Annotated in this window: 96 protein-coding genes and 3 pseudogenes (1 of these 99 running past the window's edge); 61 read left to right on the forward strand and 38 right to left on the reverse strand. The window is 71.8% G+C overall.

The features are described 5' to 3' along the window. Positions 1 to 1,489 (forward strand): tetratricopeptide repeat protein (locus ACFZDA_RS04200; RefSeq protein ID WP_391074646.1); only part of this gene is annotated, 1,489 nt, incomplete at its 5' end. After that, positions 1,486 to 2,187 carry a CHAT domain-containing protein gene (locus ACFZDA_RS04205; protein WP_391074649.1) on the forward strand — a complete coding sequence of 234 codons (702 nt, stop codon included), beginning with the start codon at positions 1,486 to 1,488 and terminating at the stop codon, positions 2,185 to 2,187. The genes ACFZDA_RS04200 and ACFZDA_RS04205, both read left to right, overlap by 4 nt. Before the next feature lie 13 nt (positions 2,188 to 2,200). Here ACFZDA_RS04205 and ACFZDA_RS04210 read toward each other — a convergent pair whose 3' ends face one another. After that, positions 2,201 to 2,497, reverse strand: coding sequence for a hypothetical protein (locus ACFZDA_RS04210; RefSeq protein ID WP_306967605.1), 297 nt, complete (start codon positions 2,495 to 2,497; stop codon positions 2,201 to 2,203). 169 nt (positions 2,498 to 2,666) lie between these two features. Between ACFZDA_RS04210 and ACFZDA_RS04215 the strand changes: the two genes are divergently transcribed. Next, positions 2,667 to 3,512 carry a Scr1 family TA system antitoxin-like transcriptional regulator gene (locus ACFZDA_RS04215; RefSeq protein WP_391074651.1) on the forward strand — a complete coding sequence of 282 codons (846 nt, stop codon included), beginning with the start codon at positions 2,667 to 2,669 and terminating at the stop codon, positions 3,510 to 3,512. Then, complete coding sequence (locus ACFZDA_RS04220; protein WP_391074654.1) at positions 3,491 to 3,706, forward strand: DUF397 domain-containing protein; 216 nt, start codon at positions 3,491 to 3,493, stop codon at positions 3,704 to 3,706. Before ACFZDA_RS04215 ends, ACFZDA_RS04220 begins: the two co-directional genes overlap by 22 nt. Before the next feature lie 78 nt (positions 3,707 to 3,784). On the opposite strand, the gene ACFZDA_RS04225 is transcribed toward ACFZDA_RS04220, so the two are convergent. The 5 genes from ACFZDA_RS04225 to ACFZDA_RS04245 form a co-directional block, all read right to left on the reverse strand. Next, entirely contained in the window at positions 3,785 to 6,904 is a 3,120-nt protein-coding gene (locus ACFZDA_RS04225; protein WP_391074657.1) for an efflux RND transporter permease subunit, read from the reverse strand. A 160-nt stretch (positions 6,905 to 7,064) separates the two neighbouring features. Continuing rightward, a complete protein-coding gene (locus ACFZDA_RS04230; RefSeq protein WP_391074659.1) occupies positions 7,065 to 7,748 on the reverse strand; it encodes a response regulator in 684 nt (227 codons plus the stop codon). Further along, positions 7,745 to 8,962 carry a histidine kinase gene (locus ACFZDA_RS04235; protein WP_391074662.1) on the reverse strand — a complete coding sequence of 406 codons (1,218 nt, stop codon included), beginning with the start codon at positions 8,960 to 8,962 and terminating at the stop codon, positions 7,745 to 7,747. The genes ACFZDA_RS04230 and ACFZDA_RS04235 overlap by 4 nt, the downstream gene beginning before the upstream one ends. A 121-nt stretch (positions 8,963 to 9,083) precedes the next feature. After that, positions 9,084 to 9,362 carry a hypothetical protein gene (locus ACFZDA_RS04240; RefSeq protein WP_391074665.1) on the reverse strand — a complete coding sequence of 93 codons (279 nt, stop codon included), beginning with the start codon at positions 9,360 to 9,362 and terminating at the stop codon, positions 9,084 to 9,086. 23 nt (positions 9,363 to 9,385) lie between these two features. Continuing rightward, on the reverse strand, positions 9,386 to 10,171 hold the full coding sequence (locus ACFZDA_RS04245) for a PspA/IM30 family protein (RefSeq protein WP_086565214.1): 786 nt from the start codon (positions 10,169 to 10,171) through the stop codon (positions 9,386 to 9,388). A gap of 336 nt (positions 10,172 to 10,507) precedes the next feature. Here ACFZDA_RS04245 and ACFZDA_RS04250 point away from each other — a divergent pair, with 336 nt between their 5' ends. Together ACFZDA_RS04250 and ACFZDA_RS04255 are read left to right on the forward strand one after the other, a co-directional pair. After that, positions 10,508 to 11,107: a DUF3043 domain-containing protein gene (locus tag ACFZDA_RS04250; RefSeq protein WP_020275853.1), complete on the forward strand. Its 600-nt coding sequence runs from the start codon at positions 10,508 to 10,510 to the stop codon at positions 11,105 to 11,107. A gap of 83 nt (positions 11,108 to 11,190) precedes the next feature. Continuing rightward, complete coding sequence (locus ACFZDA_RS04255) at positions 11,191 to 11,892, forward strand: methyltransferase domain-containing protein (protein ID WP_391074670.1); 702 nt, start codon at positions 11,191 to 11,193, stop codon at positions 11,890 to 11,892. Positions 11,893 to 11,937: 45 nt separating this feature from the next. On the opposite strand, the gene ACFZDA_RS04260 is transcribed toward ACFZDA_RS04255, so the two are convergent. Beyond that, a complete protein-coding gene (locus ACFZDA_RS04260) occupies positions 11,938 to 12,150 on the reverse strand; it encodes a hypothetical protein (RefSeq protein WP_391074673.1) in 213 nt (70 codons plus the stop codon). A gap of 222 nt (positions 12,151 to 12,372) precedes the next feature. Between ACFZDA_RS04260 and ACFZDA_RS04265 the strand changes: the two genes are divergently transcribed. Continuing rightward, positions 12,373 to 13,572 (forward strand): bifunctional adenosylcobinamide kinase/adenosylcobinamide-phosphate guanylyltransferase, encoded by a 1,200-nt coding sequence (locus ACFZDA_RS04265; protein ID WP_391074675.1) that lies wholly within the window; start codon positions 12,373 to 12,375, stop codon positions 13,570 to 13,572. A gap of 32 nt (positions 13,573 to 13,604) precedes the next feature. Here ACFZDA_RS04265 and ACFZDA_RS04270 read toward each other — a convergent pair whose 3' ends face one another. Next, positions 13,605 to 14,651 carry a methyltransferase domain-containing protein gene (locus ACFZDA_RS04270; RefSeq protein WP_391074678.1) on the reverse strand — a complete coding sequence of 349 codons (1,047 nt, stop codon included), beginning with the start codon at positions 14,649 to 14,651 and terminating at the stop codon, positions 13,605 to 13,607. Between the two features lie 170 nt (positions 14,652 to 14,821). Between ACFZDA_RS04270 and cobT the strand changes: the two genes are divergently transcribed. Then, entirely contained in the window at positions 14,822 to 15,922 is a 1,101-nt protein-coding gene (gene cobT / locus ACFZDA_RS04275; RefSeq protein WP_391074681.1) for a nicotinate-nucleotide--dimethylbenzimidazole phosphoribosyltransferase, read from the forward strand. Positions 15,923 to 16,709: 787 nt separating this feature from the next. Here the strand turns inward: cobT and ACFZDA_RS04280 are convergent. Beyond that, a complete protein-coding gene (locus ACFZDA_RS04280) occupies positions 16,710 to 17,474 on the reverse strand; it encodes a hypothetical protein (RefSeq protein WP_391074684.1) in 765 nt (254 codons plus the stop codon). Positions 17,475 to 17,534: 60 nt separating this feature from the next. Between ACFZDA_RS04280 and ACFZDA_RS04285 the strand changes: the two genes are divergently transcribed. From ACFZDA_RS04285 to ACFZDA_RS04325, 9 genes are all read left to right on the forward strand, one after another. After that, positions 17,535 to 18,317 (forward strand): adenosylcobinamide-GDP ribazoletransferase, encoded by a 783-nt coding sequence (locus ACFZDA_RS04285; protein WP_391074687.1) that lies wholly within the window; start codon positions 17,535 to 17,537, stop codon positions 18,315 to 18,317. Between the two features lie 108 nt (positions 18,318 to 18,425). Further along, positions 18,426 to 19,031, forward strand: a complete 606-nt coding sequence (locus tag ACFZDA_RS04290; RefSeq protein ID WP_391074690.1) for an RDD family protein — start codon at positions 18,426 to 18,428, stop codon at positions 19,029 to 19,031. 386 nt (positions 19,032 to 19,417) lie between these two features. Continuing rightward, positions 19,418 to 20,944 carry a leucyl aminopeptidase gene (locus tag ACFZDA_RS04295; protein WP_391074693.1) on the forward strand — a complete coding sequence of 509 codons (1,527 nt, stop codon included), beginning with the start codon at positions 19,418 to 19,420 and terminating at the stop codon, positions 20,942 to 20,944. Positions 20,945 to 21,311: 367 nt separating this feature from the next. Beyond that, entirely contained in the window at positions 21,312 to 22,700 is a 1,389-nt protein-coding gene (gene lpdA / locus ACFZDA_RS04300) for a dihydrolipoyl dehydrogenase (RefSeq protein WP_086561636.1), read from the forward strand. 63 nt (positions 22,701 to 22,763) lie between these two features. After that, positions 22,764 to 24,548 carry a 2-oxoglutarate dehydrogenase, E2 component, dihydrolipoamide succinyltransferase gene (sucB, locus tag ACFZDA_RS04305; protein WP_391074696.1) on the forward strand — a complete coding sequence of 595 codons (1,785 nt, stop codon included), beginning with the start codon at positions 22,764 to 22,766 and terminating at the stop codon, positions 24,546 to 24,548. 234 nt (positions 24,549 to 24,782) lie between these two features. Next, the gene (locus ACFZDA_RS04310; protein WP_391074699.1) at positions 24,783 to 25,406 is read left to right on the forward strand and encodes an FCD domain-containing protein; all 624 of its coding nucleotides are present in this window, start codon (positions 24,783 to 24,785) and stop codon (positions 25,404 to 25,406) included. Between the two features lie 266 nt (positions 25,407 to 25,672). Then, positions 25,673 to 28,375: a pyruvate dehydrogenase (acetyl-transferring), homodimeric type gene (gene aceE / locus ACFZDA_RS04315; protein ID WP_391074702.1), complete on the forward strand. Its 2,703-nt coding sequence runs from the start codon at positions 25,673 to 25,675 to the stop codon at positions 28,373 to 28,375. Positions 28,376 to 28,431: 56 nt separating this feature from the next. Continuing rightward, entirely contained in the window at positions 28,432 to 29,418 is a 987-nt protein-coding gene (locus tag ACFZDA_RS04320) for a WYL domain-containing protein (protein ID WP_391074705.1), read from the forward strand. Positions 29,419 to 29,471: 53 nt separating this feature from the next. Beyond that, entirely contained in the window at positions 29,472 to 29,993 is a 522-nt protein-coding gene (locus ACFZDA_RS04325) for a DUF4240 domain-containing protein (protein ID WP_391074707.1), read from the forward strand. Here the strand turns inward: ACFZDA_RS04325 and ACFZDA_RS04330 are convergent. After that, a complete protein-coding gene (locus ACFZDA_RS04330) occupies positions 29,960 to 30,184 on the reverse strand; it encodes a hypothetical protein (protein WP_391074710.1) in 225 nt (74 codons plus the stop codon). The genes ACFZDA_RS04325 and ACFZDA_RS04330 overlap by 34 nt on opposite strands. Before the next feature lie 53 nt (positions 30,185 to 30,237). Then, positions 30,238 to 31,101 (reverse strand): N-acetylmuramoyl-L-alanine amidase, encoded by an 864-nt coding sequence (locus ACFZDA_RS04335; RefSeq protein WP_391074713.1) that lies wholly within the window; start codon positions 31,099 to 31,101, stop codon positions 30,238 to 30,240. Between the two features lie 191 nt (positions 31,102 to 31,292). On the opposite strand from ACFZDA_RS04335, the gene ACFZDA_RS04340 reads away from it, so the two are divergent. Further along, a complete protein-coding gene (locus ACFZDA_RS04340) occupies positions 31,293 to 32,477 on the forward strand; it encodes a MarP family serine protease (RefSeq protein ID WP_391074716.1) in 1,185 nt (394 codons plus the stop codon). A gap of 16 nt (positions 32,478 to 32,493) precedes the next feature. Here ACFZDA_RS04340 and ACFZDA_RS04345 read toward each other — a convergent pair whose 3' ends face one another. Further along, positions 32,494 to 32,991: a GNAT family N-acetyltransferase gene (locus ACFZDA_RS04345; protein ID WP_391074719.1), complete on the reverse strand. Its 498-nt coding sequence runs from the start codon at positions 32,989 to 32,991 to the stop codon at positions 32,494 to 32,496. A gap of 69 nt (positions 32,992 to 33,060) precedes the next feature. Here ACFZDA_RS04345 and ACFZDA_RS04350 point away from each other — a divergent pair, with 69 nt between their 5' ends. After that, positions 33,061 to 33,963, forward strand: coding sequence for a TIGR01777 family oxidoreductase (locus ACFZDA_RS04350; RefSeq protein WP_391074721.1), 903 nt, complete (start codon positions 33,061 to 33,063; stop codon positions 33,961 to 33,963). A 248-nt stretch (positions 33,964 to 34,211) separates the two neighbouring features. Beyond that, positions 34,212 to 35,609, forward strand: a complete 1,398-nt coding sequence (locus tag ACFZDA_RS04355) for an FAD-dependent oxidoreductase (protein WP_391074723.1) — start codon at positions 34,212 to 34,214, stop codon at positions 35,607 to 35,609. A 61-nt stretch (positions 35,610 to 35,670) separates the two neighbouring features. On the opposite strand, the gene ACFZDA_RS04360 is transcribed toward ACFZDA_RS04355, so the two are convergent. After that, positions 35,671 to 37,137: a regulator gene (locus tag ACFZDA_RS04360; RefSeq protein ID WP_391074726.1), complete on the reverse strand. Its 1,467-nt coding sequence runs from the start codon at positions 37,135 to 37,137 to the stop codon at positions 35,671 to 35,673. A 238-nt stretch (positions 37,138 to 37,375) separates the two neighbouring features. On the opposite strand from ACFZDA_RS04360, the gene lipB reads away from it, so the two are divergent. The 4 genes from lipB (at position 37,376) to ACFZDA_RS04380 (ending at position 40,493) form a co-directional block, all read left to right on the forward strand. After that, positions 37,376 to 38,176, forward strand: a complete 801-nt coding sequence (gene lipB, locus ACFZDA_RS04365) for a lipoyl(octanoyl) transferase LipB (protein ID WP_391074729.1) — start codon at positions 37,376 to 37,378, stop codon at positions 38,174 to 38,176. A gap of 94 nt (positions 38,177 to 38,270) precedes the next feature. Next, positions 38,271 to 39,236, forward strand: a complete 966-nt coding sequence (gene lipA, locus ACFZDA_RS04370) for a lipoyl synthase (RefSeq protein ID WP_391074732.1) — start codon at positions 38,271 to 38,273, stop codon at positions 39,234 to 39,236. Positions 39,237 to 39,497: 261 nt separating this feature from the next. Beyond that, positions 39,498 to 39,710 carry a hypothetical protein gene (locus tag ACFZDA_RS04375; RefSeq protein WP_086564125.1) on the forward strand — a complete coding sequence of 71 codons (213 nt, stop codon included), beginning with the start codon at positions 39,498 to 39,500 and terminating at the stop codon, positions 39,708 to 39,710. A 78-nt stretch (positions 39,711 to 39,788) separates the two neighbouring features. Then, positions 39,789 to 40,493, forward strand: a complete 705-nt coding sequence (locus tag ACFZDA_RS04380; protein ID WP_391074735.1) for a DUF4191 family protein — start codon at positions 39,789 to 39,791, stop codon at positions 40,491 to 40,493. A 76-nt stretch (positions 40,494 to 40,569) separates the two neighbouring features. On the opposite strand, the gene ACFZDA_RS04385 is transcribed toward ACFZDA_RS04380, so the two are convergent. Beyond that, the gene (locus tag ACFZDA_RS04385; protein ID WP_391074738.1) at positions 40,570 to 41,037 is read right to left on the reverse strand and encodes an RDD family protein; all 468 of its coding nucleotides are present in this window, start codon (positions 41,035 to 41,037) and stop codon (positions 40,570 to 40,572) included. A 210-nt stretch (positions 41,038 to 41,247) separates the two neighbouring features. Between ACFZDA_RS04385 and glnA (ACFZDA_RS04390) the strand changes: the two genes are divergently transcribed. From glnA (ACFZDA_RS04390) to ACFZDA_RS04420, 7 genes are all read left to right on the forward strand, one after another. Then, the gene (gene glnA / locus ACFZDA_RS04390) at positions 41,248 to 42,657 is read left to right on the forward strand and encodes a type I glutamate--ammonia ligase (RefSeq protein ID WP_086564122.1); all 1,410 of its coding nucleotides are present in this window, start codon (positions 41,248 to 41,250) and stop codon (positions 42,655 to 42,657) included. A gap of 131 nt (positions 42,658 to 42,788) precedes the next feature. Further along, the gene (locus ACFZDA_RS04395) at positions 42,789 to 43,061 is read left to right on the forward strand and encodes a hypothetical protein (protein ID WP_391074741.1); all 273 of its coding nucleotides are present in this window, start codon (positions 42,789 to 42,791) and stop codon (positions 43,059 to 43,061) included. A 17-nt stretch (positions 43,062 to 43,078) separates the two neighbouring features. Further along, positions 43,079 to 43,450, forward strand: a complete 372-nt coding sequence (locus tag ACFZDA_RS04400) for a signal peptidase I (protein WP_391074744.1) — start codon at positions 43,079 to 43,081, stop codon at positions 43,448 to 43,450. A 97-nt stretch (positions 43,451 to 43,547) separates the two neighbouring features. Beyond that, positions 43,548 to 44,465: a zinc metalloprotease HtpX gene (gene htpX / locus ACFZDA_RS04405; RefSeq protein ID WP_391074747.1), complete on the forward strand. Its 918-nt coding sequence runs from the start codon at positions 43,548 to 43,550 to the stop codon at positions 44,463 to 44,465. Positions 44,466 to 44,472: 7 nt separating this feature from the next. Next, entirely contained in the window at positions 44,473 to 45,057 is a 585-nt protein-coding gene (locus tag ACFZDA_RS04410) for a hypothetical protein (protein WP_391074750.1), read from the forward strand. Positions 45,058 to 45,111: 54 nt separating this feature from the next. Then, positions 45,112 to 46,752, forward strand: coding sequence for an alpha/beta fold hydrolase (locus ACFZDA_RS04415; RefSeq protein WP_391074753.1), 1,641 nt, complete (start codon positions 45,112 to 45,114; stop codon positions 46,750 to 46,752). A gap of 82 nt (positions 46,753 to 46,834) precedes the next feature. Further along, complete coding sequence (locus ACFZDA_RS04420; protein ID WP_391074756.1) at positions 46,835 to 48,031, forward strand: DNA glycosylase AlkZ-like family protein; 1,197 nt, start codon at positions 46,835 to 46,837, stop codon at positions 48,029 to 48,031. Positions 48,032 to 48,144: 113 nt separating this feature from the next. Here the strand turns inward: ACFZDA_RS04420 and ACFZDA_RS04425 are convergent, their stop codons facing one another. Then, positions 48,145 to 48,459: a hypothetical protein gene (locus tag ACFZDA_RS04425; RefSeq protein WP_391074760.1), complete on the reverse strand. Its 315-nt coding sequence runs from the start codon at positions 48,457 to 48,459 to the stop codon at positions 48,145 to 48,147. A gap of 199 nt (positions 48,460 to 48,658) precedes the next feature. Between ACFZDA_RS04425 and ACFZDA_RS04430 the strand changes: the two genes are divergently transcribed. The 9 genes from ACFZDA_RS04430 to ACFZDA_RS04470 all read left to right on the forward strand — a co-directional run bounded on the left by ACFZDA_RS04430 (position 48,659) and on the right by ACFZDA_RS04470 (position 57,967). Beyond that, positions 48,659 to 49,018 carry an ArsC/Spx/MgsR family protein gene (locus tag ACFZDA_RS04430; RefSeq protein ID WP_391074763.1) on the forward strand — a complete coding sequence of 120 codons (360 nt, stop codon included), beginning with the start codon at positions 48,659 to 48,661 and terminating at the stop codon, positions 49,016 to 49,018. Between the two features lie 116 nt (positions 49,019 to 49,134). Then, positions 49,135 to 49,776, forward strand: a complete 642-nt coding sequence (locus ACFZDA_RS04435; protein ID WP_391074766.1) for a hypothetical protein — start codon at positions 49,135 to 49,137, stop codon at positions 49,774 to 49,776. Positions 49,777 to 50,140: 364 nt separating this feature from the next. Next, complete coding sequence (gene glnII, locus ACFZDA_RS04440) at positions 50,141 to 51,172, forward strand: glutamine synthetase (RefSeq protein ID WP_391074769.1); 1,032 nt, start codon at positions 50,141 to 50,143, stop codon at positions 51,170 to 51,172. Positions 51,173 to 51,278: 106 nt separating this feature from the next. Beyond that, complete coding sequence (locus ACFZDA_RS04445) at positions 51,279 to 52,214, forward strand: DUF6891 domain-containing protein (RefSeq protein ID WP_391074771.1); 936 nt, start codon at positions 51,279 to 51,281, stop codon at positions 52,212 to 52,214. Between the two features lie 330 nt (positions 52,215 to 52,544). Then, a complete protein-coding gene (locus ACFZDA_RS04450) occupies positions 52,545 to 53,141 on the forward strand; it encodes a winged helix-turn-helix domain-containing protein (RefSeq protein ID WP_391074773.1) in 597 nt (198 codons plus the stop codon). Between the two features lie 75 nt (positions 53,142 to 53,216). Further along, positions 53,217 to 54,242, forward strand: coding sequence for an NAD-dependent epimerase/dehydratase family protein (locus ACFZDA_RS04455; RefSeq protein ID WP_391074776.1), 1,026 nt, complete (start codon positions 53,217 to 53,219; stop codon positions 54,240 to 54,242). Positions 54,243 to 54,294: 52 nt separating this feature from the next. Then, positions 54,295 to 55,560, forward strand: coding sequence for a sensor domain-containing protein (locus ACFZDA_RS04460; RefSeq protein WP_391074779.1), 1,266 nt, complete (start codon positions 54,295 to 54,297; stop codon positions 55,558 to 55,560). Beyond that, positions 55,545 to 56,198: a LuxR C-terminal-related transcriptional regulator gene (locus ACFZDA_RS04465; protein ID WP_391074782.1), complete on the forward strand. Its 654-nt coding sequence runs from the start codon at positions 55,545 to 55,547 to the stop codon at positions 56,196 to 56,198. The genes ACFZDA_RS04460 and ACFZDA_RS04465 overlap by 16 nt, the downstream gene beginning before the upstream one ends. Before the next feature lie 203 nt (positions 56,199 to 56,401). Then, positions 56,402 to 57,967 carry a DUF1996 domain-containing protein gene (locus ACFZDA_RS04470; protein ID WP_391074784.1) on the forward strand — a complete coding sequence of 522 codons (1,566 nt, stop codon included), beginning with the start codon at positions 56,402 to 56,404 and terminating at the stop codon, positions 57,965 to 57,967. A gap of 70 nt (positions 57,968 to 58,037) precedes the next feature. Here ACFZDA_RS04470 and ACFZDA_RS04475 read toward each other — a convergent pair whose 3' ends face one another. Then, positions 58,038 to 58,490 carry a hypothetical protein gene (locus ACFZDA_RS04475; protein WP_391074787.1) on the reverse strand — a complete coding sequence of 151 codons (453 nt, stop codon included), beginning with the start codon at positions 58,488 to 58,490 and terminating at the stop codon, positions 58,038 to 58,040. Positions 58,491 to 58,636: 146 nt separating this feature from the next. Here ACFZDA_RS04475 and ACFZDA_RS04480 point away from each other — a divergent pair, with 146 nt between their 5' ends. From ACFZDA_RS04480 to ACFZDA_RS04490, 3 genes are all read left to right on the forward strand, one after another. Then, positions 58,637 to 59,164: a tetratricopeptide repeat protein gene (locus ACFZDA_RS04480; RefSeq protein WP_391074790.1), complete on the forward strand. Its 528-nt coding sequence runs from the start codon at positions 58,637 to 58,639 to the stop codon at positions 59,162 to 59,164. A 47-nt stretch (positions 59,165 to 59,211) separates the two neighbouring features. Continuing rightward, complete coding sequence (locus tag ACFZDA_RS04485; RefSeq protein ID WP_391074792.1) at positions 59,212 to 61,134, forward strand: hypothetical protein; 1,923 nt, start codon at positions 59,212 to 59,214, stop codon at positions 61,132 to 61,134. Positions 61,135 to 61,234: 100 nt separating this feature from the next. Further along, positions 61,235 to 61,924, forward strand: coding sequence for a TetR family transcriptional regulator (locus ACFZDA_RS04490; RefSeq protein WP_391074795.1), 690 nt, complete (start codon positions 61,235 to 61,237; stop codon positions 61,922 to 61,924). Positions 61,925 to 61,954: 30 nt separating this feature from the next. Here the strand turns inward: ACFZDA_RS04490 and ACFZDA_RS04495 are convergent, their stop codons facing one another. The 8 genes from ACFZDA_RS04495 to ACFZDA_RS04530 form a co-directional block, all read right to left on the reverse strand. Next, positions 61,955 to 62,311 carry a 5-carboxymethyl-2-hydroxymuconate Delta-isomerase gene (locus tag ACFZDA_RS04495; RefSeq protein WP_391074798.1) on the reverse strand — a complete coding sequence of 119 codons (357 nt, stop codon included), beginning with the start codon at positions 62,309 to 62,311 and terminating at the stop codon, positions 61,955 to 61,957. Positions 62,312 to 62,341: 30 nt separating this feature from the next. Next, positions 62,342 to 63,961: a SpoIIE family protein phosphatase gene (locus tag ACFZDA_RS04500; RefSeq protein ID WP_391074801.1), complete on the reverse strand. Its 1,620-nt coding sequence runs from the start codon at positions 63,959 to 63,961 to the stop codon at positions 62,342 to 62,344. A gap of 74 nt (positions 63,962 to 64,035) precedes the next feature. Further along, positions 64,036 to 69,432 (reverse strand): pullulanase-type alpha-1,6-glucosidase, encoded by a 5,397-nt coding sequence (gene pulA / locus ACFZDA_RS04505; protein ID WP_391074804.1) that lies wholly within the window; start codon positions 69,430 to 69,432, stop codon positions 64,036 to 64,038. Then, positions 69,429 to 70,847, reverse strand: a complete 1,419-nt coding sequence (locus tag ACFZDA_RS04510; RefSeq protein WP_391074807.1) for an alpha-amylase family glycosyl hydrolase — start codon at positions 70,845 to 70,847, stop codon at positions 69,429 to 69,431. The genes pulA and ACFZDA_RS04510 overlap by 4 nt, the downstream gene beginning before the upstream one ends. A 158-nt stretch (positions 70,848 to 71,005) precedes the next feature. Then, complete coding sequence (locus tag ACFZDA_RS04515) at positions 71,006 to 72,673, reverse strand: alpha-amylase family glycosyl hydrolase (protein WP_391074810.1); 1,668 nt, start codon at positions 72,671 to 72,673, stop codon at positions 71,006 to 71,008. 136 nt (positions 72,674 to 72,809) lie between these two features. Beyond that, entirely contained in the window at positions 72,810 to 73,661 is an 852-nt protein-coding gene (locus ACFZDA_RS04520) for an ABC transporter permease subunit (RefSeq protein ID WP_391074813.1), read from the reverse strand. 14 nt (positions 73,662 to 73,675) lie between these two features. After that, complete coding sequence (locus ACFZDA_RS04525) at positions 73,676 to 74,680, reverse strand: ABC transporter permease subunit (RefSeq protein ID WP_391074816.1); 1,005 nt, start codon at positions 74,678 to 74,680, stop codon at positions 73,676 to 73,678. A 133-nt stretch (positions 74,681 to 74,813) separates the two neighbouring features. Beyond that, positions 74,814 to 76,082, reverse strand: coding sequence for an extracellular solute-binding protein (locus ACFZDA_RS04530; RefSeq protein WP_391074818.1), 1,269 nt, complete (start codon positions 76,080 to 76,082; stop codon positions 74,814 to 74,816). A 403-nt stretch (positions 76,083 to 76,485) separates the two neighbouring features. Here ACFZDA_RS04530 and ACFZDA_RS04535 point away from each other — a divergent pair, with 403 nt between their 5' ends. Further along, complete coding sequence (locus ACFZDA_RS04535; RefSeq protein ID WP_391074821.1) at positions 76,486 to 77,520, forward strand: substrate-binding domain-containing protein; 1,035 nt, start codon at positions 76,486 to 76,488, stop codon at positions 77,518 to 77,520. 93 nt (positions 77,521 to 77,613) lie between these two features. Beyond that, entirely contained in the window at positions 77,614 to 78,486 is an 873-nt protein-coding gene (locus ACFZDA_RS04540; RefSeq protein WP_391074823.1) for a phosphatase PAP2 family protein, read from the forward strand. Between the two features lie 815 nt (positions 78,487 to 79,301). Here ACFZDA_RS04540 and ACFZDA_RS04545 read toward each other — a convergent pair. Then, positions 79,302 to 80,873, reverse strand: coding sequence for an amidohydrolase family protein (locus tag ACFZDA_RS04545; protein WP_391074826.1), 1,572 nt, complete (start codon positions 80,871 to 80,873; stop codon positions 79,302 to 79,304). Between the two features lie 26 nt (positions 80,874 to 80,899). Continuing rightward, positions 80,900 to 82,384 carry an amino acid permease gene (locus ACFZDA_RS04550; protein WP_391074829.1) on the reverse strand — a complete coding sequence of 495 codons (1,485 nt, stop codon included), beginning with the start codon at positions 82,382 to 82,384 and terminating at the stop codon, positions 80,900 to 80,902. A 144-nt stretch (positions 82,385 to 82,528) separates the two neighbouring features. On the opposite strand from ACFZDA_RS04550, the gene ACFZDA_RS04555 reads away from it, so the two are divergent. Then, complete coding sequence (locus tag ACFZDA_RS04555; protein ID WP_391074832.1) at positions 82,529 to 83,170, forward strand: TetR/AcrR family transcriptional regulator C-terminal domain-containing protein; 642 nt, start codon at positions 82,529 to 82,531, stop codon at positions 83,168 to 83,170. Here ACFZDA_RS04555 and ACFZDA_RS04560 read toward each other — a convergent pair. Continuing rightward, positions 83,167 to 86,175 (reverse strand): bifunctional [glutamine synthetase] adenylyltransferase/[glutamine synthetase]-adenylyl-L-tyrosine phosphorylase, encoded by a 3,009-nt coding sequence (locus ACFZDA_RS04560; RefSeq protein WP_391076732.1) that lies wholly within the window; start codon positions 86,173 to 86,175, stop codon positions 83,167 to 83,169. The genes ACFZDA_RS04555 and ACFZDA_RS04560 overlap by 4 nt on opposite strands. A 146-nt stretch (positions 86,176 to 86,321) precedes the next feature. Between ACFZDA_RS04560 and ACFZDA_RS04565 the strand changes: the two genes are divergently transcribed. From ACFZDA_RS04565 to ACFZDA_RS04575, 3 genes are all read left to right on the forward strand, one after another. Then, positions 86,322 to 86,843 (forward strand): pyridoxamine 5'-phosphate oxidase family protein, encoded by a 522-nt coding sequence (locus ACFZDA_RS04565; RefSeq protein ID WP_391074835.1) that lies wholly within the window; start codon positions 86,322 to 86,324, stop codon positions 86,841 to 86,843. 15 nt (positions 86,844 to 86,858) lie between these two features. Beyond that, positions 86,859 to 87,305, forward strand: coding sequence for a VOC family protein (locus ACFZDA_RS04570; protein ID WP_391074837.1), 447 nt, complete (start codon positions 86,859 to 86,861; stop codon positions 87,303 to 87,305). A gap of 93 nt (positions 87,306 to 87,398) precedes the next feature. Then, positions 87,399 to 87,824: a hypothetical protein gene (locus ACFZDA_RS04575; protein WP_391074839.1), complete on the forward strand. Its 426-nt coding sequence runs from the start codon at positions 87,399 to 87,401 to the stop codon at positions 87,822 to 87,824. Between the two features lie 70 nt (positions 87,825 to 87,894). Here the strand turns inward: ACFZDA_RS04575 and glnA (ACFZDA_RS04580) are convergent, their stop codons facing one another. Beyond that, the gene (glnA, locus tag ACFZDA_RS04580) at positions 87,895 to 89,256 is read right to left on the reverse strand and encodes a type I glutamate--ammonia ligase (protein WP_030249586.1); all 1,362 of its coding nucleotides are present in this window, start codon (positions 89,254 to 89,256) and stop codon (positions 87,895 to 87,897) included. Positions 89,257 to 89,551: 295 nt separating this feature from the next. On the opposite strand from glnA (ACFZDA_RS04580), the gene ACFZDA_RS04585 reads away from it, so the two are divergent. Further along, positions 89,552 to 90,739, forward strand: coding sequence for a globin domain-containing protein (locus ACFZDA_RS04585; RefSeq protein WP_391074842.1), 1,188 nt, complete (start codon positions 89,552 to 89,554; stop codon positions 90,737 to 90,739). A gap of 10 nt (positions 90,740 to 90,749) precedes the next feature. Here ACFZDA_RS04585 and ACFZDA_RS04590 read toward each other — a convergent pair whose 3' ends face one another. After that, a complete protein-coding gene (locus tag ACFZDA_RS04590; protein ID WP_391074845.1) occupies positions 90,750 to 91,196 on the reverse strand; it encodes an Rrf2 family transcriptional regulator in 447 nt (148 codons plus the stop codon). A gap of 221 nt (positions 91,197 to 91,417) precedes the next feature. Between ACFZDA_RS04590 and ACFZDA_RS04595 the strand changes: the two are divergent. From ACFZDA_RS04595 to ACFZDA_RS04625, 7 genes and pseudogenes are all read left to right on the forward strand, one after another. Next, positions 91,418 to 92,647 (forward strand): annotated as a pseudogene (locus tag ACFZDA_RS04595) (RNA-guided endonuclease InsQ/TnpB family protein); the annotation flags it as partial. 76 nt (positions 92,648 to 92,723) lie between these two features. Continuing rightward, complete coding sequence (locus ACFZDA_RS04600) at positions 92,724 to 93,392, forward strand: DUF3105 domain-containing protein (protein ID WP_391074847.1); 669 nt, start codon at positions 92,724 to 92,726, stop codon at positions 93,390 to 93,392. Continuing rightward, complete coding sequence (locus ACFZDA_RS04605; RefSeq protein WP_391074850.1) at positions 93,389 to 94,009, forward strand: DUF305 domain-containing protein; 621 nt, start codon at positions 93,389 to 93,391, stop codon at positions 94,007 to 94,009. The genes ACFZDA_RS04600 and ACFZDA_RS04605 overlap by 4 nt, the downstream gene beginning before the upstream one ends. A 159-nt stretch (positions 94,010 to 94,168) precedes the next feature. After that, positions 94,169 to 96,112 (forward strand): protease pro-enzyme activation domain-containing protein, encoded by a 1,944-nt coding sequence (locus ACFZDA_RS04610; RefSeq protein WP_391074853.1) that lies wholly within the window; start codon positions 94,169 to 94,171, stop codon positions 96,110 to 96,112. Positions 96,113 to 96,190: 78 nt separating this feature from the next. After that, positions 96,191 to 97,969: an NAD+ synthase gene (locus tag ACFZDA_RS04615; RefSeq protein WP_391074856.1), complete on the forward strand. Its 1,779-nt coding sequence runs from the start codon at positions 96,191 to 96,193 to the stop codon at positions 97,967 to 97,969. A gap of 40 nt (positions 97,970 to 98,009) precedes the next feature. Next, positions 98,010 to 98,573 carry an HAD-IA family hydrolase gene (locus ACFZDA_RS04620; protein WP_391074859.1) on the forward strand — a complete coding sequence of 188 codons (564 nt, stop codon included), beginning with the start codon at positions 98,010 to 98,012 and terminating at the stop codon, positions 98,571 to 98,573. A 19-nt stretch (positions 98,574 to 98,592) separates the two neighbouring features. Continuing rightward, positions 98,593 to 99,085: pseudogene (locus ACFZDA_RS04625) on the forward strand (O-methyltransferase). Between the two features lie 131 nt (positions 99,086 to 99,216). Here the strand turns inward: ACFZDA_RS04625 and ACFZDA_RS04630 are convergent. The 4 genes and pseudogenes from ACFZDA_RS04630 to ACFZDA_RS04645 form a co-directional block, all read right to left on the reverse strand. Beyond that, complete coding sequence (locus ACFZDA_RS04630; protein ID WP_391074861.1) at positions 99,217 to 100,434, reverse strand: MFS transporter; 1,218 nt, start codon at positions 100,432 to 100,434, stop codon at positions 99,217 to 99,219. Positions 100,435 to 100,584: 150 nt separating this feature from the next. After that, positions 100,585 to 101,545 (reverse strand): annotated as a pseudogene (locus tag ACFZDA_RS04635) (endonuclease/exonuclease/phosphatase family protein); the annotation flags it as partial. 277 nt (positions 101,546 to 101,822) lie between these two features. Continuing rightward, entirely contained in the window at positions 101,823 to 102,458 is a 636-nt protein-coding gene (locus ACFZDA_RS04640; RefSeq protein ID WP_391074864.1) for a TetR/AcrR family transcriptional regulator C-terminal ligand-binding domain-containing protein, read from the reverse strand. 58 nt (positions 102,459 to 102,516) lie between these two features. Continuing rightward, positions 102,517 to 104,118: a DHA2 family efflux MFS transporter permease subunit gene (locus ACFZDA_RS04645; RefSeq protein WP_391074867.1), complete on the reverse strand. Its 1,602-nt coding sequence runs from the start codon at positions 104,116 to 104,118 to the stop codon at positions 102,517 to 102,519. A 201-nt stretch (positions 104,119 to 104,319) separates the two neighbouring features. Here ACFZDA_RS04645 and panB point away from each other — a divergent pair, with 201 nt between their 5' ends. The 3 genes from panB (at position 104,320) to ACFZDA_RS04660 (ending at position 107,158) form a co-directional block, all read left to right on the forward strand. Then, positions 104,320 to 105,195, forward strand: a complete 876-nt coding sequence (gene panB / locus ACFZDA_RS04650) for a 3-methyl-2-oxobutanoate hydroxymethyltransferase (RefSeq protein ID WP_391074870.1) — start codon at positions 104,320 to 104,322, stop codon at positions 105,193 to 105,195. 131 nt (positions 105,196 to 105,326) lie between these two features. After that, positions 105,327 to 106,346 carry an ATP-binding cassette domain-containing protein gene (locus ACFZDA_RS04655; protein ID WP_391074874.1) on the forward strand — a complete coding sequence of 340 codons (1,020 nt, stop codon included), beginning with the start codon at positions 105,327 to 105,329 and terminating at the stop codon, positions 106,344 to 106,346. Next, positions 106,343 to 107,158: an ABC transporter permease gene (locus ACFZDA_RS04660; RefSeq protein WP_391074877.1), complete on the forward strand. Its 816-nt coding sequence runs from the start codon at positions 106,343 to 106,345 to the stop codon at positions 107,156 to 107,158. The genes ACFZDA_RS04655 and ACFZDA_RS04660 overlap by 4 nt, the downstream gene beginning before the upstream one ends. Positions 107,159 to 107,179: 21 nt before the next feature. Here ACFZDA_RS04660 and ACFZDA_RS04665 read toward each other — a convergent pair whose 3' ends face one another. Together ACFZDA_RS04665 and ACFZDA_RS04670 are read right to left on the reverse strand one after the other, a co-directional pair. After that, positions 107,180 to 110,464, reverse strand: coding sequence for a BTAD domain-containing putative transcriptional regulator (locus ACFZDA_RS04665; RefSeq protein ID WP_391074880.1), 3,285 nt, complete (start codon positions 110,462 to 110,464; stop codon positions 107,180 to 107,182). Positions 110,465 to 111,214: 750 nt separating this feature from the next. Then, positions 111,215 to 111,958: a DUF6578 domain-containing protein gene (locus tag ACFZDA_RS04670; RefSeq protein ID WP_391074883.1), complete on the reverse strand. Its 744-nt coding sequence runs from the start codon at positions 111,956 to 111,958 to the stop codon at positions 111,215 to 111,217. Positions 111,959 to 112,060: 102 nt separating this feature from the next. Between ACFZDA_RS04670 and ACFZDA_RS04675 the strand changes: the two genes are divergently transcribed. After that, complete coding sequence (locus ACFZDA_RS04675) at positions 112,061 to 112,861, forward strand: site-2 protease family protein (RefSeq protein WP_391074886.1); 801 nt, start codon at positions 112,061 to 112,063, stop codon at positions 112,859 to 112,861. Positions 112,862 to 112,865: 4 nt separating this feature from the next. Here ACFZDA_RS04675 and ACFZDA_RS04680 read toward each other — a convergent pair whose 3' ends face one another. From ACFZDA_RS04680 to ACFZDA_RS04690, 3 genes are all read right to left on the reverse strand, one after another. Next, positions 112,866 to 113,045, reverse strand: a complete 180-nt coding sequence (locus tag ACFZDA_RS04680; protein WP_391074889.1) for a hypothetical protein — start codon at positions 113,043 to 113,045, stop codon at positions 112,866 to 112,868. A 74-nt stretch (positions 113,046 to 113,119) separates the two neighbouring features. Beyond that, complete coding sequence (gene npdG, locus ACFZDA_RS04685; protein WP_391074892.1) at positions 113,120 to 113,839, reverse strand: NADPH-dependent F420 reductase; 720 nt, start codon at positions 113,837 to 113,839, stop codon at positions 113,120 to 113,122. Positions 113,840 to 113,872: 33 nt separating this feature from the next. Continuing rightward, a protein-coding gene (locus tag ACFZDA_RS04690) for an exo-alpha-sialidase (protein ID WP_391074894.1) crosses the window boundary here: on the reverse strand, positions 113,873 to 113,897 show its end. The gene runs 1,085 nt beyond the window's last position; 25 of the gene's 1,110 nt are visible here — the last part of the coding sequence; the start codon falls outside the window, past its right edge; its stop codon occupies positions 113,873 to 113,875.

Below are 113,897 nucleotides of genomic sequence, written 5' to 3' on the forward strand. Positions count from 1 at the left end.
GACCGGAGACCGCCAAGGCGCCCTCGAACCCGCCCACCAAGCCGTACGCATCCGACGCCAACTCGCCCACGCCAACCCCGCCGCCTACCTCCCCCACCTCGCCACATCACTCAACAACCTCGCCAACCGCCTCGCCGGGACCGGAGACCGCCAAGGCGCCCTCGAACCCGCCCACCAAGCCGTACGCATCCGACGCCAACTCGCCCACGCCAACCCCGCCGCCTACCTCCCCCACCTCGCCACATCACTCAACAACCTCGCCAACCGCCTCGCCGGGACCGGAGACCGCCAAGGCGCCCTCGAACCCGCCCACCAAGCCGTACGCATCCGACGCCAACTCGCCCACGCCAACCCCGCCGCCTACCTCCCCCACCTCGCCACATCACTCAACAACCTCGCCAACCACCTGGCCGACACCGGAGACGAACCAGCCGCCATCCAGGCCTACACGGACACGGCCGCCGGGCTCGCCCAAGCCCATCCGGCCGCCGCACGCGCGATCGAGTACGAGCGTGCGGCCTTCCAGCTCGGACGTCCCGAGCCCACGCGTATGTCCGGTCTGTTGGGACTCATCCGCATCGTCAGCGACGAGTCGGCCGACCAACCCGGTGAGACCGTCCTGCGCGCCAGGCGAAACCTCCGGGCTCACGCCCACACATCCCGTGACAGTCGCGCGTTTCTGGAGCAGCTCTGGCAGCAGGAGACAGACACCCCCGCGCCGGAATGGCTCTCACTCTCGGAGGACAGTCTGAACCTGGTCGTCGAGTGGGTGAACACGCCCACCTGGAAGGACAGCCGGAGCTTCTGGTCACACCACGCCGACGCCCTTGGCGCCGACGAAACCGCGACAGCACTGGCGGAGTTCGCGCTCGTCTGGCCGGTCGCCGAGCAGCACCAGCGCATCAGGGAACTGGTCCTCTCCGAAGGCATGGACGCCGTCTTCCCGGCCCTGATCCTCCGGGACACGCTCTCCGGCTGGCTGGAGTGCGAGAGCTGGGACGACTCGAAGCGCTTCTTCCAGGAGCACAGCGAACTCCTCCTCGACGAGTCCGCCGAGAACACCCTCACCGAAACCGACGACGTCACCGCCGACATCGCGGTTCACGCGGCCCTCCTGCGCATCGCCCGCACCGAGGGCATCGACACCGCGTTCCAGTGCGTCCAGGACCGAGGCGCCCTCCAGCGGCATGTTCTCCACGCTCTGAACGACGGTGACGCCCAGGCACTCGCCTACGCCGCCGCCGTCGAAGGCTCGGTCTTCGACGACGAACTCTCCTCCGCCACCCACCACCAGGCCGCCCTCCTCCTCGCCGGCGACCCCGACTCCCTGGACCTGGACGCCCTCGCCGAGGCGGCGTCCGAAGCCGACCCGGAGACCCGCAACCGGCTCACCTCCGAGCTGGCGACCCTCGCCACCCGCTCCCCCGACCCGCAGCACACCGCCCACTGGTTTCGCCTGGTCCAAGCGCTCACCCAGGCCCGTCCATGACCGAGTACGTGATCTGCCTGATCCTGGCCGCTGCCCCCGCCCTGCCGAGCGCACCCGATGTGCTGGAGGAGTACCGCGACGTCCAGCAGTGCATCACCAACTCCCGCTACGGCCACACCGTCCGGCTGGACACCCTCCCGGCCGCCCGCTGGGACGACCTGGCCCAGTACCTGGCCGGCACCACACCCGATGTGCTCCACTTCGCGGGGCGGGGCACACCCAGCGGCGGCCCCCGGTTCGTCACCGACGACGGCGGCGAGGCCCCGGTGGCCTTCGACGGCCTGCGCCGCTGTGTCACCGCTGCCACCGCGAACGGCCTTCACCTGCTCGTCCTGAACGCCTGCTGGACCGCCCACCTGGCCAAGGAGTTCAGCGACACGGTCCCCGCCGCCATCGGCTGGCAGGCCGAGGCCGCCGACGTTCACGCACGCGGCTATGCGCGGGTCTTCCACCGCAATCTCGCGGCGGGTGAGTCCGTGGCCAAGGCGCATGCGACCGCTCGAATGATGCTGGACCTCGCCGGCTGCGCGAGCCTGCCGACGCTGCACACCGGCGCTGGGCGCATACCCGAGGCACACTTCCTCATCGGTCCGGAGGCACGCCTCGCACCCCAGCGGGCACCGCTCAACCTCCGCTCCCAGCAGTCGGGCACTCACCTGCGCAAACCCCGCTTCCGCCCGCCGCCCCCGCAATTCTGACCACCCCCCGGGCTCATTCTCCTGACAGCCGGGCGCCCCGGCTCGCCGCGATCCGCAGGGCGTCGCCGAGCGCCTCCGCGAGTCGTTCCCCCGTGAACCTCAACTCCCTGTCACTCACTGTCGGTTCGTCGAGGAGCGACCTGGCCGCAGTGAGGACGTACGCGGCCGAGCCGAGCAGCTCGGCCTCCAACTCGTCGGCCATGCGGGACAGCCGGCTGCCGTCGTCGTCCGTGCTGAGGTAACACGGGCGTCCGTCCGGAGTGGTCCAGGGCAGCAACCTCAGGGGCGCACCCGTTCCGTCGCGCATCATCTTCCGCCGCTCCTTTCGAACCCGTTCCGCTGACAGGCGTGAACACCGGTGATTACCGTGTGTGTCTCCATCGTCGCGTTGTGGCATGCGTCCCCGACAGGAGCGCCGCGTCCCGGGACCGAGAACGGGACATCCACATCAACCTCAGCGTCAGCAGAGAGGCCAGACCATGACATTCAAGCCACAGACCCTCACCCCGTACCTCTCCGCCCGCCACTACTTCGGCGCCGAGCAGCGCCGTCACCGCGAGATCGCCGGGCTGTCCCTCGTGCAGCTCGCGGGCATCGTGAACTCCAGCAAGAGCACCCTCGCGCGCATCGAGACCGCCGAGTTGATGCCTCCGCCGGACCTGCCCGACCGGCTGGACGCGGCGTTCGGCACGGACCGGCACTTCCACGGGCTGTACGAACTGGCCAAGCGGGAGGCACATCCGGACCAGTACCGCCGGTTCATGGACTTCGAGGCGCAGGCGGAGGTCATCGAGAACTACGGATCACACGCCGTGCCAGGGCTGCTGCAGACCAGAGAGTACGCCCACGCCCAGCTCAGCCTCCATGAGGAGCTGAGCCCGGAGCAGGTCGAGGAGCGGGTGAACGCCCGCCTCTCCCGACAGGACCGGCTGCGCTCGGCCGAACGCCCCCTGCGCTGGGCGATCATCGACGAGTCCGTTCTCCGGCGAAGCGTCGGTGATTCCGGGTGCATGTACAAACAACTGGCTCTGCTGCTCGAACAAGTGGATACTCCGGACAGCAAGGTGCAGGTAATGCCCTTCAGTTCCGGTCTGCACTATCTGGCGGGCGGCGCACTGACCCTGCTGACCCTTCCAAACGGCTCCACCACGGCCTATGAAGAGGGCATCGAGGTCGGTCATCTCTACGAGGACAGGGACTCGGTGAAGAAGTGGCGGCGGCGGTACGAGGTACTCCGTGCCAACGCCCTCCCTCCGGCCGCCTCGGCGGAGCTGATCCGACAGGCTATGGAGGACCACAAGCCATGCGACACACCCCCGAGCTGAGTTCCGCCCACTGGCGCCGGAGCAGTTACAGCAACGCCAACGGGGGCGAATGCGTCGAGATCACCGAGGACTTCCCCGGCGTCGTCCCCGTCCGCGACAGCAAGAACCCCCACGGCCCCGCACTCGTCGTCCCGGCCACCGCCTGGGACGCGTTCGTCACGTCTCTCAAGGGCGGGGACTCCCTCCCTCACTGAGGCCTGTGACCTATCCACGAACGAAGGGGCGCCCCGTGAGCGTGAGCCACGGGGCGCCCCTCGTCGTGCGTACGGCTGTCAGACCTGAGCCGGCTCCGGCTCCTCGGCCGACTCCGTGCGCTCGGCCGTGAGGCCCTTCTTCGCCGCCCGCTTCTTCGCCCGGCGCTCCTTGCGGAGTTCGAACATCGCGTACAGCGTCGGCACCAGCAGCAGCGTCAGCATGGTCGACGTCACCAGGCCGCCGATCACGACCACGGCCAGCGGCTGGGCGATGAAGCCGCCCTCGCCGGTGACGCCGAGGGCCATCGGGAGCAGGGCGAAGATCGTCGCCAGGGCCGTCATGAGGATCGGGCGCAGACGGTGCCGGCCGCCCTCGATCACGGCCTCGACGACGCCGTAGCCCTGCTTGCGGTACTGGTTGATCAGGTCGATCAGCACGATCGCGTTCGTCACCACGATGCCGATCAGCATCAGCATGCCGATCATCGCGGGGACGCCCATCGGCGTGCCGGTGGCCACCAGCAGGCCGATCGCGCCGGTGGCGGCGAACGGGATGGAGACGAGCAGGATCAGCGGCTGGACCAGGGACCGGAAGGTGCCGACCAGCAGCATGAAGACGATCGCGATGGCCGCCAGCATCGCCAGGCCCAGGTTGGCGAACGCCTCGTCCTGGTCCTCGGAGACACCGCCGATCGACGCCGTGGCGCCGTCCGGGAGCTTCAGCGCGTTGATCTTCGACTGGAGCTTGGTGCTCACCGCGCCCGTGTTGTCGCCGGTCGGCTTCGCGGTGATGGTGGCCGCGCGCTGGCCGTCGATACGGGTCATGGAGACCGGCCCGTCGACCAGCTTCACCGTCGCGATGTCGCCGAGCTTCACCGGGCCCAGGCGCAGGTCCTGAAGCTGCTTCAGCGTCGTCGCGGGCTTGGCCGAGCGGATGACGACGTCGCGCTCGGTGTCGTCCAGGACGGCCTTGGCGGCCGGGGTGCCGCGGACGGCCTGGGCGACGGCGGCGCCGAGGGTCTGGTCGTTGAAGCCGGCCGCGGCCGCCTTGTCGTTGGCCTTGACCGAGATGCGCGGCACGCTGGTCGCCAGGTCGCTGGAGACGTCCGTGACGTCGTCGAGCGAGGCGACCGTCTTGCGGACCTCCTCGGACGCCGTGCGCAGGACGTCGGCGTCGGCGGCCTTCACGACCACGCTGAGGTCCTGGGCGCCGAAGCCGTCACCGGCGGAGATGGTGGTCGTGCCGATGCCCTTCAGCCCGGCCAGCCCCTTCTCGATGCCGTCCTGGACGTCCTCGTACGACGCCGAGTCGTCCAGCATCACCTGGTAGGAGGCCTGGTTGGTGTCCGTACCGCCGCCGAAGGCCGCCATGAAGCCGGACGAGCCGACCGTGACCTGGTAGTCCTTCACGCCCTTGGTGCCGTCGAGGAGCCGCTCGACCTTCCTGGCCTGGGTGTTGGTCGCCGCCAGGCTGGTGCCGGGCTTCAGCTCCTGCTTGACGGTGAGGACCTCGACCTCGCCCTGGTCGAAGAAGTTCGTCTTCAGCAGCGGCGCCATGCCGAACGTGCCGGCCAGGACGACGATCGCGAGGGCCACACTGGTGAGCCGGCGGCGGGTCGCGAAGCGCAGGACCGGGACGTAAGTGCGCTGCAGACGGCTCCTGGCCTCCTTCTCCTCGGCGAGCCGGCGGGCCTCGTCCGCGTCTTCCGGGGTGCCCTTCGGGGGCCGCAGGAACCAGTACGACAGGACCGGTACGACCGTCAGGGAGACGAGCAGGGACGCCAGCAGCGCGGCCGTGACGGTCAGGCTGAACGAGCCGAACAGCTCGCCCACCATGCCGCCGACCAGGCCGATCGGCAGGAACACCGCGACCGTGGTGAGCGTCGAGGACGTCACCGCGCCCGCGACCTCGCGCACGGCGTTGAGGATGGCGGAGTGCCGCTCCTCGCCGTAGCCGAGGTGCCGCTTGATGTTCTCCAGGACCACGATCGAGTCGTCGACGACCCGGCCGATGGCGATGGTCAGTGCGCCCAGCGTGAGGACGTTCAGCGACAGGTCGCGGGTCCACAGCACGATCAGGGCGAGGACCACGGACAGCGGGATGGACACCGCCGTCACCAGGGTGGAGCGGATCGAGGCCAGGAAGACCAGGATCACCAGCACCGCGAAGAGCAGACCGAGCGCGCCCTCGGTGGTCAGGCCCTTGATGGACTTCGACACGGCCGGGCCCTGGTCGCTGACGACCGTGAGGGTCGCCCCGGAGCCGAGGTCCCCCCGGAGGTCGGGCAGCTTGTCCTGGACGGCGTCGGAGATCGCGACCGCGCTGCCGTCGCGGTCCATGGTGACGGTGACGGCGAGGCTGGGCTTGCCGTCGGTGCGGGTGATGGAGTCGGCCGGGGCCTCCTGCTGCTTCACCGTGGCGACGTCGCCGAGGCGCACCGGCTTGCCCTTGCCGGGTTCGCCCGTGACCATCAGGTCCTGGATCTGCTTCAGCGAGGTGAAGCCGCCGCCGACCTGGACGGTGCGGTTGGCGCCCCCCTCGTCGAAGGAGCCGGCCGGGACGGTCGCGCCGCCCGCCTGGAGCGCCTGGGACACGGACTGCGGGGTGAGGCCCGCCTTCGCGAGCTTGGCGTCGTCGGGCGTGACGGACACCTGGACGTCCCGGACGCCGTCGACGGTGACCTGGCCGACGCCGTCGATGCTCTTCAGGTCCGGCACGACGGTCTTGTCGAGCTGGTCGGCCAGGGCCTGCTGGTCCCGGTCGGAGGTGACGGCGAGGACGACGGTCGGGATGTCGTCCGTGGAACCGGCGACGACCTGCGGGTCCACATCGTCCGGGAGCTGGACGCGGGCCCGGTTGACGGCCTGCTGGACGTCGGCGACGAGCTGCTCGGTGCCGTTGCCGTAGTCGAAGGACGCCATGATCACGGCGTTGCCCTCGGTGGCGGTGGAGGTCACGCCGCTGATGCCGTCGACGGCTTCGAGGCTGTCCTCGATGGGCTCGACGACCTGCTTTTCGACCACGTCCGGGGACGCGCCCTGGTAGGGCGCCAGCACGGACACCATGGGCAGTTCGATGGTGGGCAGCAGCTGCTGCTTGAGCTGGGGTATCGCGATCGCCCCGAAGACGAGCGCGATGATCGACATCAGCCCTATCAGGGCCCGTTGCGCGAGGCTGAATCTCGACAGCCAGGACATGGGTCAGGGTCTCTCTTCTGTTTAGCGGCAGAAGCGGCAGCGGGCGCGCAGATGAGCGCCCGCCCTTACACCCTGAGCCATCGGCGGGGCCCGATCCGTAGGCCCCAGGTCCCGTTCCTTATGCGGCGCATACTCCGGCCGCAGTACGCCCGGGTAGAGCTCACTCCACCCTTGGACGGACCAGGCCGGACTCGTAGGCGATGACCACCAGCTGGGCCCGGTCCCGGGCGCCCAGCTTGGCCATGGCCCGGTTGACGTGCGTCTTCACCGTCAGCGGGCTGACCTCCAGCCGCTCGGCGATCTCGTCGTTGGAGTGGCCTCCCGCGACCTGGACCAGCACCTCGCGCTCCCGGACGGTGAGCGAGTCGAGCCGCTCGCCCCGGGCCGGGTCGCGGTCGCCGTCGGCCGGGTCCTCCTGGGCGAGGAAGCGGGAGATCAGACCGGTGGTGGCCGCCGGGGACAGCAGGGCCTGGCCACCGGCCGCGATCCGGATGGCGTTCAGCAGTTCCTCGGGCTCGGAGCCCTTGCCGAGGAAGCCGGAGGCACCGGCGCGCAGCGACTGCACGACGTAGTCGTCGACCTCGAACGTCGTCAGGATGACCACCCGGACATCGGCGAGATCCGGGTCGGCGCTGATCATGCGGGTCGCCGCGAGACCGTCGGTGCCGGGCATCCGGATGTCCATGAGGACGACGTCGGCGCGCTGCTCCTTCGTCATCCGCACCGCCTCCAGGCCGTCGGAGGCCTCGCCCACCACCTCCATGTCGGGCTCGGAGTCGACGAGCACGCGAAAGGCGCTGCGCAGCAGCGCCTGGTCGTCGGCGAGCAGGACACGGATCGTCATACGGGGTCCTCCCCGGGTGTGCGGTTCTTGACCGGAAGGATCGCATGGACGCGGAAACCGCCGCCGTAGCGGGGACCGGTGGTGAGGGTGCCGCGCAGGGCGGTGACGCGTTCCCGCATGCCGAGCAGCCCGTGTCCGCCGCCGCTGCCCGGCGCCTCGTCCTCGCCGCTGCCGTCGTCGAGGACGGTGATCTCGATGTTCGGCCCGACCCGTACCACGCTGACCTCGGCCTTGGCCTGGGTCCCGGCGTGCTTCTGCACGTTGGTGAGGGCCTCCTGGATGATCCGGTAGGCGGCCAGGTCGACGGCCGCGGGGAGGGTGGTGCCCTGGTCGGCGCGGGCGACCTCGATGTGCAGCCCGGCGTTGCGGAAGGTGCCGGTGAGTTCGTCGAGGCGGTCCAGGCCGGGGGCGGGTTCGGTGGGGGCCTCCGGGTCGCCGGACTGTCTGAGCAGCCCGACGGTGGCGCGCAGTTCGTTGAGGGCGGAGCGGCTGGCCTCGCGGACGTGGGCGAGGGCCTCCTTGGCCTGGTCGGGGCGCTTGTCCATGACGTGCGCGGCGACGCCGGCCTGGACGTTGACCAGGGCGATGTGGTGGGCGACGACGTCGTGCAGGTCGCGGGCGATCCGCAGCCGCTCCTCGGCGACCCGGCGGCGGGCCTCCTCCTCGCGGGTGCGTTCGGCGCGTTCGGCGCGTTCCCGTATGGCCTGGACGAAGGCGCGGCGGCTGCGGACCGCGTCGCCGGCGGTGGCGCCGATGCCGGTCCAGGCGAAGATCGCCAGGTTCTCCTGGGCGTACCAGGGCAGGCTGCCGGCGGCCATGGCGGAGCCGGTCAGCACGGTCATGGTGAGCAGGCCGACGCGCCAGGTGGTGGGGCGGTCGGTGGTGGAGGCGACGGTGTACAGGGCGATGACCGCGGACATGGCGACGGGGGCGCGGGGGTCGCCGGTGACGGATTCGATGACGGAGACGGCGCCGGTGAGGGCGAGGACGGTCATCGGGGAGCGGCGGCGGAAGACCAGGGCGGCGGCGCCGAGGGCCATGAGGACGAGGCTGAGGGGGTCGGGGGTGCGCAGGGCCCAGCTGACGCTGTCACGGTGCCGGGGTTCCACGAACGAGCCGGCGACCATGCAGACCAGGACGGCTGCGGCGAGGGCGGCGTCCATCGCCAGAGGGTGTGCCTTTGCCTGGCATTTGGCCCGCGCGAGGGTGCTCACGGGGGTTCACGGTAGCCGGGGTGGGTGTGCGGGGGTATGGGGGCCGGCTGTGAGGTGCTCGGCGTGGGGGCGCGTCCCAGGCCCTTGAGGCGCTGGGGGAGCACGACTGCCCGCAGCTCGGTCAGCCCGGAATCAGGCCGTCGTCGCTCAGCAGGTCCCTGACCTCCTCCAGGGTCGCGTCCGGAGAGGGGAGGATCAGTTCCGAGGGTTCCAGGGAGTCGTCCGGGAGGGGGTCTCCCAGGTCCCGGACCCTGGTCAGCAGGGCCTGGAGGGTGCGGCGGAAACCGGGGCCGTCGCCGTTCTCCATTTCCGCCAGGAGCTCGTCGTCCAGCTTGTTCAGTTCGGCGAGGTGGCTGTCGGCCAGCCTCACCTGGCCCTCCCCCATGATCCGTACGATCATGTCGCCCTCCTAGGCGTGGCCCCCTACTGCTTGTCGAAGCGCGGGGTGTCCTGCGGCTGCTGCTGGGACTGCTGCTGGCTCGTGCCACCTTCGAGGGCCTGCTGTCCGGCGCTCGACCCGCCGGCCAGCTCGGCCTTCATCCGCTGCAGTTCCAGCTCTACATCCGTACCACCGGAGAGCCGGTCCAGCTCGGCCTGGATGTCGTCCTTGTGCATCCCGGACTGGTCGTCGAGGGCGCCGGAGGCGAGCAGCTCGTCGATCGCGCCGGCGCGGGCCTGGAGCTGGGCCGTCTTGTCCTCGGCGCGCTGAATCGCCAGGCCGACGTCGCCCATCTCCTCGGAGATGCCGGAGAAGGCCTCGCCGATCCGGGTCTGGGCCTGGGCCGCCGTGTACGTCGCCTTGATGGTCTCCTTCTTCGTACGGAAGGCGTCGACCTTGGCCTGGAGCCGCTGGGCCGCGAGGGTGAGCTTCTCCTCCTCGCCCTGGAGTGTCGCGTGCTGGGTCTCCAGGTCGGTCACCTGCTGCTGGAGGGCGGCACGGCGGGACAGCGCTTCGCGGGCCAGGTCCTCACGGCCCAGCGCGAGCGCCTTGCGGCCCTGGTCCTCCAGCTTGGTGGACTGGGACTGCAACTGGTTGAGCTGGAGTTCCAGTCGCTTGCGCGAGGTCGCCACGTCGGCGACGCCGCGACGGACCTTCTGGAGCAGCTCCAGCTGCTTCTGGTACGAGTAATCGAGGGTCTCGCGCGGGTCCTCGGCCCGGTCAAGGGCCTTGTTCGCCTTCGCGCGGAAGATCATCCCCATACGCTTCATGACACCGCTCATGGGCTTCGCGCGCCCCCTTCTGACCGACTCCGGCAGCTGCTCCTGCGACAGAACCCACAGTACGGGCCCTGCATCCATTACCGCACTGTTCGGGGACGGATGCGCTCATCCCCAAGGACGACTGAGCACGCGCCCGCTCCGGCGTAGGGAGTAGGTGATCCCCGGGGTTACCGGGGATACCCCCGGTAACCGGAGACGTACCTCCGGGGAACGACCGGGTGCGTACACAACGTCCCCTCTGTCCCCTTACTGACGACTGGTGTTGCCGGATCGTTCCCCACGGGACTGGGGTCCATGCCCGGGAAGCCCTTACCCTTGGGTTTTGTGTTCCGTAGCCGTGCGAAGGATGAGAAGGCCCAGGCCGCCGACAAGGCGCCGGTGAACTTCTCCAAGCAGCCCCGCGACCCGCAGGCCCCGAAGGGCAGGCCCACGCCCAAGCGCAGTGAGGCCCAGTCCCAGCGCCGCAGCGTCGCCAACACGTCGATGACGCGGAAGGAGGCCGCCAAGCGGCAGCGCGAGGAGCGCCGCAGCGCGCTGGAGCGGCAGCGCCAGGCGCTGGCGAGCGGCGACGAGCGGTACCTGCCCGCGCGTGACAAGGGACCGGTCCGCCGGTTCGCGCGCGACTTCGTCGACTCGCGGTTCAACATCGCGGAGTTCTTCCTGCCGATGGCCGTCGTCATCCTCGTGCTGAGCATGGTGCGGGTGGCCGCGCTCCAGAACATCGCACTGCTGCTGTGGCTCGTGGTGATCGTGCTGATCGTGCTCGACTCGTTCGTCACGGCGTTCCGCCTGAAGAAGCAGCTGAACGAGCGCTTCGCGGGTGAGAACCGGCGCGGCGCCGTCGCCTACGCCCTGATGCGCTCTCTCCAGATGCGCCGGCTCCGGCTGCCCAAGCCGCAGGTCAAGCGCGGAGAGCGGCCCTGACCGCGACGTCGTTCTCCGGGGGTGCGGCGGATGCCTGGCTGGACAAGCTGGGCGGGCTGCGTGATGTCGTCCGGCAGGAGCTGGTGGCCCGGCAGCTGGACGAGCAGATAGTCGGGCGGTTCCCGGTCGGGCAGCGGCTGCGGGTGCTCGACGTGGGCATGGGCCAGGGCACACAGGCGCTGCGGCTGGCCCGGGCCGGGCACCAGGTGACCGGTCTGGAACAGGACGCGACGATGATCGCCGTGGCCCGGGAGTCCCTCGCCGGGGAGCCGGAGGGCATCCGGGAGCGGATGCGGATCATCGAGGGCGACGGCCGGGACACCGGCGTGCACTTCCTGCCGGGCAGTTTCGACGTGGTCCTGTGCCACGGCGTCCTGATGTACGTGGAGGAGCCCGACCCGCTGCTGGCGGGCCTGGCCCGGATGCTCGCGCCCGGCGGACTGCTGTCGCTGCTCGTGCGCAACGGGGACGCGCTCGCGATCCGGCCGGGGCTGTCCGGCGACTGGGCGGGCGCGCTGGCCGCGTTCGACACCGTTTCCTACCGCAACCGCCTGGGGCTGGACGTACGGGCGGACCGGCTGAAGGACCTGACGTCGACGCTCGCCGGGATCGGGGCGCCGCTGCACGCCTGGTACGGGGTGCGCGTGTTCACGGACACGGCGGCGGACGGCGCCGAGGCCCCCTCCGACGTGGAGACACTGCTCGCGGTGGAGGAGAAGGCCGGGCGGACGGATCCGTACCGCGGGGTGGCGGCGCTGCTGCACCTGTGCGGCGTGCGCGGCTGACGGACCGCAGAAGGGGGGCGAGGGCCGTGGGCCCCCGCCCCGGGGTCACGCGTCGGCCGCGTGCAGGCTCATCGGCCCGTAGATCTCCGTGGCGTCCTCGAACAGCCGCACCTGGTCGGCACCGCCTTCCTTGAGGGCCTTCCAGTGCTCCCCGATCCAGGACTCGGCGTCCCCCTGGGTGGGGAACTCCTCCGGCGGCACCGCGGGCTGGACCTCCGTCCCGTCGGCCTTCTCGAACCGCCACGTCCATGCCGCCATGTACGCCTCCCATGTGTGTGAGCACACTGCACAGCGGGAGCCGGATCTTGGTCCGGCTCCTGTCCAGAGCCTATGCGCTCCGCTGGGTTCGGCGTTATAGGCCTTGCGGGGTGCGGGTGGTTGGGCGCGTGCGGGTCGTGGGGGCTGATCGCGCAGTTCCCCGCGCCCCTATCGGGGCGTCTCCATCACGCATGCCCCATCGCGACGGGTGAGAATCGGGGCGTGGAACTGACTCTGCTCGGCACCGGCGCCCCCGCGGGGCTTCCCCGCCCCGACTGTCCCTGCGCGGCTTGTGCGGCTGCCCTCGGACCCGACGCGCGGGCGGCGACCGCGCTGCTCCTGGACGGGGCGCTGCTGCTCGACCTGACGCCCGGGGCCGCCTTCGCGGCGGCGCGGGCGGGCCGTTCCCTGACCGGCGTACGGCAGGTGCTGCTGTCGCATCCGCACGACGGGCCGGCGGTCGAGGTGCCGGCCGGGCTGCCGCAACCCGGGCGGGTGCCGGACGGGCGGGAGTTGACGCTGCTGACGGGGCACCGGGTGCGGGCGGTGGCGATGGACGCGCCGGGCACGGGGTACGCGGTGACCGGGCCGGAGGGCCAGCGGCTGCTGTACCTGCCGCCCGGCGGTGCGCCGGCGGGGCTGGCGGAGCCGGCCGAGTCGTACGACATGGTGCTCGCGGATGTGGTGGGGCGGCCGGACGCGCTGGCGAAGCTGCGGGCGGTGGGCGCGGTGGGACCGACGACGGATGTGGTCGCCGTTCATCTGGACCACGACGTGCCGCCCGGTCCTGAGCTCGGGCGGCGGCTCGCGGCGGCCGGGGCGCGGGCCGTGCCGGACGGGACGGCGCTGGCGGTGGGGGTGTACGAGGACGTGCCGGACCTGCCGCGGCGGACGCTGGTGCTGGGCGGGGCGCGGTCGGGCAAGTCGGTGGAGGCCGAGCGGAGGCTGGAGGCCTTTCCGGACGTGCTGTACGTGGCGACGGGCGGGTCGCGCAACGGGGACACCGAGTGGTCGGCGCGGGTGGCCGCGCACCGGGTGCGGCGGCCGGGGTCGTGGCAGACGGTCGAGACGTGCGATCTGGTGCCGTTGCTGGAGGCGGAGGGGCCGCCGTTGCTGATCGACTGTCTGTCGTTGTGGCTGACGGACGCGATGGACGCGGCGGGGGCGTGGGACGACGCGGTGTGGGCGGAGCGGGGGGAGAAGGCGTTGCGGGAGCGGGTGCGGGGGTTGACGGAGGCGGTGCGGTCGACTCGGCGGACTGTTGTCGCCGTGTCGAACGAGGTGGGGTCGGGGATCGTGCCGTCGACCGCGTCGGGGCGGCGGTATCGGGATGAGCTCGGGCGGTTGAACGCGGGGTTCGCGGACGAGTGTGAGCATGTGTTGCTGGTGGTGGCGGGGCAGGCTGTGGTGCTGCGGGGGTGAGCGGGTGCTCGGCGTGTGCGTGTGGCCTGCGGCTAAGCCGGCTTGCGGGCGATCACCCGGTACGTGTTCGCGAAACGCGTGCGGCGGGCCAGGGGGGCGATGAGGTGGTCCGCCAGCGCTGCCAGGGCCACCAGCGGCATGCCCGCTCGGAGCAGGGCCTCGCGCAGGTGCTGGTGGGCCAGGGGTGGGGGGATCGCTCGCCAGGGGGTGTCGGGGGCGGGGAGGGCGTGGGAGAGGGCCAGGGCCGTGGCGCCGGAGAGGTCGTGGGGGGTGTGGACCGGGCGGTGGTCCAGGAGGGCGATCGTGCAGCCGGCCGCCTCCAGTTCCGCGCGGAGGTTGTGCGGGGGCAGCAGGTGCAGGTGGCGGGGCTGGTCGTAGGCGAGCCACCAGCGGCCCAGGAGCGCGGCGTACGGGCTGCGGGGGTTCAGGGTCTCGATGAGCAGGTGGCCGCCGGGGCGCAGGACCGCGAGGGAGGCGTGGAGTTCCGCGCGGGGGTCGGGGGTGGCCTCCAGGTGGTGGAGCATGCTGACCACGTCGTAGCGGGCGCGCAGGGGTGCCGAGATCCGGGGGTCCGTCAGGCGGCCCACGTGGGCCTCCTCGACGCGGTCGGCCGAGCGGGCGCGGACCACGCGCGGGGTGTGGTCCAGGCCGTCGAAGGCGGTGTAGGGGAAGAACTCCCGGGCCGTGACGGGGAAGCGGGCGTGGCCGGTGCCCACGTCCAGCCAGCTCTCCGGCTCCCCGAACCGCAGCATCGCGCGGGCGGCCGAGCGGTGGCGGAGCCGGCTGGTGCGCAGCGCGAGGAGGGCGTCGGCCGCGACGTCCCGGGGCGCCCCGCGCACCGTCCGGTGGTAGAGCGCGAGGCCCTCGAAGGTGAGGCGGGGGTTCTGGAAGGTGTGGCCGCAGTCCCGGCACGCGTCGACGGTGAAGCTGCCCGGGTTGTACCGCCGCAGGTCACCGGTGCGCAGCCGGTTCCGCAGCCGGGCGGAGCCGCACCAGGGGCAGTCTTCGCGGCGCGGCTCGTGGACCCGTGTGGTCGCTTGGGGGGTGGGGAGTGCGGAGGAGGCGGGATGTGCGGGCATGGGCGGCTCCCGGGCGCGAGGCGTACGGCAGGGACGTCCGACGAACCACGTACGACAATCCGCTGCAAACCGGAACGTATGGGATGGGGATGCCGGGTGCAACGACGTCGCCGCCGCGGAGTCGCGATGTGGCGCCGTGCTGTTCGAGTGGTGCCGGTACTGTTCGGCGAATGAGCTCGCTTAATCTCGACGACTTCACCGATCTGATCGAGCGTCCGGACGGCGGGGTGCGCCGTGACGCCGAGGCGCGCCGGGAGCGGCAGATCGTGCCGCCCGGGTCGCTGGGCCGCCTCGATGACCTGGGTGAGTGGCTGGCCGCGGCGCAGTCGGCCGTGCCGGTGCGGCCGATCGAACGGCCGCGGGTGGTGCTCTTCGCCGGTGACCACGGCGTCGCCGAGCTGGGCGTCTCGGCCCGGCCTGCGGGCGGCGCCGGGGAGCTGGTGCGCCAGGTGCTGGAGGGCGGCCGGCCCGTGTCGGTACTGGCGCGGCGGCTGGGCGTGCCGGTGCGGATCGTCGACATGGCCCTGGACTGCGACCCGGAGTCGCTGCCCGAGGGCGTCGTACGGCACCGGGTGCGGCGTGGCAGCGGGCGTGTCGACGTCGAGGACGCGCTGACCTTGGAGGAGGCCGAGGCGGCGTTGCGGGCCGGGGTCGCGGTGGCCGACGAGGAGGCCGACTCCGGTACGGATCTGGTGGTGCTCGGCGATGTGAGCGTCGGCGGGACCACGGTGGCGGGGGTGCTGGTCGCGGCGCTGTGCGGGGTCGACGCGTCGGTCGTCACCGGGCGGGGCGGGCTGGCGATCGACGACCTGGCCTGGATGCGCAAGTGCGCGGCGATCCGCGACGCGCTGCGGCGGGCCCGGCCGGTGCTCGGGGACCAGTTGCAGCTGCTGGCGGCTGTGGGCGGGGCCGACTTCGCCGCGATGACGGGCTTTCTGCTGCAGTGCGCGGTGCGCAAGCTGCCGGTGGTGCTCGACGGGGTCGTGACGGCCGCGTGCGCGCTGGTCGGGCAGCGGATCGCGTTCCGGGCGCCGGACTGGTGGCTCGCCGCGCACGACAGCGGCGAGCCGGGGCAGGCCAAGGCGCTGGACCGGATGGCCCTGGAGCCGCTGCTGACCCAGGGGGTGACCGTCGGCGAGGGCGCGGGCGGCCTGCTCGCGCTGCCGCTGGTGCAGGCCGCGGCGGCGCTGGCGGCGGAGCTGCCCGAGAAGCCGAAGGAGTCCGAGGAGCCGGACCGCCCCGAGGCGTCCGAGGTTGCCTCCGAGCAGTAGCGTTCCGCGAGATCCTGGTCACGCACACCTGGCTCAACTTCGTCCCGTTCCGGTCGGTCTTCGCGTGTGGTGTCGGTTTGACTGAGCCACAGACACCGCGCACTCCCGACGTACCGACATCCGGACGGGGACGATCCGATGACCACGCTCGCCCGCTGGGCCCGTGCCGAATGGGGGCCGCTGTACGCGGCCGTGCGCGGGCCGCTGCGCGAGCGGCGGCTGCGGGCCGTGCCGATGGCGGTCGCGGCCGTGTGCCTGACGGCCGCGCTGCACATCGTGCACAACCAGTCCTGGGGCTACCGGTTCGTTGAGGACATCGGGGCGGTACGGGCCGAGGACCCGCTGTGGCTCGCGCTCCTGCGGACGCCGCTGTCGCTGTTCGTGCCCGCGCTGGACCTGCCGGTGTGGGGCGCGCTGGCGCAGCTGCTGGTGGTGTTCGGCATCGCGGAACTCTGCCTGGGCCGGCGACGGACGCTGTTCATCGCCTACCTCGCGACGCTCGCGGGCACGCTGTACGCCCGCCTCGGCATCTGGCTGGGCCCCGACTCCCCGCTGGGCCTGCCCGCCTCGGACGCCCGGGTCGTGGACACCGGGCCGTCGGCGGCGGTGGTGGGACTGGCCGTCTGCCTGGGATGGCGCTACCGCGCGTACGTCACGGCGGGCGCGGTGATCGTGGCGATGGCCGCCGAGGTCGCCGTGAAGGAGAACCTGGCGGGCAAGGAGCACCTGGCGGCGATCGCGGCCGTGCTGGCGGTGTGCGCGGGCGGTGCGCTGCGGCGGCGGCGCGTCAGTGGTGTTCGAGGGACCGGGGCTGCTGCGGGTCGGGCGCGCCGCCGATCCAGTCCTGGAACGCGCGCCGGGGGCCCAGCCAGCGGCGGTCGTGGCGGTAGGCCCGCAGGCCGGACCTGGCGCGGGCGCGCGGGCGGCGCCGGTAGAAGCGCTTGGCCCAGTAGGAGCCGGGGCGGGCCAGCCGTACGGCGCCGATCAGGGCGATGACGGGGACGATCACACCGAACACCGCGAGGCGGGTCTTGCCCTTGAACAGGGCGATGAGGACGAAGAGGAAGTTCACGACGATGGTCACGATCACGGTGGTGCGGTTCTGCTCCTGGTCGTCCGAGAGGCCGTTGACGCCCAGGGGCGAGAAGCCGATCAGGAGCAGTCCGACGAGGGATGCGGTGAGGACGACCATCTCGACGCTCTTGCGGCCGGCCTCGCTCCAGTAGACGTCGGCCAGGTGGAGCACCAGGGCGAACTCGTCGAGGACGAGACCGGCGCCGATGCCGAAGACCGCCGCGGCCAGTCCCGCACCGACGCCGTGCTGGCCGCTGGCGACCGCCCCGAAACCGCCGGCGATCGTCAGGATGATCCCCGGGACCACGTGGTGGACGTGGACCCCACTGCTGCTGCTGACGTTGCGGAAGGGGCCCTTGCCCGCCCGGATGAGGCGGGTGATCCCCCGGGTGACCAGGAAGGTCACCACGAAGGAGACGAGGGCGAGGAGCAGCGGCAGCTTGCCGGGTTCGATGATGTTCCGCTCCAGCCATCCCATATGTGAACTTTATCCTCGGCCGCCGCATCCGCTCTTCCGACCGGCGGGTAGCCTGCGCCGGTGCCCAGAACCTCACCCCTCGACGGTCTCCGCTTCGCCTTCGGCACCCTCACGGTGTTCCCGGCCAAGGTGACCCGGTGGGACCGGGAGGCGGCGCGCGGCGGCATGCTGTGCGCTCCGCTGGCCGGGCTCGCGGTCGGTGCCGCTTCGGCCACCGCAGGACTGGTGCTGCTGTTCCTCGGCGCGGGCGGGCCGCTCGCCGCCGTGGCCACCGTCGCCGTCCCCGCCGTCCTGACCCGGGGGCTGCATCTCGACGGGCTCGCGGACACCGCCGACGGGCTGGGCAGCGGCAAGCCCGCCGAGGACGCCCTGCGGATCATGAAGCAGTCGGACATCGGTCCGTTCGGGGTCATCGCCCTCGTCCTCGTCCTGCTCGCGCAGGCCGCCGCGCTCGCCCAGGTCTACGACACCTCCTGGGCCCGGGGCGCGTGGGCCGCCGTCGTCTCCGCGACGGTCGCCCGGCTGGCGATGACCCTGGCGGCCCGGGCCGGGGTGCCGGCGGCGCGGCCGGAGGGACTCGGGGCTGCGGTGGCGGGCGTGGTGCCGGTGCGCGGGGCGCTGGTCGCCGGCGTCGCCGTCACGGCCGTGGGAGCAGCGGTCGCCGCCGCCTTCGGACCGTACGACACAGCCCGTACCGTGCTCGCGGTCCTGCTCTCGCTGGCCGCCGCCGAAGCGCTTCTGCGGCACTGCACGCGCCGCTTCGGCGGGGTCACCGGGGACGTGTTCGGCGGCCTCGCCGAGACGGCGGCGACCACGGCACTGATCGTCCTGGCGCTGGGCTGAGCCGCACTTGTGTCACCGGGCTGAAACGAAGTCCTCGTCCCCCTCCTGCACGGGCCGCCCAACCGCTAGCTTCCTGCCCCGGAACACACAAGTGATCGGGGGACCTTCATGCCCAAGCTGCGCCGTGCCCTGGCCTGGCTCGTCGATTTCGCCCTGGTGGTGGCGCTGGCCTCGGCTCTCGCCGTGCTCACCTTCCACCGGATCTCGGCGCTCGTCACCGACGTGCCGGAACTCGCCACCCGCAGCGGCCTGGATCTGCTGACCTCGCGCGGCGACGTGCTCGACGCCTCCCAGGACATGGGACTGGCGCTGTGGGACAAGTCCGTGCTGTACGTGGAACAGGCCTTCGGGCTGCTGGTCCTGACGGCGTTCCTCTACCAGTGGGTGTGTCTGGCCCTGGTGGGGCGGACGATCGGCAAGGGCCTGGTCGGACTGAAGGTCACGCCGCGGCTGCCGCGCCGGGCGGCGCTGCGGGCCGCCGTCACCACCGCCTCGGACGTCGCCGTGTACGCGGTGGCCTGTGTGCTGCTGATCGAGGGTCAGGTCGTGCTGTCGGTGCTGGTGTGGGCGGTCGCGGTGGCGCTGTTCCTGCTCAACGCGCTGCCGGTCCTCTTCGCCGGCCGGCGCTCCCTCGCCGACCGGGTGGCGGGTACGGCGGTCACCGGGCTCGGGCTCAGCACGCCCGTCGCCACGCCCCTGGTTCGTACTTCTTGAGCAGCGAACATCTTGAGGCCGACGGCCAGGCCCCGGTCGTGGGCCAGGCGGGCGTTGAGGCGGTTGTAGCGGAGTTGATCGGTGCCGGGCGGCACGCCGTACACCAGGTGGCACAGCCGTACGCCGCCGTCGCCGATCTCGATGAGTGTGACCCAGTTCACCGACATGGAGCATCGAGAATTGGCCACTACGCCACCGACAGGTGAACGCCCGCAGGAATGAGCGAACACGACCACGCGCGTAGTCTCGTCGTCGAGTGTTCGCCGCACCGGGGAAGGCCCCGTGGATACCAGACCCTGAGGTCCGCATAGGGTCGGCTGTCGGGCCCGGTCGACCCACACCGTTCGACCACAGAAACTTCACATCGGAAGCGAGATTTCACCACCGTGACTGCTCTCACTCTCAGCACCGCCGCGGCGCCCGGTCTGCGGGCCGACGCCATCGTGATCGGTGTCGCCAAGGGTGCCAAGGGGCCGGTCGTCGCACCGGGCGCCGAGGCCGTGGACAAGGCGTACGACGGCAGGCTGGCCGGCGTTCTGGAGACCCTCGGCGCCTCCGGTGCCGAGGGCGAGGTGACGAAGCTGCCGGCGCCGTCCGGCTTCAAGGCACCGCTCGTGCTGGCGGTGGGCCTGGGCCCGGTGCCCGAGAAGGACACCGGCTACGACACCGAGGCCCTGCGCAAGGCCGCCGGCGTCGCCGCGCGCGCCCTGGCCGGCTCCAAGAAGGCCGCCTTCGCCCTGCCTTCGGCGGACGCCGCCGACGCCGGCGCGATCGGGGAGGGCGCGCTGCTCGGCGCGTACTCCTTCGACGCCTACAAGGTCAACGGCAAGGACCCCAAGGCGAAGAACGGCAAGGCCCCTCTCGCCGAGGTCGCCCTGCTCGGCGGCAAGCCCCGCGACAAGGCGTACAAGGCCGCGATCGAGCGTGCCGTCACCGTGTCCGAGGAGCTCAACCGCGCCCGCGACCTGGTCAACACCCCGCCGAACGACCTGAACCCCGAGTCGTTCGCCGCGATCGCCCAGGCCGCGGCCAAGGAGCACGGCGTCAAGGTGCAGGTGCTCGACGTGAAGGCCCTGGAGAAGGGCGGCTACGGCGGCATCCTCGGCGTCGGGGCCGGCTCGGCGGCGGGCCCGCGCCTGGTGAAGCTGTCGTACACGTCCTCCAAGGCCAAGAAGCACCTCGCCTTCGTCGGCAAGGGCATCACGTACGACTCGGGCGGCATCTCGCTGAAGCCGGCCGGTCACAACGAGACCATGAAGTGCGACATGAGCGGCGCGGCCGCGGTGTTCGCCGCGGTCGTCGCGGCCGCCCGGCTGGGGCTGGAGGTCAACGTCACCGGCTGGCTGGCCCTGGCCGAGAACATGCCCTCCGGGTCCGCGACCCGTCCGGGTGACGTGCTGCGGATGTACAGCGGCAAGACGGTGGAGGTGCTCAACACCGACGCGGAGGGCCGGCTGGTGCTGGCCGACGCCCTGTGGGCGGCGTCGCAGGAGAAGCCGGACGCGATCGTGGACGTCGCGACGCTGACCGGGGCGATGGTGCTGGCGCTGGGGAACCGGACGTTCGGGATCATGGGCAACGACGACGCCTTCCGTACGGCGCTGCACGAGGCGGCGGAGGAGGTCGGGGAGCCGGCGTGGCCGATGCCGATGCCGGAGCACCTGCGCAAGGGGATGGACTCGCCCACGGCCGACATCGCGAACATGGGCGAGCGGATGGGCGGCGGACTGGTCGCCGGGCTGTTCCTGCGCGAGTTCGTGGGCGAGGGGATCACCTGGGCGCACCTCGACATCGCGGGGCCGGCCTTCAACGAGGGCGGGCCGTTCGGGTACACGCCGAAGGGCGGGACGGGGTCGGCCGTGCGGACGCTGGTGCGGCTGGCGGAGCTGACGGCTGCGGGTGATCTGGGCTGATCGTCGCCCAGTAGTCCGGTCTCGCCGGTTGTGTGGCGAGTGCGGGGGCGTGGGGGCCGTTCGCGCAGTTCCCCGCGCCCCTTCGGGACATGACCCCCGCCGTCCGCCGCAGGACAGCGCGCGGGCTGGTCGCGCCCACGCGGCGAAGCCGCAGATCGGACACAGCCCCGCGCCCCTGCGGGCGATCTCATCTGAACGTGGGGCGTCTCACACAGCAGCCCGGCGTCTCCTTCTGTGCTGACAAGTGCGAAGATGGGGCTCGGCAGGACAGGGCCCCACCGAAGGGCCGAAGAACGAGCGGCCGGACACCAGCCGCCTGCCGGTCAGTGAAGACCGGCGTACGGCGCACATGCATGGAGGACGTGACGTGGCGAACGACGCCAGCACCGTTTTCGACCTAGTGATCCTCGGCGGTGGCAGCGGTGGTTACGCCGCGGCCCTGCGCGGGGCGCAGCTGGGCCTGGACGTCGCCCTGATCGAGAAGGACAAGGTCGGCGGCACCTGCCTGCACCGAGGATGCATCCCTACCAAGGCCCTGCTGCACGCGGGCGAGATCGCCGACCAGGCCCGCGAGAGCGAGCAGTTCGGTGTGAAGGCGACCCTCGAGGGCATCGACATCGCCGGTGTCCACAAGTACAAGGACGGCGTGGTCGCCGGCCTGTACAAGGGACTCCAGGGGCTCGTCGCCTCCCGCAAGGTGACCTACATCGAGGGTGAGGGACGCCTGTCCTCCCCGACCTCCGTCGACGTGAACGGCCGGCGCGTCGAGGGCCGCCACGTGCTCCTCGCCACCGGTTCCGTGCCGAAGTCGCTGCCCGGCCTGGAGATCGACGGCGACCGGATCATCTCCTCGGACCACGCCCTCGTCCTGGACCGTGTGCCGAAGTCGGCGATCATCCTCGGCGGCGGTGTCATCGGCGTCGAGTTCGCCTCCGCCTGGAAGTCCTTCGGCACCGACGTCACCATCGTCGAGGGCCTGAAGCACCTCGTCCCGGTCGAGGACGAGAACTCCTCCAAGCTGCTGGAGCGCGCCTTCCGCAAGCGCGGCATCAAGTTCAACCTGGGCACCTTCTTCGAGAAGGCCGAGTACACCCAGGACGGTGTCAAGGTCACCCTCGCCGACGGCAAGCAGTTCGAGGCCGAGGTCCTGCTCGTCGCCATCGGCCGCGGCCCGGTCTCCCAGGGCCTGGGCTACGAGGAGCAGGGCGTCGCCATGGACCGCGGCTACGTCCTGGTCGACGAGTACATGCGCACCAACGTCCCGACCATCTCCGCCGTCGGTGACCTCGTCCCGACCCTCCAGCTCGCCCACGTCGGCTTCGCCGAGGGCATCCTGGTGGCGGAGCGTCTGGCCGGTCTCAAGACCGTTCCGATCGACTACGACGGTGTCCCGCGGGTGACGTACTGCCACCCGGAGGTCGCCTCCGTCGGTATCACCGAGGCCAAGGCCAAGGAGATCTACGGCGCGGACAAGGTCGTCGCTCTGAAGTACAACCTCGCGGGCAACGGCAGGAGCAAGATCCTGAACACCGCGGGCGAGATCAAGCTCGTCCAGGTCAAGGACGGTGCCGTCGTCGGCGTCCACATGGTCGGCGACCGCATGGGCGAGCAGGTCGGCGAAGCCCAGCTGATCTACAACTGGGAGGCGCTGCCCGCCGAGGTCGCGCAGCTCATCCACGCCCACCCGACGCAGAACGAGGCGCTCGGCGAGGCGCACCTGGCCCTGGCCGGCAAGCCCCTCCACGCGCACGACTGACCCCTCGGTCGACGAACGCGACGACACAGACTTCCGCACTTTCCGTAAGGAGCAACCGAAACCATGGCGGTTTCCGTAACCCTTCCGGCGCTCGGCGAGAGCGTCACCGAGGGCACTGTCACCCGCTGGCTGAAGGCCGAGGGTGAGCGCGTCGAGGCCGACGAGCCGCTGCTCGAGGTCTCCACCGACAAGGTCGACACCGAGATCCCCTCGCCCGCCGCCGGTGTCCTGGCCTCCATCAAGGTCGCCGAGGACGAGACGGTCGAGGTCGGTGCCGAGCTGGCCGTGATCGACGACGGCACGGGCGCGCCCGCTGCCGCCCCTGCCCCGCAGGCCGAGCAGGTCGCCGAGCCCGCCCCCGAGCCGGCCCCGGCCGCCCCGTCCACGGAGCAGGCCGCCCCGGCGCCCGCTCCCACCGCCGACGCCGCTGCCGGCGGCGGCTCCGCCGAGGGCACGGACGTGGTCCTGCCCGCGCTCGGCGAGTCCGTCACCGAGGGCACCGTCACCCGCTGGCTGAAGTCGGTCGGTGACAGCGTCGAGGCCGACGAGCCGCTGCTGGAGGTCTCCACCGACAAGGTCGACACCGAGATCCCGGCGCCCGCCTCGGGCACACTGCTGGAGATCGTGGTCGGCGAGGACGAGACCGCCGAGGTCGGCGCCAAGCTCGCCGTCATCGGCGTCGCGGGTGCCGCTCCGGCCGCCGCTCCGGCTCAGGAGGCCCCGGCCGCCCCGGCCCAGCCCGAGCCCACCCCGGCTCCGGCTCCGGCGCAGCCCGCCCCGGCCCCGCAGGCCCCGTCGGCTCCGGCCCCGCAGCAGCAGGTCACCCCGGCTCCCGAGCCGGCCCCGGCCGCTCCTGCTCCCGCCCCGGCTCCGGCCCAGGCCCCGGCCGCTCCGGCCGCCGTCACGCCGGCCGACGACGGTGCCTACGTCACCCCGCTGGTGCGCAAGCTCGCCGCCGAGCACGGCGTCGACCTGTCCGCCGTCAAGGGCACCGGCGTCGGCGGCCGTATCCGCAAGCAGGACGTCATGGCCGCCGCCGAGGCCGCCAAGGCCGCCGCCGCTGCCCCGGCCCCGGCCGCCGCAGCCCCGGCCGCGGCGAAGAAGGCCCCGGCGCTGGAGGCGTCCCCGCTGCGCGGCCAGACCATCAAGATGCCGCGGATCCGCAAGGTCATCGGCGACAACATGGTCAAGGCCCTGCACGAGCAGGCCCAGCTGTCCTCGGTCGTCGAGGTCGACGTCACCCGCCTGATGAAGCTGCGCGCCCGTGCCAAGGACGCGTTCGCGGCCCGTGAGGGCGTCAAGCTCTCCCCGATGCCGTTCTTCGTCAAGGCCGCGGCCCAGGCGCTGAAGGCGCACGCGCCCATCAACGCCAAGATCAACGAGGCCGAGGGGACCATCACCTACTTCGACACCGAGAACATCGGTATCGCGGTGGACTCCGAGAAGGGCCTGATGACCCCGGTCATCAAGAACGCCGGTGACCTCAACCTCGCCGGTATCGCCAAGGCCACGGCGGAGCTCGCGGGCAAGGTCCGCGCGAACAAGATCACCCCGGACGAGCTGTCCGGCGCGACCTTCACCATCAGCAACACCGGGTCGCGCGGCGCGCTCTTCGACACGATCATCGTGCCGCCGGGCCAGGTCGCCATCCTCGGCATCGGCGCCACGGTCAAGCGCCCCGCTGTCATCGACACCGAGGACGGCCCCGTCATCGGCGTCCGCGACATGACGTACCTGACCCTGTCCTACGACCACCGCCTGGTGGACGGCGCCGACGCCGCCCGCTACCTGACGGCGGTCAAGGCCATCCTGGAGGCAGGCGAGTTCGAGGTCGAGCTCGGCCTCTGACCTCGACGCCGGTACGGCTGTTCGGTGCCCCCGCTCGGATATCTCCGGGCGGGGGCACCGTGTCATGGGCGCGGGGAACTGTGCGACCAGCCACATACAACCGTCAGCCGAAGGACAAACCACACACCCCCCATGTAAGTCTCGTCTCACCTGCACCAAGACACTCCCACGCACCCCACCCACGGAGCGACACGGCCGTATTGTCTAAACGTCAATCCCGCCTAAGGAGCCCACATGACCGCGCCCGTCATCCACTCGCTGCGCGAGCAGATCCGCGAGCACATCCTGGAGGGGATCATCAGCGGACGCTGGCAGCCGGGCGAGCGGATCGTGGAGCGCCGGATCGCCACCGAACTGGAGGTCAGCCAGACCCCGGTCCGCGAGGCCCTGCGCGAACTGGAGTCGCTGCGCCTGATCGAGTCCGCTCCGAACAAGGGCGTCCGCGTGCGCAACCTGACGGCCGCCGACCTGGAGGAGAGCTACCCGGTCCGGGCCGGACTGGAGGCCATCGCCGCGGAACTGGCCGCCCAGGGCCTCGCCGAGGACTGCTCGGCCCTCGAACCCCACGTCAACGCCCTCTATGAGGCCGACCGCGTCTCCGACGGCACGGCCCAGGTCCGCCACACCGTCGCCTTCCACCGCGAACTGGTCCGCGCGGCGGGCAACTCCGTGCTGCTGCACACCTGGGAAGGCCTCGGCATCGAGGTGTTCACGGCCCTGTCGATCCGCTGGCTGGGCACCCGGCAGCAGTCGTACGCCGAGGAGCACGAGGAGCTGGTCGCCGCCTTCAAGCGCCGCGACCCCCGGATCGCGGAACTGGTGAAGGCGCACGTCCTGGGTTGCGCGCCCCGGGCGTGACACCCGAGCGCATCCCCGCTCAAACGCCTCCCACCTGCGAAAACCCGGAGAAACACCGTCACCGCGTGCCACCGCCGGAGGCACCCCGTGCCTACTTTCTCGTGATCAAGAGGTTTTGCCTCTCAACCCTTTGATCGATCATCGATCAGCGAGTTACAGTCGCGACGGGCTTGCCACCCAAGCTCCAGCCCTGTCCTGCCAAAGACCAAGGGCACCCCCGATCCCCTTACGTGAGGGAACCCCCTTCGACTGAGGAAGGCGGCGACATGACCGACCCCAACGCCATCCAGCCGAGCGAGCTCGACCAGCTCCCGGACCGGGACCCGGAGGAGACCGCCGAATGGCAGGCCTCACTGGACGCGGTGACCGAGGCGGCCGGGCCGCATCGTGCCGCGTACCTGATGCGCCGCACGCTGGAGCGCGCCGAGGGCGCCGGCATCGCGCTGCCGAAGCTGCTGGAGACCGACTACGTCAACTCCATCCCCACCGCCGCCGAGCCGGCGGTGCCCGGTGACGAGGCGATGGAGCAGCGGATCACCGCGTGGAACCGCTGGAACGCGGCCGCGATGGTCACCCGCGGCAGCAAGTACGGCGTCGGCGGCCACATCGCCACCTTCGCCTCCGCGGCCTGGCTCTACGAGACCGGCTTCAACCACTTCTTCAAGGGCAAAGAGGCCGACGGCTCCGGCGACCAGCTCTACATCCAGGGCCACGCCTCCCCCGGCATCTACGCCCGCGCGTTCCTCGACGGCCGGCTGACCGAGGAGCAGCTCGACAACTTCCGCCGCGAGGCGGGCGGCAACGGCCTGCCCTCCTACCCGCACCCGCGCCGCCTGCCCTGGCTGTGGGAGTTCCCGACGGTGTCGATGGGCCTCGGCCCGCTCTCCGCCATCTACCAGGCGCGGTTCAACCGCTACCTGACCAACCGCGGCATCAAGGACACCTCCGCCTCGCACGTGTGGGCGTTCCTCGGCGACGGCGAGATGGACGAGCCCGAGTCGACGGCGGCCCTCGCGCTGGCGGCCCGTGAGGAGCTGGACAACCTCACGTTCGTCATCAACTGCAACCTGCAGCGCCTGGACGGCCCGGTCCGCGCCAACTTCAAGATCGTGCAGGAGCTGGAGGCCCAGTTCCGCGGCGCCGGCTGGAACGTCATCAAGACGCTCTGGGGCACGGCCTGGGACGAGCTGTTCCGGCTCGACACCACGGGCGCGCTCGTACGCCGCCTGCGCCAGGTACCGGACGCGCAGATCCAGACGTACCAGACGCGCGACGCGGCCTACATCCGCCAGGACTTCTTCGGCGCCGACCCGGCGCTCGTGGAGCTGGCGAAGCTGCTGAGCGACGACAAGATCCTCGAGTGTTTCCACTTCTCGCGCGGTGGGCACGAGGCGCGCAAGGTGTACGCCGCGTACAAGGCCGCCGTCGAGCACAAGGGCGCGCCGACCGTGATCCTGGCCCAGACGGTCAAGGGCCACACCCTCGGTGAGGGCTTCGCGTCGAAGAACGCCAACCACCAGATGAAGAAGCTGACGGTGGACGAGTTCAAGAACATGCGCGACCTGCTCGGCCTGCCGATCAAGGACAGCGACTTCGTCGACGGCGTGGTGCCCTACGGCCACCCGGGCGCCGACTCCCCCGAGGTCCGCTACCTCCAGGAACGGCGTGCCGCCCTCGGCGGTCCGGCCCCGGCCCGCCGCGTCCACCCGGTCGCGCCGCTGCCCGCTCCGGCTCAGAAGGCGTTCACCGCCTTCGACAAGGGCTCCGGCTCGCAGAACGTGGCCACCACCATGGCGTTCGTCCGCCTGGTGAAGGACCTGGTCCGCGACAAGGAGACCGGCAAGCGCTGGGTGCCGATCGTCCCGGACGAGGCGCGCACCTTCGGTATGGAGTCGCTGTTCCCGTCGCTCGGCATCTACTCGCCGAAGGGCCAGACGTACGAGCCGGTCGACCGCGACCAGCTGATGTACTACAAGGAGGCCCGCAACGGCCAGATCCTCAACGAGGGGATCACCGAGGCCGGTTCGATGGCCGACTTCATCGCCGCTTCGACGTCGTACGCGACGCACGGCGAGACGATGATCCCGTTCTACATCTTCTACTCGATGTTCGGCTGGCAGCGCACGGCCGACCAGATGTGGCAGCTCGGCGACCAGCTCGGCCGCGGCTTCCTCGTCGGCGCCACCGCGGGCCGTACGACGCTGACCGGCGAGGGCCTCCAGCACGCCGACGGCCACTCCCCCGTCATCGCCGCGACGAACCCGGCGGCGCTGACGTACGACCCGGCGTTCGCGTACGAGGTCGCGGTCATCGTCAAGGACGGTCTGCGCCGCATGTACGGCGAGGCCGCCCCGGGTGAGGACCAGAACGTCTTCTACTACCTGACCGTCTACAACGAGCCGCTGCCGCAGCCCGCGAAGCCGTCCGTGGACGGCATCGACGAGGGCATCGTCAAGGGCCTGTACCGCTTCAACACGGCGGAGTCGGCGGGCATCACGCCCCCGGCGAACGCCCCGCGGATCCAGCTGCTCGGCTCCGGTACGGCGATCCACTGGGCGCTCAAGGCGCAGCGACTGCTGGCCGAGGAGTGGGGCGTGGCGGCCGACGTCTGGTCGGCGACCTCGTGGAGCGAGCTGCGCCGGGACGCCCTGGAGGCGGACGAGGCGCTGCTGCGCGGCGAGGAGCGGGTGCCGTTCGTCCGGCAGGCGCTCCAGGGCGCCGAGGGCCCGGTGCTGGCGGTCTCCGACTACATGCGCCAGGTCCCCGACCAGATCGCGCAGTGGGTCGAGCAGGACTGGTCCTCGCTGGGCGCCGACGGCTTCGGCCTCTCGGACACCCGTGAGGCGGCCCGCCGCCACTTCGGTGTCGACGCCGAGTCGATCGTGGTCGCGGCCCTGGCCCAGCTCGCGGGGCGCGGCGAGGTCAAGGCGACGGCCGTGAAGGAAGCACGCGCGAAGTACGGCCTGTAAGGGCTTGTCGGCAGCAGGCCCCCGCCACGGCGGGGGCCTGCTGCATGATGTGCTGCATGCGCGCTGCCCGGCTCATCAAGATGGTGCTGCTGCTCCAGTCCCGGCCCTCCATGACGGCCGCCGATCTCGCCCGTGAACTGGAGGTGTCGGAGCGGACCGTCACCCGGGACGCCCAGGCGCTGTCGGAGGCGGGTGTGCCCGTGTACGCGGACCGGGGCCGGGTCGGCGGCTACCGGCTGGTCGGCGGGTACCGTACGCGGCTGACCGGGCTGCACCGCAGCGAGGCCGAGGCGCTGTTCCTGTCCGGGGTGCCGGGGGCGCTGCGCGAGATGGGGTTGGAGGACGCCGCCTCGGCGGCGCGGCTGAAGGTGTCGGCCGCCCTGCTGCCCTCGCTGCGGGACGCGTCGCGGACGGCGGCGCAGCGGTTCCATCTGGACGCGCCGAACTGGTTCAGGGAGCCGGAGACGCCGGTGCTGCTGCCTGCGGTCGCCGACGCGGTGTGGGACGACCGGCGGATCACCGCGCGCTACCGGCGCGGGCAGGACGAGGTCGTCCGGGAGCTGGAGCCGTACGGGCTCGTGCTGAAGGCGGGCGTCTGGTACCTGTGCGCCCGGGTGGCCGGGGGCGGGTCCTTCCGGGTGTACCGGATCGACCGGTTCACGGCGGTGGACCCGGGCGAGGAGCGCTTCGAGCGGGAGCCGGAGTTCGAACTGCCGGCCTTCTGGGAGGAGCGGGCGGAGCAGTTCGCGCGGTCGATCCTGCGGGCGCGAGTGGTGGTGCGGCTGTCTCCGGACGGTGTGCGCGCGCTGCCGCACGCCCTCGGCTCGCTGATCGCCCGTGAGGCCCTGGCGGACGCGGACGCCCCGGACGGCGACGGCTGGGTGACGGTGGCCCTGCCGGTGGAGTCCGAGGAGGTCGCCCACACCCAGTTGGCGGCGCTGGGCCCGGAGGTGGAGGTGCTGGCGCCGGAGAGCCTGCGCGAGCGGTTCGCCGGGGACGCGCTGCGGCTGGCCGGGCTGTACCACCCCCGGGACGGCGTATAACGATCCCGCGCACTCCGGGTGCGCCCCCGTGCCCCAGGGCCGATGCTGGACCCGTGATGGACGAGACGGAGTTCTGGGAGCTGGTGGACGACACCCGGGAGGCCGCCGAGGGCGACCCGGAGGAGCAGGCCGACCTGCTCGTGGAGCGGCTCACGCAGAAGGACCCGGACTCGGTCCTGGACTTCGCCCGGCACTTCGAGTCCCGCTACAACCGGGCCTACCGCTGGGACCTGTGGGGCGCCGCCTGGGTGCTGCTCGACGGGGCGAGCGACGACGCCTTCGACTTCTTCCGGTGCTGGCTGATCGGCCAGGGCCGGCAGGTCTTCGAGGGCGCCGTGCACGATCCGGACTCGCTCGCCGATCTGCTGGACGACTTCGACGAGGAGATCGACGGCGACGGCGAGGAGCTCGGCTACGCGGCGGACGAGGCCTACGAGCAGCTCACCGGCACGGTCGCCCCCGATCTGGGGATCCCGCCCCCGCCCCCGGAACCGGAGGGCACCCCGCTCGACTTCGAGAACGAGGACCTGCTCGCCGAGCGCTATCCCCGGCTCTGGGAGCGTTTCAGGGGCTGATCAGCGAGATATGCCTGCGTCTGATCCGCCGTGACCGCGTGGTACAGCGGGGCGGAGTTGGCCTGGTCGAGGGCGGACGCGGTGACGGCGGAAGGGCCGAGGACGACGGTCGCGACCGCGCAGAGCACCGCCCAGGGGCCGCGTGTGGCCCCGGCTCCCCTCCCCGGGTTCCTCGTACGTGCGTTGTTCATGGTCCCCACCTCCGGTCGGCTGCCTGTGGTGGCGACCGTAGGGCGCCGGGATCTCAGGACGCTGCGCGCCGGCTGTGGCTTTGCTGTGGACCCGCCGGACGGCCCTGCAAGCGGGCGGCCAGCCGCCTGATCTCGGGCAGCCTGGCGTGCAGGGCGGCGCCCGGGCAGCTGGTCATGTAGCCGTCGTTGTGGCCGGCGAGGGCGGGCAGCTCGGCGGCGGTGCCGGCCGCGTACCGGCTCAGGCCGTTGCTGGAGACCAGGCGGACGCGCGCCCGGGGGTCGGTGCCGGTCAGGCCCAGCTTCCAGGCGGACAGCGCGGCGATGGCGTGGATCATCGCCCGGGGTACGGGCGTGCCGGCGGTGAAGGTGCCGAGGGCGGCGATGCCGGTGGTGCGGTGGTTGAAGCCCTGGGTGTGGGCGCCGGTGACGGCCTTCTCGACACCGCCGGCGCGGCCCTCGTAGATGGTGCCGCAGCGGTCGACGACGAAGTTGTAGCCGATGTCGTCCCAGTCGCGGATGCCGGTCTGGCCGGTGTAGAGGTCCCGGAGGATGCGGGGAGCGTCGGCGCAGTCGTAGCCGCCCGGCGAGTCGGTGTGGTGGACGAAGACGGCGGCGACCCGGTCGTCGTAGCGCGGGCGGGGCTGTGTGCGGGCGGCGTCGCCCAGCCACCGCGATCGCGGCACGATGCGGGGGCGCGGGGCGGTGTAGGGCGTGGCGGCGGGGCGGTGCCCGGCCGGGCGGGCGCCGGTCCCGGCGGCGTTCTCGACGCCGTGGGCGCACAGCACCAGCGCCGCGACGGCGGCGAGGCCCGGCAGGCAGCCGAGCAGTACCCGGACGGCGCGCGGCACCCCGGCTGTGCCGGGCGCCCCGGCGGCGCGGCGCCCGCGCGTACCCCGCCGTCTTCGCACGACACGCATGGACCCACTGTCGGCCTGATCCGGTCCGTCCGCGATGTGTGATGTGCCACCCGGTGGAACCATCGTCACGGTCCGCGACGTTTTTCCGAGTGCACGCGCACGTGGCCGATTCTGATCATTCCCGCGCGTGTGACTGATCAACGGGCCCTTCCCCCACGTACTAAGGGGTTCCGACAGAAAGGCGGCGTTGCGTGGACCTGCTCGACATCCTGCTGTTGCTGGTGGTCCTGGCCTATGCGGCGTCCGGCTACCGGCGTGGGCTGGTGGCCGGCTGTGTGTCGCTGGCGGGCTTCGTGGGCGGTGCGGTCGTCGGCGTGTGGATCCTTCCGTGGGTGATGGACCTGGTGCCGCCGGGTTCGACGCGCGCGACGGTGACGGCGGTGTTCACGGTGCTGCTCCCGGCGGTGGTGGGCCATGAGCTGGCGGGGCGTCTCGCGCTCAGGCTGCGGCGGGAGCTGGACCGGGGGCCGCTCAGGGTGGCGGACGGGATCGGCGGGGCCGTGGCCAACTCGGTCGCGGTCCTGATCGTGGCGTGGGTGGCCGCCAGTGTCCTGGGGGCGTCCTCCTCGCCGCTGGTCACCTCGGCGATCCGGGACTCGCGGCTGCTCGGCGCGGTGCAGGAGACGATGCCGGACACCACCCCGGCCTGGTTCTCGCGGGCCACGTCGGCGCTGACCGAGGCGGGCTTCCCGCAGGTCTTCAACCCGTTCGAGAACGAGTCGACCGCCGAGGTGGCCGCACCCTCCGGCGACAGCGTCACGGCGGCCGCCACGAACGCCGCCAAGCTGAGCACCGTCAAGGTCGAGGGCGTCGCGGGCACCCAGGGCCGCGAGGGCAGCGGGTTCATGTACGCGCGGGAGCACGTGATGACCAACGCCCATGTGGTGGCGGGCATCGACGAGCCGACCGTGCAGATCGGCGGCGTCGGGCGGACGTACGAGGCGCGGGTGGTGTTCTTCGACCCGCAGAAGGACGTGGCCGTGCTGTACGTGCCGGGCCTCAAGGCACCCGTGCTGCGGTTCGACGACACCGCCGAGCGCGGCGACTCGGCGGTGGTCGCGGGCTATCCGCAGGACGGCGACCTGAACCTCCAGGCGGCGACGGTCGCCAACCGGGTCCGGGCGACGGGCCAGAACATCTACAACGACGACACGGTCACCCGCGAGATCTACTCGATCCGCTCCACGGTCCGCCCCGGCAACTCCGGCGGTCCGCTCCTCACCACGGACGGCCGGGTCTTCGGCGTGGTCTTCGCCCGCTCCACCTCGGACGCCGAGACGGGCTACGTCCTGACGGCGGCCGAGGTCTCCTCCGACGCCGAGCGCGCGGCGGACGCGACGGCACCGGTGGACACGGGCGAGCTGGCCGCGTCGTAGGCGTTCCGGTACCGGCTCAGAGGAAACGTCCCATCAGTACGTCGTCCACGTACTGCCCGTCGAGCCGGAACTCCTCGGGCAGGACTCCCTCCACCACGAATCCCTCGGCCTCGTAGAGCCCGCGGGCCGGGGCGTTGTGGCCGAGGACGCGCAGGGTGAGGCGGCGGGCACCGCGCCTGCGGGCCTCGTCGACGGCGGCCCGGACCAGCGCCCGTCCGACGCCCCGGCCGCGTGCCTCCTCCGCGACGGCGAGGCCCTGGACCTGCAGGACGTGCCGGTTCGCTTCGACCGGTGTCGGGAAGCCGAGACGCAGGTATCCCGCCAGGCGGTCACCAAGTTCGGCGACCAGGCAGTCCCCGGGGGCGTGCCGGTCGCTGAAGAACGGCGGATACGGCGGCTGCGGACGCGGCATCACCGCGTGCAGATGCGACCAGGCGAGCCGGTCCAGCAGGGCCAGCCCCTCGTCGTCGCCGGGCACGGCGACGCGGATGCGGAGTTCGCGGGGCTCGGGCATGGCGTCACCCTACGGCGAGGGCTTGTGGCCGTGCGCCGGATTTATGTCGCCGGCAGGCAGGATGGGCCCATGGAACGCTCACGAATCGCAGTGGCCGGTGCGTCCGGCCTCATCGGCGGCGCCCTGGTGCGCTCCCTGACCGCGGACGGGCACGAGGTGGTGCGCCTGGTGCGCCACGCGCCGCGGGCCGCGGACGAGGTCCGCTGGGATCCCGAGGGCGGGCGCGTGGACGCGGCCGGGCTCGCCGGGTGCGACGCGGTGGTGAACCTGGCCGGTGCGGGGGTCGGCGACCGGCGCTGGACGGACGCCTACAAGCAGCGGATCCGCGACAGCAGGGTGAACGGCACGGCGGCCCTCGCCCGGGCCGTCGCCTCGCTGGACGAGAAGGACCGGCCGCGGGTCTTCGTGAACGGCAGCGCCATGGGCTACTACGGCGAGACCGGGGACCGGACCGTCGACGAGAGCGCCCCGGCGGGCGAGGGCTTCCTGCCCGGGCTGTGTGTGGAGTGGGAGGCCGCGACAGCCCCCGCCCAGGAGGCGGGTGTCCGCACGGTGTGCACCCGGACCGGGCTGGTGGTGTCCCGCGAGGGCGGTGCGTGGGGGCGGCTGTTCCCGCTGTTCCGGACCGGGCTCGGCGGGCGGATGGGCGACGGGCGGCAGTACTGGTCGTTCATCGCGCTGCACGACGAGGTCGCCGCGATCCGGCATCTCATCGACACCGACGGCCTGTCCGGGCCGTTCAACCTCACCGCCCCGAACCCGCTGACGAACCGTGAGATCACCGCGGCGATGGGGCGTGTGCTGCACCGCCCGACGCTGTTCGCGGTGCCCGCGCCCGTCCTGCGCACCGTGCTCGGCGAGATGGCCGGGGATGTGCTCGGCAGCGCCCGGGTCCTGCCCACGCGCCTGCTGGAGTCGGGATTCCGGTTCGCCTTCCCGGAGATCGAGGGGGCGATCCGGGCGGCGTTGTGACGCGCCCTGAGGCCGCCGACCGATCGCCGACGGCCGTTATGAGACAGCCCATCGCGCCGCACACCAGTCCCCTGTGACCATTTCATACCCACGAGGAATCCGTATGCGACCGCTGTGCGACCGTGCCCTGTCGATGCGCGACTCCCGCTGACCGACCACGGCCCTACTCTCGACCAGAACTCGCGTATTCCTGCGGCCTGTTGAGGGCATGACGTCTCCAGCGCCCGCGCAACCTCGAGGAGGGGCACGTGCTTGAGCCCGCTTATCAGGCGGACGTGGTCGTCGTGGGGGCCGGGGTCGCCGGACTCTCGGCCGCGCACCGGCTGACCAGCGCAGGAGTGACGACCATGGTCCTGGAGGCCGCCCACGGGGTCGGCGGCCGTATGGCCACGGAGAAGATCGACGGCTTCCGGCTCGACAGAATCGGCCAGTTGCTGTCCACGGCATACCCGGAACTACGGCTGACACCCGGCCTCGGGGCCCTCACGCTGCGCCCCTTCGCGCCCGGGGTCCTGCTGCACGGCGACGGACGCCATCATCGCGCGGGCGTCCAGGCGGGCACAGGGGGCGCACGGGGCGCACTACACGCGGTGCGTGCCCTGGCGAGCGCTCCCCGGTCGCCGTCCGCGCCCAGGAGGCCGGTGGCGGTGCCCGGCCGGCAGGTCTCGGTGCCCCGGAGCCGGTCCGGCGCGCCCCTGGGCACGGCCGTCGACCAGGCCCGTCTGGGGGCCGCCCTGACCCGGCTGGCGGGCACCCCGGCCGAACGGCTGCTGGCCCGGCCGGAGTTGCCCGCCGGTGAGGCCCTGGCGGCTCGCGGTCTGCCGGGCCGTACGATCGACGGCTTTCTGCGCCCACTGCTCGCCGCGCTGCTGTGCGACCCGGACCTGACGACGTCCAGCCGGTGCGCGGACCTCGCGCTGCGCGCCTTCGCGCGTGGCCGCCTGTGTCTGCCGGAGGGCGGCGCCGAGGCCCTGCCGCAGCTGCTCGCGAGCACGCTGCCGCCGGGCACGGTGCACACCGGCGTGCGCGTCACCTCCGTGTCCACGACCTCGGTGACCACCGCCGAGCACGGTGCGATCCGCTGCCGGGCGGTGCTGGTGGCGACGGGCGCCAGGGCCGCGGCCGAGCTGCTGCCCGGGCTGCGGGTGCCGGAGTTCCATCCGGTGACGGTGGTGCATCACACGACGGACGAACCGCCGGCGACGGGGGCGTCCCTGCTGCTCGACGCGGACCTGGGCGGGCCGGTCGCGCACACGGCGGTGGTCAGTCGCGTCGATCCGTCCCGGGCGCCGGCGGGGCGGGCGTTGGTGTCCTCGACGGTGCTGGGGCGGCCGCCGGGGGATGTCGACACGGCTGTGCGGATGCATGTGGCGCGGCTGTACGGGGTGTCGACGGCGCGGTGGGAGACGTTGGCCGTGCATCACACTGCGGAGGCCGTGCCGGCGATGCGGCCGCCGCATGATCTGCGGCGGCCGGTGCGGTTGATTGCCGGGCTGTATGTGTGCGGGGATCACCGGGACACCAGTACGGTTCAGGGTGCTCTGCACTCCGGGCACCGGGCGTCCGCGGCGATAGTGGCGGACTTGGGGGCGGGGCGGTCCATGCATGTCGCCGACCCTGTGCCGACCGTGCCCCGGGCCGCGTAGTGGTGTGCCGGGTGCGGGTGCGTTGTGGCTTGTCGCGCAGTTCCCCGCGCCCCTGAGAACCTCACCCCAAAGCCGATACCTTGTCGCGATAGGTCCGCACCGGCGCCGCGTCCTTGTACGGCTCCAGTCGTCGCTCGAAGTCCCGCACGTACTCCACCGCCCGTACCGAGCGCATCTCCGCTGCCTGGCCAGCCGCTTCCGCGGCCAGTTGGCAGGCCTGGTCGAGTTCGCCGAGGCCGAGGCGGGCGGTGGCGAGGACGACGCGGCAGAACAGGCGGCTGCGGGCGTAGGACGGGGCGCGGAGCTGGAGTGAGCGTTCCGCGTGCTGGGCGGCGGCGCGGAACTGCTGGAGGTCCCGGTGGCAGTGCCCGAACTCGTCGGCCAGCTGTGCCTCGTCGAAGAACCTGGCCCAGTACGGGACGTCGTCCCCGGACCGGGCGGTCTCCAGGGCGCGTTCGGCGCGGACCAGGGCGGCCGTGCAGGCCCGCACCTCGCCGAGCACCCCGTGCCCGCGTGCCTCGGAGGAGTGCAACAGCGCCTGGACGACCGGCGGGGCCGAGGTGCCGACGCCCTGCTGGGCCACGCGCGCCAGCTGTACCGCCTCGCGCCCGTGCCCGAGGTAGACGGCCTGGCGGCTCATGGTGACCAGCACGTACGCGCCGTACGTCCGGTCCCCGGCCGCCTGGGCGAGCCGCAGCGCCTGCACGAAGTAGCGCTGGGCGAGTCCGTGCGCGGCGATGTCGTACGACGTCCAGCCCGCGAGCCGGGTGAGGTCGGCGGCGGCGGCGAAGAGCCGGCGGCCGGTCTGCTCGCCGTAGGTGCCGCGCAGCATGGGCTCGCACTCGTGCTCCAGGTAGCGCACGAGGGCCTGGCGGGCGTGACCGCCGCCGTAGGCGTCGTCGAGGGTACGGAAGAGCTCGCCGACGGAGCGCAGGGCGGCGATGTCGCCGGCGGTCACCTTCTGGCCGGGCCCGCGTTCGGCGCGCTGGCGGGGCAGGGACGGCACGCCCTGCTCGGCCGGGGGACGCAGGGCGGGGCGGCCCTGCGCCGGGATGCGGGCGGCGGCGGGCTCGCCCCGGGCCACCTTCTCGTCGGCGCGGCCGATCAGCCAGTCCCGGCTGGGCACGACGAGCCCGGCGGGCGTGAAGGCGATCTTGCGCAGCTCGGCGTGGCTGCCGGAGTCCTTGCGCCACAGCCCGCTGACGATGTCGACGGCCTCCTCGGGGGTGGCGGCGAACTCCAGCCCCGCGTAGACGGGCGCGCAGGCGTCCAGGCCGAGGTCCTGGGCGGTGAGGCGGCGGCCCAGGCGCCGGGTGAAGACCTCGGCGATCAGCGCCGGCGTGGTGCCTCTGGGCTGCTGGCCGCGCAGCCACCGGGTGACGGATGTCTTGTCGTATCTCAGATCGAGCCCGTGTTCGAGACCGAGCTGGTCCACGCGACGGGCGAGACCCGCGTTGGAGAACCCCGCTTCTGCGATGAGCGCGGCGAGCTGTCGGTTGGGGGTGCGCTGCGCGGGTCGTTCCGTCATGGTGCGGTGCGGTCTCCTGCCTTCCGGTGCTGGTGATCTGCCGGATTGCCTGTGAGCAGGCCCTTTGGCTTGCTGGACGGCGCGAATGTAGCGGAGAGTAAGCACCCCATCACACATTTTCCCGGACATTCATCCGATCGTGTGAGGATTGACCCCAGGACTGACGTGTCCGGGCCGGACGTACAGTGGCTGGGGCGCGATACGTGCCTGACACACCCGTCCTAGGGAGGCGCTTGCCGTGAGTGGGTTGCGGTTCGTCCGCATGGGGTTCGGTGACGAGGCCGTCGAGTACCGGGAGGCGTGGGACGAACAGCGCCGGGTGCACGCGGCGCGCTTCGCCGACGAGGTCCCCGACACCGTGCTGCTCCTGGAGCATCCCCCGGTCTACACGGCCGGACGGCGCACGGCGGACAACGAGCGGCCCCTCGACGGCACGCCGGTCATCGACGTGGACCGCGGCGGCAAGATCACCTGGCACGGCCCCGGCCAGCTGGTGGGCTACCCGATCCAGAAGCTGCCGCGCCCGGTGGACGTCGTCGCGCACGTGCGCCGCCTCGAAGAGGCCCTGATCCGCACCTGCGCGGAGTTCGGCCTGGAGACCACCCGGGTCGAGGGCCGCAGCGGGGTGTGGGTGCTGGGCGACCCGGTCGAGCGGCGCCCCGCACTCGGCGGTCTGGCCCTGGACTTCGACCCGCGGCTGCACGACGAGGAGTTCGACCCGCGCATGAACGGCCCGGAGTACGCGCCCTCCAACGCGGGCCAGCGCCGCGAGGACCGCAAGATCGCCGCGATCGGCATCCGCGTGGCCAAGGGCGTCACCATGCACGGCTTCTCGCTCAACGTGAACCCCGACAACAAGTGGTTCGACCGGATCATCCCGTGCGGCATCCGGGACGCGGGAGTCGCTTCCCTGGCGAGCGAACTGGGCCGCGACGTGACGATCGAGGAGGTCCTGCCGGTCGTCGAGCGGCACCTGCGGGACGTCCTGGAGAACGCCGAGCTGAAGCCGCGGGAGATCGAGAAGACGCCGGCGGCATAAAACGGGCCGTGGAGGGGCTGGCACCCACACAGGCATTCAAATCAACGGGCGTACCCTTGAGGACGCCGAAGAATCAATCGCTAGGGAGCCGGTCGTGTCCGCAGTCGCACCCGACGGACGCAAGATGCTGCGCCTGGAGGTCCGCAACAGCCAGACCCCCATCGAGCGCAAGCCCGAGTGGATCAAGACCCGGGCGAAAATGGGCCCCGAGTACACCAAGATGCAGAACCTCGTGAAGAGCGAGGGGCTGCACACGGTCTGCCAGGAAGCCGGCTGCCCCAACATCTACGAGTGCTGGGAGGACCGCGAGGCCACGTTCCTCATCGGCGGCGACCAGTGCACCCGGCGCTGCGACTTCTGCCAGATCGACACCGGCAAGCCCGAGGCGCTCGACCGCGACGAGCCGCGCCGCGTGGGTGAGTCCGTGGTCACCATGGACCTGAACTACGCCACGATCACCGGCGTCGCCCGCGACGACCTGGAGGACGGCGGCGCCTGGCTGTACGCGGAGACGGTCCGCCAGATCCACCAGCAGACGGCGGACCGCGAGGCCGGCCCGACGAAGGTCGAGCTGCTCGCGCCCGACTTCAACGCCGTCCCGGAGCTGCTCGCCGAGGTCTTCTCCTCCCGCCCCGAGGTCTTCGCGCACAACGTCGAGACGGTCCCGCGGATCTTCAAGCGGATCCGCCCCGGCTTCCGCTACGAGCGCTCCCTGAAGGTCATCACCGAGGCCCGCGACTACGGCCTGGTCACGAAGTCGAACCTCATCCTCGGCATGGGCGAGACCCGCGAGGAGGTCAGCGAGGCGCTGAAGCAGCTGCACGACGCAGGTTGCGAGCTGGTCACCATCACGCAGTACCTGCGGCCCTCCGTGCGCCACCACCCGGTGGAGCGCTGGGTCAAGCCGCACGAGTTCGTGGAGCTGCAGGAGGAGGCCGAGCAGATCGGCTTCTCCGGTGTGATGTCGGGCCCGCTGGTGCGGTCCTCGTACCGCGCCGGGCGGCTCTACCGGATGGCCATGGAGCAGCGGGACGCGCGCATCGCGGCCCAGGCCGTCTGACGAACCGTCACCGCTCCTGCCCGCCAAGGGGCGAGACAAGCGTGTGAATTCGCGCACAAGACACTACCCGCCGGTAGCGGCCGAATGGACGCGGTCCTGACCGTCCTCGCAGATGAGGGCATAGGTCAGGACCGCGTCGGCGTTTCATGGATCCCCGCCGGGGCTTCATGGGTGTTTGACCGGTCGGACACGCCCTGGTAACACCAATCAGTGACGCTGAACTCACAGCACGTACACCGCTCCCGAGGGGGGACCTGACCCATGCAGGCCGCGCCCGTCCGCGCCACCGCTATCCCGTCTTTCACCACCGCTCTGCGTGCCGTCGAGTCGCTGCTGCTCAGCAGTGGTCAGCGCACCGCCCGCCGCAACGCCTGGACCTCCGTGCTGGAGGACCGCCGTCGCGCCAAGGACCGGGTCGAGGCGCAGCGCGTCCTCGAGCAGTCCGTCTCCCGGTCCGTCTCCGTCCACCCCTGAGCCCGTCTCCTCCCCGCCCGAGTCTCCCCGCGGACACTGCCGTCGTAGGCGCTTGTGGGGCCACGTAGACTTCGGGGCATGGCGAGGAAGGAACCTGCAGCGGACGCTGCGAACCCCGGGCGACTGAAGCAGATCGCCCTGACCTACAAGATGACCCGCAAGGCCGACAAGAAGATCGGTCTTGTACTCGCGGCAATCGGAATCGTCACCTTCGGTGTCTTCCTCGCGATCGGTTTCTTGATCGGTCACCCCATCTATCTCGGCATCCTGGGCCTCCTGCTCGCCTTCCTCGCGTCGGCGATCGTGTTCGGGCGCCGGGCCGAGCGGGCCGCCTTCGGGCAGATGGAGGGACAGCCCGGTGCCGCGGCGGCGGTGCTCGACAACATCGGCCGGGGGTGGACGACGACCCCCGCGGTGGCGATGAACCGCAACCAGGACGTGGTGCACCGCGCGGTCGGCAAGGCCGGCATCGTGCTGGTCGCCGAGGGCAACCCGAACCGGGTGAAGTCCCTGCTCGCCGCCGAGAAGAAGAAGATGAACCGCATCGTCGCGGACGTCCCGGTGCACGACCTGGTGGTGGGCACGGGCGAGGGCCAGGTCGAGCTGAAGAAGCTGCGCACGACCATGCTGAAGCTGCCGCGCGTGCTGACCGGCCCGCAGGTCACCGCCACCAACGACCGGCTGCGCGCCCTGGGCGATCTGATGAGCAACATGCCGTTGCCGAAGGGGCCGATGCCCAAGGGCATGCGGATGCCGAGGGGCGGCGGGCCGAAGGCGCGCTGAGCGCCCGCACACCGCATGAGTGAAGGGGCGGCCGGATCACTCCGGCCGCCCCTTCACTCATGTCCGTTCACGCGGGTCAGATGCGGACCTCGACCGTGCCCGCCAGCCGGTCGTGCAGGCCGCGGCCGTCGCGGTCCCAGACCAGGGCGGGGATCGCGAGGAAGAGCAGGACCGTGCGCAGCGCCGCGCGCCACGGGCTGACCCGGCCGGTGTCCAGGGCGAGCACCCGCAGGCCGAAGAGCCGCTTGCCCGGCGTGAAGCCGAGCGTACCGACCGTGAGGACCATCAAGGTGAACATGATGAGCGGCGCCCAGATCTGGGCCGCTTCGTTGTAGCTCTGGGTGATGAGACCGTATGCGATCAGGAGGCTCAGGCCCCAGTCCACGGCGAGGGCGCCGAGCCGCCGCCCCGGGCGGGCGATCGAGCCGGGTCCCTCCTCGGGCAGACCGAGCTGCTCACCCCGGTATCCGAAGTCGACACCGGCCTCTTCCGCCGCCGCGCGGGGCCCGGAAAGCCACGATCCGAGTGCTTGCCTGTTGTCCACCCGTCCACGGTACTGCGACCGGAAATGACCAGGGCACGGCGGGGTGCGTCGGGGCTAGGGTGGGAGCCGAGCCGGTTAACTTGTGCGAAACAAATGAGTCACGCCCGAGAAACCACCCGTCCCTAGGGTCGAGGTCAGCGTGTGCCACCCGCACTGGCCGCACGAACGAACTACCACCCCGGCGGGACGGTCGGGAGTAGGAGGAGCTGGATGTTCCAGAACGCCGACGAGGCCAAGAAGTTCATCGCGGACGAGGACGTCAAGTTCATCGACGTCCGCTTCTGCGACCTGCCGGGCGTGATGCAGCACTTCACGGTGCCTGCCGAGGCGTTCGACGCGGACGAGGAGCTGGCCTTCGACGGCTCGTCCATCCGCGGCTTCCAGGCCATCCACGAGTCCGACATGGCGCTGCGCGCGGACCTGTCGACCGCCCGGGTCGACCCGTTCCGCCGTGACAAGACGCTGAACATCAACTTCTTCATCCACGACCCGATCACGGGCGAGCAGTACTCCCGTGACCCGCGCAACGTGGCGAAGAAGGCCGAGGCCTACCTCGCCTCCACCGGGATCGCCGACACGGCGTACTTCGGCCCCGAGGCCGAGTTCTACGTCTTCGACTCCGTCCGCTTCGCGACCACCGCGAACGAGTCCTTCTACCACATCGACTCCGAGGCCGGCGCCTGGAACACCGGTGCCGTCGAGGACAACCGTGGTTACAAGGTCCGCTACAAGGGCGGCTACTTCCCGGTCCCGCCGGTCGACCACTTCGCCGACCTGCGCGCCGAGATCTCCCTGGAGCTGAACCGGGCCGGCCTGCAGGTCGAGCGCCAGCACCACGAGGTGGGCACCGCCGGCCAGGCCGAGATCAACTACAAGTTCAACACGCTGCTGGCCGCCGCCGACGACCTCCAGCTCTTCAAGTACATCGTGAAGAACGTGGCGTGGAAGAACGGCAAGACGGCGACCTTCATGCCGAAGCCGATCTTCGGTGACAACGGCTCGGGCATGCACGTCCACCAGTCCCTGTGGTCGGGCGGCTCCCCGCTGTTCTACGACGAGGCCGGTTACGCGGGCCTGTCGGACACCGCCCGCTACTACATCGGCGGCATCCTCAAGCACGCCCCGTCGCTGCTGGCCTTCACCAACCCGACGGTGAACTCGTACCACCGCCTGGTCCCGGGCTTCGAGGCGCCGGTGAACCTGGTCTACTCGCAGCGCAACCGCTCCGCGGCCATGCGTATCCCGATCACGGGCTCGAACCCGAAGGCCAAGCGCGTCGAGTTCCGCGCGCCCGACTCCTCCGGCAACCCGTACCTGGCGTTCTCCGCGCTGCTGCTCGCGGGCCTGGACGGCATCAAGAACAAGATCGAGCCGGCCGAGCCGATCGACAAGGACCTCTACGAGCTGGCTCCCGAGGAGCACGCGGGCGTCCCGCAGGTCCCGACCTCGCTCCCGGCCGTCCTCGACTCCCTGGAGGCCGACCACGAGTTCCTCCTCCAGGGCGACGTGTTCACGCCGGACCTGATCGAGACGTGGATCGACTACAAGCGCACGAACGAGATCGCGCCGCTCCAGCTGCGTCCGCACCCGCACGAGTTCGAGCTCTACTTCGACGTGTGATCGGCCCCCGATCCATGTGATCGACACCTGATCGAGGCATCACGACCGCGCCTCCGCCGTCCGTACGGGCAGCGGGGGCGCGGTCGTGTGTTCTATTCTGCTGCCAGGACCTCACGGGGGTGGAGCAGGAGATGCCCGAGCACGAACAGGACGGCCAGGAGCGCGAGTTCGACCTCAGATGGGCGGACAGCGCCGAGCACAAGGAGCCCTCGGCGCGGGCCCGTATGCTCGCCGCGCGCTGGAAGCACAACCCGCCCGGGCCCGTGCCCTTCCGTCCCGAGCCCGATCACAGGTCGTCCGGGCGCGGGTCCCGCTCGTCGTGGGTGTCCACGGTCGTGGTGCTCGGCAGTGTGGCCGCGGTGATCGTGCTGCTGGGGTACATCAACTTCCGGGCGCCGTACTAGGGAGAGTGTCCGGCCGCGTGGATGACGGTGTGTACGTGGGCAACGCGGGCCGGGACGCGGCGCTGGACCGGGGGTGGCTCCTCGGGCACTTCAAGGACGCCGGCGATCCGCGGCACAGCGAGGCCGTCGAGGTCAAGTGGGGTGTCCACCCGGCCGGCGACGAGCGGTCGCAGTGGGTGCGGGGCGAGGAGCGGACCGCGCTGCTGGTGCTGATCAGCGGGCGCTTCCGGGTGGAGCTTCCCGGTCGCAGTGTCCTGCTGGAGCGGCAGGGCGACTACGTCGTGTGGGGGCGCGGGGTCGATCACTCCTGGTGTGCCGAGGAGGAGTCGGTGGTGCTGACCGTGCGGTGGCCGTCCGTGCCCGGGTACGCGGTGGCCGCGGGCGGCTGACGCCTTTGCCCGGCCTGGGGGCGATCGCGACCCGTTCATGGGCCGGGCCGGGTGCACACTGGCAGTGGGACGAGTGCGTGACTGCGGGGTGATGCAGATGCACAGCCGCTTCCGGAGCGACCGGCGGTTGACCACCCGTATGGGGATCACGCTGTTCCTGCTCGGGCTGATGTACGTGGGCTTCGTCGCGGCGCTGATCGTGCTGCTGAAGTCGTGGATTCTGGTCGTGCTGGTCGCGGCCGCGATGCTCGGGGCGCAGTACTGGTTCTCGGACCGGGTCGCGCTGTTCGCGATGCACGGCCGGGTCGTGGAGCGGGAGGAGTATCCCGGGCTGCACGGGGTCGTGGACCGGCTGTGCGCCATCGCCGACATGCCCAAACCGGTGGTGGCCGTGTCCGACATGGACATGCCCAACGCGTTCGCGACCGGACGCAATCCCGACCACGCCGTGGTCTGTGTGACGACCGGGCTGCTCAGGCGCCTGGAGCCGGCCGAGCTGGAGGGCGTGCTCGCGCACGAGCTGTCGCATGTGGCGCACAAGGACGTCGCCGTGATCACGGTCGCCTCGTTCCTCGGTGTGCTCGCCGGGCTGATCGTGCGGTTCGCCTTCTACTCGCAGGTGCTCGGCGGGGGCCGGCGGGACCAGAACACGGCGGTGGTCTTCGCCGCGGTGATGGGCGTGTCGGCGGCGGTGTACGCGCTGAGCTTCCTGCTGATCCGGTCCCTGTCCCGGTACCGGGAGCTGGCGGCGGACCGTGCGGCGGCGCTGCTCACCGGCCGGCCCTCGGCGCTGGCCTCGGCCCTCACCAAGGTGTCGGGGGACATCGCCCGCATCCCGACGAAGGACCTGCGCACGGCCCAGGCCTTCAACGCCTTCTACTTCACGCCGGCGCTGGGCCGTGAGCCCGGTGTCGCGCGGCTCTTCTCGACCCACCCGAGCCTGGAGCAGCGGCTCGACCAGCTGGGCCGGATCTCCGCCGAGCTGGGTGAGGCGACGGCATCCGGAGGGGCGTGAGCAGGGCATGGGGCTGCTGGACATTCTGCTCGGCCGCACGAAGCCGGTCGCGCCGGATCTGGACCGGCTCTTCGCCCTGCCGTCGGCGGCCGTGACGCTGGAGGCCGCGGCGGGTTTCACCCCGACCGGGCAGGGCGCGGTGTGCTTCGCCACGGTCGAGGGCGCGGCCTTCGAGCAGACCCACCGCGAGGTGCAGGCGCTGCTGGACGCGGACATCGACCGCGACGGCCCTCCTGTGGAGCTGCGGCAGGACGACTACGGCTACTCCTGGCTGGTCTCGCACCGCGCCCCCGACCAGCTGGCCCCGCTCGTGACGGACCTGCACGCCGTGAACAGCCAGATGGAGGTCAACGGGTTCGGCCCCCAGCTCCTGTGCTCCCTGGCCGGGTTCCGGGACCGGTCGGACCGGCGGCTCGGGCTGGTCTACCTCTACAAGCGCGGCACCTTCTACCCGTTCGCACCCCTGCCCGGAAGGGCACAACGGCGTGACAACGCGCTGGAACTCCAGATACGGGCGGCACTCGCCGAGGACCTGCCGATCGAGCAGGACCTGGGCCGCTGGTTCCCGGTGTGGGGGGCGCCGGGTCTGTGATCGTCCCGGCGTGATCGCCCCTCTCGATGCCCGGCCGCGTGCGTGAATGGCCGTATGAGCGAGCTGATCCCCTTCACGCACACCGTCGACGGCGAACGACTCAGCGGACTGTCCGGCGGGACCGGTCCGGGTGGGCCGGCCAGGGCGACCGCCGTACTGCTGCACGGCGCGGGCAACGGCAGCAAACAGCCGCTGGTGCCGCTGCTGGAGGAGTTCGCCGCCCACGGCTGCCACGCCGTCTCCTTCGACTTCTCCGGGCATGGGGAGAGCACCGGCCTGCTGCGGGAGCTGAGCCTGCGCCGCCGCTTCGAGCAGGCCGTGTCCGTCATCGACGCGCACGCGCGCGTGGACGGGCCGCTGGTCCTCGTCGGCTTCAGCATGAGCGGCCAGACGGTGGCCGATCTCGTCCGGCACTACGGGGACCGGGTGGCGGCACTCGGACTGTGCGCGCCGGCGGTGTACGCGGCTCAGGCGTGGGACGTGCCGTTCGGTGCGGGTGACGGACGGTTCAGCGAGATCATCCGGCGGCCCGGAAGCTGGCGCGAGTCACCCGCGCTCGACGTCCTGCGGGGGTACGAGGGGCGGGCGGTGCTCGCGGTTCCGGGCACGGACGAGGTCATCCCGCCCGCCGTGACGGACGCCCTCTCGGAGGCGCTGGCCCGGCGTGCCCAGTTCACCCACTGGGAACTCCACGACGCGCGGCACCGGTTGGGCCGGTGGTTCCGAGACCGTCCCGGCGGCCGACGGGAGTTCGTCACCGCCGTGCTGACCGGGCTCGGCGACCAGGGCTGGACGGCGACCCGTGCATGGGTGGCCAAGCAGCTCCCGGCGGGCCGCAAGGTCGACAAGTCCACTTTTCTCACCGGAGGTTGGAGCTCCCAGATGCGGCAGCTCACCCTCGACGACGGCACCGCAGTCGCCCTGCGGACCTTCGTGAAGCCCTTCTTCCGGCGGCACGCCCCCGGGCTGCTGGCCCGCGAGGCGCAGGTGCTCACGCTGCTGGCCGGGCAGGAGGGCGTGCCGGCGCCGGAGCTGACCGGCGTGGACGCGACCGCCGAGCACTGTGACCACCCCTGCCTGCTGATGTCCCGGCTGCCGGGGCGGGTCCGGGTCGATGAGGAGGACCTCGACCGCCGGGTGGACCTGCTGGCGGCGCAGCTCGCCCGGATCCACCGGGTGGTTCCCGTGGAGCGGCCCCGTCCGTATCAGGCGTGGACCTCCCCGGAGCGGGTGCGGGCGCCGGCGGGTGCGATGTGGGAGCGGGCGGTGGACGTGATCCGCCGCGACCCGCCGCCGTACGAGGGCTGCTTCCTGCACCGGGACTACCACCCCGGGAACGTGCTGTTCACGGGCTCGGGAGACGGCTTGCGGATCAGCGGTGTCGTCGACTGGGTGGAGACCTCGTGGGGTCCCGCCGACCTGGACGTCGCCCACTGCTCGACCGCCCTGGCGCTGCTGTACGGCCCGGAGTGCGGCCTCGGTTTCCGGGAGCACTACGCGGCGCGCGGCGGCCACCGACTCGCCGACGGCCCCGACCATCTGTACTGGCGGCTGCTCGACGCCCTGGCCTACGCCCCCGACGCGGCGAAGCTGGCGGGCCCGTGGCGGGAGCTGGGCCGGACCGATCTGACACCGGAGGTGCTGGGCGGGCGGCTGGAGGCGTATGTGGCGGGGCTGCTGGAGCGGTACGCCTGAGCGGGGCCGCCGACGGCCGATTGTCAGTGGCGTTCGCGAAGATGCAGGGGGAGTCGGACGGGCACGACGAGTGGAGGCCGGTATGGGCGAAGCGCAGCGGTACATCGGGGCGGCGGAGCGCCGGGCCCGGCTCGCGTTGCGGCAGCGGCTGGTCGGGCGGGCGCGGGCGGGGACTCCTGAGGAGGTCGCCGGTTCGCTCGTCGCGCTGCACGGCACCGACCCGGCGACGGTGTACCTGGCCGTGGGCGCGCGGCTCGCGGACCCCGCGACGACGGTGGCGGAGACAGGGCGCGCGCTGTACGACGACCGTTCCCTGGTGCGGATGCACGGCATGCGGCACACGGTGTTCGTGTTCCCCACGCCCCTGACCGCCGTGGTGCACGCCTCGACGGGCCTGGCGGTCGCCGCCCGGGAGCGGGCCAAGCTGCTCAAGGACATGGCGGCGGCAGGGGCGCCGGACGCGGCCTGGCTGACGGAGGTCGAGGAGTCGGTGCTGGCGGCGCTGGCCCGGCGCGGGCAGGCCACGGCCGCCGAACTCGCCGAGGACGAGCCGCGGCTGCGGGAGCAGTTCGCCTACGCGGCCGGCAAGACGTACGAGGGCGTGCACACGGTCTCGACCCGGCTGCTGAGGGTGCTGGGCGTCGAGGGGAAGGTCGTGCGCGGACGGCCGCTCGGCTCCTGGACGTCCAGCCAGTTCCGCTGGGCCGTCGCTCCCGAGCATCCCGAGCTGGACCCGGCGCGGGCGCAGGCGGAGCTGCTGGGGCGGTGGCTCGCCGCGTGCGGTCCGGCGACCGAGGCCGATCTGAAGTGGTGGACGGGATGGCGTGTGACGGAGGTCCGCGCGGCGCTGGCCGCGATCGGGGCGCGGCCGGTGTCGCTGGACGAGGGCACGGGATGGGTGAGCGAGGGCGATGCCGACGAAGTGGCCGCGCCCGGCGAGCCCTGGGCTGCGCTGCTGCCCGGGCTCGACCCGACGGCCATGGGGTGGCTGCGGCGCGACTGGTATCTCGCGCCGCAGCTGCGGCCCCGGCTGTTCGACCGCAGCGGGAACGTGGGGCCGACGGTGTGGTGGAACGGCCGTGTGGTCGGCGGGTGGGCCCAGCGGCCCGGCGGGGAGATCGTCTGGCGGCTCCTCGACGAGGAGGGGGTGGGCCGGGAGGCCCGCGCGGCGATCGAGGAGGAGGCGGAGCGGCTGAGCGGGTGGGTGGGGACGACCAGGATCACACCGCGCTTCCGGACGCCGTTGGAGAAGGAGCTGGCGGCGGGCCAGGACGTCTGAGAACTCCGGGAGAACCACGACGCCGGGTGCCCTGGAGAACGGGCACCCGGCGCTAGGCGTGCCGGGCGTCGCGGGGCAGGCGGGACTTTGCGGACACGCCCTAGGGGGTCGGCTCAGCGCGAGTAGCGCATGAACGCCCTCACCATGTGGCACGTCGTGTCCGACGGCGGGTGGACGCCGATCAGTTCCGCCGTGTCGCGGATCGTCTCGTTGCGGGCCTGGTTCGGCATGTGGACGCCGGAGTCGAGCAGGGCGATGGCGAGGCGCATCGCCTTGAGGCGGCGGTTGTGCGCGACGTACCACTCGCGCGGCCGGCCCGGCGGCAGCGGCCGCTTCTCCAGGGGCGCGTACGGCAGGTCGAGCAGGACGGGGCGCTTCGCGGTGGACTGGGTGGGCAACGGCTTCGGCTTCAGTGCGGCAGCGGGCACAGGCATCCTCCTGTCGCGGTCAGGGCGGCACTCCGGGGTCCTCGGCGATCCCGGCGCCACCCTCGAACACTGCTTCTATTCTACTGCCCACCACTGACAAAAGGCCCTGGCCACAAGGGCTTTCGGGAGTGCGGTGACGGATGGGGAGAACGGGTTTCGGGCCCCGCTCCCGGGCGTCACGAGGGCGTACCGTAGCCCCATGGAAATCTGGATCAACCCGGCCTGTTCGAAGTGCCGCAGTGCCGTGCAGCTGCTCGACGCCGAGGGCGCCGACTACACCGTCCGCCGCTACCTGGAGGACGTGCCGAGCGAGGACGAGATCCGCGGCGTGCTGGACCGGCTCGGACTGGAGCCCTGGGACATCACCCGTACCCAGGAGGACGCCGCCAGGGAGCTCGGCGTCAAGGAGTGGGCCCGGGACGCGAGTTCACGGGAGCAGTGGATCAAGGCCCTCGCCGAGCACCCCAAGCTGATCCAGCGGCCGATCATCACCGCGGACGACGGCACGGCGGTGGTCGCGCGCACCGACGAGGCCGTACGGGACGCCCTCTCCCGTTGAAGGTCTCGTTCCGGTGTGACGGAGGTTACTTAAGTGACTCCTGTAACCACTGAGTAACATCGTTCGGTATCTCGTACATAGCGGCGTACGCTCCCCCAGCTCTTCAGGAGGCGCGCATGTCGCGTAGAAGAACGCTCGGCCCGATGAAGAAGATCGCGCTGCTGGTGAGCGCGGCGACCGTGGCGGGAGGCGGGGCCTTCGTCATGGCGAGCACGTCGAACGCCGCGCCGCCGGCTCCCAAGTCGGCGGCGGAGTCGACGGCCTGTCTGGGACTCGCCACCGCCCTCGGCAACAACGAGAAGTTCATCGCCGGCCAGCGGGCCACCCCCGACGCACAGTCGGAAGCCCGGATCGCCAACCGCCAGGCGGTCATCGAGGAGATCAAGCGGAAGCAGGAGGCGTCGGGGTGCACGGTTGGGGAGTCGGCTCAGGACTCCCGGGCCACACAGCCCTCGCAACCAGCGCGGTCCGCCCCCGCGGAGAACGCCGGCGGTGGCGCCGCGGCCTCCGGGCAGCAGGTGTGCAACGGCTCCACCGTCACGCTCTCCGGCGAGGACGGTGCGCCCGCCGCGTCCAGCGACCAGTTCCCGGCCGGTACGAAGCTGAAGGTCACCAACCTGGACAACGACAAGTCCACGACGGTGGAGGTCACTTCGGTCTCCGGCAGCTGTGTGCTGCTCAACAACGCGGCTTTCGAACAGGTCCGTGAGCCCGGCAAGTTCCTGATCCGCCGGGCCGTGATCGAGAAGGTGGGGTGACGCCGGACGAGCGAGGACGAGTGAGTCACTGAGGCGGGCGGCCCACCCCTCGGCCGCCTCCTCGTACGTGTCAGCGGTCCTGCCGCTCCCGGCCAGGAGCGGCGGGACCGGCGCGCTGTGGGACACGCGGCGCCGGTCACCGGCTTGACGGAGGGAAGCCGGTGACCGGCTCCTCCCCCGCGGCCAAACGCCCTCACAACGTGAGGTGCGGCACAGCGGCACCAGGTAACACGGGGTTCACATTCGAGCAATGGCCGGGAAATCGCCTGTTGACAGGCTGCCGGGCATTGAGCGGCGCCCCAGTGCCGCAGCGCCGCAAGCACCCGCGATACGCGCCCAGACACACCCCCGAAGGATGTGGCCCGTGACCTTCAAGGCTGAGTACATCTGGATCGACGGCACCGAGCCGACGGCCAAGCTGCGTTCCAAGACCAAGATCATCGCGGGCTCCCCCGCCGGTCTCGACGCGCTGCCGATCTGGGGCTTCGACGGGTCCTCCACCAACCAGGCCGAGGGCCACGCCTCGGACTGCGTCCTCAAGCCGGTCTTCTCCTGCCCGGACCCGATCCGCGGCGGCGACGACATCCTGGTGCTGTGCGAGGTCCTGAACATCGACCTCACCCCGCACGCCAGCAACACCCGTGCCGCGCTGGCCGAGGTCGAGGAGAAGTTCGCGGCGCAGGAGCCGATCTTCGGCATCGAGCAGGAGTACACCTTCTTCAAGGACGGCTACCCGCTCGGCTTCCCCAAGGGCGGCTTCCCGGCCCCGCAGGGCGGCTACTACTGCGGTGTCGGCGCCGACGAGATCTTCGGCCGTGACGTCGTCGAGGCCCACCTGGACAACTGCCTGAAGGCGGGCCTGGGCATCTCCGGCATCAACGCCGAGGTCATGCCCGGCCAGTGGGAGTTCCAGGTCGGCCCGCTGGCCCCGCTGGAGGTCTCGGACCAGCTGTGGGTGGCCCGCTGGCTGCTGTACCGCACCGCCGAGGACTTCGACGTCGCCGCGACGCTGGACCCGAAGCCGGTGAAGGGCGACTGGAACGGCGCCGGTGCGCACACCAACTTCTCCACCAAGGCGATGCGCGAGGGCTACGACGCGATCATCACCGCGTGCGAGTCGCTCGGCGAGGGCTCCAAGCCGCTCGACCACGTCAAGAACTACGGCGCCGGCATCGACGACCGCCTGACCGGTCTGCACGAGACCGCCCCGTGGAACGAGTACTCCTACGGCGTCTCCAACCGCGGTGCCTCGGTCCGTATCCCGTGGCAGGTCGAGAAGGACGGCAAGGGCTACATCGAGGACCGCCGCCCGAACGCCAACGTCGACCCGTACGTGGTGACCCGGCTGCTCGTCGACACCTGCTGCTCGGCGCTGGAGAAGGCCGGCCAGGTCTGATCCGTCCGCAAGGCTCCGAGGGGCGCTCACCGTTCGCGGTGGGCGCCCCTCGCGTTGTCAGGTGGGCGCCCCCCGCGTTGTCAGTGGGGCATGTCATCGTGGGGGCATGGAGATCGACGGGGGACTTCCGGTCAAGGTCATGACGGAGAGCGGGCGGACGTACGCGCGGATCCCGGCGCGGCGGTTGCGCGAGTTAGTGGAGCGGATCGGCGGCGAGGACGACCACTTCCTCGTGGTGCAGCGGATACCGGACCGGCCGCTGGTCTTCATCCAGACGGCACGCGACGCGAGCGGGGCGTACGACCTCCAGCACCGCACGGGCCGCGTCCCCCACATGTGGGTGGCCCGGGTGGGCGACCCGGGTCTGGTCGCCGATGTGATGGTGCGCTGGGCGCGGCAGGAGGGCGGCTGGGACGCCGGAGTCACCTGGGAGCGCGAGGAGTTCGGGCTGCCCGAGGAGGCTCCCGCTCTCGCCCCCGAGGTCGCGGCGCGGGCCGAGGGATACGTCCGCGCCATGCTCCAGGACGGCTGTCTGGGCATCGGGGCGATGATCCGCGAGACGGTGTACCTGATGGACGACGGCGAGGAAACCCCTCCCGTCTCCCAGGAGCAGGCCCGCGAGCTGGTCGAGCGGCTGTGGCTGGAGCGGCTGGACGAACAGGAGAAGTGGGCCGGGCCGACCGATCCGGACCGGCTGGAGCGGGCTTTCGCGGCCCTGGAGGACGACGGCATCGTCGCCCGGGAGAACTTCACCTGCTGCCGCGGCTGCGGCATGTCGGAGATCGGCGCGGAGGCGGACGGCAGACCGGGGGTGCGCGGGTTCGTCTTCTTCCACCAGCAGGGCACCCGCGGCGCGGCGCAGGGCCACGGCCTGTCGCTCTACTACGGCGGGTTCGACGGCTCGGAGGAGACCACGAAGGCCGTCGGACACCAGGTCGTGGCGGCACTGACCGCGGCCGGGCTGTCCGCGCGGTGGGACGGCGACCCGGGCAAGGCGGTCGAGATCGCGGCCCTGGAGTGGCGCAAGCGCCTGGTGGGATGAGACGCCGGGCGGCCGTCCGCCCTCCCGGCCCGTGTCCACGCTGTGAGAGGAGGGTCCCGGTACCCGGCACCGGTCTGCTTCAATGGCCCCATGGCCAGCCACCAGGAGTACACCGCGACGGGTCGCCATGACCTCGAGCCCTTCTGGCCGTCCCGTCAGGACCACGACTTCGACCGGGTGTGTTGCCGCGCGACGAACGCGCCGGCCCTCTAAAGCCGTACACCCCGGCCTTCGGCCAGCGCGAACCGCGTACGTCCTCGGCGAGCCCGACCACGAACTCGCGGCCGTCGAACTCCCGACGAACTCCTCGCGCGAAAGAGCTGACCTCTCATGGCGACCACTCGTTCCCTGTCCACCGCCGCCCCCTTCAACGCCCCGCCGGCCGCCGGTCCCCGGCATCGGCTGCGCGCCGTCGACCGGGAGGAGGTGGTGACGGTCGCGGATCTGCTGCCCCCGGGCGCGACCTGGCTGCCGGCGCCGCAGCACACCCTGCCCGCGCTCCCCGGCCGGCCGCCGATGATCGGCTATCTGGTGCTCGTCCCGGCCGACCAGCAGCCGCCGTTCCCGGTGGCGGTGCCGGACCGGCCGGAGGCCACCGGCCCTGAAGGCCTTACGGGCCCCGAGCCGGGCGCCGAGCAGCCGATCCGCGTCGACACCGTGCAGCGCACCGCCGAGGTGGCCGGGCGGCCGCTCGACCTCACGTATCTGGAGTTCGAGCTGCTGGCCCACCTGGTGGCGCACCCGGGCCGGGTGCACACCCGCGACCAGCTGGTCGGCACGGTGTGGGGCTACGGGCATGTCGGTGACGGCCGTACGGTCGACGTCCACATCGCCCGCCTGCGCCGCAAGCTGGGCGCCGAACACCGCGACACGATCCGCACGGTGCGCCGGGTCGGCTACAAGTACGTGCCCCGCGTGGGCCGCTGAGCCGCCGGTGTCCGCCCGTCTGCTGACGGCAGACAGGCGTTCCGCACCGCCGCCCCGACGGGCAGAGTCGACGGCATGAGACTTCTGATGCTGGGCGGTACGGAGTTCGCGGGCCGGGCCGTCGTGGAGGCGGCCCTGGGCCGGGGCTGGGAGGTGACCGTCTTCCACCGGGGGCGGCACGGGGCGCCGCCGGGTGCGCGCTCGCTGCTCGGCGACCGCACCGCGCCCGGCGGTCTGGCCGCCCTCGCCGAGGACCCGGGCGAGTGGGACGTCGTCGTCGACACCTGGTCGGCGGCGCCCCGCGCGGTGCGGGACGCGGCGCGGCTGCTGCGGGACCGCGCCCGCCGGTATGTGTACGTGTCGAGCTGCTCGGTGTACGCGTGGGCCCGGTCCGCCGGGTACGCCGAGGACGCGCCGCTGGTGGAGGACGCCTCGGCCGACGCGGAGCAGACGGCGTACGCGCAGGACAAGCGCGGTGGTGAACTGGCCGTGCTGGACGCCTTCGGCGAGGACCGGTCGGTGCTCGCACGGTCCGGGCTGATCCTCGGCCCGTACGAGAACATCGGCCGGCTGCCCTGGTGGCTGGCCCGCGCGGCGCGCGGCGGCCCGATGCTGGCGCCCGGCCCGCCCGGCCTTCCCCTGCAGTACCTGGACGTCCGTGACCTGGCCGAGTGGATCCTGCACGCGGCGGAGCGGGAGCTGAGCGGGCCGTACAACCTGGCCAGTCCACAGGGGCACACCACGATGGGCGAGCTGCTGGACACCTGCGTGACGGTCACCGGCGGCGCGGCCGAACTCCGGTGGACCGAGCCGGAGGTGATCCTCCGGGCGGGCATCCAGCCGTGGACGGAGCTGCCGGTGTGGGTGCCGCCGGGCAGTGACCTGTACGACGGTCTGCACAACAGGGGCGTCTCACGGGCGGTCGCGGCGGGGCTGAGCTGCCGGCCCGTCGAGGAGACCGTGGCCGACACCTGGCGGTGGCTCCAGGATCTCGGCGGGGTGGCGCCCCAGCGCCCGGACCGGCCGTGCTCGGGCCTCGATCCGGAGGTGGAGGCGAAGGTGCTCGCAGCCGGCGGAGGTGTACCTGACACCACCCCGTGACCGGGTGTTCCGGCCCAGTGACCCCGCATCCCCGCTCGGCGACACTGACGCCATGACCATCGACACGAAGAGCGGCAACGGGCGTACGAAGGGGCGGGGCCTCGCACTCGCCGCGGTGCGGGGGCTGGGGGTCGCCCTCGTCTCCCTGCCGGGGGCGGTGTTGTGCTTCACCCTGTCCCTGGTGTCCATGGCGCTCATCCCGATCGGGATCGGGCTCGTCACGACGCCGTACGTACTGCGGGGGGTGCGGGCGTTCGCGAACTGGCGGCGGGAGCTCGCGGCTCAGTGGGGCGGGGTGCGGATACCTCCGGCGTACCGGCCGCTGCCCAAGGACGCCAATCCGTGGTCGCGCACCTTCGGGATGCTGCGCGACCCGGCGACCTGGCGGGACCTGAGGTGGCTGCCGGTCGACATGACGGCCGGGTTCCTCACCGCGCTGCTGCCGGCCATGCTGTGGCTGTTCCCGCTGGAGGGGTTCGCGCTCGCGGCCGGGCTGTGGCGGGTCTCTCCCGAGGGGTACTGGTACGGGTTCGTCAAGGTCACCGGGCAGATGTCGGCGTTCGGTGCCGCCGCCCTGGGCCTGGCCGTCCTCTCCTGCGCGCGCTTCCTCACCCCGCTGCTGCTGGACGTCCACTTCCGGCTCACCCAGGCCGTCCTGGGCTCGAACCAGCGCGAACTGGCCGAGCGGGTGCGGGTCCTGACCGAGACGCGGCGCGACGCCGTCGACACCTCGGCCGCCGAACTGCGGCGCATCGAACGGGATCTGCACGATGGGGCGCAGGCCCGGCTGGTCGCGGTCGGCATGGACCTGGGCACCATCGAGGCGCTCCTCGACAAGGACCCGGACCAGGCCAAGGAGCTGATCGCGCAGGCCCGCAGGTCCTCGGTCGAGGCGCTGTCCGAACTGCGCGAGCTGGTGCGCGGCATCCATCCGCCGGTCCTGGCCGAGCGCGGACTGGGCGACGCCGTACGGGCGCTGGCGCTGCGGCTGCCGGTGGCCACCGAGGTGAACGTGGACCTGCCCGGGCGGGCGGAGGCGCCCGTGGAGGCGGCCGCGTACTTCGCCGTGAGCGAGGTGCTCACCAACGCCGTCAAGCACTCCGGCGCCGACCGGATCTGGGTCGACCTGCACCACGCGGAGGGCCATCTGCGGGCGACCGTCACCGACAACGGCAAGGGAGGTGCGGTGATCGGGGCCGGTTCGGGCCTGGCCGGAGTGGAGCGGCGACTGGGTACATTCGACGGCGTCCTGGCCGTCGGCAGTCCCGCGGGCGGTCCCACCATGGTCACCATGGAGATCCCTTGCGCGTTGTCCTAGCCGAAGACCTCTTCCTGCTGCGCGACGGACTCGTCCGGCTGCTCCGGGCGCACGACTTCGAGATCGCGGCGGCCGTCGAGTCCGGTCCCGAACTGGCCGCCGCGCTGGCCGAGCTGGATCCGGACGTCGCCGTGGTCGACGTACGCCTGCCGCCCACGCACACCGACGAGGGGCTGCAGTGCGCGCTCGACGCCCGCAGGAAGCGGCCCGGACTGCCGGTGCTGGTGCTCTCGCAGCACGTGGAGCAGCTGTACGCGCGGGAGTTGCTCGCCGACGGCAGCGGCGGTGTCGGATACCTGCTGAAGGACCGGGTGTTCGACGCGGAGCAGTTCGTGGACGCGGTGCGGCGGGTCGCCGCCGGTGGCACGGCGATGGACCCGCAGGTCATCCAGCAGCTGCTGGCGCGGCAGTCGGGCGACGACCGGCCGCTGGCCCGGCTGACGCCCCGGGAGCGGGAGGTGCTGGAGCTGATGGCGCAGGGCCGGACCAACGCGGCGATCGCGGGCCGGCTGGTCGTGACCGAACGGGCGATCGCCAAGCACACCGCGAACATCTTCGCCAAACTGGGACTGGAGGTCTCGGACGACGACAACCGGCGCGTGCTGGCGGTTCTCGCGTATCTCGACCACGGCCGGTGATATCGGCCCGGCCTGTTCACCCACGGTCGGTGATCAACAACTCCTGGTGCATGAGGGGCTGTTGAGAACACAGCTCCCTCACGAATCTCGCATCAATTTCCGGGACATCTGAACACCCCTGGGACGGCCTCCGTATGGAAGGGCGCCGCTTCACTCCTGTCGGGCGCCTCGATGCCCCCGAAAAAGGAAGTCAGAGGAGTTCCATGGGACGCAACACAAGAAAACGCCGGACGCCGATGGCCACCAAGGCCATAGCCGCATCGGCGGCCCTAGCGCTCGGTGGGGGCGGGCTGATCTGGGCAAACTTCTACGCTTCGGCGCATGAGGAGAACTCGGCGAACCAGACCAAGTCCGCGGGTGCACAGGTCGCCACGATCCAGTGTCCGGACGTAGGACAGCAGCTCACCGACGTGCCGGACAGCGCCCGCCAGGGGGTGGACAAGGAGCTGGCGAACCTCGACAAGCAGATCACCGAGGCCTACTCCCGCCTTGCCTCCACGCGCCAGGCGCAGGCCGGTGACTCGGGCTTCGTCAACAACGCGATCCTCGGCCCGCTGAAGTCGAAGCGGACCGCCGCCATCGACCGGATCGGGATCAACATCCGGCGTGTGGGCGGCCAGGCTCCGCAGGGGCTCGACCAGCTCGCCGAGTGCAAGGGCATGGCCGCCGCACAGCCGGAGACCAACGACGGCAACGGCCAGGCAGGCGACCAGAACAACGGTGGTCAGGACCAGGGCCAGAACCAAGGCGGTCAGGACCAGGGTGGCCAGGACCAGGGCGGCGGCCAGGACCAGGGCGGCCAGGACCAGGGCGGCGGACAGGTCGGCGACAACGGCAACGGGGCCGCGGGCCCGGTGGCCGCCGACTTCGTCGACATCAACCAGGTCCAGCCCGGCTCCCGTGGCCTGCAGAACGGTCTGGCCGCCAACGGCGACGGCGGTTCCACCGGCACCTTCACCGCCGAGTGCGGTGTCAACGAGAACAACCTGTTCAACAGTGACAACCTGATCGTCGCCCCGGGTGTCGACAACGGCGCGCACCACACGCACGACTACGTCGGCAACCAGGGCAACGACGCCTTCTCCAGTGACGAGGACCTGGCGGCCGCCGGCACCTCGTGCCAGAACCAGGCCGACAAGTCGACCTACTACTGGCCCGTGCTGCGCCTCCAGGACGGCACCCAGGAGTTCGACGCGGCCGACCAGGGCGGTGGCGCCGAGGGCAACGTCGGCAAGATCCTCAAGGCCAGCCAGGCGGAGATCAAGTACGTCGGCAACAAGAAGAGCGACGTCGTCGCGATGCCGAAGTTCCTGCGGATCATCACCGGTGACGCCAAGGCCTTCACCAACGGCCTGAAGAACGCCAACACCTCGTTCAGCTGCACCGGCTTCGAGGACCGGCAGGTGACGGACAAGTACGTGATCTGCCCCCAGGGCAGCCAGGTGGTGCGGACGTCCAACTTCCAGAGCTGCTGGGACGGACAGAACATCGACAGCGCCAACCACCGTGACCATGTCGCCTTCGTCCAGCAGGACGGCAGCTGCCCGAACGGCTTCCAGGCGATCCCGCAGCTCCAGGTCCGCCTGGTGTACGACGTGCCGGCCCCGACCATCGAGAACGGTCAGGTGAAGAACCCGTACGCCGTGGACGGCTTCCCGGAGCAGTTGCACAAGCCGATCACCGACCACAACGACTTCATCAACGTCATGGACGACAACCTGATGAACAAGGTGGTTCAGTGCATCAACAGCGGCCAGGACTGCAAGTAACGGCCCGCTAGAAAAGCCGGCGGTGGGATCTCCCACCGCCGGCTTTCGCATGTTCCCCGGTTCGACGCGGTCAGCCTGCGTGGTGACCGGAGTGCGACGGCTCCTCGCCCTTGCCGCCGCCGGAGGAGTGACCGGAGTGGTTGACCCCCACTTCCACGGTGCCGCCCAGCGTGCCGCGCAGTGTCTGCAGCAGGTCCTCGTGGCCGACGGCCACCCACTTGCGCCCGACCAGGTAGAAACCGCCGTAGTCCTTGGCCGTGTTGATCCACTCGCGCTGGCCGCGGTCGGTGGCGAAGGTGGCGAGGACGTACTTCTCCTTGCCCTTCTTGCAGAGGGCCTGGCGGATCTCGTCGGCGTCGGTCTGCATGTTCGGCTTGCACTTGGCCTCTGCCGCGATGTGCTCCAGGCTGCCGGTCACCGCCTCCGGCACGGCCGCCTCGTCCTTGCCGCCGGATCCGCAGCCGGCCAGCGCCAGTATCGCCACCGCGCCGCTCAGCGCGAGCATCGGTCGGGTCACCCTCATCTGTTCCTCCGGTCCTTGTCACGGCACGGTCCGGACGCATGCCGCACGGAGCCCCGGCAAGAGGCTCTGGCCTTCGATACGGCTGTGGCGGGCGCGGTGCTCAAATTCGGGTGTCAACGCAGGCACGTCCGTGCGAGTGTGTCCGGGTGAACCAGGACTGGGAAGATCGTGTGGCCGCCCTGTGGGACCGGTTCGACGACTACGCCGAAACCGAGGAGGACGAGACCCGCTTCCGCGCCGACGTCGACGCCCTCGTGGCCGAACTGCCGCAGGGCAGTCCGCTCGGGCCGTTCGAGCGGGCCTGCGCCTGGGACTCCACGGGCCACTCGGACCAGGCGGTCCCGCTCTACCGGGAGGCGCTGGCCCGCGGTCTCGCCGACGTCAGCCCCTACAAGGCCCGCCGGACGAAGATCCAGCTGGCCAGCTCGCTGCGGAACATCGGGCAGGCGGAGGAGGGCGTCAAGCTTCTCGAAGCCGAACTGGACGCCCCCTCCGACGAGCTGGACGATCCGGTGCGGTTCTTCCTCGCCCTGTGCCTGTCGAGCCTCGGCCGGGACCGGGAGGCGCTGTCCCTCGCCCTGGGCACGCTGGCGCCTCATCTGAACCGTTACCGGGGCTCGGCGGCGTACTACGCCCAGGCGCTCGTGGCGCCGGAAGAGCAGCCGGGCACATAACGCCCGATGTCAGGTGACCATCCCCCGATTCGCTCGTTCTGCTGAACGTGCAGTCACAGGATGTCGCCCAGCGCCCCGCGTCCCCCTCCCCCACCGGCCCGGTCGTCGATGTAGAGCAGGCCGAGGCCGCGCTCGTCGAGCACTACCCGCGGCTCGTGCGGCTCGCCTATCTGGTGCTGCCGCCGGGCCTGGGCCGCAGCCGGCGCGTCCTGACCGCACACGCCCTCACCCAGCGCGCACTCCCCCGCAACCGCACCCCGGCGCCGGTGATCCCGGCCCAGTCGACGGGCCGTGACGGCGACCCGGGCTACGCCCTGGTCCGTCTGCAGGTGCTGCGGACGGCGCTGGAGGCGGGGCTGCCGCTGAAGCGCAAGGCCTGGCCCAGGCGGTCCCAGCTGCCGCCGGTGCTGCCGCAGGTGTGGGGCCTGAAGCTGTTCCCGCGCTCCGGCGGCGCCGACGAACTCGCCCTGGACCAGCGGCTGTCCACCCTGACCGGGCCGGCCCGGGCCGTCTACGCGCTGCGCGGCCTGGAGCGGCTGACGGACGACGGCGTACGCAAGGTGCTCACGGCCGCGGGCGTCGCCGACGCGGACGGCGCGCTGCTGGAGGCCGACGGGATCCCCGCGCAGTACGGGCTGCTCGACTCCCCCGAGTTCGACCCCTGCTCGCTCCAGGCCCGCCCCACCGACCTGATGCGGCGCCGCCAGCACCTGAAGGCCGCGCTGGCCGCCGGGGCGGCCCTGCTGGTGTGCGGGGCGCTGCTGGGTCCGCCCGGCGAGGGCTGGGGCCCCGAAGGCGCCGCCGCGCCGCCGTACGCGCGCAACCCGGCCGCCCAGGCCGCCCTGGACCCGGCGAAGCTGACCCGGGTCCCGCCCACCGCGTGGCGCGGCTCGGCGCGCACCGACTTCTCGGTGTGGCCGGCCCGCGGTGACCTCACCGGCGACTCGGCCCTGCTGCGCCGCGCCCTGGCCGTCTGGGCCCGCCCCGGCGAGACGGTCCGGGTCGCCGCGACGCCCGGCACCCCGTCCGGCGGCCCTGCCGGACCGCCCCAGCTGCTGTACGCGGGGACGGTCGACGCGGCGCGCGTGGTGATCCTCTACGACGGTCTGCGCATCGTCCGGTACGCCGAGCCGAAGGAGGGCACACAGGGCGCCGCCCTCGACTTCGCCCGGGTCGACGGCGCGGGCCGGGCCGAGGCGGGCGCGGTGGTACTGGGCCGGGCCGACGGCAACGTCCGCTATCTGACCGCCCCTTGGGTGACGGAGGCGGGCGAGCGGGACCTGATGAAGCCTGGCTCCGGCGCGATGGAGCTGGCCCTCACCGAGGGTGTGACCGCGCCGCTGGCCAGCCCGGCCCTGCGGTCCGGCGCGTGTACGTCGTGGAACGTGCTGCAGCTGACCGACGGCAGGAAGACGCGGCTGCTGACCGACCTCGGCGAACTGGTCCCGGCCCGGCTCACCGCCGGCCGGCCCGGGTCCCCGGGCGAGGTGTCCGGCGCCGCGGCGCTGCACGCCTGGGCGCCGTTCGCCTGCTCGCTGGGGACGGTGCGCTCCGGGGGCGTGCGGAGCGTCAACGCCTGGGCGTTCAACGAGCAGCCGCTGCCGGACGCCAGCGGTTCGGCCGCGTGGGTGTGCACCCGGGCCGAGACCTGGCGGGGCGGCGGGGCGCGGGTGCTGGCCCAGTTCCACACGCCGGGCGGGAGGTACGGGGCGGTGGCGGCGAAGGCCGAGAACGTCGCGGCGTGCGGGGCGCGTGACCCGCACGTGCTGGCCGGAGTGCTGTGGAAGTCGAAGGCGGGCGACTGGTATCTGCTGGCGGCCGGCAGCCGGGATACCGCGTCGGTCCGGGCGACGGCCGGGGTCGCCGGGTCGTCGCCGACCAGTCTGCTGACCGTGCCGGCCGAGCAGGGGGCGCGGGCCGAGCTGAAGGGCACGCTGCGGGACGGGCGTTCGATCGACGGGCTGCGCTGACCGACGATCGCTGGAACTCAAGCCCGCCCGGGGCATCCGGGTGTACATCCGTGACCGATCCGATCCGTTCAAGGCTGGATTCGATCGGTAGGGTGTTCGCATGACTACCGGGGTTCGCCGCAGAATGGGAGTCGAGGAGCGGCGGCAGCAGTTGATCGGCGTCGCCCTCGAACTGTTCAGCCGCCGCTCGCCCGACGAGGTCTCGATCGACGAGATAGCGTCCGCCGCGGGCATTTCACGCCCGTTGGTCTACCACTACTTCCCCGGCAAACTCAGCCTGTACGAGGCCGCGTTGAAGCGGGCCTCGGACGATCTCGCGGCCCGTTTCGCGGAACCGCACGAGGGGCCGCTGGGAGCGCGGCTGCTGCGGGTGACGTGCCGCTTCTTCGACTTCGTCGACGAGCACGGCCCCGGTTTCTCCGCCCTCATGCGCGGCGGGCCGGCGGTCGGCTCCTCGACGACCAACGCGCTCGTCGACTCCGTACGGCAGGCCGCGTATGTCCAGATCCTTTCGCATCTGGGCGTGACCGATCCGCCCGCGCGGCTGGAACTGGTCGTCCGGTCCTGGATCTCGCTCGCCGAGTCGACGGCCCTGATCTGGCTGGACGGCCGGCGTATCCCGCGGGCCGAGCTGGAGGTCCAGCTCGTCCATGACTTCGCCGCGCTCACCGCGGTCAGCGCCGCCCAGGACGCCGAGATGGGCGCCCTGATGCGCCGCATCGCCCGGGAGGAACCGGCCGACGGCCCGTTCGCCCAGCTGGCCGGGCGCCTCCTGGCGCTGGCGACCTGAGACCGCGCGGCTGCGGGACCTCCCGGCTTCTCAGCTCTCGAACTTCCGGTAGGACGCGTCCAGTTCGCGCACCTCGGCGGAGGCGTGCAGCGCGCGCCCCTCGGCGGCCTTCACATGCGTGCGCAGCAACTCCAGGGTGGCCTCGGTGAGCCGGGCCTTGGTCTCCTCGGTGCGGCCGGGGAGCAGCGCGAAGTGGACGTGCACATGGGAGTGCCCGCCGGTCTCGGGCCCGACCACGATGTCCTCGGTCCGGCAAAAGCGGGTCTTGCACGCCTGCGGCGTGGCGGCGGCGATCTCGACGGTCGCCTCGTGCAGCGCCTTCGCGAACCCGGGCCGGTCGAAGTCGTCCGCGAGGTCGGCGGAATAGTCGACGGTGATCTGCGGCATGAGCACTCCTGTCCTGGGCGGCCAACGGGCTCACCCTAACCGCAGGGCGAGCATCGCAATGTCGTCCTCCCGGTCCCGGCCGAAGCAGCCGAGCAGCACGTCACAGAGGGGGTCGAGTCCGGCCGGGGCGTCCGCCGCGGCCGTGCGGAGCTGTTCCAGGGAGGTCTCCAGGGGGGTGCCGCGGGTCTCGATGAGGCCGTCGGTGACCATGAGGAGGCGGTCGGTGGGCTTCAGGTGCCACTCGGTCGGCGCGGGCCGGTCCAGGCCCAGCCCGAGCAGCGGACCGCACGCGTCGACGTACTCGGCGCCGCCCCCGTCGCGCAGGATCAGGGGTGGGATGTGCCCGGCGTTGGCGATCCGTATCCGCCCGCTGCCGGGCTCGACCAGGGCCAGGCACACGGTGGCCGTGATGTCGGGGTGGTACCGCTGGAGCATCCGGTCGAGCCGCTCGGCCAGGACGACCGGGTCGCTCTCGGTCACGCAGTAGGCGCGCAACGCGTGCCGGATCTCGACCATGACGGTGGCCGCGTCCAGCGAGTGCCCGACGACGTCCCCGACGGCGGTGAGCACGCCGTCGCCGGTGTGCAGGGCGGCGTAGAAGTCGCCGCCGATCTCGGTCTGCCGGGAGGCGGGCACATAGCGGACGACGATGTCGACGCCCGGCAGCTCAGGCAGCTTGTGCGGCTGGGGCAGGAAACTGTGCTGGAGGGTGAGGGCGACGTGCCGCTCCACCCGGTACAGCAGCAGCGGCTCCGCGGCCAGCGCGGTGGCCTGGGCGAGGCGGGCGAGCAGCCCGTCGGCCGCCGGGTCGATGATCGCGGCCCGCCGTACGGGGGTGGCGAGGCAGACCGCCGTCCGGCCGTCCTGGGCGGTCGCCACGGTCAGGCGGGCGTCCTCCTCGACGCCCGGCCGGAACAACCCGGCCGGCCACAGCGGCGCGGGGACGACGGTGCTGTGGACGCCCGTGCGGCCCTCCGCGAGCCGGGTGACCAGCCGTGCCGCCGCCTGGTGGGCGCCGGTGTCCGCCGGTGCGGGACGGCACCGGGCCGTGCCCCGGTACGGCTCGCCGTCCGGGCCGAGCACGAACACCACGGCGGGCGAGGCGGTGAGGCGGGCGGCGCCGTCGGCGGCCGCGGCGGCGAGTTCCCGCGGGCAGCGGGCGGCCTGCACGGTGACGATGGCCTCGGCCAGCAGCGTCAGTCGGTGGACGGCGGTCTCGTCGCCCGTGCTGCGGCGCGCCCCGCGCACGGCGGCCCGTACGACGGCCTGGATCTCCTGCGGCTCGGCGGGCACGGTCAGATAGGCGTCGCCGCCCGCGTCCAGGCCCCGGCACCGGTCGCCGGGCGCGGTCGCGGCGGCGGAGAAGTGCACGACGGGCAGGGCGGCCATGGGCGGCCGGGCCCGGACCCGGCGGCACAGTTCGAAGCCGCTCATGTCCGGCAGGCCCACGTCGACGAGGGCCACGTCGGGCAGGGTGCCGTCGCGCAGCCGGACGTCGAGTTCGACGAGCGCCTCGCCGCCGCTGGCGACCGGCACGACCTGGTGGCCGGCCCGGCTCAGCACCGCGCCCATGGCGTACCGGCTGGCCGCGACGTCGTCCACGACCAGCACGGTGGTGCCGGGGCTGTGCTGCGTGCCGTTGCCGTCCATCTCGACTGGCCCTCGGGGCGTACGGGGGTGGGGCAGACCGTCGGTCGCGGCCTGCCCCACCCAACGTAGTGCGGCTATCCGGCGGCCCGGGTGAAGACGGCGACGGTGCGCCCCGGAACGGCGAACGTGCCCGATTCCGCCGCGTAGGAGGAGGACTTGACGGTAGGGTCCGCCCCCGCGGCCTGCACGGGGTGCAGCCGGTAGCCGGTCCCGGCGAGTGCGGGGACACGCTGTTCCCGCCGCTCGGGGGTGGCGTTGAAGACGACGACGAGGTCGCCGAGCCGCATGGTGATCACGCCGGGTGTCTCGTCGCTGCCGGACAGCGGGAAGGAGAGCCGGGACTGCACCCGCTCGGTGGTGCCGAGGGAGAAGTCCCGCTCGGTGGTGCGGATCCGCAGCAGGTCGCGGTAGGCCGCCGAGGCGCCGTCGATCTGCTCGCAGCCCACCCTGACCCGGCTCAACAGGGGCTTGGCGTACGGCCACTTGGCGGCGTTGTCGGCCGCCATCGGCAGTCCGCGGCCGAAGCCATTGCCGTCGGCGCAGTTCCAGTGGACGGCGTTGAACCAGTCGCCGCTGTCGTAGGAGTTGCGGTCCAGGGACTTGGAGCGGAGCAGGTCGGTGCCCGCCTGGGAGAGGGCCGGGCCCTGGGACAGGGTCGCGGTCGCCATGGCCAGGACCTGCATCCGGGCCCGGTCGGACGCGCTGGTCGTGGCGGGCAGTTTGAAGGTCAGCGCGTCGAAGAGGGACTCGTTGTCGTGCGCGTCGGCGTAGGCGAGGGCGTCCCCGGGGGCGTCCGCGTAGCCGGCGGGTGAGCCGTTGTAGTCGACCTCGGCGCCCTTGACCTCCTTGCCGGTGGTGTCGGTGAACCGGTAGCGGGCGAGGTTGCCGGAGAGGCCGATCTTGATCAGGTCCTGGTAGTGCAGCAGGCGGGCCTTCTGCTCGGCCCCGGTGCCGTTGTGCTCCGAGGAGTTGGGGTCGGTGTAGAGGCCGGACGCGAAGCCCTGGACGCCGGGGTCCTCGTCGAAGGGGCCGCCGCCGCGCACGGCGTCCCGGGCCCGGTCGGAGAAGGTGGCGACGCCGGTGCCGGCCATGTTCTTCTGGGTGGCCTGGACGAAGCGGGCGTCGTCGGCGGCCTCCCCGAAGTTCCAGCCCTCCCCGTACAGGATGATCTTCTTGCCGTCGACGCCGTCCCCGGCGAGGGTCAGCTCGTCCAGTGCCTTCCGTACGGCCAGGATGTTCGCCTTCGGGTGGTGGCCCATGAGGTCGAAGCGGAAGCCGTCGACCTTGTACTGCCTGGCCCAGGTGACGATCGAGTCGACGACCAGCTTGCCCATCATGGCGTTCTCGGTCGCGGTGTTGGCGCAGCAGGTGCTGTTCGCCACCGAGCCGTCGGCGAGGAGCCGCTGGTAGTAGCCGGGCACGATCCGGTCGAGGACGCTGGTCCGCTCCTGGCCGGCGGCCGCGGTGTGGTTGTAGACGACGTCCATCACGACCCGCAGGCCGTCGTCGTTGAGGGCCTTCACCATCGTCCGGAACTCGACCGTACGGGCCGTGCCGTCCGGGTCGGTGGCGTAGGAGCCCTCGGGGACCGTGTAGTGGTACGGGTCGTAGCCCCAGTTGTAGGCGTCCTTCGCGGCGATCTTCCCGACGCACTCCTGCTGCTTGTCGGAGTCGGCCGGGTAGGAGGCCAGGTCGCAGTCCACGCTCGCCTGGTCGGCCTTGCGCTCCGGGATGGTGGCGATGTCGAAGGCGGGCAGGAGATGGACGTAGGAGGTGCCCGCCTTCGCCAGCTCGCGCAGGTGCTTGGAGCCGTCGCTCGCCTTGTCGGTGAAGGCGAGGTAGGTGCCCGGGTGCTTCGCCGTCCTGTCCTCGACGGAGAAGTCCCGGATGTGCAGCTCCTGGATCTGGGCGTCCCGCAGCGGTACGGCCTCGGGCTTGGTGTACGTCGACCAGCCGCTCGGCGCCAGGGACTCGTCGCCGAGGTCGACGACCAGGCTGCGCTCGGAGTCCGCGGTGAGGGCGACCGAGTAGGGGTCGGTGACCTTGTTGGTGACGACCTTGCCGGCGCTGGGCGCCCAGACCTTCACGACGTACCGGTAGGGCTTGCCCTTCCAGGACTTGTGGCCGGTGACGGACCAGACGCCGGTGGTGTCGTCGCGTCGCATCGGCACGGTGGATCCGCCGATCTCCAGCGCCACGTGCTGCGCGGTCGGTGCCCACACCGACAGCGTGGGGCGGCCCCGGGAGAACACCGGCCCCAGGCGGGCCTTTGTGGCGTCGTACAGGTCGTCGAGGACACCGGCGATCTGGACGCCGGTCGCGGCCAGGACGGCGCCGTTGGCAGCCCGCTGCGTGGCGACGACCTGGCCGCGCAGTGCCTCGCGGACCCGGTCGCGGTCGCGCGGGTCGACGGTCCAGGCGTCGTACTCCTTCAGGTGCGGGAACTTCGCCTTCTGGGCATCGGTGAGGCTGCTCTTGGACAGACGGAGCCACCTCTCGTCGTCGCTGGTCAGCGCGCCGTCCTTCACCGTGATCGAGCCGTCCCGGCTGTACGGCAGCTGGGTGGATGCGGCGGCCTCGGAGCCGTTCCAGGCGAGGGTGTTCCGGTCGATCCAGACCGCCTTGGACGTGGTCAGGTCGAGCGCGGCCGAGGTGCCCGCGGGCTGCGGGAGCAGGTACTTCTCCTGGCCGCTCAACAGCCACACCTCGTGGCCGTTCGCCGTGAGGTCGAGCGACTGGTCGGCGGGCAGGTCCTTCTCGTCGCCCTTGTGGAGGATGTAGCCGAGGCTGGTGGCACCGTCGCTGAGCGGTACCTCGAAGACCGCACCATACGTATCAGTCTTGACCGGCTTCAGGGGGTTCGACCAGTCGGTGGGGTGCGCGGCGCCCGTCCAGACGTGCAGGCCCCAGCCGTCGTAGGTGCCGTCGGCGCGGTGGTAGTGCAGGACGGCCTTGGTCCTGTCGGGCGCCGGGTGGTCCGGGCGCTCGGTGGTGACGGTCTCCTTGCCCTGCTCGATCCAGACCTCGCCGGTCTTCGTGACGTCGATCGTGCGGTCGGCGGCGGTGTCCTTGTCGCCGTCCTTGTCGACGACGAGGAAGCCTACGGTCGAGGCGCCGGGCCTGAGCTTGACGTAGGCGAAGGCGCCGTAGGCGTCCCGGCCGGTGAAGGGGTGGCTGTCGGGCCACTGGGTGGTCTCGCCGTCGGCGAGGTCGCCCCAGGCGTACAGGCCCCAGTCGGCGTAGTCGCCGTCGGCGCGCTTGTAGTGGACGATCGCGTAGTCGCGGGAGGAGGCGCCGGGCGGCTGCTCGGCGGGTGGCGTGCCGCTGGTGGAGGCGGCCAGGGCGCTCGCGGTGCGGCCGGACGAGTCGACCACGACGGCCTTGTAGCGCAGGGCCGTGCCGGGCGGTACGTCGCCGGCGATGGTCTGGGTGACCTTGTACGGGGCGTGGTCGGCGGAGCCGAGGGTCTGCCACCTGCCGTTGCCGGTCTGGGCGGCGAAGACGACCCGGCCCAGCCGGCCGCCGTCGACGTCGGCGGAGAGCTCCACCGTGCCGGTGGCGCCGGCCGCCGGTGCCTTCAGGGTGAGCGTCGGCTCGGTGGCGGGTGCGGCAGGGCGGCCGGACGCTTTGAGGACGATCGCCGAGCCGGGCGGGACGGTGACGGTGAGCTTCCTGTCGCCGTCGCTCTTCAGGGCGTCGTCCGTGCCGTAGACGCCCTTGAAGGCCATGCCGGCCGAACCGGTCGCGAAGGTCGCCGTCCTCGCCTCGCCGGCGTTGTTGACGGCGACGACGTACTCGATGCCGCTTTTGGCGTCGGTGCGGGAGAAGGCGTACACGCCCGGCCCGTCGGCCGCGTACCGCTGCTCCTGGACGCCGTCGGCCAGGGCGGGGTGGGCCTTGCGGAGCCTCGCGAGAGCACTGATCCGGCGGTAGAGCGGTGCACTCGTGTCGTAGGCGTCCTCGGCGTGGGTGCGGTCGGTGCCGATCAGGTCGTCGTCGAGGTAGTCGGCGGTGCGGGAGGCGAACATGCTCTGCCGGGCGTCCTTGTCGCCGCCCGCGCCGGTGAAGCCCTGCTCGTCGCCGTAGTAGACGACGGGGTTGCCGCGGCTGAGGAACATCAGCTCGTTGGCGAGCCGGTCCTTCTTCAGCAGCTCGGCGTCGGTGGCCGTCGGGTCGTCCTGCTTCAGGAAGGACCCGATCCGGCCCATGTCGTGGTTGCCGAGGAAGGTGACCTGCTCGTAGGCGTTGGCCTTGTCGGTCGTGTACTTGTAGTCGTCGCCGAAGACGTTTCCGAGCTGCTGCGCACTGCCGCCCTGGGAGGCGTACCGGCGGGCCGCCTCCTGGAAGGGGAAGTCGAGCGTGGCGTCGAGGCGGCCCCGGGTGACGTAGGGCGCGGTGACGGACGTGTCGGCCGAGTAGACCTCGCCGAACATGAAGAAGTCGTCGCGGCCCTGCCTGGCCGCGTAGGCGTCGAGGGCGGTCGCCCATTGCCTCCAGAACTCCATGTCGACGTGCTTCACGGTGTCGATCCGGAAGCCGTCGACGTCGAAGTCCCGCACCCAGCGCTGGTAGATCCGCTCCATGCCCCGCACGACCTCGGGCCGCTCGGTCCACAGGTCGTCGAGGCCGGAGAAGTCGCCGTGGGCGGAGCTCTCACCGGCGAAGGCGGAGTCGCCGCGGTTGTGGTACATCGTCGGGTCGTTGAGCCAGGACGGGACCTTGTTCTTCCTGGTCACCTCGGGCGTGCGCGGGAAGGAGCCGCTGTCGACGCGGGGGAAGTCCCGCCGTCCGTCCGCGTAGTCGGCGTCGTCGAAGGGCACGCCGTCCTTCGTCAGGTACGGGAAGGCGCCCTTGGAGAGGTAGTCGTAGGACTTCTCCTCGTAGTCGACGACGTCCGCCGTGTGGTTGGTGATGACGTCGAAGAAGACCTTCATGCCCTTGGCGTGGGCCTTGTCGATGAGGTTTTCGAGGTCGTCGTTGGTGCCGAAGTGCGGGTCGACTTGGGTGAAGTCGGTGATCCAGTACCCGTGGTAGCCGGCGGAGGCGTCGCTGCCCCTCCCCTGCACGGGCTGGTTCTTGAAGATCGGGGCCATCCAGAGGGCGGTGGTGCCGAGGCCCTTGATGTAGTCGAGCCTGCGGGTCAGGCCCTTGAGGTCGCCGCCCTGGTAGAAACCCTTGTCGGCGGGGTCGTAGCCGGTGGACAGGCGGGAACCGGTCAGCCCGCCCGTGTCGTTGCCCGCGTCTCCGTTGGCGAAACGATCGGGCAGGACGAAGTAGAACTGCTCACGGGTGGCGTCGTGCCGGGCGGGCTCGGCGGCGAGCCGCGCGTCGGACGGGGGCGGCGGCGGGCTGTCCGCCCGCGCCGCGAGGGGCTGGACGAGTGCTGCGGCCAGCGCGGTCGCGGTGACCGCGGCGACCCGTCCGGCACGGGAGGTTCGGCGCCTGGACGGCGCCGGCCATCTCGGTATCACTGACGTGGACTCCTTGCGATTGCGGCACTGTCGGGTCCGAGCCCGTGCGAGCAGCTCGGCTTGGACGTGTGGATCGCCAGGGCCGTGTTCGGGCCCAGCGTGGCCGTCAGCTGCCCGTTGGAGTTCACCGTCACGGCCGTGTTGTTCTGCACGTCGCAGTACGTCCCCGCGGGCAGCGAGGTCTGGTAGGTCCGGGTCAGGGAGCCGGACTCGTGGTTGATGGCCACGAAGCCCTTGCCGCCCCGGCCGAAGGCGATGGCGTCGCCGCCGTTGTCCCACCAGTCGGTGACCGGTTCGCCGCGTGTGGCGTTGCGGAAGGCGACCATGGACCTGATCTCCGGCCAGTTGTGCTGGCACTTCCAGCCGTCCTGCCAGCAGGCGTCGACCGTGCCGCCGTTCGGCGGGCCCGCGTCCTGGTCGGTGAACTCGTAGCCGGAGTTGATGTCCGGTGCGCCGTAGGGCCAGGCGAGCATGAAGACGTTTGCCAGGGTGTACGCGGCGCCGTCCTTGTAGCTGAGGGTGGAGCCGTTGCGCTCGGTGTCGTGGTTGTCGACGAAGACACCGGAGACGCCGCCGCTCAGATAGCCCCAGCCCTCGCCGTAGTTCTTCAGGTAGGCGAGGTTCTCGTGGGTGAAGACCCGCTTGAGGTCGTAGGCGTAGCGGAACTCCTGGACGTCGCCGTTGCCGGTGTACTCGGCGGGCTGGACGGCCTCGCCCGCGCCGTGGATGACTTCCTGCTTCCAGTACACGTCCGGGTTGGTCAGGCGGGACTTGATGTTCGCCAGGTCGGCGGCGTCCATGTGCTTGGCCGCGTCGATGCGGAAGCCGTCCACGCCGAGGGAGAGCAGGTCGTTCATGTACCCGGCGATCGCGCCCCGGACGTAGGGCTCACCGGTGTCCAGATCGGCGAGCCCCACCAGTTCGCAGTGCTGGACGTTCCAGCGGTCCTGGTAGTCGTCGATCCGGCTCGTGCAGTCGTCGAAGTCGTACGACGAGTACAGGCCGGGGTAGGTGTACTTGGTGTACGACGAGCCGCCGGTGCCGGTGCCGCTGCCCGCCGACATGTGGTTGATCACCGTGTCGACGACGACCTTCACACCGGCCGCGTGGCAGGTGTTCACCATGTCCTGGAAGGCCGCGCGGTCACCGAGCCGGCCGGCGATCCGGTAACCGACCGGCTGGTACGAGGTCCACCACTGCGGCCCCGTGATGTGCTCGGCGGGCGGTGAGACCTGGACGTAGCCGTATCCGGGGCCGAGGGTGTTGCCGCACTCGCGGGCGACGGAGGCGTACTTCCACTCGAAGAGGACGGCGGTGACGTCCTTGGCGCCAGGTGGGGAGGCCTGCGCACTGGTCGGGTTCATGACAACCGCAGCCGCGGCGAGCGCGGCGGCGGCGAGGTGTCTGCGTGCCATGTGGGGTTTCCTTCTTCGTCGAAGGAGCGTTGCGGGTTCTCGCGTTTGCAGATTCTTGCTGCAAGGTTCAGAAACCTTGCGGTGAGGCAGATGGTAAGGGCCCGCCGCTCCGAAGGGCAGCGGGCCGTGCGAAATTCAAGGGAAAATCCGAGGGTGGATCAGCCGGTGGTCCACCACACCGTGGTGTCGGCGGGCATCTTCGCCTCGTCGTCGACCTGGACGATCTCCCCGCTCGCGACCAGCACCCGGCCGTACGCCGGCATCGCCACCGACTCGCCGGTGGTGTTCGCGACGCACACGAACTCGCCGCGCCGGAAGGCCAGCACGCCCTCGGGCGCCCGCAGCCACTCCACGGAGCCGCCCGCACCGAGGTCGGGCTGCTCCCGGCGCACGGCGAGCGCCGCCCGGTACAGCTCCAGGGTCGAGCCGGGCTCGCCGGTCTGCGCCTCGACACTCAGCTCGCCCCAGCCCTCCGGCTGCGGCAGCCAGCTGCCCCCGTCTCCGAAGCCGTACGACGACCCGGCCCGGGTCCACGGGATCGGCACCCGGCATCCGTCTCGGAAGCCGTCCTGGCCCGCGCCCCGGAAGTACGCCGGGTCCTGGCGCACCTCGTCCGGCAGGTCCACGACGTCCGGAAGCCCCAGCTCCTCGCCCTGGTAGAGGTAGGCGGAGCCGGGCAGCGCCAGCATCAGCAGGGTCGCGGCCCGGGCCCTGCGCAGGCCCAGGTCCCGGTCGCCGGCCAGACGGATCTGGGTGCCGAGGCCGGGCGGGTTGGCGAACCGGGTGGCGTGCCGGGTCACGTCGTGGTTGGACAGGACCCAGGTGGCGGGGGCGCCGACCGGGCGCATGGCGTCCAGGGTGCGGTCGATGACCTCGCGCATCTCCGCGGCGTCCCAGTGGGTACTGAGGTACTGGAAGTTGAACGCCTGGTGCAGCTCGTCCGGGCGGACGTAGTGGGCGGTGCGCTCGATGGTCGGGGTCCACGCCTCGGCGACGAAGATGCGGTCCCCCGAGTACTCGTCGAGGATGAGCCGCCACTGCCGGTAGATCTCATGGACCCCGTCCTGGTCGAAGAACGGCATGACATCGTTACCCAGCAGCCGCACCTGGTCATGGGATCCAAGGTCGGGAAGCCCCTCCGCCTTCACCAGGCCGTGGGCGACATCGATCCGGAAGCCGTCGACGCCCATGTCCAGCCAGAAGCGCAGGATGGAACGGAACTCGTCGCCGACCGCCGGGTGCTCCCAGTTGAAGTCGGGCTGCTCGGGGGCAAAGAGGTGCAGGTACCACTCACCGTCCGGGACCCGTGTCCAGGCCGGGCCGCCGAAGATCGACTCCCAGTCGTTGGGTGGGAGTTCGCCGTTCTCCCCCTTGCCGGGGCGGAAGTGGTAGCGGTCCCGCAGCGGGGAGCCCGGGCCCTCGGCCACGGCCCGCTTGAACCACTCGTGCTGGTCGGAGGAGTGGTTGGGCACGAGGTCGACGATGATCCTCAGGCCCAGCTCGTGGGCGTCGCGGATCAGCGCGTCGGCGTCCAGGAGGTTGCCGAACATCGGGTCGACGGCCCGGTAGTCGGCGACGTCGTACCCGGCGTCGGCCTGCGGCGAGGCGTAGAAGGGGCTGAGCCACACCGCGTCCACGCCGAGGTCGCGCAGGTACGGCAGGCGGGTGCGGACACCTTCCAGGTCGCCCATGCCGTCGCCGTTGCTGTCGGCGAAGCTGCGCGGATACACCTGGTAGATCACCGCGTCCCGCCACCAGTCGCGACGCTTGGCGACGGCCACGGCGGACGTGGGGGTGGGGGCAGGTGCGGCAGAGTGCTGGCTCATGTCGTCCTTGATGCGTAACAGAGGTGTGGTCATGTGAGCGGACGCGCCCCCAGGGGCGCGGTGCTCTCTCGATATGCGGCTCCGCCGCGTGGGGCGACCAGCCACGACGGGTCCGCAGCCGGTCGACAAGCGGGGCTCACCCCTTCGTGCCGCCCGCCGTCAGCCCGGTCACCAGATTCTTCTGCACGAGATAGAAGAACGCGGCTGCCGGTATGGCAATCAGAACGGCCGTCGCGGCCATCAGGTTCCGCTGCGCGTCATGCTCGCTCACGAACGTCTGCAGACCGACGGCAAACGTGTACTTGTCGTCACTCAGCAGGAACGTCGAAGCGAACGCGACCTCGCCGAAGGCCGTGAGGAAACTGTAGAACGCCGCGACCGCGAGGCCCGGCTTGGCCAGCGGCAGGATCAGCCGCGCGAACGTGCCGAAGGGGGTCAGCCCGTCGACGCGCCCGGCCTCGTCGATCTCGAACGGGATGGTGTCGAAATAGCCCTTCATCAGCCAGGCGCAGTACGGCACGATCGTGGTGCAGTTGACAAGGATGAGACCAAGGTAGCTGTCGATGAGCCGCAGGTCCGAGAGGATCTGGTACATCGGCACGATCAGTACCGCGATCGGGAACATCTGGGTGACGAGCAGCACCCACATCAGCTTCCGGTAGCCGGGGAACCGCATGCGGGAGACGGCATAGCCGGTGGAGGCCGCGACGACGACGCCGATCAGCGTCGTGCCCAGCACCACGACCAGTGTGCTCGTCAGCCAGTCGAAGAAGCTCGTGTCCTTCAGGACGAACGTGTAGTTGTCGAACGTCATCTTGCCCCAGATGCGTCCGGGGTGGAGGTAGTCGTCCTTGTCCGGGCCGAGGGACAGGAAGACCAGCCAGGCGATCGGGAAGAGCGCGATCAGGCTCGCGCCGATCAGCACGGCGTGCGAGACGAGGGAGGTCGCGCGGCTGTGCTCGCCGCGCCGGCGGGTGGTCGTACTCATGTCGGACTCCTGCCTCAGATCGCGAGCTGCTGCTCGTTGCGGTTCAGCCAGCGGCGGTAGAAGGAGGTGAAGACGATCAGGAGGGACAGCAGCAGGATCCCGTAGGCGGCGGACTGGGCGTAGTCGCGCGGCTGCTGTCCGAAGCCCAGCTGGTAGGCCCAGGTGACGAGGATCTGGGCGTCCGGGGCGGTGTTGCCGAACAGCAGGAAGATGATGGCGAACTGGTTGAAGGTCCAGATCACGCCCAGGAGGACGACCGTGGTGCTGACGGCCCGCAGACCCGGCAGGGTGACGTACCGGAAGCGCTGCCAGGCGCTGGCGCCGTCCATCTCGGACGCCTCGTACAGGCTCGCGTCGATCGACTGCAGGCCGCCGAGCAGCGAGACCATCATGAACGGCACACCGCACCAGGTGTTGACCATGATCGCGGCGAACCGCTGCCAGAAGGTGTCCTCCAGCCAGAGCGGTGTCGGCAGGTGCAGGAGGTCCAGGCCGGAGTTGATGACGCCGCCGTCGGCGAGCATGAACCGCCAGCCGAACACGGTGACGAAGGTCGGGACGGCCCAGGGCAGGACCAGGACCATCCGGTAGAGGGTGCGGCCGCGCAGCTTCTGGTTGAGCAGCAGGGCGAGGCCGAGTCCGATGCCGTAGTGCAGGGCGACGCAGGCCGCCGTCCAGAAGACGGTCCACAGGACGTGCGACCAGAAGCGGTCGTACGAGGTCGGGCCCCACAGGATGTCGGCGTAGTTGTCCAGGCCGATGAACTGGTAGGTGGCGTCGATGTGGTTGACGCCGATGGTGCGGGCGGTGTTGAGGCTGGTGGCGTCGGTGAGGGTGAGGTACAGGCCGTACGCCAGCGGGTACAGCACGAGGACGCCGAGGACCATCACCACCGGGGCGATCATCGCGTAGGCGTACCAGTGCTTGTGGAAGCCGTGCTTCAGCCGCCGGCCGGGTCCGGGCCGCGGTTCCCGCTCACCGCGCGGCTTGCCGGTCGCTCGGTCGATGACGACGGTCATGGTTCGACACCTCTGGAGGTTCAAGGAGGTCAGGGGAGCTGCCCAGGCGCAAGCACGGGCGCGGGCGCAGACGCGGGCCGGTGGCTGCCGGGCCCCTCCCCCCGTGACCGGGGGTCCGGCAGCCACGCGGCGGTCACCTGGAGAAGTCCGGCACCAGCTTGGTGATCGCGGTCTCGGCGTCGCCGAGGCCCTTGTCCAGGGACTCCTTGCCGCCCGCGATCTCGATCAGTTCGTCGTCGAGCGGGCCCCACAGCGAGCTGTACTCGGGCAGCGCCGGGCGCGGCTGGGCGGAGGCGAGCACGCCCTGGTAGCCGGCGATGCCGGGGTCGGCCTTGACCTCGGCGGTGTAGGCGTCCTCGCGCGTGGGGAGCGTGGAGTTCTTCAGCGCGATGGTCTCCTGGGCCTTGGCCGAGGTCATGAACTGCACGAACTTCAGCGAGGCCTCCTGGTGGGCCTTGTCCGAGCCCGCGTACACGGAGAGGTTGTGGCCGCCGGTCGGGGCGCCCGCCTTGCCGGTGGAGCCGGCCGGGACGGTGGCGATGCCGAGGTTGTTCTTGTCCTTGAAGGCGGAGCCCTTGTAGAAGTTGGTGATCTCCCACGGGCCCTGGACGATCGAGGCGACCTTGCCGCTGACGAACGCCTCCTGGATGTGGGCGTAGGCGTCGGCGGTGGTGTCGGCCTTGTGCAGGCCCTTGCCCTCGAAGAGGCTCTGCCAGGTGCCGTAGGCCTTCTTGGCGGCGGGCGAGGTGACGGTGATCTTCTTGGCGTCCACGTCGACGGTGTCGGTGCCCTCGCCGTAGAGGAAGGACTGGGCGTAGTAGGCCTGGGTGGAGCCCCAGTAGCCCTCGACGCCGGTCTTGTCCTTGATGGTGGCGGCGGCCTTCTTCAGGTCGTCCCAGGTCTTGGGGGCCTCGACGCCGGCCTTCTTGAACAGGGCCTTGTTGTAGACGAGGGCGAGGGTGTCCGTGGTGAAGGGGACGCCGTAGGTCTTGCCGCCGTACTTCGCCTGCTCGATCAGGCTGGGCTGGAACTTGTCCTGCTCGGCGAGGGCCTCGGTGCCGTCCAGCGGCGCGAAGAAGCCCTTCTTGGCGAAGGCCGGGGTCCAGCCGACCTCGGAGCGCAGCACGTCGGGGGCGCCCTTGGAACCGGCGGCGGTGTCGAACTTGTTCTGCGCCTGGTCGAAGGGGACGTTGACGTAGTTGACCTTGATGCCCTTGTTGGCCGCCTCGAACTCCTTGACCAGGGCCTTGTACGTCGGCGCCTCGTTGGTGGCGTTGGAGGTGTCCCACCAGGTGATGGTGACCGGGCCGTCGGCCTCGTCGCCGCTGTCGCTCCCGCCGCACGCCGTCGCCGCCAGGGCGAGGGACGCCACCAGCGCGGTGGCCGCTATGCCACGCCGCATGAGTTCTCCTTGAGGGTGAAAGCCCGTTACGTGCTGCCGACTGCGCCGTTGGCCGCCGGGCGTCGGTGAGATTAGCCGCGCCGCAAGGAGTTGCGAAAGACCTTGCAGCAAAAAGATGCAAGGGGTGCGGAAGGTTATCCGGCCGTGATCTCTTCCCGGCCTCCTCCTGACCGTTGCCGAACGGGGATTTTCGGCTGTCCGGCGGGGAGTCGGGCAGTTGTGCAAGACTCTGCAAGCACTTGCCATCCGTTGCCGCCGGGTGAATCATCCGTGGCGGATCGGACGCCGACCACGACTTCGAGGGACCGCGATGACCAAGCAACCCGCAGCGGGCCGTGCGCCGGCACGCACCAGGCGGCCCGTCGGTGTGCAAGCGGAACCCCGGCCGCTACAGTCCAGTGCTGTGACCACACGGCTTGCCGACATCGCTGCTCAGGCGGGGGTGAGCGAAGCGACCGTCAGCCGCGTCCTCAACGGGAAGCCGGGCGTCGCCGCCACCACCCGCCAGTCCGTGCTGGCCGCCCTCGACGTGCTGGGCTACGAACGCCCGGTACGGCTGCGGCAGCGCAGCGAGGGGCTGGTGGGTCTGATCACCCCGGAGCTGGAGAACCCGATCTTCCCGGCCCTGGCCCAGGTCATCGGCCAGGCGCTGACCCGGCAGGGCTACACGCCGGTGCTGGCCACCCAGACGCCGGGCGGCTCGACCGAGGACGAGCTCACGGAGATGCTCGTGGACCGCGGGGTCGCCGGCATCATCTACGTCTCCGGGTTGCACGCGGACACCACGGCCGACATGCAGCGCTACGACCGGCTGCGCGCGCAGGGCGTGCCGTACGTGCTGGTCGACGGTTTCTCGCCGAAGGTGCAGGCGCCGTTCATCTCCCCCGACGACCGCGCGGCGATGACCCTCGCGGTGACGCATCTGGTGTCACTGGGGCACACGCGGATCGGTCTGGCGCTCGGGCCCAAGCGGTTCGTGCCCGTGCAGCGCAAGATCGAGGGGTTCGTGCGCACCATGCAGGACCAGTTGGGCCTGGGTGCCGAGGCCGTCGAGACGGAGCTGGTCCAGCACTCCCTCTACACCCTGGAGGGCGGGCAGGCCGCGGCCACGGCGCTGATCGAGCGGAACTGCACGGCCGTGGTGTGCGCCAGCGACATGATGGCGCTGGGCGCGATCAGGGCGGCGCGCCAGCGCGGCCTGGAGGTTCCGACGGACGTCTCCGTGGTCGGCTTCGACGACTCGCCGCTGATCGCCTTCACCGACCCGCCGCTGACGACGATCCGCAAGCCCGTCCCCGCGATGGGGCAGGCGGCGGTCCGCACCCTGCTGGAGGAGATCGGCGGGACGCCCGCGCCCCACAGCGAGTTCGTGTTCATGCCGGAACTGGTGGTGCGCGGCTCGACCGCTTCGGCGCCCGGGGACCGGGCTCGCCCCTGAGCTTCGCGGCTGGATCCCGCCGCAGAACATGCGGGCCTCACAAGAGCGGGGGATGATCGGGGGAACAGGGCTTTTCTGGCAAACTTTGTGCCTATGGGTGACTCGACCGTGACGACGCTGGACGGCCGGAAAGCGGCCGTTCCGGACCCGGTTGCGGCCGATCCGGGACAGGGTCTCCTGCCCCGGCTGCGCACCCCCCGCCGGCCCCGGTTCTGGTTCGAGATCCTGCTGATCGCGGTGAGTTACTGGACGTACTCGCTCGTCCGCAACGCCGTGCCCGAGCAGCGGACCGAGGCGCTGCGCAACGCCGACTGGATCTGGCAGACCGAGCACGCCCTGGGCATCGCCGTCGAGGAGTCGGTGAACCGGGCGCTGAACTCGGTGACTTGGCTGATCATCGGCATGAACTACTACTACGCGACGCTGCACTTCGTGGTGACGCTGGGTGTGCTCGTGTGGCTGTACCGTCGCCATCCCGGCCGGTACGCGGCGACCCGCCTGGTGCTGTTCGCGACGACGGCCGTCGCCCTGCTCGGTTACTACCTGTATCCGCTGGCGCCCCCGCGGCTGATGAACGGTGGCGATTTCATCGACACCGTCATGGTCCACCAGACCTGGGGATCGATGGCGTCCGGCGACCTCAAACACATGTCCAACCAGTACGCCGCGATGCCTTCGATGCACATCGGCTGGTCCGTGTGGTGCGGCCTGACGATCTTCGCCCTGGCGACGGTGCCCTGGGTGCGGGTGCTGGGCCTGCTGTACCCGGCGCTGACGCTGGTGGTCATCGTCGCCACGGCGAACCACTTCTGGCTGGATGCCGTCGGTGGCCTGCTCTGCCTGGCCTTCGGGTTCGCGGTGGCGGGGGTCTGGTACGGGAGGCACCCGTACACCCTGCCGAGGCACGTACCGAGCCGGGGCACCGACAGGTCACGGAGAACCCCCGCGCCCTCCCCCGAGCCCTGACCACCGTCGGCCCCGGCGGCGCCAACCGGCCGGGCCATCACACACGGCCCGGCCCCGGTGAGCCGCCGCCCGCCCGGCCGCCACGCCGGCCCGCAATGAGCCGGCACGGCGTGGCGGAACGGCCGACGGGCGACCGGCCACCACGGACGCGCCGGCCCGAAGGCGCCACCGCACTCCCGCCCGGCGTTTCGCGCGGTGGCGAACCGGCCAACGCCGACGAGCGGCCGACCGGGCCCGCTCGGGCGAGCCCGCGCGTGCCGGTCCGACCTCCCCGGCCGAGCGGTGCCGACCCGGCCACCCCCGAAGGCCCCCTGGCCCGCCCCGTCGGCAAGCGGCGGCCCGCGCGGCGGTCGGCCGACCGGGCCACTCGGGCAAAGCCGCGCCTGCCCGTCCGACATCCCCGGCCGGCACCGGCGAGACGCCGGTCCGCACAGGCCCGTACGGCGGCGGGCAGCCGAGCCGGCCGCTCGGGCAAAGCCGACCGGGCCCGGCCTGGCCCCTTACGGTCGCGGCGGTATCCAACCGGCCCGGCCACCACGCAAGCGAAGGGCCCGAAGGCACTCCAGGCCGGCCACGACCGCACCGGCGGCGACCCCCGCGCCGACCGGACGGCCACCGCCCACAGGCAGCCGACCGCACCGCCCCGGCGGGGCCGATCCGCCCCTCCGGCCACGGCAGTACCAACCGGCCCGGCCACCACGGACGCGAACGACACGAAGGCGTCACCGCACGTCCGCCCGGCGCTTCGCGCGGTGGCGAACCGGCCAACGCCGACGAGCGGCCGACCGTGGTGCGCCGGCAAAGCCGCCCGGGGCTCACTTCCCCCGGTGCACCACGTGCCCGCCGGTCACCGTCAGGCGTACCGGCGCCTCCGGCAGTTCGTCCGCCGGGGCGGTCACCGGGTCCAGGTCCAGGGCCGTCAGGTCGGCTCGGAGGCCGGGGGTGATGCGGCCGGTGGTGGCGGACTCGCCCGCTGCCCGTGCCGCGTGGGTGGTGCAGCCTTCCAGGGCCTCCAGGCCGGTCAGGCCGGTGCGTGCCGACGCCGCGCCCTTCGGTGTGCGGGCCGTGGCGAGCACGGCGCGGGCGTCGTAGTGGGCGATCGGCCAGTCCGAGCCGAGGGCCACCACCGCGCCCGCGTCCCGCAGGTCCCGCAGCCGCCAGGCGCGGCCCGCCCGTGCGGTGCCCAGCCGCCGGGACCACTCGTCGGTGCCGTCGGCCCGGGTGTACGCGGTGTGCGGCGGCTGCATCGATGCCGCCACGCCGAGCTGTGCGAACCGCGGCAGCAGTTCGTCCGGCACGGTCTCGATGTGCTCGATGCGGTGTGCGCCGTGGCCGCCCGGGCCGAGCCCCTCCACCACGTCCAGGACGTGCCCTACCGCCGCGTCCCCGATGGCGTGCGTGGCCGTGCGCACCCCGGCCGCGTGCAGGTGCCGTACGGCGGCGGCGTACGCCTGAGGGTCGGGCCAGAACGCGTCCGTGCCCTGGCCGTGGCAGTCGGCGTGCTCCAGCCAGGCCGTGCCGCCCTCGACCGTGCCGTCCATGAAGAACTTGACCCCGCCGGTGAGCCAGTGCCGGCCGCCCCGGCCCTGGACGGCGACCAGCTCGTCCAGGGCGGCCCGGTCCGCGCCCGGCATGCACCAGGGCGCGAACCGCAGCCGCACCGGCAGCACCGTCTCCACGGCCACGGAGTCGATCAGCTCCGGGTCGCCGGTGTCCATGACGTGCGCCCCGGTCAGCCCGGTCGCGGCCATGGCGGACAGCAGCTCCACCAGGCGTGCCCGGCGTGCGGCGCGGGACGGGCGCGGTGCGATCGCGGCCACCAGGTCCATCGCGGCGTGCTCGACGAGGTGCCCGGTGGGCCGGCCCGAGTCGTCGCAGACGACCTCCGAGCGCTGCGCGAAGTCCCGGGGGCCGTGCACACCGGCCGCGCTGAGGGCCGGGCCGGTCGCGAGGGCGGAGTGGCCGTCGTAGAGGCGCAGCAAGGCGGGTGTGCCGGGCAGGACGTCCTCGATCAGGTCCCGGTCGACGGGGCGGCCCCCGAAGGCGTTGTGGTCGAGGCCGAAGCCGGTCACCCACCCGTCGGTGCGCTCCGCGTCCGCGAGGGCGGCCCGCAGCCCCGCCAGGTCCGTCACGCCCGACAGGTCCGTGCCGGTCGCCATGTCCAGCCCCCACACGGGGTGGCTGTGCGCGTCGACGAGGCCGGGCACCAGGTGCGCGCCGTCCAGGTGGACGACCTCGGTGCCCGGGCCGCGCCAGTCGCGGACGTCCGTGTCGTCGCCGACCGCCGCGATCAGCCCGTCGCGCACGGCGACGGAGGTGGCGTAGGGGCGGTCCGGGTCAAGGGTGCGGACCTTGGCGCCGGAGAGGACCAGATCGGCGGTGGGCATGCGGTGAACTCCCTTGTAGGTCTTGGTTATACGGTGGTCGGTCCGTGGTCGAGCGGTGGCTGTTCGGGGGGCTCCGCGGCGAAGTCGGCGTAGACGTCCGGGCGTTGCCGGCGCAGCCACCAGGCGAAGGCGAGGCCCGCGGCGAACACGGAGGGGGCGGTGACGACGAGGACGGTGTTCACGGTCGGGGACGCCCCGGTGAACAGGTCGAGGTGGTTCACCACCAGCACGATGGCCGTCGCGAGCAGCACGGCCGCCACGACGGGCGCCACGACCGTCCGCAGCGCGCCCTCCTGGTGGCGCACCCGGCGGAAGTAGCAGGGCACGGCGATCGCGGCGAGCAGCTGGAGCACGAACAGGCTGATCATCCCCGGGGTGTTGACCCACAGCAGCAGCTGTCCGTACGGGTCGGCGCCGGCCGCCGCGAAGGCCAGCACGACGACCGCGCCGAGGACCGTCTGGGCGAGTCCGGCCATGTACGGGGAGCCGTGCCGCGGGTGGACCCGGCCCAGCGCCCTGGGCAGCACTCCCTCCTCGGCGAGGGCGAGGGCGTACCGGTTGATGGCGTTGTGGAAGGCGAGCAGCGAGGCGAGGACGCTGGTGACGATGAAGACGTGCATCAGGCCGGCCGCCCAGCCGCCCACGTAGGTGGTGATGGCGGTGAAGAACAGCTCGCCGGGGTTCTCGCCGGCGGCTCCCGCGATCTCGGCGTCGCCGAAGGCCTGGATGACGGTCCAGACGATGAAGGCGTAGAAGACGCCGAGGAATCCGACGGCCACGTACGTCGCGCGCGGCACCGTGCGCTGCGGGTCGCGGGCCTCACGGCGGTAGATGACGGTCGACTCGAAGCCGGTGAACGCCGCGAAGGCGAAGGCGAGGACGGCCGCGGTGCCGGGGACGAGGACGTTGCCGGGTTCGAAGGAGGCGAGGGACAGCCCGTGCGCGCCGCCCTTGATCAGGACCCCGCCCGCGAGGAGCACGAGGATGCCGGTCTCGGCGACGAGCAGGACACCGAGCACCTTGGCGCCGAAGTCGATGGAGCGGTAGCCGCCGTAGCCGATGAGCAGCAGGCCGGCCAGTGAGATCGGCAGCCAGGGGACGTCGGTGCCGAACAGGGCGCGGGCGGTGTCCTGGCCGGCGGAGCCGAGCAGGCCGTAGACGCCGGTCTCCATGCCGTTGTAGCCGACCAGGGCGAGCAGGGCGGCGCCGATGCCGACCGGGCGGCCGAGCCCGCGCGTGATGTACGCGTAGAAGGCGCCGCCGCTGCGGACGTGGCGGCTCATGGTGGTGAAGCCGACGGCGAAGACGGCGAGGGTGAGACCGGCCAGGAGATAGCCGACGGGGGCGCCGACGCCACCCAGCAGGATCGCGAGGGGGGCGACGCCGGCCATGACGGTGAGCGGGGCGGCGGCGGAGACGACGAAGAAGGCGATGTCGGCGGTGCCGAGGGAGCCGGAGCGCAGGGTCGCCGTGGCGGCCGGGGTGCGCTCCCCTGAGGTGGTGACGGACATGGGCAAGCCCTTCGAGCGGCGGACGGAGAGGGCGTGGGGGGAGTCCGGGCATGCGGGATCACCGCGATAAATCTAAAGGCTTTCGGTTTTGGCAATGTAGCCTCTACCTCGGCATCCGGGAAGACCTCAGGGGGACCACCGACCATGGGACGGCCGCGCACACCGCTCCTCGACCGCGAGCGCATCGCGACGACGGCGCTCGAAATCGTCGACGAGCGCGGCGACTTCAGCGTGCCCCAGGTGGCCAAGCGGCTGGGCGCGCAGACCGGCTCGGTGTACCACCACGTGGACGGCCGGGACGGCATCGTCGAACTGCTGCGTGAGCGGGTGTCGGAGGCGATCGACCCGGCGACCCTGGATCTGCGCCCCTGGGACACGGCCCTGGAGGCCTGGGCCCGCTCCTATCGCGCCGCGTTCGCCGCCCACCCCAGGGCGATCCCGCTGCTGATGACGTCCCCCGTGCGGGCACCGCGCGTGCTGGAGCAGTACGAGCGGGCCGTGGCGCTGCTGCTCGACGCGGGCTTCGCCCCGGCCGATGTGATGCCCCTGCTCACCGCCCTGGAGAACCTGGTCCTCGGCTCGGCCCTCGACCTCGCGGCCCCCGAGACGATGTGGGAACCGACCGCCTCGTCACCCACCCCACGGCTGGCCGAGGCACTGTCGGCGGCGAGCGAGGGCCGGGCGGACCGGGCGGACCGGGCGTTCGAGGTGGGGCTGACGGGGTTCATGAAGCATGCGCGGGATGTGCGGGCCGGTACCGGCGAGGGCCTCCTGGGCGGTGCCTAACGCTCGGACACTCCGTAGAACAGCTCGTCCACCACGCTCCGGGCCCGGCGGGCCGTCCGCCGGTAGGCGTCGAGCATGTCGCCGGCGTGACCGGGGCCGTAGCCCAGGTACCGTCCCACGGCGGCGAGTTCGCGGGGCTCCATGGGAAACGTGTCGCTCGCCCGGCCGCGGACCAGCATGACCGCGTTGCGGACGCGGGTCGCGAGGACCCAGGCCTCGTCCAGGATCGCCGCGTCCTCGTCCCCGATGAGACCGGCCGCACGGGCGGCGGCCAGGGCCTGACGTGTCCGGGTGGTGCGCAGGCCCGGCTCGGCCGCGCCGTGCCGCAGTTGCAGCAGCTGCACCGTCCACTCCACGTCGGACAGACCGCCCGGGCCCAGTTTGGCGTGCAGCTTGGGGTCGGCGCCGCGCGGCAGCCGCTCGGACTCCATACGGGCCTTCAGCCGCCGGATCTCGCGCACGGCCTCGTCGGCGAGCCCGTCCGCCGGGTAGCGCAGCGGGTCGATCAGCTCGATGAACCGGCGGCCCAGGTCCTCGTCCCCGGCGACGGGCTCGGCCCGCAGCAGCGCGTGCGACTCCCAGGTCAGGGCCCACCGGCGGTAGTACGCCGCGTACGAGGTGAGGGTGCGCACGAGCGGGCCTGACTTGCCCTCCGGGCGCAGGTCGGCGTCGATGAGGAGGGGCGGGTCGGCGCTGGGGATCTGGAGCAGCCGGCGCATCTCGGAGACGACCTTGTTGGCGGCCTGGGAGGCCTCCCGCTCCTCGACGCCGTCGCGCGGCTCGTGCACGAACAGCACGTCCGCGTCCGAGCCGTAGCCCAGTTCGTGTCCACCGAAACGGCCCATGCCTATGATCGCGAACCGGGTGGGCAGGTCGTCACCCCAGCCGTCCCGGACCACCGCGCGGAGCGTGCCGGCCAGGGTCGCGGCCGTCAGGTCCGACACCGCGCCGCCGACCTGGTCCACCAGGGCTCCCTGGTCGGCCTCGGCGGCCTGCTCCTCGGTGCCGTAGGAGCCGACGATGTCGGCGGCGGCCGTACGGAACAGCTCGCGGCGGCGCACCCCGCGGGCGGCCGTGACCGCCTGGGCGGCCCCGTCGGCGCGCTTCACCGCGGCGAGTATCTCCTGTTCCAGATGGGCCCGGGAGCGCGGTTCGAGGCCGCCGCCGTCCCCGTCACCGAGCAGCGCCACGGCCTCCGGGGCGCGCATCAGCAGGTCGGGCGCGAGCCGGCCGGCCGACAGCACGCGGGCGAGGTTCTCCGCGGCGGCGCCCTCGTCCCGCAGCAGCCGCAGGTACCAGGGCGTCTTGCCGAGCGCGTCGGACACCTTGCGGAAGTTGAGCAGGCCCGCGTCCGGGTCGGCCGAGTCGGCGAACCAGCCCAGCAGGACGGGCAGCAGGGTGCGCTGGATGGCGGCCTTGCGGGTGACGCCGGACGCCAGGGCCTCCAGGTGACGCAGGGCGGAGGCCGGGTCGGCGTACCCGAGGGCGACCATCCGCTCCCGGGCCGCCTCGGCGCTCAGCCGGGCCTCGCCGGTGGCGAGTTGGGCGACCGCGTCCAGCAGCGGCCGGTAGAACAGCTTCTCGTGCAGCCGGCGTACGACGGTGGCGTGGCGCTTCCACTCGCGCAGCAGCTCGGCGACCGGGTCGGTGCGCAGTCCCAGGGAGCGGCCGATGCGGCGCAGCTCGGCCTCGTCCTCGGGCACGAGGTGGGTGCGCCGCAGCCGGAACAGCTGGATCCGGTGCTCCATGGAGCGCAGGAAGCGGTAGGCCTCGTCGAGCTGGGCGGCGTCGACCCGGCCGACGTACCCGCCGGCGGCGAGGGCCTTCAGCGCGTCGAGGGTGGTGCCGCTGCGCAGCGAGGTGTCGGCCCGGCCGTGCACCAGCTGGAGCAGCTGCACGGCGAACTCGACGTCCCTCAGGCCGCCGGGGCCCAGCTTCAGCTGGCGGTCGACCTCGGCCGCGGGGATGTTCTCCACGACCCGGCGGCGCATCTTCTGCACGTCGGGGACGAAGTTCTCGCGCTCGGCGGCCTTCCACACCAGCGGCTGGACGGCGGCGACGTACTCCGCGCCGAGGTCGAGGTCGCCGGCCACCGGCCGGGCCTTGAGCAGCGCCTGGAACTCCCAGGTCTTGGCCCAGCGCTGGTAGTAGGCGAGGTGGCTGGACAGGGTGCGCACCAGCGGGCCGTTCCTGCCCTCGGGCCGGAGGTTGGCGTCCACGGGCCAGATGGACCCCTCGACGGTCGTCTCGGAGCAGATCCGCATCATGTGCGAGGCGAGCCGGGTCGCGGCGCGGACGGCCTTGGTCTCGTCGGCGCCCTCGACGGCCTCCCCGACGAAGATGACGTCGACGTCGGAGACGTAGTTCAGCTCGTGGCCGCCGCACTTGCCCATCGCGATGACCGCGAGCCGGCACAGGGCGACGTCCTCGGGCGCGGCCGCACCGGCGATGCCGAGGGCGGCGCGCAGGGTGGCGGTGGCCAGGTCGGCGAGCTCGGCGGCGGACTCGGCGACACCGGTGGTGCCGCACACGTCCCGGGCGGCGATGGACAGCAGGCAGCGCCGGTAGGCGACGCGCAGGGAGACGGGGTCGGTGGCCTCGGCGAGACCGGCCTCGAACTCCTCCACTCCGGGGTGCAGGTCGTGCGCCTCGTACATGACGAGCGCCTGCCAGTCGTCCGGGTGCCGGACGAGATGGTCGGCGAGGGCGGTGGAGGCGCCGAGCACACCGAGCAGCCGGTCGCGCAGCGGCTTGGACGAGATCAGCGTGTCGAGGAGCTCCCGGCGGGCGCCGGGCTCGGGCTGCGCCTCCAGCAGCCGGACCAGCCCGAGCAGCGCGAGATCGGGGTCGGCGGTCGCGCCCAGCGCGTCCAGCAGCACCGGGTCCTCGCGCAGCGGCGCGAGCTCGGCGGTGTCCAGCAGCCGCTCGGCGGCCAAGGCGTCGGTGAAGCCGTGCCGCAGCAGCCGCGTGAAGGTACTGCTCCTGCGCCCCGGCGCCGCCGTCATCCGGGCCTCCCACACTCTGTCTCGGACGTGCATCGGATCAAGGTGTTACCGCTTTGAGCCTAACCGCAGAGCCCGGGGGAAGCTCCGATGAGTTCGGCGGGCGGACGGGGTCTGCACCTGTGAAGCCACAGGCCTGGAGGACGCTCATGACCACGATGCACCCGGAGGAAACCCGTCTGGACCGCCGCTACAGCGACGAGACGGCCACCGCGACCGACTGGCGGGAGGCCGAGGCGCGGCTCGGGGAGGCCGAACTGTTCTGGATCTCGACGGTGCGCCCCGACGGCCGCCCGCATGTCACCCCGCTGCCGGCGGTCTGGTCGGACGGCGCCCTGCACTTCTGCACGGGACCTGAGGAGCGCAAGGCGAGGAACCTCGCGGAGAACCCGCACGTCGTGCTGACCACCGGCACGAACACCTGGAACAAGGGCTACGACCTGGTGGTCGAGGGCGAGGCGAGGCGCGTGACCGACGAGGGCCGGCTACGCGAACTGGCCGCCGCGTGGGAGGCGAAGTACGGCAGCTTCTGGCACTTCGAGGTGCGGGAGGGCTCTTTCCGCCACGGCGGGGGACACGCGGCCGTCTACTCGGTGGCGCCGCGCACCGTGTTCGGCTTCGCTAAGGGGGAGCCGTTCAGCCAGACGAGGTGGCGGTTCACCGATGCCTGACGAAGGAGTCACGCCATGGACTTCACGCTCGAAGTCATCCCGTTGCCCGTGACCGACATCGACCGTGCCCGGGACTTCTACCGGGACAAGGTCGGCTTCCACGTGGACATCGACCAGGAGGTCATGCCCGGGGTGCGGATCGTCCAGCTGACGCCTCCCGGCTCCGGCTGTTCGATCGCCCTGGGCGACTCGATCTGGGAGATGACCCCCGGCCCCACCCCGGCACCCGGCTCCTACCAGGGCCTGCAACTGTGCGTCGCCGACATCAAGGCGGCCCACGCGGAGCTCGTCGAACGCGGCCTCGAGGTCTCGGAGCCGGTCCAGTACGCCCCCGACGACGGCGCCACGTTCATGCACTTCCAGGACCCGGACGGCAACGGCTGGGCGATCCAGGAGTACCGCCGCCGGGCGACGGAGCCGCTGCACCAGGTGCTGGCGGACCTGAAGCGGCAGGGGGGCTGACCGGATCCAGGGCGGTCCGGTCGTAGGCGACGACGATACGGGTCCCGGTGATCCTGGGAGGGGTCCCGGCCGGACACCCCTACGCTCGCCGCCATGGTCTACGTCAACTTGCCCGAGATCGGCCTGGAGGGCGAATGGCCGGTCAGCGACGGGGAACGGACCCTGGCCGCGCGCCTGCTTCCGCTGCTCCCCGCCGCGCCCGCGCCCGGAAGCGACGGGCCGACGCGCTGGGACATCGTCGACACGTCGCTGCGGACCGTGCTCGAGGTGATCCGGGACAACGGGGACCTGCTGTTCGGCGACCGCACCTCGGTGACGAGCGAGCGCGGCCGGATCAGCATGATCGAGATGCCGTTCGCCATCGGCAGACTGTTCCAGGAGATCGACACGCATCACCGGCTGGCGTCGTCCGTTCAGGGCACGGCGGCGGGCAACGCGTACCTCGACTCGTGCGTGGAGCGACTGGAGCCGGAGGTGGCGGAGCTGCGGCGGCTCCTCGGGGAGGCCGCGAAGCCGTAGAAACGGACGAGGGACCGGCGGTCGATGACCGCCGGTCCCTCTCCCGGGTCGCCCGGAGACGGCACCGCCCCTACAGCGCCGGAAGGTTCTTGCGCAGCTCGAACGCCGTGACCTCGCTGCGGTACTCCTCCCACTCCTGGCGCTTGTTGCGCAGGAAGAAGTCGAAGACGTGCTCGCCGAGGGTCTCGGCGACCAGGTCGCTGCGTTCCATCAGGGTCAGGGCCTCGCCCAGGTTCTGCGGCAGCGGCTCGATGCCCATCGCGCGGCGCTCCGCGTCGGAGAGGGCCCAGACGTCGTCCTCGGCGCCCGGCGGGAGCTCGTAGCCCTCCTCGATGCCCTTCAGGCCGGCGGCGAGGAGGACGGCGTAGGACAGGTACGGGTTCGCGCCGGAGTCCAGGGAGCGGACCTCGACACGGGCCGAGCCCGTCTTGCCGGGCTTGTACATGGGGACGCGGACCAGCGCCGAGCGGTTGTTGTGGCCCCAGCAGATGTACGAGGGGGCCTCGCCGCCCGCGCCCGCCGTGCGCTCCGCGCCGCCCCAGATGCGCTTGTAGGAGTTGACCCACTGGTTGGTGACCGCGGAGATCTCCGCCGCGTGCCGCAGCAGGCCGGCGATGAAGGAGCGGCCCACCTTGGAGAGCTGGTACTCCGAGCCCGACTCGTAGAAGGCGTTGCGGTCGCCCTCGAAGAGGGAGAGGTGGGTGTGCATGCCGCTGCCGGGGTGCTCGGAGAACGGCTTCGGCATGAACGTCGCCTGCACGCCCTGCTCCAGCGCCACCTGCTTCATGACCAGGCGGAAGGTCATGACGTTGTCGGCCGTGGAGAGCGCGTCGGCGTAGCGCAGGTCGATCTCCTGCTGGCCCGGCGCGCCCTCGTGGTGGGAGAACTCGACGGAGATGCCCATCGACTCCAGCATGGTGATCGCCTGGCGGCGGAAGTCCATGCCGACGTTGGTCGGGGTGTGGTCGAAGTAGCCGGAGTTGTCGGCGGGCGTCGGACGGCTGCCGTCCAGCGGCCGGTCCTTCAGCAGGAAGAACTCGATCTCCGGGTGCGTGTAGAACGTGAAGCCCAGGTCGGAGGCGCGGGCCAGGGAGCGCTTGAGCACGTAGCGCGGGTCGGCGAAGGACGGCGAGCCGTCCGGCATGAGGATGTCGCAGAACATCCGCGCCGTGCCCGGGGCCTCCGCGCGCCAGGGCAGGATCTGGAAGGTCGACGGGTCCGGCTTGGCGATCATGTCGGACTCGTAGACCCGGGCGAAGCCCTCGATGGCGGAGCCGTCGAAGCCGATGCCCTCGTCGAAGGCCTGTTCCAGCTCGGCCGGGGCCACGGCGACGGACTTGAGGAAGCCCAGGACGTCCGTGAACCACAGGCGTACGAACCGGATGTCGCGCTCCTCCAACGTCCGGAGCACGAACTCCTGCTGCTTGTCCATCTTCCGCTTCCCCATCCTTGCTGGTCAGGCCGCCTGTCTTCCGTACCTCGGGAGGCGGTCGGGCACCTGAGCATCCCACCACACGAGCATTTCGTACGCGTTGCGCACCATGATCGCCCGGCCGGCCCGGGACCGAACGCCTCACGTACGGCCGGTGAACCGCTCTTCCGCCCATAGTGCCTGCTCGCACCGCCATCCGTAACGGCCGGTTCCCTCCGCGCCCCCGCCCACTTAATTTGCATTTCAGATGCAACTTTAAATACCGTGCACAGCAGTCGAGTCCCGAGGAGTCCCGATGCTGTCCGAGCAGTCCGCCGCCACCGTCCGCGCCACCCTTCCCGCTGTCGGCGCGGCCCTCGGCACGATCACCGAGCGCTTCTACGCCGGGCTGTTCGCGGCCCACCCCGAGCTGCTGAACGACCTGTTCAACCGGGGCAACCAGGCCGCCGGCACCCAGCGGCAGGCGCTCGCCGGATCGATCGCCGCCTTCGCGACGCACCTGCTGGACCACCCCGGGCAGCGGCCGGACGCGATCCTGCACCGCATCGCCCACAAGCACGCCTCCCTGGGCATCACGCCCGAGCAGTACGACATCGTCCACGAGCACCTGTTCGCCGCCATCGCCGGCGTGCTCGGCGACGCCGTCACACCCGAGGTCGCCGCCGCCTGGGACGAGGTCTACTGGCTGATGGCGAACGCCCTGATCGCCGTCGAGAAGCGGCTGCGGGAGGAGCGCGGCGGGCACGCCTGGCGGACCTGGGAGGTCGTCGAGCGCGTCGCCGAGACCGACGACGTCGCCACGTTCCGGCTGCGGCCCGCCGACGGCGGGCCGGTGCGGGACTTCCTCGCGGGCCAGTACGTCTCCGTCCGCGTCACCCTCCCGGACGGCGCCCGGCAGATACGCCAGTACAGCCTCTCCGGGGCGCCCGCCCCGGACCTGCGGCAGATCAGCGTGAAGCGCGTGCACGGCGACGGCACCCCCGACGGCGAGGTCTCGAACCACCTCCACGCGCGCGTGGCCGTCGGCGACCTCCTGGAGGTGTCCGAGCCCTACGGCGACCTGGTCCTGGACGCCGACCCCGACACCCCGCTGCTGCTGGCCTCGGCGGGCATCGGCGTGACCCCCATGACCGCGATGCTGGCCCACCTCGCCGGCACGGGCCACCGCGCCCCGGTCACCGTCGTGCACGGCGACCGCTCACCGGCCACCCACGCCCTGCGCACCGACCACGAGGCCTACGCCGCCAAGCTGCCCGACGCGGCCGTCCACTTCTGGTACGAGCAGGACGCCCCGGCGGGCACCCGCTCGGGCCTGGTCGACCTCGCCGGCGTCCCGGTCGAACCGGGCACGCGCGCGTACCTGTGCGGACCGCTGCCCTTCATGCGGGCCGTACGGGCCCAGCTGATCGGCAAGGGTGTGGCACCGGCCGACATCCACTACGAGGTGTTCGGGCCGGACCTGTGGCTGGCGGGACAGGCGTAGCGGGGACGCCTCAGGCGTGCCCCGCGGGCCCTCGCGAGATGCCCAGCAGCAGCGCCCCGGTGGGTTCCGCGACGATGTCCGCCACCGTGATCGGGTCCAGGGAGGCGAAGAACGCCTCCTGGGCCCGGCGCAGGGCACCGCGCAGCCGGCAGGCGGAGTTCAGGGGGCAGGGAGTGGGGCCCTCGCAGTCGACGACGTCGCCGTCGCCCTCGAAGGCGCGCGCCACGGCGCCGACCGAGGCCGTGCGGCCCCGCTCGGTGAGCGTGAGGCCGCCGCCGCGCCCGCGCCGGGCGTCCAGCAGCCCCCTGTGCTGGAGCTCGGCCACGACCTTCGCCAGGTGGGTGTACGGCACGTCCATGCCGGCGGCGACGTCCCGCGTCGTCGGCGTGGACTCGCCGGCGACGGCGAGCCGCATCAGGACCCGCAGGGCCAGGTCGGTGGAGCGCAGCAGCCGCATACCCGCAGCCTAGATAATCGGAATCCCAGGTTCAAATAATCCGGTACTCGAAGGTCCGCGACTGACTGGCAACTGTCGGTGCTGTGCTGCTCTGACGCGCCGGTGGCCTCCTTCAGCTCCACCTCGAAGCCTTCGAACACACCTGCTCACGTCGTGTGCAATTCCGGTTGGATGTGATCTTTCGCCGTGAGTGGCCACGAAGCACCCCTACGGTGATCGGTATGCAGCTCCGCTACAACTACCGGGCCTACCCGGACACCCTGCAGTGCCGTGCGCTGGCGAAGGCGTTCGGGTGTGCCCGTGTGGTGTGGAACGACTGCCTGCGCGATCGGAAGGAAGCGCACACGGCGGGGCTGCCGTACGTGAAGTCTGCGGATCTCTCCAAGCTGCGCATCACCCAGGCCAAGCGCACGGAGGAACGCGCCTGGCTCGCCGACGTGTCCGCCGTGATCCTGCAACAGTCCCTGCGCGACCTGGACACCGCCTACAAGAACTTCTTCGACAGCCGGAGCGGCAAGCGGAAGGGCCGGAAGGTGGGGCCGCCCCGTTACAAGTCGAAGAAGGACACCCGGCAGTCGATCCGCCTCAACACCAACGCCTTCTCCCTCCAGGACAACGGCACCGTGTACGTGGCCAAGGTCGGCAACCTCAAGGTCAAGTGGTCCCGCCAGCTGCCGGCCGCCCCGACGTCCCTGACTGTGACCAGGGACAGCTCGGGCCGGTACTTCCTCAGCTTCGTCGTGGACACCGAGCCGGACATCCTCCCCGAGCTGGAGTCGGAAATCGGTATCGACCTGGGCCTGTCCGCCTTCGCCGTCCAGTCCGACGGGATGAAGATCGCCAGCCCGCGTTTCCTGCGCCGGGCGGAGAAGAAACTCAAGCGCCTTCAGCGGGACTTGTCCCGCAAGACCAGGGGATCGAAGAACCGGGCCTAGGCCCGCCTCAAGGTCACACGCCAGCACGCCAAGGTGGCCAACCGGCGCCGGGACTTCCACCACAAGGCATCCACACAGATCATCCGCGACAACCAAGCGGTGTACGTGGAAGACCTCGCGGTGTCCGGCCTCGGCCGCACTCGGCTCGCCAAATCCGTGCACGACGCGGGATGGTCCGCATTCGTCGGCATGCTGGAGTACAAGGCGGCTCTGCACGGCCGCACCTTCGCCAAAGTCGACCGTGCCTTCCCGTCTTCCCAGATCTGCTCGGCCTGTGGGTTCCGGGACGGCCCCAAGCCCCTGCACGTCCGGGAGTGGACGTGCAGGGGATGCGGCACCGTGCACGACCGCGACCACAACGCAGCCCGCAACGTCCTCTTCGAAGGACGCCGTATCGTCGCCGCCGGACGGGCGGAGACACCAAACGCCTGTGGAGCACCGGTAAGACGGGCATACGTGCCTGCACAGCGCGTCGAAGCAGGAAGCCACCGGAAGGGTCGGACACCCCAGGCCGGAACTCTGGACAGTAAGCCAGGGAGCACGTCAAGATCAGCCCACCCGACTGTCCCACCTTTCCCACGAAGGACACCCCATGGGCTCCGCCAACAAGAGCAGCACGGCACGCAAGGCTCGGATAGAGGAGATGCGGCGCGCCGAGCAGGCCCGTGAGCGCCGCAACCGGATCCTCACCATCGGGGCCAGTGTGGTGATCGTCTGCGGTCTCGTCGTCGGCGGTGTCGTGCTCGTGCGGTCCCAGTCCGACGACGGCGGCAGCGACACGGCGGCGACCGACACCTCCGCCAAGGGCAAGTTCGTCACGGGCAAGGACGGCGTGAAGACCTGGGAGGGCAAACTGTCCCGCAACCACGTCACCAAGGCCGTGAAGTACGCCTCCGAGCCCCCGGTCGGCGGCGACCACAACCAGGTCTGGATGAACTGCAACGGCGACGTCTACACCAAGAAGATCGACAACACCAACGCCGTGCACTCGCTGGAGCACGGGGCGGTGTGGGTGACGTACAACGCCGACGCGAAGAAGGCCGACGTCGACGCGCTCGCGGCGAAGGTGAAGAAGACGCCGTACACGCTGATGAGCCCGATGGACGACCAGAAGGACCCGATCATGCTGTCGGCGTGGGGGCACCAGCGCACGGTGACGGGCGCGAGCGACCCGAACGTCGACACGTTCTTCGAGAAGTTCGTCCAGGGCGAGCAGACCCCCGAGCCGGGCGCCGCCTGCACGAACGGGCTGTCGCAGTGAGGCAGGCGGCTCTGATCGCGGGGGCCGCTGCGACGGCGCTCGTCGCGACCGGAGCGATCACCTACGCCGTCGCCGGGGACGACGGCGGCGGCCGGACCCCCTCCGCCGAGTCCGCGGACGCCGGGTTCGCGCGGGACATGGCGGTGCACCACCAGCAGGCCGTGGAGATGTCGTACATCGTGCGCGACCGCACGAAGGACGAGGAGGTACGGCGCCTCGCGTACGACATCGCGCAGACGCAGGCCAACCAGCGCGGCATGATGCTCGGCTGGCTCGATCTGTGGGGGCTGCCCAAGGTGTCCTCCGAGCCGCCGATGACCTGGATGGACATGGGCGGCATGGCCTCCGGCAAGGACGGCGCGCTGATGCCGGGCATGGCGACCAACACCGAGCTGAAGAAGCTCGGCACGCTCAGCGGGAAGCAGGCCGAGGTCTTCTACCTCCAGTTGATGACGGACCATCACAAGGGCGGCATCCACATGGCCCAGGGCTGTGTCGACAAGTGCGCGGTCGGCGTGGAGAAGCGGCTCGCGCAGGGCATGGTGGACGCGCAGCAGTCGGAGATCGGGCTGATGGCGGACCTGCTGAAGGAGCGGGGCGCGGCGCCGCGCTCGTAGGACGTACACCCTCAAATCGCCCTCCCTTACGGCCTCTTGGGCTCTTCTTGGCCTCCGTAGGGCGCTTCTTGGGACGCGCATTCCCCTGACATGAACCGTTCATCGCGAGAGTGGCGACCGTCGAGTGATCCACTCGCGACGGACCGCACAGGGGGTTCCATGAGATCCAACCGCGCCAAGGCGCGCGCCGGGCTGAGCATGGCAGCGACACTGCCGATGCTCGCCGGCGCGCTGGCGCTCGGCATACCCGCGGCGCACGCCGCCGACCACCCGCTCCGTGACCTGCTCGCCGGGACCAAGCCCGCCTGGGCCACGGCCAAGGCCGACAAGGGTGCCGCCGCCGACGGCGCCGGGGTGTCGGCCCGGGTCTATCTCCGGGGCCGCGACGCGGCCGGCCTCGCCGCGTACGCCAAGGCCGTCTCCGACCCGGCGTCGGCCTCGTACGGCAGGTACCTGACGGCGAAACAGGCGCAGGCCCGCTTCGGCGCGACCAAGGCCCAGGTCGCGGCCGTGAAGGCATGGCTGACGGCCGCCGGACTGAAGGTCACCGGCGTCACGGCGCACTACGTCTCCGTCACCGGTGACGTGGCCGCCGCGGAGAAGGCGTTCGGCGCCCAGCTGCACAACTTCGCCAAGGGAGCGAAGACCTACCGCGCCCCGGCGAGCACCGCCTCCGTGCCGGCGGACCTGGCCGGTGCCGTGCTGACCGTCACCGGCCTGGACAACGCCCCGCACATGGTCACGCACGACGACCGGCTGCCGCCGCCGGACACCGTGTTCCGCAACGCCGGGCCGTTCTCCTCGTACTACGGCTCGAAGACGGCGAGCACGCTGCCGGACGCGTACGGCACGAAGATCCCGTACGCGGTGAAGGGCTACACGGGCAAGCAGCTGCGGGCCGCCTACGGCGCGGGCACGCGCACCGGCAAGGGCGTGCGGGTCGCCATCACGGACGCGTACGCCTCCCCGACGATCGCCTACGACGCGGCCACCTACGCCGGCAAGCACGGCGACGCGGCCTGGAAGACCGGCCGGCTGCACCAGGTGCTGCCGAAGAAGTACACGAACACCAAGGACTGCTCGGCCGCCGGCTGGTACGGCGAGGAGACCCTGGACGTCGAGGCCGTGCACGCGGTCGCGCCGGCCGCGGACGTCACCTACGTGGGCGCCGCGTCCTGCACCGACGCCGACCTGCTCGACGCGCTCGGCAAGGTCGTCGACCACCACCTGGCGGACATCGTGTCCAACTCCTGGGGCGAGGTCGAGGCCGCGCAGACGCCCGACCTGGCTGCCGCCTACGACCAGGTGTTCCAGCTGGGCGCGGTCGAGGGCATCGGCTTCTACTTCTCCTCCGGCGACGACGGCGACGAGGTCGCGAGCTCCGGGACGAAGCAGGTCGGCTCCCCGGCCAACTCGGCGTGGGTCACCGCCGTCGGCGGCACCTCGCTGGCCGTCGGCAAGAACGACACGTACCTGTGGGAGACCGGCTGGGGCACCGACAAGGCGACCCTGTCGGCCGACGGCAAGAGCTGGACGGACTTCCCCGGCGCGTTCACCTCCGGCGCGGGCGGCGGCACCAGCAGGACCGTCGCCGAGCCCTCGTACCAGAAGGGCGTCGTGCCGGGCGCGCTGGCCAAGGCCAACAGCGCCGACGGCAACCGCGTCGTCCCGGACATCGCGGCGATCGCCGACCCCAACACCGGCTTCCTGGTCGGCCAGACCCAGACGATGCCCGACGGGAAGACACAGGCGTACAGCGAGTACCGCATCGGCGGCACCTCGCTCGCCGCGCCGGTCATCGCGGCCGTCCAGGCCCTGGCCCAGGAGGCCCGCGGCGGCAAGCCGATCGGCTTCGCCAACCCGGCGATCTACGCGAAGGCCGGCTCGAAGGCCTACCACGACGTCACCGACAACCCGACGGGCTCCGGCCTGGCCGTGGCCCGCGTCGACTTCGTGAACGGCTACGACGCCACCGACGGCCTGGCCACGTCCGTGCGCAGCCTGGGCAAGGACAGCTCGCTGTCCGCCGTGAAGGGCTACGACGACGTCACCGGCGTGGGCACGCCCGCGAGCGGTTACGTGGAGTCGTACCGGCGCCACTGACCTCCGCAAGGGGACATGGGGTGGTGTGGGGTGACCCACACCACCCCATTGCGTCGCTCTGACGATTACACTGGGCGCGTGCCTCAACTACGTCTCGCCCTGAACCAGATCGACTCGAGCGTCGGCGACCTCGCCGGGAACGCCGAGTCGATCGTCCGCTGGACCCGGCACTCCGCCGAGCAGGGAGCGCATCTCGTGGCGTTCCCCGAGATGGCGCTGACCGGGTATCCCGTCGAGGACCTGGCCCTCAGGTCGTCCTTCGTGGAGGCCTCCCGGGCGGCGCTGCGCGGCCTCGCCGCCCGCCTGGCCGACGAGGGCTTCGGCGAGCTGCCGGTGATCGTCGGCTACCTCGACCGCTGCGCGACCGCCCAGCCGAAGTACGGCCAGCCGGCCGGCGCGCCGCAGAACGCGGGGGCGGTGCTGTACGGCGGCGAGGTGGTCCTCAACTTCGCCAAGCACCACCTGCCGAACTACGGCGTCTTCGACGAGTTCCGCTACTTCGTGCCCGGCGAGACCATGCCGGTCCTGCGCGTCCACGGCGTCGATGTCGCCCTGGCCATCTGCGAGGACCTCTGGCAGGACGGCGGCCGGGTCCCCGCGGCCCGCTCGGCGCAGGCGGGCCTGCTGGTCTCGATCAACGCCTCGCCCTATGAGCGCGACAAGGACGACACGCGCCTGGAGCTGGTCCGCAAGCGGGCCCAGGAGGCCGGCTGCACCACGGCCTACCTCGCCATGATCGGCGGCCAGGACGAGCTGGTGTTCGACGGCGACTCGATCGTCGTCGACAGGGACGGCGAGGTCGTGGCGCGGGCGCCGCAGTTCGCCGAGGGCTGCGTCGTCCTGGACCTGGACCTGCCGGCGGCGTCGGCGGACGCCCCGACGGCCCGCGACAAAGTCGCCAATGGACAGCGCATCGACGACGGCCTGCGCATCGACCGCGTGGTGCTCTCCGAGGACCCGCTGCCCCGTTACGAGCCGGAGCTCACGGGTGGCTACGCCGACCGTCTGGACGACGACGAGGAGGTCTACTCGGCGCTGGTCGTGGGCCTGCGGGCGTACGTCGCGAAGAACGGCTTCCGGTCCGTCCTGATCGGCCTGTCGGGCGGGATCGACTCGTCGCTGGTCGCGGCGATCGCGTGCGACGCGCTGGGCGCGCAGAACGTGTACGGCGTGTCCATGCCGTCGAAGTACTCCTCGGACCACTCCAAGGACGACGCGGCGGAGCTGGCCCGCCGCACCGGCCTGAACTACCGCACGGTCGCCATCGAGCCGATGTTCGACGCGTACATGGGCGCGCTGGGCCTGACGGGCCTGGCCGAGGAGAACCTCCAGTCCCGTCTGCGCGGCACGCTGCTCATGGCCATCTCCAACCAGGAGGGCCACATCGTCCTGGCGCCCGGCAACAAGTCGGAACTGGCGGTCGGCTACTCCACGCTCTACGGCGACTCGGTGGGCGCCTACGGCCCCATCAAGGACGTCTACAAGACGCTGATCTTCCGCCTGGCCGAGTGGCGCAACCGGGCCGCCCGCGAACGCGGCCAGACCCCGCCGATCCCCGAGAACTCCATCACCAAGCCCCCGAGCGCGGAACTGCGCCCGGGCCAGGTCGACACGGACTCGCTCCCCGACTACCCGGTGCTGGACGCGATCCTGGAGCTCTACGTCGACCGGGACCGGGGCGCCGACGAGATCGTCGCGGCCGGCTTCGACCGGGAGCTGGTCACGAAGACGCTGCGCATGGTCGACACGGCGGAGTACAAGCGACGGCAGTACCCGCCGGGCACGAAGATCTCGGCGAAGGGCTTCGGCAAGGACCGCCGCCTGCCGATCACGAACGCGTGGCGGGAGTCGCTCTGACGCCTCAGGTGGTGACGGCGGCAGCGCGAAGGCGGGGCCAGTGACCGGGATCCGTGACATCGAGGTCGTCGTCCTCGATGTCCTCGGCACACTCGTCGACGAGCCCAGGGGGCCTCGGGCGGCGATGGCCGAGGCCCTGCCCGCGTCCGGCGAGGCGGCCGTCGACGACCTGCTCGTCCTGTGGCAACAGCACAGCGAGGAGGAACAGCGACGCATCCGGCAAGGGCTCCGTGCGTACGTCAGCACCGAGACCCTCGACGCGGAGGCGGCGCGGCGGGGCCGTACGGCGCTGCCGCGCCTCAACGCGCACGCCGGGTTGCGCCGGCACCAGGCCCTGTCCGCCGAAGCCGTCCAGGCGTACAAGCCCGCGCCTGAGGTGTACCGGCTCGCGCTCGACGCCGCCGGATGCCCACCGGAACGCGTCCTCATGGTGGCCGCCCACGCCTGGGACCTGTGCGGAGCACAGACGGTCGGCATGCGGACCGCCCACGTCCGACGGCCCGTCGGGGATCCGCCGGCGAGCGACGACGCCTTCGACGGGCGGTTCGACGAACTCTCCCGACCGGTCAGCTGGCTGACAGGGGATCAGATAGCGTCGGGCTGACACCGACAGGGGGCTCAGCATGTCAGAGCGTGTGGTCCCGGACCGTGTGGTGGTCGCCGAGGGGCTCGCCGCCGAGGCCGGGTTCCAGAAGAGCTGCATCCCCGAAGTGGGCCGGCTGCTCAGGCTGGCCGCCGCCGCCAAGCCCGGCGGGGTCGTCGCGGAGAGCGGCACCGGCTCGGGTGTGGGCACCGCCTGGCTGCACAGTGGTCTGGGGGCCGGCGCGCGTCTCGTGACCGTGGAGCGGGACGAGGCGCTGGCCAGGCGAGCGGCGGGTGTCTTCGCCGACGACGACCGCGTCAGCGTGGGACGCCCCCGAACGGGTCGTCGAACTGCTGGCACCGGGCGGCATCCTCGTCCTGGACGACTTCACCCCGTCGGCCGACTGGCCGCCCCGGTTCGAGGGCGAGGTGGACGAGCTCCGCCTCTTCTACCTCACCCACCCGGCCCTGGACGCCACCGAAGTCCTCACCACGCCGTCCAGTTCGGCGGTGGTCGCGGCACGTCGCGTCTGACCAGGGGGGAGGCGACGCCGCCGCTCGGCCGCCGTACGCGGCGGTGCCGTACGCAACGGGCGGCGGCCCGCGGGTGAGCACCCGCGGGCCGCCGCCCGAGTCGCAGCGCCGGAGCACCGGCTGAGCTTCCGTCAGTGGCGCACCGTTTCCGCCTCCTGCGGGACGTGGCTCGCCACGATCCGCTCGCGCCGGACGACGGGCGCACTGCGCCGGTCCACCGCGTATGCCAGCGACGCCACACCGAGGCCGAGCACGGCCAGGGCCGCGCCGGCCAGGGCCGGGGAGGTGACCCCGAAGCCCGCGGCCAGGGCGAGGCCGCCGATCCAGGCGCCGCCGGCGTTGGCCAGGTTGAAGGCCGCCTGGTTGGCGGAGGAGGCCAGGGACGGGGCCGACGCGGCCTTGTCCATGACCATCAGCTGGAGCGGGGAGCCGGTGGCGAAGGCCGCCACGCCGAGCAGGATCACGGCGACGGCCGCGGTGACCTCCGTGCGCATCAGCAGCGGGAACAGCGCCAGCACCGCCACCAGAGCGCCCAGGCCGCCGAACAGGGTGCCCCGCAGGGAGTGGTCGGCCAGGCGGCCGCCCAGCAGGTTGCCGGCGGTCGCGCCGACGCCGAACAGGGCGAGCAGCAGGGTCACACTGGCGTCGGCGTAGCCGGCGGCGTCCGTGAGCATGGGCGTGATGTAGCTGTAGGCCGCGAAGAGGGCGCCGAAGCCCGCGACCGTGGTGCCGAGCGACAGCCAGACCGGGACGGAGCGCAGGGCGGCCAGTTCGCCGCGCAGGCCCTTGGCGGTGGCGTGCTCGTGGTCGTGCGGGATCAGGAACGCGAGCGCGGCGATCGCCGCCAGGCCGATGGCGCTGACGCCGAGGAAGGTCGCCCGCCAGCCGAGCTGCTGACCCATGAGGGTGGCGACCGGCACACCCACGACGTTCGCGACGGTCAGGCCGAGGAACATCAGGGAGACCGAGCGCGCCTTGCGTTCGGGCGCGACCATGTTCGTCGCGACGACGGCGCCGACGCCGAAGAAGGCGCCGTGCGGCAGGCCGCTCAGGAAGCGGGCGGCCAGCAGCCAGCCGTTGCCGGGAGCGAGGGCCGACAGCGCGTTGCCCGCGACGAACAGCCCCATCAGCCCCATCAGGACCGTACGGCGGGACATCCGGGCGGTGACCGCGGCCAGCAGCGGAGCGCCGATGACGACGCCCAGCGCGTACGCCGACACCAGATGGCCGGCGCTGGGGATCGAGATGTGCAGGTCGTTCGCGACGTCGGGCAGCAGGCCCATCATCACGAACTCGGTGGTACCGATGCCGAAGGCGCCCACGGCGAGGGCGAGCAGGGCCAGGGGCATGAGGGAGCCTTTCGAGACTTACGGGGGTTCGTGACTTCGTATGTTCAAGTACGGAACAAAGTCTCGCAGGCCCACTATTCCGTGAGGCCGCCCAGAGGTGAAGCCTCGGTTGCCTGATCTTGCCGAACAGGCCCTGAGCTGCGGTTTTCCTCAGCTGCCTGTGGTGACCCTCACACGGGCCGCGATGGGCAGATGGTCACTGGCCGTCTCCGGGAGGGTCCATGAGCTCTCCGGCTTCAGGCCCCGGACCATGATCTGGTCGATGCGCGCCATCGGGAACGACGCCGGCCAGCTGAACCCGAAGCCGTTGCCGGCGGCGCCCTGCGTGGAGCGCATCTGGGAGGTGACGGCGTTGAGCGCGCGGTCGTTCATGGTGCCGTTCAGGTCGCCGAGCAGGACGGCGTTCTTCAGCGGTTCGTGGGCGATGGCCTCACCGAGGAAGTCGGCGCTCCGGTCGCGCTGCCGGGCCGTGAACCCGGCCTCCATCTTCACGCGCACGGACGGCAGATGGGCTACGTAGACGGCGACCTGCCCGGCCGGGGCGGTCACGGTGGCGCGCATCGCCCGCGTCCAGCCCAGGTCGATGTCGACGGCCCGCACACCGGTCAGCGGGTACTTGCTCCACACCCCGACCGTGCCCTGCACCGAGTGGTACGGGTACGTCGAGTCCAGCGCCCGCTCGTACGTCGGGACCGCGGACGCCGTCAGCTCCTCCAGGGCCAGCACGTCCGCGCCGGAGGCGGCCACGTCACGGGCGGTGCCGGCCGGGTCGGGGTTCTCCGCGTTGACGTTGTGCGTGGCCACGGTGAGGTCGCCGCCGGTGGCGGTCTTGTCGCTGAGCTGGCCGCCGAAGAGGTTCAGCCAGACCAGCGCCGGCAGCAGCACCGCGATCAGCGCGGTCGCCGACTTGCGCACCACGGCGAGCAGGAGCAGCACCGGGATGAGGAGACCGAGCCAGGGCAGGAACGTCTCGGTGAGGCTGCCCAGGTTGCCGATCGTGTTCGGGATGCGCGAGTGCAGCATCATGACCACGGCCAGCAGCACCGCGCACGCGGCCAGGACGAGGCCGCGCCGCCAGATCCGCCGGTCGCGGAGCCGGTCGCCGAACCGGCCGCCGAGCAGCCGGTCGTACAGGCGCCGAAGCCGGTCTCCCCGGGGCTCGGGCCCCGAGCCGCCGTTGTCCGTCTCCGTCATGTACGCCTGCTGCGCCATACCGTCGCCTCACTGCCTGCCGTGCACACCATCGCCCCCGTGTCTACGACCCTAGGGGATGATCCGTTCCGTTCCCGCCGTCCTTCGACGGCCGTACGGGGGCGATGACGTTCGAGCCCGCGCGCCGAGTTCCGACCGGGCCCTCGGTAAGCGCCGTCTGTGACGAAACGCGCACACTAGGAGCCGTGAGCTGCGGAACTGACGGGGCGTAGGCCTTCGAGGAGTGTGTCGACGACCTTCGCTGCGAGGTCGTCGGGGAGGTCGGCGTCCGGGCGCAGGACGGAGCGCACGAGCACGGGGGCGATGAACAGGTCACCCAGCAGTTCGAGGTCGACGTCCGTGCGCAGTTCGCCGTTCTCCTGCCCCCGGCGCAGGATCTCCAGGCCGAGCCGGCGGCGCGGTGCGAGAACCATGGCCTCGTACGCCGCCCAGATCTTCGGGCTGCTCTTCATCTGGGCGTGCACATTGGTCAGGATCGCCGACGAGCGGTTGGCGAGGCCGCGTCGGCGCGCCTGTTCCAGCAGGGCCACGAGGTCGTCGCGCATGGAGGTGCCGGGGAGCGGCGGCTCGGGGGGTTCGACGGCGCGCAGGACGTCGACGAAGAGTTCCTCCTTACCGCTCCAGCGGCGGTAGATGGTGGCCTTGCCGACGCCGGCGGTCCGGGCGACGCGCTCGATGGACAGCTCCGCGAGGGACACGCCCTCCTCCAGGAGCTTCATCAGGCCCTCGATGATGGCGCGTTCGACGGCCTCGCTTCTGGGGCGGCCTCTCGCAGGGCCGTCGTGCCGGGTTTGCCTTTCGGCGAGGCTCACGTCGCGTTGTCCTTTCCTGGGCGGGCCGGGGCGGGTCCCTGACGCATTCTCCCGCGGCCTACGACCGCGCGTCCGACAGTTCCTTCTCCTCCTCCCCCTCCTGGGGCGCCGGCGGCCGGCCGGGCAGGAACAGCGCCACGATGACCGCGCCGATCAGTGCGACGCCCGCTCCCCACAGGGCGGTGATGTGCATCGCGTGCAGGAACGCGTCGTAGGCCGGGGTGACCAGGGCCTTGCCCTGCGGGCCCAGCTTCGCGGCGACGCCGAGCGTGGCCTCGATGGACTCGCCCGCGGTGTGCCGGACGCCCGGCGGCAGTTGGCCGAGCTTGTCCTCGATGCCCGTGCGGTACGCCGTGGACAGCACCGAGCCGAGGACTGCGATGCCGAGGGCGCCGCCGACCTGCCGGAAGGTGTTGCTGAGGGCGGAGGCCGAGCCGGCCTTCTCGCGGGGCAGGGCCTGCATGATGACGACGCTGACCGGCGTCATGATGTGGGCCATGCCGGTGCCCATCAGGAAGAAGATCACTTCCAGGATCCAGATGGGGGTGTCGGCCTCCAGCGCGGCGAAGGCGGCCAGCGTCGCGGCGATGACCAGCAGTCCGCCGGTCGTGGTGGCCCTGTTACCGAAGCGGTCGACCAGCAGCCGGGCGCGCGGCGCGAAGATCATCTGGGCGGCGGCCAGCGGCAGCATCAGCAGACCGGTCTGCAGCGGCGAGTAGCCGCGCACGCTCTGTGTGTAGAAGACCGAGAAGAAGGTCACGCCCATCAGCGCGAAGAAGACCAGCGCGATGGCGGCGATGGCGGCCGAGAACATCTTGTTCTTGAAGTACGTGACGTCGATGGACGGGTGGTCGCTGCGCTTCTCGAACACCACGAAGGCGACGAGGACCGCGAGGCCCGCGCCGATCGTCGACAGCACGGTGGCGTCGGTGAAGTCGGCGAGCTGGCCGCCCTTGATGATGCCGTAGACGAGCAGCACCAGGCCGACGACGGACAGGGCGACGCCGACGGGGTCGAGGCGGCCGGGGTTCGGGTCCCGGGAGTCGGGCACCAGCCACAGCATCAGCGCGAGCGCGAGCAGCACGATCGGCACGTTGATGAGGAAGACCGAGCCCCACCAGAAGTGGGCGAGGAGCACGCCGCCGGTGATCGGGCCGATGGCGATGGCGAGGCCGACGCTCCCCGCCCAGATGCCGATGGCCTTCGGCTGCTCCTCGCGCTCGAAGACGTTCATGAGGACGGCGAGGGTGGCCGGCATGACGAACGCGGCGCCCAGGCCCATCACGGCACGGAAGGCGATCAGCTGCCCCGGCGAACCGGAGAAGGCGGCGAGCGCGGAGCCGGCGCCGAACACGGCCAGACCGCCGAGCAGTACCTTCTTGCGGCCCAGCCGGTCGCCGAGCAGACCGGCGCTGAACAGCAGGCCCGCGAAGACGAGGGTGTAGGCGTTGATCGCCCACTCCAGCTCGCTCTGCGTGGCCCCCAGGCCGGTCGGGGCGGGTGTGGAGATCGTCTTGATGGCGACGTTCAGGATCGAGTTGTCGAGGACGACGATCAGCAGGCTGAGCATCAGCACGCCGAGTATCGCCCAGCGGCGCCGGTGCACCGCTTCCGGTATGCGGGGGCCGGTGGGGGCGGCGCGGTCGGCAGGATTGGTCATGCCGTCGAGCGTAGGACCATTTCGATACGACACCGTCTCGTATTGGAATACTTTTACCGAGCCCTTACGCGCACGGTGCTTACCGGCCCGGGGCGGAACTCACAGGGCCTCCCCTGGCCCTCGCAGGCACGAGGTGCCACCATGGACGTGGTCCGGGGACGCCGTCAGGGCGCCTCGAGATGACGTGTGAGGAGCCGTGCAATGACGCAGCTTCCGGCTGCCCAGTCCGCTCAGAACAAGCCCTCCGACGGCGGCAGGACGCTGTACGGAGGCAAGGGCACCCGCCGCATCACCGTGCGGGACATCGCCGCCGCCAAGGAGCGCGGCGAGAAGTGGCCCATGCTCACCGCCTACGACGCCATGACCGCGTCCGTCTTCGACGAGGCCGGGATCCCGGTCATGCTCGTCGGCGACTCGGCGGGCAACTGCCACCTCGGGTACGAGACGACCGTGCCCGTCACCCTCGACGAGATGACCATGCTGTCGGCGGCGGTCGTACGGGGCACCTCGCGCGCCCTGATCGTCGGCGACCTGCCCTTCGGCTCCTACCAGGAGGGCCCGGTGCAGGCGCTGCGCTCGGCGACCCGGCTGGTGAAGGAGGCGGGCGTGCAGGCCGTGAAGCTGGAGGGGGGCGAGCGGTCGCACGAGCAGATCCGGCTGCTCGTCGATTCCGGCATCCCGGTCATGGCGCACATCGGCCTGACCCCGCAGTCCGTCAACGCGATGGGCTACCGCGTGCAGGGGCGGGGCGAGGAGGCGGCCCAGCAGTTGCTGCGGGACGCGAAGGCCGTGCAGGACGCGGGCGCGTTCGCCGTGGTGCTGGAGCTGGTCCCGGCGGAGCTGGCGGCCGAGGTGACGCGCGTGCTGCACATTCCGACCGTCGGGATCGGCGCGGGCGCCGAGACGGACGCGCAGGTGCTGGTGTGGACGGACATGCTGGGTCTGACCGGCGGGCGCGTGCCCAAGTTCGTGAAGCAGTACGTGAATCTGCGTGAGGTCATGGGGAACGCGGCGAAGGCGTTCGCCGAGGACGTGGTGGGCGGAACGTTCCCGCTGGAGGAGCACAGCGTCCACTGAGCCACTGTGGCACCACGGGCAGCCCGCCGATCTTCCCCCGTCGGCGGGCTGCCGCGTTCTGTCGGTGGCTGACGGGCCCCTGTCGGTGACCTGTCGGTGCTTTGTCGGTGGGAGCTGACACCGTCAGGGGCATGACGCGAATCGACAAGACCACCAGCGGCGCCGCTGTGACCGTGCGGGGGCTGGTGAAGCACTACGGCGAGACCAAGGCGCTGGACGGGGTCGACCTGGAGGTGCGGGAGGGCACCGTCATGGGGGTCCTCGGGCCGAACGGGGCCGGGAAGACGACCCTGGTGCGGATCCTGTCCACCCTGCTCGCTCCCGACACGGGACAGGCCACCGTCGCCGGCTACGACGTCGTACGGCAGCCCCGGCAGCTGCGGCGGGTCATCGGGCTCACGGGGCAGTACGCCTCCGTGGACGAGAAGCTCTCCGGCTGGGAGAACCTGTACATGATCGGGCGGCTGCTCGACCTGCCCCGCAAGGACGCCCGCGGCCGGGCCGACGCGTTGCTGGAGCGCTTCTCGCTGACCGAGGCGGCCAAGCGGGCGGCGGCGACGTACTCCGGGGGCATGCGGCGGCGGCTGGACCTGGCCGCGTCCATGATCGGACGGCCGGCCGTGCTCTTCCTGGACGAGCCGACCACCGGGCTCGACCCGCGCACCCGCAACGAGGTGTGGGACGAGGTCAAGCGCATGGTCGGCGACGGGGTCACCGTGCTGCTCACCACCCAGTACATGGAGGAGGCCGAGCAGCTCGCCTCCGAGCTGACGGTCGTCGACCGCGGCCAGGTCATCGCCGGCGGCGCCATCGAGGAGCTGAAGGCGAAGGTCGGCGGCCGGGCGCTGCGGATCCGCCCGGCCGATCCGGCGCAGCTGCGGCCCCTCGCCGGCGCACTGGACGACCTGGGGATCACCGGGCTGGCCACCACGACCGTGGACACCGAACGCGGTGACGTCCTCGTGCCGATCCTCAGCGACGAGCAGCTGACCGCCGTGGTCCGCGCGGTCTCCGCGCGCGGCATCACGCTCTCCTCCCTCACCACCGAACTGCCCAGCCTGGACGAGGTGTTCCTGTCCCTCACCGGCCATCGCGCCAGTGCCCCGCAGGACACCGTGCCCGCCGAAGACCTTCAGGAGGCCGCCGTATGAGCGCCGTCACCGTCCACGACGCCGAGGCGGACGCCCGTATCCCCCTGCGCGGCCATCTGCGCCACACCGGGGCCCTGATCCGCCGCAACCTGCTGTGGATCCGCAAGGACCCGGAGTCGATGGCCGACGCACTGCTGATGCCGGTCATCTTCACACTGCTGTTCGTGTTCGTCTTCGGCGGCTCGATCGGGCAGGCGCTGGGCGGCGGGCAGGACCGCTATGTGCAGTACGTGATCCCCGGCATGATCGCGATGATGAGCATGACGCTGTCCCAGGGTGTCGGCACCGGCTTCAGCCAGGACTTCAACTCCGGTGTCATGGACCGCTTCCGGTCCCTGCCGATCGGGCGCGGCTCGGTGCTGTTCGCGAAGATCTCGGTGGAGCTGCTGCGGATGCTGTTCGCGACTGCCGTGCTGATGATCGTGGCCGTGGCGGTCGGGTTCGAGATCACGAACTGGCCGGGGCTGTTCGCGACCGTGGCGCTGTCCACGGCGTTCGCCTCGTCGATCATGTGGGTGTTCCTCACCCTGGGCGTGATCCTGAAGAACGCGCAGTCCGTGCAGGCGATGGGCTTCCTGGTGCTGTTCCCGCTCCAGTTCGGCTCGTCGATCTTCGCGCCGACGACGTCGATGCCGGGCTGGCTGCAGGCGTTCACCGACTACAACCCGCTGTCGACGCTGGCGGACGCCGCGCGCGGTCTGATGGTCGGCGGGCCCGTCGCGCACGACCTGTGGGTGACGCTCGGCTGGTCGGTGGCGATCACCGCGGTGATGGCGCCGGTCGCGATCCACAAGTTCCGCACGAAGAACTGACCGGAAGGACCCTGATCCGCGTCAGAGCAGGGCGGTGGCCTCCTCCAGGGAGAGGCCGCCGCCCTGCGCGTACGCGGCCTCGTACGCCTCGTCGCCGAGCAGCGCACGGACCTGCCGCTCGGTGCGCTCGCGGGTCTCGCGCTCCTGCCGCTGGGCGATGTGGCCGGCCGGCAGCAGGGCGTCGAAGGCGCCCAGGCAGCGGGCCGCGTCCACGGCGCGCAGCCCGCCGTCGGCGGCTGCCAGGGCCGAGGCGCCGATGACCAGGTACCCCGAGCGCAAATGGGGCGCGATGGCCTCGGACAGCGGGTCGGCGGCCCGCTCCAGCGCCTTGCGGATCCGGTCCAGGCACTCCTCGTACCGTCCCTCCATGGCGTCCAGCCACGCCTCCGTGCCGAGGATGTACGCGTCGAAGATGATGAAGTGGGCGATACGGAAGTCCTGGCGCAGCCGCCGCAGTTGCTCCCGCGCCTCGGGGATGCGGCCCGTCATGCCGAGCCGGCCGGCCAGGAAGAGGCGGGCGGCGGGCATGGCCTCGCTGTGCGCGTCCTCGCGCGCCGCGATCACCTCGCGCAGCAGCCGCTCGCCGCGCTCGTCCTCGCCCGCCTCCAGCAGCGCGCTGCCCAGCCGGGCGGCGAGGACGGCCGCCTGGGCGCGGGCGCCGACGCGTTCGGCGTGCGCGATGGCCGCCTCGTAGTCGGCGGCGGCCCTCGTGTGGTCGCCCTTGCGTTCGCGGGCCTCGGCGCGCGCCGAGAGGGCCTCGGCGGTGCCCCAGGCGTCACCGAGGCGCTGGTAGATCGCCAGCGACTCGTCGGCGTCGCGCCCGGCGTCGCCCGCCCAGTCGGTGCGGTTGGCGAGGAAGTTGGCCCGCATCTGGAGGCCGGCGGCCAGCTCCCAGTCGAAGCCGGGGGTCTCCCGGCAGGTGCGGATGGCGGCCTCGATGATGACGCGCAGCCGGTCCATGTCGCCGGTCAGCATCACGGCGAAGAACCAGAGCAGACCGGGCAGCCGGCAGTTCTGCGGCAGGCCGGGCTCGTAGGTCAGGGCGATGGTCCGCAGCTTCTGCTGGGAGCGCGGGTTCTGCCAGGCGTCCAGTTCGGTGTCCATGCAGGCGAGATGGGACAGATGGACACCGCGCCGGGCCTCCCACAGGACCTCGCCGGTCATCGGGGGCGGGGCGTCGGTGCAGCGCTGCCACACCGGGGCCGCACGGCGGACGGGCTCGGTGAAGGGGTCGGGGCCGAGGGCCATGACCTCGCGGCACCAGTTGCGGGCCTCGATGCGCAGGTCGCGCATCTGCCAGTACCAGACGAGGGACAGCGTCAGGCACAGCGCCTCCTGCTCGTCGCGCAGGGCGACGGCGTGCCGCAGGGCGGTGCGCAGGTTCTCGTACTCCCGCTCCAGCCGGCGGATCGCGGCGAGCTGGTCCGGGCCGCGCAGCAACGGGTCGGTGGTGCGGGCGAGTTCGCGGAAGTACGTCAGGTGGGCGCGCTCGGCGGCGGCGCGCTGCCCGGACTCGTCCAGCCGCTCGGCGGCGTACTCGGCGACCGTCTCCAGCAGCCGGTAGCGCATCCCGCCGTCGGCCGGGTCGCCGGGCGGTGTGGCGACGACCAGGGAGCGGTCGACGAGCGAGCCGAGCGCCTCCAGGGCGACCGGGCCGCACACGGCCTCGGCGGCGGGCAGGTCGCAGCCGCCCGCGAACACCGACAGCCGCCGCAGGACGTCCCGTTCGTCCTCGTCGAGCAGGCCCCAGGACCAGTCGACGACCGCTCTGAGGGTCTGCTGGCGGGGCAGGACGGTGCGGCTGCCGGAGGTGAGGAGACGGAAGCGGTCGTCGAGCCGGTCGGCGATCTGGCGCGGTGTCAGCATCCGCAGCCGGGCGGCGGCCAGTTCGATGGCCAGCGGCAGCCCGTCGAGGCGCCGGCAGATCTCCGCGCACGCCTCGGGGTCGTCCTCGATCCGGAAGCCGGGCCGGGCCGCCGCGCCCCGGTCGGCGAGCAGCCGCAGCGCGACCGGCTCGGGCAGCGGCTCCACGGGCCGCAGCAACTCCCCCGGCACGCCGAGGGGTTCGCGGCTGGTGGCGAGGACGGTCAGGCCGGGGCAGCGCTCCAGCAGTTCCTCGGTGAGCCGGGCGGCGGCGTCGGCGACGTGCTCGCAGTTGTCGAGGATCAGCAGCATGCGGGGGCGCGAGCAGTGCTCGGCGAGCCGCGCGACGGGGTCGTCGAGCCGGTCGGTCACGGCCGCCCGGATGCCCTCGGCGCCGGCGCCGTACAGCACGGTCTCGCGGGCGCCGAGGGCGGTGAGCACGGCCTCCGGTACGGCGGCGGGGTCGTCGACCGGCGCGAGTTCGGCCAGCCAGACGCCGCCCGGCATGGCGTGCCGTACGGCCTCGGCGGCCTCCTGGGACAGCCGTGTCTTGCCCGCCCCGCCCGGCCCGAGCAGCGTGACCAGGCGAGCGGCGGTGAGATCGTCCCGGATGGTCTCGATGTCGCTCTCGCGGCCGATGAAGGAGGTGAGGCGGGCGCGCAGGTTGCCGACGGCCGGGGCGTCCGGGGCGGGCGCGGGCCCGGGGCCGTCGTCGCCCGGCGTCAGCAACTGCGCGTGCAGGGAGCGCAGTTCCGGGCCCGGGTCGGCCCCGAGCCGGTCGGCGAGCAGCCGCCGCACGTCCTCGTACGCGTCCAGCGCCTCCGCCGTGCGCCCGGCGTCACGCAGGGCACGCAGGCGCAGGGTCTGCAGGGGCTCGTCCAGGGGGTGGCTGTCGCACAGGGCGGTCAGTTCGGGCAGGGACTGCTCGGCCTGGCCGAGGGCGAGGGCGGCGCTGTGGCGGGCGCGCAGCACGTCCAGGCGGCGGGTGTCCCGGCGGGCCGCCTCGGCGGCGCGGTCGGGGAGGTCGGCCAGGGCCGGGCCGCGCCACAGGGCGAGGGCGTCGTCCAGGGCCGTGACCGCCTTGGCGGGGTCGCCGTCGGCCAGGGCCCGCAGCCCCTCACCGGCCAGGCGCTCGAACCGGTGCAGGTCGACGTCGTCGGGCGCGGCCGTGAGCCGGTACCCGCCCTCGTCGGAGGCGACCGCTTCCGCGCCGAGCGCCCGCCGCAGCCGCCCGACCAGCGCCTGGAGCGCCCCCGGGGCGTCGGCGGGCGGATCACCGCCCCACACCTCGTCGACCAGCAGCCCCGCGGGCACGGTACGGCCGGCGCGCAGGGCGAACACGGTCAGCAGCGCACGCAACCGCGCCCCGCCTACCGGGACGACCGTGCCGTCGGTGCGGAGCGCCTGTGTGGTGCCGAGGATGCGATAGCGCACGGGGTCCATTGTCTCCGGTGGTAAGAGGGCGGGTCACGACGGTTCTGCGAAGCGGCGGGATCGGACCGGCCGGTGCGGACCGCACCCGGCCACCGGCGACGCCGGGCACCGGCCGGTGCGGGCCCCGGCCCTCGCCCCGCCCAACCGGGCCGCCCGGCCGGGCCCGAGGCCCGGCGACCGACGAACCGGGGACGAAGGCCAGAGGGCCACAGCCTGCCACGCTCCCGGACCGGCCGGGCCCATATCGACCACCCAGGCCGACACGGACACCGACCGGGCACGGCCCCGACGAGACCCGAACTGCGGGTCGACGACCGGCAGAAGACCTCAGCCTGCCACGCTCCCAGGCCACCCCGCGCACGGCGGGCGTGGACCGGCCGGTGCCCGTCGCGCCCCGGCCACCGGCCGTGCGCTGGGGGACGGCCGGCACGGAACCCGGCCCCCGCCCACGCGACCCGGCCGCCCGGCCAGGACGCAAAGCCCCCGACACGCATACGGCATCCGCACACCCCGGTCGGGCCGCCGCGCCCAGGCGGTGGCCGCCGGGCAGGCGGTCCTGGACGCGGGCCTGATCTGGATCGGCCCGCCCCCGCAGGCCATCCGAGACCTGGGCGACAAGGTCGCCGCCCGGCACATCGCGCAGCGCGCGGGCGCCCCGCTGGTGGCGGGCACGCCCGACCCGGTGTCCGGTGCGCAGGAGGTCGGATCGGCCCCTGGCGGCCCCGTCCCCGACCGCCGCGGCAGCGGGCGACGCAGGGGTCAGGCATGTCGACGGCGTCGCCCACCGGACCGCCCGGGGCGCGCCCGGGGGACGGCCACCGTGCTCAGGGTGTGCAGCAGGTCCGCCAGGTCCGCCGCCGCAAGTCCCTCCGTCTCCGCGCCGGGCTGCGCGTCCTGGTGCGGGATGCCGCGGGCCTCGCGGACGGCCTGGGAGAGCCGGGAGTCCGTGCCCGGCACGTCCAGGGCCACCACCACTCCCGGTTCGCGCGACCGCCGTCTCCGGCCGTCGGCACCCCGCTCCCCCTCGGCCTCGGCCTTGGTGAACCACTTCGGACACCGGTCCACCGCCCGCAGCCCGCGCCCGCGCTCCCCCCGCACCGGCTCCCAGGAGCGCGATCCCGGCGCGCTCTCGGCGTAGACCTGGCTCAGCACCTGGACCGCCCGCACCCGCCCCTCGACCTGCGGCCACACCGCCCCGTGCCGCTCGACGGACAGCAGCCCCGCCGACCGGATCCGGTCCCCCGGCTTCGGCCGCCGGTCCTCCTCGGAGTCGGGGTCCGCGGCCAGGGCCGCCGTGAGGCCCGTCTCCTCCCGCACGACCCGGACGCCCCCCACGTCCTCCACCGGCCCGGCGATCTCGCTGAGCTGGTCGTGCCAGCCGCCGCCCAGTACACCGTCCGCCTCCACGAGCATCAGCGGCCAGCTCACCTCGTCTCCCACCGAGAACGGCGTGCCGCAGCACTCCATCTGCCAGTCCGCGTAGAACACGTGCCACAGCCCCATGCCCCCACCCTCCCCGGAACCGACCGGCCCGCGCGAGACGTTTTCCCCCTGCGCCCGGTACCGTCGGGCGTCCACCGCGTGTCCGAGAGTGCAGGGAGTCCCATGGCCACCGCCACCAGCCGCCACAGTGAGCGGCGGATCAGTCCCGTCTTCGTCGGGATCCTGGCCGTGACGGCGGTCACGGGGTGGGCGACCTGGACCGGCTTCGCGGAGCAGCCCGGCGTCGCCGTGTTCCTCTTCGTGACGGCGGCCTGGATCGTCTCCCTGTGTCTGCACGAGTACGCGCACGCGCGCACCGCCCTGCACAGCGGCGACATCTCGGTCGGCGCGAAGGGCTACCTCACGCTGAACCCGCTGAAGTACACGCACGCGCTGCTCAGCATCGTCCTCCCGGTGATCTTCGTGATCATGGGCGGGATCGGGCTGCCCGGCGGGGCCGTGTTCATCGAGCGGGGGCGGATCCAGGGCCGCTGGAAGCACAGTCTGATCTCGGCGGCCGGTCCGCTGACGAACGTGCTGTTCGCGGTCGTGTGCACGGCCCCGTTCTGGCTGGACGCGCTGGACGGCGTGCCGAGCGACTTCCGGTTCGCCCTGGCCTTCCTCGCGCTGCTCCAGGTGACGGCCGCGCTGCTGAACTTCCTGCCGGTGCCGGGCCTGGACGGCTACGGCGTCATCGAGCCCTGGCTGTCGTACGGCATCCGGCGGCAGGTGGAGCCGTTCGCGCCGTTCGGCCTGCTGTTCGTGTTCGCGCTGCTGTGGCTGCCCGCGGTGAACGGCGTGTTCTTCGACGTGGTCGACTCGCTCCTGAAGTCGCTCGGGATCAGCGACTTCGAGACGTACTGCGGTCAGGCGCTGTACCGCTTCTGGCAGGGCTCGAACGAGTTCTGCTCGGCCGCTCCCTGAGGCGTCAGCCCGTGACGGACTTCTGCTGCTTGCCGCGCTTCACGTAGTACCAGCACATGTTGGACGACAGCCCCGCCAGCAGCACCCAGACGATCCCCAGCCAGCTGCCCCGGGTGAAGGAGACGACGGCCGCGGCCACGGCGAGGACGCAGACGGTCAGGGCATAGAGGGCGAGGCGGGGCATGTCGGTCGGCTCCTGTCGGGGGACACTGCGGGCACTGCTGCTGCAGTCCAGTGTCCCCCATGCACCTCACCGGCTCACACGTCGGTGACGCGGAGCCCCGCGTGCGCCTTGTACCGGCGGTTCACGGAGATCAGGTTCGCCACCAGCGACTCCACCTGGTGGGCGCCTCGCAGCCGCCCGGCGAAGATGCCGCGCATGCCGGGGATGCGTCCGGCGAGGGCCTGCACGATCTCGACGTCGGCGCGTACCTCGCCGAGCACCATCACGTCGGTGTCGATCTCGTCGATCTCCGGGTCCTGGAGCAGCACGGCCGACAGGTGGTGGAAGGCGGCCGTGACCCGGGAGTCCGGCAGCAGGGCGGCGGCCTGCTCGGCGGCGCTGCCCTCCTCGGGCTTGAGCGCGTAGGCGCCCTTCTTGTCGAAGCCGAGCGGGTTGACGCAGTCGACGACGAGCTTGCCGGCCAGTTCCTCGCGCAGGGACTGAAGCGTCTTGCCGTGGCCGTCCCACGGCACGGCGACGATCACGATGTCGCTGCGGCGCGCGGTCTCGGCGTTGTCGGCGCCCTCGACGCCGTGGCCGAGTTCCGCCGCGGCGGCCTGTGCGCGCTCGGCCGCCCGTGAGCCGATGATCACCTTCTGGCCGGCCCGGGCGAGCCGGTAGGCGAGGCCCTTGCCCTGCGGCCCGGTCCCGCCGAGCACCCCGACGACCAGTCCGGAGACGTCGGGCAGGTCCCAGGGGTCCTTGGCGGGGGCCTTCTGGGCGTTGTCGGTGGCAGCACTGTCGGTAGAGGTCATGGCCCCGACTCTACGTCCGCCGCCGTCATCGGCTCAGGTCAGCTCCGTCACGGGGACC

The organism is Streptomyces sp. NPDC007991, from assembly GCF_042958445.1.
In the GTDB taxonomy this organism is placed as follows: Bacteria; Actinomycetota; Actinomycetes; order Streptomycetales; family Streptomycetaceae; genus Streptomyces.

Excerpts from the sequence above, each read along its gene's own strand:
- ACFZDA_RS04345 (WP_391074719.1), bottom strand. The coding sequence starts at position 32,991 with ATGCCCGAGCCCCGCGAACTCCGCATCCGCGTCGCCGTGCCCGGCGAC.
- ACFZDA_RS04585 (WP_391074842.1), top strand. The coding sequence starts at position 89,552 with ATGCTGTCCGAGCAGTCCGCCGCCACCGTCCGCGCCACCCTTCCCGCT.
- ACFZDA_RS04560 (WP_391076732.1), bottom strand. The coding sequence starts at position 86,175 with ATGACGGCGGCGCCGGGGCGCAGGAGCAGTACCTTCACGCGGCTGCTG.
- ACFZDA_RS04525 (WP_391074816.1), bottom strand. The coding sequence starts at position 74,680 with ATGACCGTCGTCATCGACCGAGCGACCGGCAAGCCGCGCGGTGAGCGG.
- ACFZDA_RS04320 (WP_391074705.1), top strand. The coding sequence starts at position 28,432 with ATGCGCGCTGCCCGGCTCATCAAGATGGTGCTGCTGCTCCAGTCCCGG.
- ACFZDA_RS04630 (WP_391074861.1), bottom strand. The coding sequence starts at position 100,434 with ATGCCCCTGGCCCTGCTCGCCCTCGCCGTGGGCGCCTTCGGCATCGGT.
- ACFZDA_RS04350 (WP_391074721.1), top strand. The coding sequence starts at position 33,061 with ATGGAACGCTCACGAATCGCAGTGGCCGGTGCGTCCGGCCTCATCGGC.
- ACFZDA_RS04225 (WP_391074657.1), bottom strand. The coding sequence starts at position 6,904 with ATGTCCTGGCTGTCGAGATTCAGCCTCGCGCAACGGGCCCTGATAGGG.
- ACFZDA_RS04420 (WP_391074756.1), top strand. The coding sequence starts at position 46,835 with ATGGGCGAAGCGCAGCGGTACATCGGGGCGGCGGAGCGCCGGGCCCGG.
- ACFZDA_RS04415 (WP_391074753.1), top strand. The coding sequence starts at position 45,112 with ATGAGCGAGCTGATCCCCTTCACGCACACCGTCGACGGCGAACGACTC.
- ACFZDA_RS04310 (WP_391074699.1), top strand. The coding sequence starts at position 24,783 with ATGACCGCGCCCGTCATCCACTCGCTGCGCGAGCAGATCCGCGAGCAC.
- ACFZDA_RS04395 (WP_391074741.1), top strand. The coding sequence starts at position 42,789 with ATGCCCGAGCACGAACAGGACGGCCAGGAGCGCGAGTTCGACCTCAGA.
- ACFZDA_RS04510 (WP_391074807.1), bottom strand. The coding sequence starts at position 70,847 with ATGGCACGCAGACACCTCGCCGCCGCCGCGCTCGCCGCGGCTGCGGTT.
- ACFZDA_RS04570 (WP_391074837.1), top strand. The coding sequence starts at position 86,859 with ATGGACTTCACGCTCGAAGTCATCCCGTTGCCCGTGACCGACATCGAC.
- htpX (WP_391074747.1), top strand. The coding sequence starts at position 43,548 with ATGCACAGCCGCTTCCGGAGCGACCGGCGGTTGACCACCCGTATGGGG.
- ACFZDA_RS04260 (WP_391074673.1), bottom strand. The coding sequence starts at position 12,150 with ATGGCGGCATGGACGTGGCGGTTCGAGAAGGCCGACGGGACGGAGGTC.
- ACFZDA_RS04270 (WP_391074678.1), bottom strand. The coding sequence starts at position 14,651 with ATGCCCGCACATCCCGCCTCCTCCGCACTCCCCACCCCCCAAGCGACC.
- ACFZDA_RS04500 (WP_391074801.1), bottom strand. The coding sequence starts at position 63,961 with ATGGACGGCAACGGCACGCAGCACAGCCCCGGCACCACCGTGCTGGTC.
- ACFZDA_RS04245 (WP_086565214.1), bottom strand. The coding sequence starts at position 10,171 with ATGAAGCGTATGGGGATGATCTTCCGCGCGAAGGCGAACAAGGCCCTT.
- ACFZDA_RS04205 (WP_391074649.1), top strand. The coding sequence starts at position 1,486 with ATGACCGAGTACGTGATCTGCCTGATCCTGGCCGCTGCCCCCGCCCTG.
- ACFZDA_RS04475 (WP_391074787.1), bottom strand. The coding sequence starts at position 58,490 with ATGAGGGTGACCCGACCGATGCTCGCGCTGAGCGGCGCGGTGGCGATA.
- ACFZDA_RS04215 (WP_391074651.1), top strand. The coding sequence starts at position 2,667 with ATGACATTCAAGCCACAGACCCTCACCCCGTACCTCTCCGCCCGCCAC.
- ACFZDA_RS04655 (WP_391074874.1), top strand. The coding sequence starts at position 105,327 with ATGACGCGAATCGACAAGACCACCAGCGGCGCCGCTGTGACCGTGCGG.
- ACFZDA_RS04515 (WP_391074810.1), bottom strand. The coding sequence starts at position 72,673 with ATGAGCCAGCACTCTGCCGCACCTGCCCCCACCCCCACGTCCGCCGTG.
- ACFZDA_RS04520 (WP_391074813.1), bottom strand. The coding sequence starts at position 73,661 with ATGAGTACGACCACCCGCCGGCGCGGCGAGCACAGCCGCGCGACCTCC.
- ACFZDA_RS04470 (WP_391074784.1), top strand. The coding sequence starts at position 56,402 with ATGGGACGCAACACAAGAAAACGCCGGACGCCGATGGCCACCAAGGCC.
- ACFZDA_RS04220 (WP_391074654.1), top strand. The coding sequence starts at position 3,491 with ATGCGACACACCCCCGAGCTGAGTTCCGCCCACTGGCGCCGGAGCAGT.
- ACFZDA_RS04545 (WP_391074826.1), bottom strand. The coding sequence starts at position 80,873 with ATGCCCACCGCCGATCTGGTCCTCTCCGGCGCCAAGGTCCGCACCCTT.
- ACFZDA_RS04460 (WP_391074779.1), top strand. The coding sequence starts at position 54,295 with ATGACCATCGACACGAAGAGCGGCAACGGGCGTACGAAGGGGCGGGGC.
- ACFZDA_RS04590 (WP_391074845.1), bottom strand. The coding sequence starts at position 91,196 with ATGCGGCTGCTGCGCTCCACCGACCTGGCCCTGCGGGTCCTGATGCGG.
- ACFZDA_RS04210 (WP_306967605.1), bottom strand. The coding sequence starts at position 2,497 with ATGATGCGCGACGGAACGGGTGCGCCCCTGAGGTTGCTGCCCTGGACC.
- ACFZDA_RS04380 (WP_391074735.1), top strand. The coding sequence starts at position 39,789 with ATGGCGAGGAAGGAACCTGCAGCGGACGCTGCGAACCCCGGGCGACTG.
- glnA (WP_086564122.1), top strand. The coding sequence starts at position 41,248 with ATGTTCCAGAACGCCGACGAGGCCAAGAAGTTCATCGCGGACGAGGAC.
- ACFZDA_RS04455 (WP_391074776.1), top strand. The coding sequence starts at position 53,217 with ATGAGACTTCTGATGCTGGGCGGTACGGAGTTCGCGGGCCGGGCCGTC.
- ACFZDA_RS04645 (WP_391074867.1), bottom strand. The coding sequence starts at position 104,118 with ATGACCAATCCTGCCGACCGCGCCGCCCCCACCGGCCCCCGCATACCG.
- ACFZDA_RS04410 (WP_391074750.1), top strand. The coding sequence starts at position 44,473 with ATGGGGCTGCTGGACATTCTGCTCGGCCGCACGAAGCCGGTCGCGCCG.
- cobT (WP_391074681.1), top strand. The coding sequence starts at position 14,822 with ATGAGCTCGCTTAATCTCGACGACTTCACCGATCTGATCGAGCGTCCG.
- ACFZDA_RS04660 (WP_391074877.1), top strand. The coding sequence starts at position 106,343 with ATGAGCGCCGTCACCGTCCACGACGCCGAGGCGGACGCCCGTATCCCC.
- ACFZDA_RS04680 (WP_391074889.1), bottom strand. The coding sequence starts at position 113,045 with ATGCCCCGCCTCGCCCTCTATGCCCTGACCGTCTGCGTCCTCGCCGTG.
- ACFZDA_RS04675 (WP_391074886.1), top strand. The coding sequence starts at position 112,061 with ATGGCCACCGCCACCAGCCGCCACAGTGAGCGGCGGATCAGTCCCGTC.
- panB (WP_391074870.1), top strand. The coding sequence starts at position 104,320 with ATGACGCAGCTTCCGGCTGCCCAGTCCGCTCAGAACAAGCCCTCCGAC.
- npdG (WP_391074892.1), bottom strand. The coding sequence starts at position 113,839 with ATGACCTCTACCGACAGTGCTGCCACCGACAACGCCCAGAAGGCCCCC.
- ACFZDA_RS04330 (WP_391074710.1), bottom strand. The coding sequence starts at position 30,184 with ATGAACAACGCACGTACGAGGAACCCGGGGAGGGGAGCCGGGGCCACA.
- aceE (WP_391074702.1), top strand. The coding sequence starts at position 25,673 with ATGACCGACCCCAACGCCATCCAGCCGAGCGAGCTCGACCAGCTCCCG.
- ACFZDA_RS04435 (WP_391074766.1), top strand. The coding sequence starts at position 49,135 with ATGTCGCGTAGAAGAACGCTCGGCCCGATGAAGAAGATCGCGCTGCTG.
- ACFZDA_RS04450 (WP_391074773.1), top strand. The coding sequence starts at position 52,545 with ATGGCGACCACTCGTTCCCTGTCCACCGCCGCCCCCTTCAACGCCCCG.
- ACFZDA_RS04230 (WP_391074659.1), bottom strand. The coding sequence starts at position 7,748 with ATGACGATCCGTGTCCTGCTCGCCGACGACCAGGCGCTGCTGCGCAGC.
- ACFZDA_RS04375 (WP_086564125.1), top strand. The coding sequence starts at position 39,498 with ATGCAGGCCGCGCCCGTCCGCGCCACCGCTATCCCGTCTTTCACCACC.
- ACFZDA_RS04550 (WP_391074829.1), bottom strand. The coding sequence starts at position 82,384 with ATGTCCGTCACCACCTCAGGGGAGCGCACCCCGGCCGCCACGGCGACC.
- sucB (WP_391074696.1), top strand. The coding sequence starts at position 22,764 with ATGGCGGTTTCCGTAACCCTTCCGGCGCTCGGCGAGAGCGTCACCGAG.
- ACFZDA_RS04610 (WP_391074853.1), top strand. The coding sequence starts at position 94,169 with ATGAGATCCAACCGCGCCAAGGCGCGCGCCGGGCTGAGCATGGCAGCG.
- ACFZDA_RS04240 (WP_391074665.1), bottom strand. The coding sequence starts at position 9,362 with ATGATCGTACGGATCATGGGGGAGGGCCAGGTGAGGCTGGCCGACAGC.
- ACFZDA_RS04360 (WP_391074726.1), bottom strand. The coding sequence starts at position 37,137 with ATGACGGAACGACCCGCGCAGCGCACCCCCAACCGACAGCTCGCCGCG.
- glnA (WP_030249586.1), bottom strand. The coding sequence starts at position 89,256 with ATGGACAAGCAGCAGGAGTTCGTGCTCCGGACGTTGGAGGAGCGCGAC.
- ACFZDA_RS04490 (WP_391074795.1), top strand. The coding sequence starts at position 61,235 with ATGACTACCGGGGTTCGCCGCAGAATGGGAGTCGAGGAGCGGCGGCAG.
- ACFZDA_RS04335 (WP_391074713.1), bottom strand. The coding sequence starts at position 31,101 with ATGCGTGTCGTGCGAAGACGGCGGGGTACGCGCGGGCGCCGCGCCGCC.
- ACFZDA_RS04540 (WP_391074823.1), top strand. The coding sequence starts at position 77,614 with ATGGGTGACTCGACCGTGACGACGCTGGACGGCCGGAAAGCGGCCGTT.
- ACFZDA_RS04670 (WP_391074883.1), bottom strand. The coding sequence starts at position 111,958 with ATGGGGCTGTGGCACGTGTTCTACGCGGACTGGCAGATGGAGTGCTGC.
- ACFZDA_RS04555 (WP_391074832.1), top strand. The coding sequence starts at position 82,529 with ATGGGACGGCCGCGCACACCGCTCCTCGACCGCGAGCGCATCGCGACG.
- ACFZDA_RS04530 (WP_391074818.1), bottom strand. The coding sequence starts at position 76,082 with ATGCGGCGTGGCATAGCGGCCACCGCGCTGGTGGCGTCCCTCGCCCTG.
- ACFZDA_RS04280 (WP_391074684.1), bottom strand. The coding sequence starts at position 17,474 with ATGGGATGGCTGGAGCGGAACATCATCGAACCCGGCAAGCTGCCGCTG.
- ACFZDA_RS04565 (WP_391074835.1), top strand. The coding sequence starts at position 86,322 with ATGACCACGATGCACCCGGAGGAAACCCGTCTGGACCGCCGCTACAGC.
- ACFZDA_RS04665 (WP_391074880.1), bottom strand. The coding sequence starts at position 110,464 with ATGGACCCCGTGCGCTATCGCATCCTCGGCACCACACAGGCGCTCCGC.
- ACFZDA_RS04430 (WP_391074763.1), top strand. The coding sequence starts at position 48,659 with ATGGAAATCTGGATCAACCCGGCCTGTTCGAAGTGCCGCAGTGCCGTG.
- ACFZDA_RS04445 (WP_391074771.1), top strand. The coding sequence starts at position 51,279 with ATGGAGATCGACGGGGGACTTCCGGTCAAGGTCATGACGGAGAGCGGG.
- ACFZDA_RS04290 (WP_391074690.1), top strand. The coding sequence starts at position 18,426 with ATGCCCAAGCTGCGCCGTGCCCTGGCCTGGCTCGTCGATTTCGCCCTG.
- ACFZDA_RS04575 (WP_391074839.1), top strand. The coding sequence starts at position 87,399 with ATGGTCTACGTCAACTTGCCCGAGATCGGCCTGGAGGGCGAATGGCCG.
- ACFZDA_RS04600 (WP_391074847.1), top strand. The coding sequence starts at position 92,724 with ATGGGCTCCGCCAACAAGAGCAGCACGGCACGCAAGGCTCGGATAGAG.
- ACFZDA_RS04495 (WP_391074798.1), bottom strand. The coding sequence starts at position 62,311 with ATGCCGCAGATCACCGTCGACTATTCCGCCGACCTCGCGGACGACTTC.